The sequence below is a fragment of the Curtobacterium sp. VKM Ac-2852 genome, assembly GCF_013205045.1.
GTDB classification, from domain to species: Bacteria; Actinomycetota; Actinomycetes; order Actinomycetales; family Microbacteriaceae; genus Curtobacterium; species Curtobacterium flaccumfaciens.
The window spans coordinates 824,134-939,204 of the sequence record NZ_JABMLI010000002.1 but is presented as its reverse complement, the minus strand read 5'-3'; the positions used below and the strand labels follow the sequence as shown (position 1 = coordinate 939,204).

The following is a 115,071-nucleotide window of genomic DNA, read 5'->3' as shown; positions in this document are numbered from 1 at the left end:
AGCAGGCGGGAGCTGCCACGCGCGTGCAGTCCGCCATCGCGATGACCCAGGTCGCCGAGCCGTACATTCCGCGGCGCGCCGAGCGGCACCTCGAGAAGGGCCGGGTCGTCATCTTCGGCGCCGGTGCCGGACTGCCGTACTTCTCGACGGACACGGTCGCGGCGCAGCGTGCGCTCGAGATCAAGGCGGACGAGGTGCTCGTCGCCAAGAACGGCGTCGACGGCGTGTACACCGCCGACCCGAAGAAGGACGCCTCGGCCGAGAAGCTGCACCACGTGACCTACCAGGACGCGCTGCTGAAGGGCCTCAAGGTCGTCGACGCCACCGCGTTCTCGCTCTGCATGGACAACGGCATGCCGATGCACGTCTTCGGCATGGAGGGCGAGGGCAACGTCCAGGCCGCGATCCGTGGCGAGCGCATCGGCACCGTCGTCAGCAACTGACCCCCGCGCTGACTAGACTCGACGCCAGTACCGAAGGAGTAACACCGTGATCAGTGATGTCCTGACCGAAGCCACCGAGAAGATGGCGAAGGCTGTCGAGGTCGCCAAGGACGACTTCTCGACCGTCCGCACCGGCCGCATCAACGCGGCGCTCTTCCAGAAGATCCCGGTCGAGTACTACGGCACGCCGACGCCGCTCGCGCAGCTCGCGTCGCTGCAGACGCCCGAGGCCCGTACGCTCATCGTGACGCCGTACGACAAGACGGCGCTCAAGGAGATCGAGCGCGCGATCGCGACCTTCCCGAACCTCGGTGCCAGCCCGACGAACGACGGCGACATCGTCCGCGTGACGATCCCGGAGCTCACCAAGGACCGCCGCAAGGAGTTCGTCAAGCTCGTGCGGACGAAGGGCGAAGACCACAAGGTCGTCGTCCGGAACATCCGCCGCAAGGCCAAGGACGACCTCGACGCACTCAAGGGTGAGATCTCCGACGACGAGATCTCGCGCGGCGACAAGGACCTCGAGGCCCTGACGAAGAAGCACGTCGACCAGATCGACGAGTCGCTGAAGAAGAAGGAAGCCGAACTCCTCGAGGTCTGATGCGTCGCTCCGACCAGGGCGATGACCGCCCCACAGCAGAGCACGGGCCCGCGTCGAGCGGGCCCGTGAAGAAGGGGCTCCGTCAGGACTTCGATGCGCGTGCACGAGCGGCGCGCACCGACTTCGAGGCGCAGCTCCGTCAGCGCAAGGCCGACTTCGGCGCGCGCAACGAGGCGCTGACCGCGCGGACCGGGCGCAACCTGCCGGCGGCGATCGGCATCGCGCTCGCGTTCGCCGTCGTGATGCTCGGCACGCTGCTCCTCTGGCCGCCGTCGTTCATGGTGGTCGCGGCGTTCCTGCTGGGCGTCGGCGTCTACGAACTGACGAGCGCGATGCGGTTCGCCGGGCGCGACGTCCCGCGGATCCCGAGCGTCGCCGTCGCGATCGCTATCGTGCCGGCGGCGTTCCTGGTCGGGCAGGTGGCGGCGCTCTTCACGCTGCTCGGCGGCATCGTCTTGATCAGCCTCTGGCGCCTGGTCGAGGTCGCCGTCGCGCGGCAGAAGCCCCCGGCCGGCAGCGTCGCCCGTGACCTCACCAACGGGTTGTTCGTCCAGGCCTACATCTCCCTGCTCGGCGCCTGCGTCGTGCTGCTCTCCGCCCAGCCGGACGGCAACCTCTGGGTGATCGGGTTCATCCTCGTCGTCGTCGCGGTCGACACCGGCGCGTACGCCACCGGGCTGAACCTCGGCAAGCACCCGATGGCACCCCGGATCAGTCCCAAGAAGACGTGGGAGGGCTTCGCCGGGTCCGTGGCGGCGAGCATCGTCGTCGGCGTCCTGGTGGCCCTGTTCATGCTCGGGCTGCCCTGGTGGACGGGTGTCCTGCTCGGTGTGCTCATCTCCGGTTCGGCCACGCTCGGCGACCTGACCGAGTCGATGATCAAGCGCGACCTCGGCATCAAGGACATCTCCTCGTTCCTGCCCGGACACGGCGGCCTGCTCGACCGTATCGACAGCATCCTGCCGTCCGCCGCGGTCGCCTACGTGCTGTACCTCATCGTCAACCACTGACCGCGCTCGTGTCGGCTGAACGCCGCACTCAGCGCGTCCAGGTTGTGCCACGGGTCCGGACTGGCAGAATGACGCCGTGGCCACCACCTTCCCGACCGCAGCCCGTTCCGCCCTCGGTTACGACGTCGACGAAGTCGAGCGTTTCCTCGAGGACGCCCGGCGCGCGTACTCCGCAGACGACAGCGCCCCCGGCATCGAGGCCGCGAAGATCCGCGCCACGGCCTTCTCGATGCGCAAGGGCGGGTACTCCACGTCGCACGTCGACGCTGCGCTCGAACGGCTCGAGGACGCCTTCGCGGCCCGTGAGCGTGAGCGGGAGATGAGCGAGGTCGGCAAGAAGGCCTGGTACGCCGAAGCGCGGACGAAGGCATCCGACGTCGTGGCGCGGCTCGAGCGGCCCGACGGCCAGCGGTTCAGCCGGGTCAACGTGCTCGGCACCGGCTACCACCCGAAGGACGTCGACGCGTTCGCCGCCCGGCTCGCCGGGTACTTCCGCGAGGGAAAGCCGCTCAGCCTCACCGAGGTCCGTTCGATCGTCTTCCGCCCGAAGCACGGCGGGTACCGCGAGGCGCAGGTCGACGCGCTGCTCGACGCCGTCGTCGAAGTGATGCTCGCTGTCCGGTGACGACGCGCTGTCCCCAGGTGCTTCGCTTTCCGTGATCGTTCCGTTACCCTGGTCCTACTCATGGGCAGGCACACGGCAGACTCAAGCTCCGACCGCGATACCCGCGAGCACCTCAGCCTCCAGGCTTCCGGTGAGCGCCGCGCGGCAATGCAGCGAACCCGTACGACGGAGACGTCGGCGTTCGGGGTGACCCCGCAGGCAGCGCCCGCGACGACGGGTCCGGTCGCCACGCCGAAGTCGGTGGCGGCGAACCGCGTGTCCGACGAGCGCGTGGCGTCCTTCGCGCACGACGCCCTCGTTGACACTGACGAGCGTCCCGCGAAGCAGCGCACCGCGACGGTGCAGCGCCGTGCGACGCCGAAGCTCGTCAAGCCCGCCGCTTCGTCGGTGAACGCCGTGGCCCGCAAGCGCGCGACGGCCCCGATGATGTCCTTCGTCGGTGTGTTCCTGTTCGTCGGCGGCTCGCTGTTCAACCCGCTGCAGGCCGACGTGGCACAGGCCGCGGTCGACACCCCGGTGCTCGTGAAGACCCCGTCGGCGCCGCAGCAGTACACCGCCCACGGCACCTACGCCGTGGCCGCCGCCGACCGTGACGGCTACGACGTCACCGTCCCGGCCCCGAAGGTCGTCAAGCCCGTCGTCGAAGAGGACGAGGCCGACACCGAGACCACCGACGACACCGCGGCCACCGAGACCCAGCCGGTTTCGGCCGCCAACACGCTGGCCGCCACCGCCGCGACGCCCGACCCGGGCAGCGCGCAGGCGATCGCCCTGCAGCAGGTCACGGCTCGTGGCTGGGGGACCGACCAGTACAACTGCCTGGTCTCGCTGTGGAACAAGGAGTCCGGCTGGCGCGTGAACGCCTACAACCCCAGCGGTGCGTACGGCATCCCGCAGGCCCTCCCCGGCAGCAAGATGGCCACGGCGGGCGCCGACTGGCAGACCAACCCGGCGACGCAGATCACCTGGGGTCTCAACTACATCGCCGGCGTCTACGGCACCCCCTGTGGTGCCTGGGGGCACAGCCAGGCCAACAACTGGTACTGATCGGCTGCTCGGGTGCCGCGCAGCAACCGACCGCGGCGTCCCCGTGGTCGCGACGTCGAGCCTGACGAGGAGACCACCCTCGACCGGCTGATGAGCTCGTGGAAGCGCACCGAGGTCCGTCACGGTCGCGAGTACCAAGTGCAGCCGATCTCGGCCGCGTCGGCGCAGAAGGAGTACATCTGCCCGGGGTGCGGCGGAACCGTCCTGCCCGGCACCGCCCACGTGGTCGTCTGGCGCGCGGACGGCGTGCTCGGTGACGCCGCCGACCTGGCGTCACGCCGGCACTGGCACAACCACTGCTGGAGCATCGCATGACCGAGCACGACGTGACGCACGACACCGAGATCCGATCCGCCACCGAACTGCCGGCCCGTCGTACCGAGCTCGAGCTCGTCACCGACGACCACCTGACGCTCGTCGGTGAGCTCGCCGAGCCTGCCGACACCTCGGCCCGCGGAGCCATCGTCACGCTCCACCCGCTCCCCACCGCGCACGGGTTCATGGACTCACACGTGCTCAAGAAGGCTGCCGCGCGATTGCCCGCCCTCGCCGACATCGCGGTGCTGCGGTTCAACTTCCGGTCCGTCACGTCGCCGCGCGGGACCTCCGAGGGCGTCTTCGGCGAGGGTGTGTCCGAGGGCTTCGACCTGCGAGCCGCCGTCGCCGAGGTCGTCGAACGCGGCCTGCCGACGCCGTGGCTGGTGGGGTGGTCCTTCGGCACCGAGGTGATCCTCAAGCACGCGCTCGAACACGTCGAGGCCGGCACGGTCGCCGGGGTCGTCCTGCTGTCCCCGCCGCTGCACCGCACCTCGGACGAGGAACTCGCCCGCTGGGCTGCCGTCGGTATCCCGGTCGTGGCGCTCGTCCCGGAGCACGACGACTTCCTGCGGCCCGAGGCCGCGGCGGCACGGTTCGCGCTCGCCCCGAACGTCCGAGTCGTGCCGGTCGCGGGCGCGAAGCACCTGTGGGTGGGGGAGCGGTACGTGCGGATCGTCCTCGACGCGATCGCCGACCTCGTCGTGCCGGGCAGCGCGCCGCTGCCGACCCACTGGCCGGTCTGACGACGGACGCCCGGAAGACGCCCTGCGGCCCGCCACCTGCACCAGGTGGGACCGCCTGGAGGCGCGGGTCGCGCCTCCGGGCAGTGGACCGTCAGCGTTCGGTCGCGTCCACGTCCTCGTCAGCGTCCGCATCGGACGCTGCGGCGGGTGCCGTGCCGAGCAGGCCGGTGGCGTTGGTGAGGACCCCGCGGAGGTTCTCGAGGTACCCCGCGACGGCTTCGCGTTCGGTCCGGATGGCCGCCAGGCGGTCCTCGGCCTCGGCGATGACGCCGGCGGTGCGCTCCTCGGCGTCGGCAACCATGCGGTGCACCCGGTCCTGCGCGTCGGCGACGATGGTGCGCGCGTGCTCCTGGGCTTCGGCCGTGCTGGTGCGCTCGAGGTCGTCGGCCTCCTGCTGCAGGCGCTCGGCGCGTTCACGGGCCTCGGTCGCACGACGCGTGGCCTCGGCGAGCTGCAGGTTCGCCTCGTCCAGGTACTTCTGCGTCTCGGTCACCGTCTCGTGGTGCTTCCGCAGGTAGTCCTGCTCGGCGTCGTCACGTCGGGAAGCGAGCTCCGACTCGAGCGTCGTGCGGGCTTCGTCGCGCTCCCGGGCGATCTCGGCGCGGACCTCGTCGCGCTCCTTCACCAGGGCGGCGCGGGCGGTGTCGATCTCCTGCCGCAGGGCGGTGCGCTCGGCCTCGAGCACCCCGAGCTCGGCGGTGCGGCGGTCGGCGATCTCGGTGTCGACCTCGGCGTGCTCGCGCTCGCGTCGGGCGGCGATGGCGTTCTCGTGCTCACGCAGGGCACGTTCGGCTGCCGCTTCGGCCTCCGCGCGCTCCTGCGCGATCCGGGCGTCGTGCTCCTCGAGCTCACGGGCGATCCGGTCGGCGGTCTCCTGCACCAGGCGCGCGTTCTCGACGCGGGTCTGTTCCTCGTCGACGCGGAGCTGCGCGCGGGCCGCCTCGATCTCCTGCTCCAGTGCGGTGCGGGCGGCGGCGAGTTCGCGGTCCCACTGGGCGCGGGCGGCGGCGAGTTCCTCGTCGAGCTCGCGGCGGCGGTCCGCGACCTCGCTGTCGAGCTCGGCGCGGCGGCGGGTGACCTCGGACTCGAGTTCGGCGCGACCGGTCTCGAGGGCCAGTGCGTGTGCCTGCTGCTCCTCGTCACGCTCACGGTGCCAGGCGGCACGACCCTCGGTGACCTCGCGCTCGAGGGCCTCGCGCCGGGTCGTCTCCTCGCGGTCGAGGTCCTCGGTTCGGCGGGTGTGGTCGGCCTCGAAGACCGAACGGCGGTGCTCGGTCTCGCGGTCGAGCTCGGCGGCGGCGGTGCGGGCCTCGGCGGACTCCCGCTGGGCGATCTCGCGCAGCTCGGCGACCTCGTGCTCGACCTGGGCGCGCAGGGCGTTCGTCTCGCGGATGGCGATGGAGCGGACCTCGGCAGCCTCGGTCACGGCGGCACCGCGGATCGCGGCAGCTTCGTTGCGGGCGTCCTGCGTGAGCAGACCGGCCTCGGCGCGGGCGCGCTCGACGGTGTCGGCGGCCTCGGCGCGGGCTCGGGTGAGCTCGTTGGTGGCGCGGGTGCGGGCGTCCTCGAGGGTGTCGCGCGCTTCTTCCTGTGCTTCACGGACGGTGCGCTCGGCTTCGGCGCGGCTCGAGGCACGGAGCCGCTGGGCGTCGATGTCCGCCTGGCTGATGAGCCGGGTCGACTGCTCCTCGGCCACGCGCAGGGTGGACTCGAGGCGGGTGCCGAGTCCGCTGTACGTGGGGGTGCCGGCTTCGTCGAGCTCGCTCTGCAGCTCGGAGACCCGGGCCTGCAGGAGACGGATCTCCTTCGCGGCGTCGGCGCGGTCGTTGTTCGACTTGATGAGCTCGCGTCGCAGGTCGTTCAGCGAACGCTCCACCTCGTCGCGGCGGTACCCGCGCAGCTCGGTTCCGAACTCGGCCTCGTCGTTCGCCACGTGTCGCTCCTGGGGTCGGCAGCGGGCCAGGTTCGGCCCGCGGTCGATTGTAGTGGGGGCCGGAGCGGGGCGTCTGAGTCCGGCGACAGCGCGGATTGATGCACTGTCCAGCGTTGCTCGCTATCCTGAGTCGCTGATTCGCGCGCCGACATCCCCACCCCGGCGCGGTAGGGAGAGAGTTCGTGCGATTCGTCCTGGCGATCGTCAGTTTCGTCATCGGTCTGCTGCTCGTGGCGCTGGCGGTGGGACAGCGGACCGTGTTCGCGCCGCCCTCCTCGCTCGTGGCCGAGAGCTCGACGACCAGTTCCGCCCCGGTGACGGTGATCCCGGGGACGACCCTCAACGCCAACCCCGGCTACCAGCGCATCAACGTGTCCGGCTCCGGCAAGGTCTTCGCGGCCTACGGCAAGACCGCCGACGTCGACGCCTGGATCGGTGAGGCCGAGCACACCACGCTCCGCTTCGACGCCGAGAAGGGATCCCTGGTCGGGTCGACCACTGGCAGCGAGACGAGCGTCCCCTCGCCCAAGGGCAGTGACCTCTGGTACCAGGAGTACGACGGTGCCGGGCAGTTCACCGTGCGTCTGCCGCGGGACGTCTCGGTGCTCGTCGTCAGCGACGGCAAGGCCGCGGCCCCGAGCGACGTGTCCGTCACCTGGCCGCAGGACACCGCGACCCCGGCGGTCGGTCCGCTGCTGGTGGCCGGTGGCGTGTTCGTCGTCGGAGGCCTCGTGCTGCTCGTCCTCGCGTTCCTGCACCAGCGCCGCGGCCGCGGCCCCCGTCGTCGCAGTGGGGGCAGCCGGCCTCCGCGGGTGCGCGCCTCGCGCCGGGCTGCCGCAGCCGGCGCGCAGGTGCCGCGTCCTGGTCGCCGTGGCTCGCGCGCCTTCGTCGGTGTCCCGGTGCTGCTCGTCGGTGCCCTGACCCTGGCCGGCTGTTCCTCGGACTACTGGCCGCAGGGTGGCGACCCGTCGCTCGCCACCGCGACGCCGACGGCCACCGCCACCGGGGCGGCGGACACGACCGAGCCGACGGCTGCGACCAAGCAGCAGATCACCCGCGTCGTGCAGCGCACCGCCGCCGTGGCGAAGCAGGCCGACGAAACCCGTGACAGCAGGCTCGCCGGGACCCGTTTCACGGGTGCCGCGCTCGAACTGCGCGAGGCGAACTACGCGATCCGCGCGAAGGACGCGGACGTCAAGGCGCCCCCGGCGATCTCGGCCGCGCAGGTGTGCGTCGCGCTGCCGCAGCAGACCGACAGCTGGCCGCGCACGGTCTTCACGATCGTCGCCGAGGACTGCGACGCCAAGTCGGCGCCGCAGGCCCTGACCCTGGTGCAGGACAGCGCCCGTGATCCGTACAAGGTGGCGTACGACGTCTCGCTCGAGGCCGACGCGAAGATCCCGAGCCTCGCGCCGACGACGATCGGTGCCGCACTGCTGGCGCCGGAGTCGAAGCTCCTGACGATCCAGCCCGACCAGGTGGCGACCGCGTACGGCGACATCCTGTCGAAGGACACCGCCAGCGAGTACGCCGACCTGTTCGCGACCGATGGCGATGCGCTCCGCACCACCATCGGCAAGGCGTACAAGGACAAGAAGGCCAAGGCCCTGCCGGACACGGCGAAGATCGAGTACTCGTCCGAGGTCCCGGCCGACTCCGCCGTCGCCATCGCGACCGACGACGCCGGTGCCCTGGTCTCCGCCGACCTGGACGAGGTCGAGAAGGTCACCCCGACCGCCTCCGGCGCCGAGGTGAACACCGAGGGTGCCGTCAAGGCACTGTCCGGCGTGGACACGAGCAAGAAGGGCATCAGCGCGACCTACAGCGTCCAGCTGCTCTTCTACGTGCCGCCGGTCGCCTCGGATGGCAAAGTGGTCCTGCTCGGGTTCACACAGGGCCTGACCGCAGCGAGTGAGGTGCAATGAGCAACATCCCCCCGACCCCGTCCGGGCTCCGCGGAGCCGTGGACCTGTCGTCCCTCGTCGACCGCGCACAGCGTCCGGCCCAGCCGTCCGGTGCTCCGGCCCCGGCGGGTTCCCCTGGCGTTGCCGTGCCCGGCACCGAAGCCGGCACCGTGAACGGCGCTGACCTGACCGTCCCGTCGCTCGTGATCGACGTCACCGACGCGACGTTCCAGGACGTCCTGCAGCTGTCGACCGTCGTCCCGGTCATCGTGGACATCTGGGCGGAGTGGTGCGGGCCGTGCAAGCAGCTCTCGCCGATCCTCGAGCAGCTCACCGCGGAGTACGACGGCCGCGTGGTGCTCGCCAAGGTGGACGCCGACACGAACCCGCAGCTCGTGCAGGCGTTCCAGGCGCAGTCGATCCCGACAGTGGCCGCCGTGATCGGCGGGCGCCCGCTCGGGCTCTTCGTCGGGGCACTGCCCGAGGCGCAGGTCCGCGACGTCTACGAGCAGGTGCTCCAGGCGGCCGAGCAGAACGGCGTGACCGGTCGCGTCACCGTCGACGGCGCAGCGGCCCCCACCGACGCCGAGCAGGGCGAGCCGGAGCCGGAGCCGCTCCCGCCGCACCACCAGGCCGCGTACGACGCGATCGAGCGTGGCGACTACGCCACCGCGATCGAGGAGTACAAGACCGCGATCCTGCAGGACCCGCACGACCAGATGGCCGTCGCCGGACTCGCACAGGTGTCGCTGCTCGACCGGCTCAACGGTCGGACGGCCGACGAGATCCGTGCGGCAGCAGCCGCCGGCCCGCAGGACGTCCAGGCGCAGCTGGCGGTCGCCGACCTCGACATCTCCGGCGGGCACGTCGACGACGCCTTCGGGCGTCTGCTCGACCTCGTGCCGACGGTGTTCGGTGATGACCGCGAGGCCCTGCGTGTCCGGCTCGTCGAGTACTTCGAGCTCATCGGCAGCGAGGACCCGCGCGTCGTCGCGGCGCGTCGCCGCCTGGCGAGCGCCCTGTACTAGGCCCGCAGGGTCGGCGCGGCGAAGAAGACGCCGTCGTCACACCGAGACGCCGCCGGATCCGGCGGCGTCTCGGTGTTTCCGGGGTGTCTCAAGGACACGACGGCGTCTTGAGCAGACGACGGCGTCCCGCGGACACGACGGCGCCTCGCGCATCGGGGTGGACAGGGAAACGGACAGACGGGAGGCCCGGTGCCAGCTGGCACCGGGCCTCCCGTCTGTCGGTCGGTCGCGTCGCGGACGCTGGCCGGGCTACTGGGCCAGCTTCAGCCAGACGGCGCCGAGGGGCGGGACCACGAGGTGCGCCGAGGCCGGGCGGCCCGCCCACGGGGTGTCCTCCGCCGTGACGACGCCGAGGTTGCCGACCCCGGAGCCGCCGTACTCGGCCGCGTCGGTGTTGAGCACTTCATGCCACTCGCCCGCGGTCGGCAGCCCGAAGCGGCGCTCCACCGGCACACCGGAGAAGTTCACGAACACCGCGACCCGGTCGTCGCCGTCCTTCCGCAGGAACCCGAGGGTCGAGTGCGGTGCGTCGCCGCCCTCGAGCCACTCGAAGCCGTCGGCCGTGGAGTCGTGCGTCCAGAGCGCCGGGGAGTCCTTGTACACGCGGTTGAGCTCCGCGACGAGGTCCTGCACACCGCGGTGGCCGGGCTGGTCGAGGAGCCACCAGTCGAGGCCCTTCGCCTCGGACCACTCGGCGGGCTGCGCGAACTCCTGGCCCATGAAGAGCAGCTGCTTGCCGGGGTGCGCCCACATGAACGCCAGGTAGGCACGCACGTTGGCGAGCTTCTGCCACTCGTCACCGGGCATCTTGCCGTACAGGGAGCCCTTGCCGTGCACGACCTCGTCGTGGCTGATCGGCAGCGTGAACTGCTCGCTGAACGCGTAGACGAACGAGAACGTGATCTCGTCGTGGTGGTAGCTGCGGTACGCGGGGTCGCGCTGCACGTACTCGAGCGAGTCGTGCATCCAGCCCATGTTCCACTTCTGCCCGAAGCCGAGCCCGCCGGCGCTCGTCGGCTGGGTCACGCCCGGCCACGAGGTGCTCTCCTCCGCGATCATCACGATGCCGGGGTAGCGCTTGTACGCCGTCGCGTTCGTCTCCTGCAGGAACGAGATCGCGTCGAGGTTCTCGCGGCCGCCGTGGATGTTCGGCAGCCAGTCGGTGCGGGAGTAGTCGAGGTACAGCATCGAGGCCACCGCGTCGACCCGCAGGCCGTCGATGTGGAACTCCTCGAACCAGTACAGCGCGTTCGCGACCAGGAAGTTGCGCACCTGCGGCTGTCCGAAGTCGAACACGTAGGTGCCCCAGTCCAGCTGCTCGCCGCGGCGGGGGTCCGGGTGCTCGAACAGCGCGTAGCCGTCGAAGCGCCCGAGGGCCCACTCGTCCTTCGGGAAGTGCCCGGGGACCCAGTCCATGATCACGCCGATGCCCGCGGAGTGCAGGCGGTCGATCAGGTAGCGCAGGTCGTCGGGCGAACCGAAGCGCGCGGTCGGCGCGTAGTACCCGGTGACCTGGTAGCCCCACGAGCCGCCGAAGGGGTGTTCGGCGAGCGGCAGGAACTCCACGTGGGTGAAGCCGGTGTACTCCATGTGCCCGATGAGCTGGTCGGCGACCTCGCGGTACGACAGGCCGGGGCGCCACGAGCCGAGGTGCACCTCGTACACGCTCATCGGGGCGTCGTGCGTGGTGGTCTGCGCGCGGCGCTCCATCCACGCGGCGTCGCCCTCGGACCACGTGTACGTGGACTCGGTGACGACGGAGGCCGTCGCCGGGGCGATCTCGGCCTCGCGGGCGAACGGGTCGGCTCGCTCCACCCAGCCGGAGTCGGTGAGGATCTGGAACTTGTAGCGCTGGCCGACGACGGCGCCGGGCCAGAACAGTTCCCAGACGCCGAGGTCGCTCAGACGGCGCATCGCGGTGGTGCGGCCTTCCCAGCCCTCGAAGTCGCCGATCACGCGGACGGCGGTCGCCCGGGGTGCCCAGACGGCGAACGCAACGCCGTCGACCCCGTCGACGGTGCGGACGTGTGCGCCGAGGTGGTGCCAGAGCTGCTCGTCACGGCCCTCGCCGAACAGGTGCAGGTCGAGCTCGCCGAGCGTCGGGGCGAACCGGTACGCGTCGTCGGTGGTCCACGTGGCGTCGTCCTCGTCCGTCGACTCGTCGTAGTCGTACTCCGACTCGACGCGGTAGCGACCGAGGGTTTCGGCGGTGGCGCCGGCCCAGAGGCCGTCGCCCTCGTGCGTGAGTTCGATGTCGTCGCCGTCGGGGCGGACGATCCGAACCGCGCGGGCCAGGTGCCGGACGACGCGGACGCTGGTGCCGCCGTCGACCGGGTGCGGGCCGAGGACGTCGTGCGGCTGGGACCAGCGGCCCTCAGCCACCTGCAGACGCAGCCAGTCCTCGATCGGAGCCGGACGCGGATCCGTGGCCGTACCGGAGGCGGCCGGAGCCGAGGCAGCCGGCGCCGAGGGCGGGGCGGTGGGGGCGGCCGGAGCCTCGACGGAGGCCGGCCGGACCACGGGGGCGGCGCCTCCGGTCGGGGCCGTCGGGGCGTCGGACGCCGAGGCGGCTGCGACGGACGGCTGCCGCGGGTGCGTCGGGTCGGCGGGGTGCCCGGCGAGCGTGGCGGACTCCGCCACCCCGCGGTCGGGAGCCTCGCGCTGCACCGGCGGGGCGCCGGGCAGGTCCTCGTCGGGCGCGGAGACCTTCGGTTCGTACCGCGGCACGGCCGGCGGCGGAGGCGGCACCGGCGGGACGGCCGGTCCGCGCTTCGTGGGGTCGGTCGGTTCGGGGGTCATCGGTGGGGTCCTTCCACGACGAGCAGGTGCACGGGCTCCTGGAACGCATCCAGGCGGACGTAGTTCGACGCGCCCCAGGTCCAGCGCTGACCGGTCACGACGTCACGGACGTCGAACAGGCCCTCGGTCGGCAGACCGAGTGCGGCGAGGTCCAGGTGCACGGTGGTCTCACGGGCGGAGTGCGGGTCGACGTTGGCGACCACGATCACGGTGTCGGGGCGTCCTGACCGGATGTACTCGCCCGACAGGTGCTTCGAGTAGACGACGATCGCCGGGTCCTCGGCGGCGTGCACGTGCAGGTTCCGCAGCTGCCGGAGGGCAGGGTGCGCCGCACGGAAGCGGTTGAGCATCGTGACGTACGGCGCGAGCGACGCCCCCTCGGCCTCGGCCAGGGCGAAGTCACGCGGCTTGTACTCGTACTTCTCGTTGTCGATGTTCTCTTCGGAGCCCGGTCGGGCGACGTCCTCGAAGAGTTCGTAGCCGGCGTACATGCCCCACGTCGGTGCACCGGTGGCGGCGAGCGCCGCACGCACCTTGTAGCCCGCACGGCCGCCGAACTGCAGGTACTCGGTGAGGATGTCGGGGGTGTTCACGAACAGGTTCGGGCGCAGGTAGTCGCTCGTCTCGTGCGAGAGCTCCGTGAAGTAGTCCTCGATCTCGTCCTTGGTGTTCCGCCAGGTGAAGTACGAGTACGACTGCTGGAACCCGGCTTCGGCGAGCGCGCGCATCATCGCCGGGCGGGTGAACGCCTCGGCGAGGAACACGGTGTCGGGGTGCTCGTCGCGGATCTCACGGATGACGCGTTCCCAGAACCAGAGCGGCTTGGTGTGCGGGTTGTCGACGCGGAAGATGCGGATGCCGAAGGCGATCCAGTGGCGCAGGACACGCTCGACCTCGGTGACCAGGCCCTCGGGGTCGGTGTCGAACTGGATCGGGTAGATGTCCTGGTAGCGCTTCGGCGGGTTCTCGGCGGTCGCGATGGAGCCGTCGGCGCGCTGCGTGAACCACTCCGGGTGCTGGGTGACCCAGGGGTGGTCGGGGGAGCACTGCAGCGCGAAGTCGAGCGCGACTTCCATGCCGGTGTTCTTCGCCGTCTCGACGAAGTCGCGGAAGTCGTCCTCGGTGCCGAGGTCGGGGTGGATCGCGTCGTGCCCGCCCTCGGGGGAGCCGATCGCCCAGGGGCTGCCGGGGTCGTTCGGCCCCGGGGTGAGCGTGTTGTTCGGCCCCTTGCGGGCGGTGGTGCCGATGGGGTGGATCGGCGGCAGGTAGATGACGTCGAAGCCCATCCGGGCGACGGCGGGCAGGCGGCGGGCCGCGGTGCGGAAGTCGCCGCTCTTCCAGGAGCCGTCGGGGTTCTTCTTCGCGCCTTCCGAGCGGGGGAAGAACTCGTACCAGGCGCCGACGCCGGCGCGGGTGCGTTCGACGTCGAGCAGCTGGGTGGCGGAGTGCGTGCGGAGCGAGGTGAGCGGGGCTTCCTCGACCTCGGCGACGATGCGCGGGTCGTCGACGGCGGCCAGGCGTTCGGCCGGGTCGAGGTCGGTGTCACGGACGCGTGCGGCGGCACGGGTGGCGGCGGGGGAGTCGGTCTCCTCGGCCAGCCGGTCGAGCAGCACGGCACCGTCGAGCAGGGTCGCCTCGGTGTCGACGCCGGCCGCGATCTTCAGGCGTGCGCCGTGCAGCCAGCTCGCCCAGTCGTCGGAGTACGACTCGACGTGCCAGGTCCAGACGCCGACGTGGTCGACCTGCACGGTGGCTTCGTAGCGGTCGGTGCCGGGGGCACCGAGGGTCATTGGGACGGTGCGGGTTCCACCGTCTGGGCGTTCGAGGACGAGGTCGGCGCCGATGATGCCGTGTCCTTCTCGGAAGACGGTTGCACCGAACGTGATCACCTCGCCGTCGAATGCCTTGCCGGGGAAGCCGTTCGGCGTCCTCGGGGCGAGCTCGGTGATCGGGATGCGCCCGATCTTCGGGCGGCGGGGTCGGTCTGCGGTGGCCACGGAAGCGACGCTACCCGGCGGGCGGCTCCGCGTTCCCCGGAATCGGCCCGCTGTGGAGGGCCGGGCGCGCCGTGGAGCCTGTTGAGGACCGGACGCAAGGCCCGTGGCGGGGCCGCCACGGGCCTCCCGTCCGTCGGTCGGTCGTGACGCCGGGCCGCACCCGACTGCTCGGCGCTACGCCACCTCGAACAGGTGGATGCCGGGGCCGTAGGCGGTGAAGACCTGCCCGGCAGGTCGGAGGCGCTCGTGGTCGCGGTGCTTCTCGCTCGACCAGGCCAGGCGGTACCCGAGGACGTCCTCGCGCACCGGCAGGGTCAGGTCGCGGGTGCGGCCGCTGCCGTGCACGACCACCAGGACGCGGTCGAAGGGCTCGTGTTCGGGCGTCGACTCGACGAAGTACTGCAGGGCGCGGTGCACCGGCTGGTCCCAGCCCTCGATCGTCATCGGGTGCCCGTCCGGCCCGTACCAGGACATCCGCGAGGCCCCGGGGGTCTCCTGCCCCTCGACGCCGAAGCGGGTGGGGCGGAGCGACGGGTGCGCCTGCCGGAACCGGGCCAGCGCGGCGACGGCCTCGGTCATCGTCTCGGCGTCCTCGTCGTCGGACCAGTCCACCGGGGTCAGGTCGTCGGACACCACGTAGGCGTTGTTGTTGCCGTGCTGCGTGCGGCTCCGCTCGTCGCCGGCGGTGAGCATCGGCACCCCGGCGGACAGCATCAGGGTCGCCACCAGGTTGCGCATCGACCGACCCCGCGCGGCGCGGACCCCGCGGTCGGCGGTGTCACCCTCGATGCCGTGGTTGAACGAGCGGTTGTCGTTCGAGCCGTCGCGGTTGTCCTCGCCGTTGGCCTCGTTGTGCTTGCCGTCGTACGACACCAGGTCGAGCAGGGTGAAGCCGTCGTGCGCGGTGACGAAGTTGACGCTCGCCAGCGGGCCGCGGTCGGCGCCGAAGACACTCCTCGATCCCGACAACGCCTCAGCCAGCCGGCCGATCCCGGTCTGCGGCAGGCCGGTGCGGCGCTCCTCGGCGATGTCGGTGAGCCAGAACTGGCGGACGGTGTTGCGGAACCCGTCGTTCCACTCGCTCGTGCGCTGGCCGGCCGCGCCGAACTCCCCGGTCTTCCAGCCGTCCGGGCCGACGTCCCACGGCTCGGCGATCACCAGGGTGTCCTGCAGGTCCGGGTGGTTCCGGATGCGCTCGAGCAGCGGGTGCGACGGGTCGAACCGGTGCTCGCCGTCGCGGGCCAGGGCGGCCATCAGGTCGAAGCGGAACCCGTCGACCTGCACCTCGCGCGCCCAGTACACCAGGCTGTCGACGATGAGGTCCGCCGTCGCCTCGACCGAGGTGTCGAGCGTGTTCCCGCACCCGGTGGTGTCGTAGTAGGTGTCCCGGCGGGGCGGGTCGCTCTGCGCCCAGCGGTAGCGGTTCGCACCGTCGATGCCACGCAGGCTCGTCGTCGGACCACCCAAGCCCTCTTCCGCGCTGTGGTTGTAGACGACGTCCAGGACGACCTGGATGCCGGCCTCGTGCAGCAGCCGGACCATGCCCTTGAACTCCCGCAGGACGGCGTCGGCGCCCTCCTGCTGCGCCGGCGACGAGGCGTGCGCGGCGTGCGGGGCGAAGAACCCGAGCGTGTTGTAGCCCCAGGCGTTCTGCCGGCCGGCGTCGCGGAGCCACCGCTCGGTGTCGAACGCCTGCACGGGCAGCAGCTCGAGCGTGGTGACGCCGATGCGGTGCAGGTGCGCGATGGTGCTCTCGTGGGCGACCCCGGCGTACGTGCCGCGCAGGTGCTCCGGCAGGTGCGGGTTCGCGGCCGTCAGGGTGCGGACGTTCGCCTCGTAGACGACGGCGCGGTCGAGCGGGACCTGCGGCTTCACGACGCCGCCCCAGTCGAAGGCGTCATCGACGACCACGCTGGTCCAGCGAGGGCCGACCGCTTCGTCGTCGCCGGTCGGCAGGATGCCCCGCGCGTACGGGTCGAGCAACGGACGCGTCGGGTCGAACTCGTGCCGCGGCCCGACCGGCCCGTCGACGAGCAGGTGGTAGCGGTCGCCGGGCACGATCCCGGGGACCTCGCCGGTCCACACGTCCGTGTCCGGCACGCGCTCGAGCGGGTGCCGGGTCGGTCGGCCGCCGGAGCGGTCTTCCCCGTCGGCCCCGTCGTCGCTTCCCGCGCTCGCCACGACCAGGACGACGTCCGTCGCCGTCGCGGACCGCAGGGTGAACCGGGGGACGGTCCCGCCCAGGGAGAACCCCGGCGTGAGGTCGATCGCTGTCTCGTGCACGCGACAAGGGTACGAGGACCGGCGCGTATCCTGGACACTGCTCGATCCAGGGGGTGCATTTGTCGGTCTACCTTGACCACGCCGCGACGACGCCGATCCTGCCGGAGGCGCTCGCCGCCTTCACGGATGCCCTGGGCACCGTCGGCAACCCGTCGTCCATCCACAGCGCCGGTCAGCGCGCCAAGATGCTGCTCGAGGACGGCCGCGCCGCCGTCGCCCGCTCGCTCGACGCCGACCCGGTGGAGGTCGTGTTCACCTCCGGCGGCACCGAGAGCATCAACCTCGCCGTGAAGGGCCTGTTCTGGGCTCGCCAGCGCGACCGCCAGCGGCCCCGCATCGTCGTCCCGGGTGGCGAGCACCACGCCACCGTCGACACCCTGACCTGGCTGGAGACCCACGAGGGCGCCGTCATCGACGTGGTCCCGTTGGACGCGCAGGGTCGCGTCGACCTCGCCGGACTGGAGGCGCGGCTCGCCGACGCCTCGGACGTCGCCCTGGTCACGTTCCTGTGGGCGAACAACGAGGTGGGCACCATCCAGCCCGTGTCGCGGATCGTCGAGCTCGCGCACGCCGCCGGCGTGCCCGTGCACAGCGACGCGGTCGCCGCCTACGGGCAGGTGCCGGTGTCGTTCGCCGGGTCCGGCCTCGACGCCCTCAGCGTCTCCGCGCACAAGGTCGGCGGGCCCGTCGGCATCGGTGCGCTCGTGCTCGGACGGAAGGCAACCGTCGAGCCCCTCATCCACGGTGGTGGGCAGCAGCGGCAGGTGCGCAGCGGCACGCAGGACGCCCCGGCGGCTGCGGCCTTCGGCGTGGCGGCCGGCGCGGTCGTCGCCGAGCCGATGCCGCACCCGTCGCTCGTCGCACTGCGGGACCGGCTGATCGCCGGGGTGCGTGCGGCCGTGCCGTCGGCGGTGCTGATGGGGGACCCCGTCGACCGGCTGCCGGGCAACGCGCACTTCACGTTCCCCGGGTGCGAGGGCGACTCGCTCCTGTACCTGCTCGACGCCGCCGGGGTCGCGGTCTCGACCGGGTCGGCGTGCCAGGCCGGCGTGCCCGAGGCGTCGCACGTGCTGCTCGCGATGGGGCTGTCGGAGCAGGACGCCCGCGGTGCGCTCCGGATCACGCTCGGCCACACGACGACCGATGCCGACGTCGACGCGTTCCTGACGGCGCTGCCCGATGCCGTCGCTCGGGCCGGTGCCGCGGGGATGGCGTCGAGGGAGCCGCTGCTCGGGCGGTAGTGGGTGACTCCGGCGCAGTCGATTCGGCTTGCGGCTGGGTGGGACACCGGCGATCTCGGTTGCGACGCTGACGCTGGTCCCCTTCCAGGGCATACTGCTGCTCGTGGTACTGGGGCCGGACGATGTACACGACGCAGGGGACGTCCGCCGTCCAACGCGCGTCCGACCGCCGCGGGACGACAACTGGTACCGCTCGACCGAGTGGAACGACGAGATCGCTGCGGCGTTCGAAGCGAAGCTCGCACGTGCGAGATCGTCCAGGCTCGAGTACATCCGCATCCAGGGGGTGACCCTCGCCCTGCAGGGCGACGCAGACGAGGGCGTCCGCGAGGTCGGTCGGGGGCTGCTCGTCCGGTTCATGGCGGAGATCGAGGCCGTCGGCGGGTCGCAGGCGCGCGTGAACGACGGCGGGGAGGTGCTCGCGATGTCACTGGCGTTGTCGGGACGTCTGCGTGACGCCGCCGACGAGTACTGGAGGGTCCTCCGGCGCATCGCCGAGTGCGGCTCCGACTCGTTCACCACCGGCATGTCGGAGGTGCTCCTGGCCGAGGTGCTCCTGCAGCTCGGCGATCCCTCGTCGCTCGCCGAGGCGGACGCACTGCTCGCCGGTGCCGAGGACTCGATCCGGAGGACGGCGTTCTTCCGGGACCGCGTCGTCCGGTACCTGACGGCGCGGGCCCGCGTCGCGAGCCGGCTCGGAGACCCGGAGTCGGCATCCGGGCACGCCCGCGCCGCACTGACCGTCCTCGGGATCGAGGGCAACCCGTTCCCTCGGCACCCGGGTGTCGGGGTGCCGACCGTTGATGCGGACCTGCGAGCGGAGCTGACGCGCTTGGCGCAGGGGCTCCGGCCCGTGGCGGCTCGGCGACGGCCCTTCCGGTTTCCGTTCCGCAAGGGACGACCGTGACGGCGTGCATCCACGGCACCCGGCGGGACAGCCGCTGGGCCGTCCCGATCCGTCGGGTCTTCCCCTGGTGGTACCTCGGCGGCGCGGTGGCGACGATGGCGATCCTGATCCTGGTCGATCCCGACGGCAGCCAGGCCACGGTGGCGTTCTGGGGGCCGACGATCGGGATCGCGATCCAGGACCGCGAGCGAGCTGCGCGCGCTCGACAGGACCGCGGCCTCCCGGTCGACCGACTGTCGCTCCGGTCACCTCCGTGGCTCGAGCCGACGTGCGCGGTACTGCTCACGGGCGTGGCCGTCGGACTCGGCATGCTCATCAACGCGCTGTTCGGACACGGCACATCCGTCACGACGTGGGTCGGAGCGGGGGTCTTCCTCGGGAGCACCGCGTCGTTCGCCGCTCTCGTGCTGGTCCTGAGGAGTCGACGCCGCCGACGGTCGAGCGGTGCGGGCAGCCAGCCGGACGACGTCAGCTGACCGGGCGCTCCGAGAGGAACCGCCCGGCTCGTCGGTACTGCACGGCCAGTTGCACGAGCCCGAGCACCACCGCGAACGACGCGACGAGCTCGACCAGCTTGATGGGCAGACTGTCGGTGCTCACCGCTGTCGAGGCGGCGAACAGCATCACGGCGCCGAAGATCGGCAGGATCCCGAGCGTGGCTCGACGGTTCTGCACGGCCACCGCGGCAACGATGTCCGCGTGTTCGTCGTCGATCGGCTCCTTGCCGGCGATCTGACGCCGCACCGACCGCTGCTCCGCCGGGGAGAGCGGGCTGCTCACCGATCGCCAGCGAGTGACGTAGTGACCGGAGCGCAAGGCCCACACGAAACCGACGATGCCGACGACCAGCCCGAGCAGCAACAGCAGGAGCTGGACGAGCAGCTGCACGCCATCGCCGCCACTCGCGTGGCTGCTCCCGGCGGCGGCTGCCCACCGCTCGGCTCCGGCCGGGTCGGTTGCGGGGCTGGTCATCGTTCTGGTCCTGACGTCGAGAGTCTCTCGACTCTACGGGTCGCGGTCTATGCGGGTCGCGCGTGCGACTCCGGAAGCGACTGCCGTCGGATCCGCACGAGGGGATCGCCACCGACCCGCTGCCTTGTGATACTTGGACATGCTCGAGTTGGTGAGACCGCAGACGGCGTTGTACGAGGCGTGGGCTGAAGCACATGCCGAGTGGGGGCCGGGCGCGCACGAGGACGGGTTCGGGATCACCGCCCACGACGACGTCGGTGACGAGGACGGGTTCCGCACCTGGGTCGGCCGCCTGCACGCCAGACCCGGGGCGCTCTGGTGGATCGTCGAGGACGGACGCGTCCTGGGCGGGATCGCACTCCGGGCGCCGGGAGACGCCGCCGGCGTGCAGCGGTTCGGCCACGTCGGGTACGGGATCCGTCCGTCGGCGAGGGGCCGAGGCGTGGCGACCTGGGCGCTGGGCCAGGTGCTCGCGCACGCCTCGCGCGTCGGCATCGACCCGGTGATCGCCGTCTGCCGCGATGACAACGACGGCTCCGTCGGGGTGTTGGAGCACTACGACGCCGTCCTGTTGTCGACCGAGCGCCGCGGGGGCGTGCGGCTGCGGCGGTACGCGATCGCCAGGTCGCACCGGAGGCCCGGGTAGCGAGCGGAGGACGGTGATCCCCGAGGAACACGTTTCGCCGTGTCACGCGAGCCCACGCTCAGCGGATGCCCGGCCGATCCGGTCCGGGTGCCGCTGTCGACGTCCCCGTGACCAGCGGGACGGACCTGCGCCGGGCCTCCCGGTCGGCCTTCCGGATGCGCGCCGGACACGCGGGCGCGCTGGGAGACCGCACCGTCGGCGACGTCGCCGTCAGCGGTCGTCGTCCGTCGGTCTCGGACCGCTCGTCGTGCGCCGCACCACGAGTGACACCGGCACTCGGTGCACGCGCGGCTCCGGGTCTCGCCCCTGCACGCGTTCACCGAGCCACCGTGCCGCCTGGGCCCCGATCGCGAACGTCCCGTTGTCGACCGTGGTGAGCGAGATGTGCCGGATGCTGCCGAGGTAGGTGTCGTCGTACCCGACGAGTGACACGTCGTCCGGGACGACGAGGCCGAGGTCGTCGGCCGCGGACAACGCGCCGATGGCGACGAGGTCGTTGTAGGCCACGAGCGCGGTCGGACGGTCGGCCGCGCCCAGGACTCGTCGGGCCGCCGCGTACCCGCTCTCCTCGCTCATGCCGGCCGGCACCACGACGGCGTCGGCACCGTGGCGGGTCATGGTCGCGCGGAAACCCTGCTCGCGGAGCTCCCCGACGCGCCCGGGGCCGACGAGGTGACCGATCCGGGTGTGTCCGAGCGCGAGGAGGTGCTCGGTCGCGATCGACGCGCCGGCATGGTCGTCGTTCACGACCACGTCGGCGTGCAGGTCGTCAGGCTCGTACGTCCCGGCGAGGACCACTGGGACCTCCTGGACCGCCCGACGGAGGGCGGCGTCGTCCTCTGTGGTGCCGACCACGACGATGCCGTCCACCTGTTGTCGCAGGAGCATGTCCACGGGCGAACCGCCCACGCGCCGTGTGGTCGCCGAGTCGACCAGGATGGGTGCCAGTCCGACGGTGTCGAGTGTCGCGGTGAGGCCGGCGAGCAGGTCGACGAACCAGGGGTTCCGCAGGTCGTTCAGGAGCACTCCGGCCGTACCCGTCCGCTGCTCGCCGAGGCTCCTGGCTGCGCGGTTCGGTCGGTAGCCGAGTTCGTCGACTGCTCGTTGGACGGCCGCCCGACGGGCGTCGCTGACTCCTGGGTCGCCGCGGAGCGCGAGCGAGACCAGCGACTTCGAGACCCCGGCGCGCTCGGCGACGTCCCGGATGGTCGGAGCGTGGTGCGGTCTCGACATGAGAGCAGGCTAGTCCTATTCTGGACCGGTCCACACTGTTCCAGTGCTGTCCAACGAAGCGAGCGCAGATGCCCCCGAAGATCTCCATGAACGTCACGACGACGTTCCACGGCAACGTCGTCCAGGACGTCCGCCTCGCGAAGGAGGCCGGCTACGGCGGCATCGAGCTGCAGAGCCCGAAGCTCTACCGGTACCTCGACGCCGGGTACGACGTCCAGACACTGCCGCCGCTGCTCGAGGGTCTCGAAGTGACAGGGCTCGGTGCCGTGCTCGACATCGAGCGTCAAGGTGCCGGTCGCGACGACTTCGTCGCGGAGGTCGAGCGCATGTGCGGTGTGGCCACCGCCGTCGGTGCGCCCATCGTGCAGCTGTGCACCGGGCCGGTCGATTCCGCGGTCGTCCGTGACCACCGCGCTGGCCGACTGGCCGATGACGACACCCGGTACCGGGCGACGCTCGGACTCGACGAGGACGCAGCGGTCCGCATCACCGGTGCGAACGTCCGTCTGGCGGCGGACATCGCCGCGGACCACGGGCTCGAGGTCTACCTGGAGCCCCTCGCCTGGGCGCACCTCAACCGATGCCGGCACGCGCTGGACATCATCGAGGAGGCCGGGCGCGACAACGTGGGGATCGCACTCGACACCTGGCACTTCTGGACGACCGGGGACACGCTGGCCGAGGTCCGAGCGCTGCCCGCATCGGTCATCAAGGCCGTCCACCTGTCGGACGGGTTCGACCTGGACCGCGAGCGGACGGTTCCCGACCAGGCCGTCCACCGGAATGTCGTCATCGGGGGCGGTGCGATCCCGCTGCAGCAGTGGGTCGACGCGATCAAGGCGACCGGGTACGACGGATGGTGGGTCACCGAGATGTTCTCCGACCGGGCGAACGAACAGGATCCCGCCGTCGTCGCACGCACCATGCACGACCTGACCGCGATCCTGGTGGGCTGATCATGACGCAACGCTTCGCACTCGTCGGTGCCGGGTTCATCGGTGCCGTGCATGCCGCGTCCCTCGCAGCGCACCCCGACGTCGACTTCGTGGGGATCCACGACGTCGACCGTGACCGCGCTGCATCGCTGGCGGCACGGCACGGCACGCGGGCGCTCACCCAGGACGAGGCGTTCGACGCGGCGCAGGTCGACGCGGTCTTCGTCGCTTCCTCCACCGACACCCACGCGCAGCACCTGCGCGCCGCAGCCGACGCCGGGATCGCCGTGCTCTGCGAGAAACCCATCGCTGCCGGGTACGCCGACGCGATCGCGGTGGTGGAGCACGTGCGTGCCAGCGGCGTGCCGGCGATGCTCGACTTCAACCGGCGGTGGGACCGTGACCACGCCGAGCTGCAACGCATCGTCGCCGCGGGGGAGATCGGTGCTGTCGAACTCCTCCAGCTCAGTTCCCGTGGCCCGTCCCTGCCGCCGCTCGACTACCTGCGGGTCTCAGGCGGCCAGCTCCGCGACCAGACCGTGCACTTCTTCGACCTCGTGCGGTGGATCACCGGCGAGGACCCGGTGACGGTCGCGGTGGCGGGTTCGGCGCTCGTCGATCCGGCCATCCGCGAGTTCGGCGACGTGGACACATCGGTCACGACCCTCACGATGCCCTCCGGCGCGCTCGTGCAGATCGACAGCGTGCGGCGCACCGGCTACGGCTACGACGAGCGCATCGAGGTCATGGGGTCGTCCGGACTCGTGGAGTCGCGGCGGAACCACCGCGGGAACGTGGCTCGCTACACCGACGGGCAGATCGTCGCGGACGGACTCCACGACGGCTGGTTCGAGCGCGTGCAGCCCACCTACGCCGCGACGCTCGCCGCCTTCGTCGCGTCGCTCGAGTCCGGATCCGAGCCGCCGGTCTCCCTGGAGGACGGGCTCAGGGCCCAGGCGACCGCCGAGGCGGCCACTCGTGCCCTGTCGTCGGCACGGACGGAGCACATCGACTACTGACCCCGGTCGGCCCGGCCTACTCGACCGGGCCGACCTCCGGTCCATGCCGGTTGGTCAGTCGATCGCGAGTCGGTACGACGGCTGTTCCCGGAACAGTTCGGAGATGGGGATGTACGCACCGAGGTTCTCGGCGGGGCCGGGATCGCCTCCGGCGACGAAGACGCCGTACACCAGCCCTGAACGACTCACGACCGGGGCACCCGAATCACCGGGGGCACGGTGCTGGTTCGGGTTCTCGGCGACCACCTCGTGCGGCCGGAGGTCGCTGCCCGGCGGCGTGGGAACACTCCGGTAGTTGCAGTCGCTCCCCGTTCGCGCTCCGGTGATGCAGAAGAGTTCGCGGGCAGCCGGGGTACCGGTTCCCTGCACCGGCAGGAACGACTCTCGTCCGACGCGGTTGTACCCGAGGATCACCTGTCCACCTGCTCGGGGCAGCCAGTTCACGACGATCTGGCACCGGAGGAAGCCTCCTGACGTGTGGTGGCACTGCGTGTACCGGGTCGACGTCGGCTCGATGCGGACGATCGCCAGGTCGGACTGCGTCGAGATCCACTGCACCGTCCCCACGTTGACGTCGTTGACCCGCACGACCTGCCCCACCGCGGACGCGCAGTGTCCCGCAGTTGCCACGTACCGCACCGCCCGCTGGTACTGCGTCAGCGAGGAGAGGATCCCGGAGGCCCGCAGGACCGGCCCGGCCGTGCACTCCTGGTCGGGAGAGAACGCCGACCCGACCTGGGCGCCGTTGAAGATGAGTGCCGTCCCGCCGCGGACCGGCAAGCTGTTCCGGACGACGACATCGGCAGCCGCGTTCGCTGGTGCAGTCGCGGCGACCGCCGCGCCGGTGCCGAAGGCGACGACGAGCGCGATCCCGACGATCGTTCTCATGCGGCGGCCGCCGCTGGGTCGGGGAATTGATTGCATCGTGGTCCTTCTGTCCTGTGCATGGGGAGTTTGATTCCGCTCGCAGATCGTGAACGGTCGACGGATTTGTCGCGAGGTCGATGCGCGGAGGCATTCTTCAGGAGCGCTGGGGTGCTCCGTCGACACGATTGTCCGAAAAGGAACCGGCAGTGCGGTCCCACGATGAGCGAATGCCGTGCTCGTGCCAAGGTGACGAGGAAATACCTGGGTGATCCGCCCCGCTTGATCAGTGGGTGGGGGTGCGCTCCGGGTAGACGGTCCAGACAACGGAACGTCCGGTGTCGATGACGCCGCTGCTGCCGACGAGGTAGGAGTTCGGCGCGCAGCGTGCGTCGGCGAAGCTGTACACCTCGCCCCGGTGGCGTGCGTCGAGGCCCTGCACGGTGAGGTCGACGGCGATTCCGGCCCCCCGGATCCCGGAGCCGAAGGAGAACGACCCGAAGTCCTCGCATGCGCGGCGCGTGCCGTTCAACTCGTCGACTTCGACCGACTTGACCTGGGTGGTCGCACAGAGGCGCTCGTGGTGAACCGGACCTCCACCCTGCCGGTGGGGAGGTGGCATCGGCGGGGAGGGCCCCCGCCACGGCTCCGGCGAGCACGCTCGCTGCGATCACGGGCGCAATGCAGACACGGCGAGCAGAGAGCGTCGACATGGCAGTGTTCCCTTCTTCGTGCATCCGACCCAGACGATCGTCTGGTGAAGAGGACGCTACGGCATCGGGTCGCATTCGGTGGTCGTCTGAGCGCCATCTCACGGACTATTCACCCGGTGATCGCGGAAGAATGTTCACCAGGGCATTCCTGTCGGGGTCCTCACGTCTTTTCCGGTGGGCGCGGATGTCATTGTGAACCCCGGTGTCCGGTACGTCGGGCGACGACGGACGCCCCGTCGCCACCCGACGCAGGGCACAGGTCCGGCCTCACTCGCAGTACGACGTGTGGTTGCTCAGGTACAGCTTGAAGACCGGCTTGTCGGACGGGCAGATCCGGTGTGCCTTGAGCAGCTCGAACACGCCTGCGAAGACCACGGCCGACAAGGCGCAGAGGGCCCAGCCGATCTCGGGGATGCGACAGACCGAGATGGTGGCGTAGGCGCCTCCGGCGGCGAGGATGACCTTCTGTGCGGTGTAGGAGAGGTTGATCCACGGGCCGTGGGAGTTGAACCCGACCTGCCGGAGGCTCCCCGACAGGTCGGGGAAGGCCTGCTGGGTGCCGGGGTCGCGGACGGCCGCGATCCACTGCGCTCGCGCATCGGTGACGAGCGTCGTCGTGGACGTCGCGCGGTCCTCCTCGCCGGTGGGACGAGCTGTCACGCCGATGTCGGAGGTCGAGGAGTGCACGATCGTCGTGCCGTGTGGCGCGGCGAACGCGGGTGTTGCGGCGGTGATGCCGAACGCGACGGCGGTCGCGACGGCGAGGACGGCGCCGACGGTACGCAGGAGGCGCGGGTGGGTCCCGGCGGTGCGTGTCGCGTGCGGGTGGTGGGGCTTCAGGGCGTCGAGCGTGTTCATGGTGCAACCTCGTCTCTCGGTCGTGGCGAGCGGTCGATCCCGCTCCGTAATGACGAGCCTGCGGCGTAGGGGCATCCGGGTCGTGAACGGCCGACGACCAGGCTGCGGAAGGAACACGTCTGTCAGACGACCGTCTGATGAGTGGCGATACAGGGAGCGTGACCGGCGGGGCGGACCGGTGCCGGGCCTCCCGGTCGACCCGTCGCGTCGCCGACGCGACGCCGAGCAGTCGGCCGCGCCGGTAGGATCGATGACCATGGTCGAACTGGACTTCACCGAGCAGCTCTCCGCCCTTCGCGAGACCTTCGGCAACATCCGCTCGGTGGTCGACGTCGACCGCCTGCAGCGTGAGATCGCCGACCTCAGCGAGCAGGCCGGGGCCCAGGACCTCTGGGATGACGTCGACCACGCGCAGCAGGTGACGAGCGCGCTCTCGCACCGCCAGTCGGAGCTGAAGAAGATCACCGACACCGAGCAGCGCATCGACGACCTCGAGGTGCTGGTCGAGATGGCGAACGAGGGCGACGACCAGGAGTCCGCCGACGAAGCCCTCGCCGAGCTCAAGGCGATCCAGAAGATGATCGGCGACTTCGAGGTGCAGACGCTCCTCGACGGCGAGTACGACGACCGTCCCGCGGTCATCACGATCCGCGCCGGTGCGGGCGGTGTCGACGCGGCGGACTTCGCCGAGATGCTCCTCCGCATGTACCTCCGGTACGCCGAGCAGCACAACTTCAAGACCACCGTGATGGACACCTCGTACGCCGAGGAAGCGGGCATCAAGTCCGCGACGTTCGAGATCGACGCCCCGCACGCGTTCGGCACGCTGTCGGTCGAGGCCGGGACCCACCGCCTGGTACGGATGTCGCCGTTCGGTGCCGCCGGCAAGCGCCAGACGTCCTTCGCCGCGGTCGAGGTCATCCCGCTCATGCCGGAGACCGCCGTCATCGACATCCCCGAGAACGACATCCGCGTCGACGTCTTCCGCTCGTCGGGCCCCGGCGGGCAGTCCGTCAACACGACCGACTCCGCGGTGCGCCTGACGCACATCCCGACCGGCACCGTCGTCTCGATGCAGAACGAGAAGTCGCAGATCCAGAACCGTGCTGCCGCCATGCGCGTGCTGCAGTCGCGCCTGCTCCTCCTGAAGAAGGAAGAGGAGAACGCGAAGAAGAAGGAACTCGCCGGCAACATCACGGCGAGCTGGGGCGACCAGATCCGCTCCTACGTCCTGGCGCCGTACCAGATGGTCAAGGACCTCCGGACGGAGCACGAGGTGAACAACCCCTCAGCTGTGTTCGACGGCGATCTGGACGGCTTCATCAACGCGGGCATCCGCTGGCGCAAGCAATCCGCCGCCGAGTAGGGGTTCGTGAGCCGCGCGCCTCGCTTGCTTTCCAAGCGCGGCGACCTACCCTGATCCGGTCATGATCAAATTCGACCAGGTCACCAAGGTCTACTCGGGCAACCCGAGTCCGGCGCTCGACAACCTCACCCTCGAGATCCTCAAGGGCGAGTTCGTGTTCCTCGTGGGCGCGTCCGGTTCCGGCAAGTCCAGCTTCCTGCGCCTCGTGCTCAAGGAGGAGAAGCCCACCAGCGGGCAGATCCACGTGCTCGGGCAGCGCCTCGGGTCCCTGGCATCGCGGAAGGTCCCGTACTTCCGCCGCAACCTCGGCGTGGTCTTCCAAGACTTCCGTCTGCTGCCGAACAAGAACGTGTTCGACAACGTGGCGTTCTCGCTGCAGGTCATCGGCAAGAGCAAGGGCTTCATCAGTGAGGCCGTGACCGACGTGCTGAAGCTCGTCGGACTCGCCGGCAAGGCCACCCGCATGCCGCACGAACTCTCCGGTGGTGAGCAGCAGCGCGTGGCCATCGCCCGCGCCGTCGTGAACAAGCCGGCGATCCTGCTGGCCGACGAGCCCACCGGAAACCTGGACCCCACCACGTCCGCCGGCATCATGGCGCTCCTCGAGCGCATCAACCAGGGAGGCACCACCGTGCTGATGGCGACGCACGACGCCAGCATCGTGAACCAGATGCAGCGGCGGGTCATCGAGCTCTCGAACGGCACCGTCCTGCGCGACGAGCAGTCCGGCGGCTACCAGACCCAGGCCGTCCCGATCCAGCGAGGCACCGTGTCCAACACCACCGGCATCCAGACGATCCCGGGGCTCATCCGATGAGGCTCGGGCTCGTCATGTCCGAGGTCGGCTCGGGCCTGCGGCGCAATGCGTCGATGGTCGTCTCCGTCGTCCTCGTGACCTTCATCTCCCTGACCTTCGTCGGTACGGCGATCCTGCTCCAGATGCAGATCAACCAGATGAAGGGGTACTGGTACGACCGGGCGCAGGTCGCCGTCTACCTGTGCACCGACACCGACACCACGGGCAACTGCACCGGCGCGAAGGCCACCGCGGACCAGCGCGAGCAGGTCCAGGCCCAGCTCGACTCGTCGACGCTCAAGCCGTACATCGAGAAGACCTACTACGAGAACCAGGACCAGGCCTTCACCCGGTTCAAGGAGCAGTTCAAGGACTCGGCCGCGACGGAGTTCGTCAAGCCGGAGTACCTGAACGAGACCTTCTGGGTGAACCTGAAGAACCCCTCGCAGGCCGACGTCCTGGTCGAGAGCCTGTCGAAGGTCGCCGGCGTGCAGAGCGTCGTCGACCAACGCGGGTACCTGCAGCCGATCTTCAACCTGCTCAACGCCTCGTCCTACACGGCGATCGGCATCGCGGCGCTCATGCTCGTGGCGGCGGTGCTGCTCATCGCGACGACGATCCGCCTGTCGGCGTTCAGTCGACGGCGAGAGCTCGGCATCATGCGGCTCGTGGGTGCGTCGAACCGGTTCATCCAGACACCGTTCGTGCTCGAGGGGGTGATCGCCGCCGCCATCGGAGCCGTCCTGGCCGGAGGCGCGATCACCGCCGTGGTCTGGTTCTTCGTCCGGAACTTCCTTGCGGAGCGCTTCACCGGCACGGCGTTCATCGGCATGGGGGACGCGGCCATCGTGGTCCCCGCGGTGATCGTGATCGGCGTGCTCCTCGCCGCGGCGTCGGCGTCGATCGCCATCCGCCGGTACTTGAAGGTCTGACGCAGCACCGCATCCGCGAGCGGGCGGCGCGCCGGGAAGGTGCGCCGCCCGCTTCGTGTTGAGTAGTCTGTAGGGCTGCGCGGAACCACCCACGCAGCGCACTGCACCGGTCACCATCGAGAGGAGTCGTCATGGCGAAGGAACGCGGGGAGAAGATCGTCGCGACGAACCGTCGCGCCCGGCACGACTACCTCATCGAGGACACGTACGAAGCGGGCATGGTCCTGTCCGGCACCGAGGTGAAGTCCCTGCGGATGGGGCGGGCGTCCCTGGTCGACGGGTACGCCTACATCGACGGTGGCGAAGCGTGGATCGACGCCGTGCACATCCCGGAGTACACCGAGGGCACGTGGAACAACCACTCGCCGCGGCGGAAGCGCAAGCTGCTCCTGCACAAGCAGCAGATCGTGAAGATCTCGCACAAGACGGCGCAGGGCGGCTACACCCTCGTGCCGCTGCAGATCTACTTCCACGACGGTCGGGCCAAGATCGAGATCGCCGTCGCGAAGGGCAAGCGCGAGTTCGACAAGCGCCAGGCCCTGCGCGAGAAGACCGACAAGCGTGAGGCCGAGCGGGCCATGCGCACCCGGAACCGCGTCGGCGAGTAGCGCCGACGCATCTCCTCGGCTAGACTGAGGGACTGCTCCGACAGGGGCATTGGCAACTCAACAGCGTGACAGCGGTTCGCACGTCCGGCCTGCATGGGGATGATCGGTTTCGACATTGCCTGTGTGCCGACGGGAAGCGGGCCGAGGACCCACGGTTATCTCGTAAACGATCCGTGGAAAACAACAAGTGCCAATTCCAAGCGCACTGACTTCGCTCTCGCTGCGTAAGCAGCCCAGCACATGAAGTCCGTCGGCCAGGTGACCGTCTTCTAACCTGATCCCGACGTCATCCAGAGGACTTGCTGCACGGTTGCGCCTCAGGGCCGTGCGGGACTTGCACTGAGACTGGGCCCGTCGTCCTAGAAGCCGGTAGCAAAGGACGGGGCCGAGCAGAACGAACTATCCGGATACGCCCGTAGAAGACGTCGAATTGCAGCGATGGACGGGGGTTCGATTCCCCCCATCTCCACCATTCGCCGAACGACGAACCGCTGTCACGCTGCGCCACCTGAACGCCCCGGCACCGTCCCCTGGACAGTGCCGGGGCGTTCGCTGTTCCGCCACGTCCGAGGACTACGCTCCGGAGCAGGCGCGCAGAACACGCTCGCGTCGAACCCGAACGAGAGGTCAGCACGTGGTGCAGGAGATCGCGATCCGTGTCCGTCTGCGGGAGCAGGAACGAGTGGTGCTCAGCGAGTACGAGCGGATCGTGGGCTCCGTCGCCACGGTCGCCGCCCTCGCCGCATGGCTGCCGAACCCCGACACCCGCCTGGTCGTTCGCGGTCGCGGCGCGGAGCCGGTCCGCCTCGAGACCGTCACCTACGGCTCGGTGGTCGAGATGCTCGTCGTGCTCGACCAGCGCTCCGCCGGGGTCGAACGTGCCGCCGCAGCCATCGCCGCGCTCATCGAGTCGGTCCGCCACGAGCACGTCGCCGACGACGTCTCCGGGGTCGCCGGGGAACTCGATCGACTCGACCGCGCCGCCCCGCGCGGACGCTCCGCCGTGGAACGCGCCCTGCGCACGTTCCTCGAGGGTGCACGGTCGGACGTCCTCGCGCGCAAGGCGACCACCCGGGTGCGGACCGCGCAGGCCCTGCTCCGGCTCGCCGAGGCGGACGCGGTGCTGACGGTCGAACGGGTCGCCGACGCCCTGGCGCCGGTTCTCGAGGAGCACGCGGTCGACGTCGAGCTGGACACCGGGTCGGCCGTGGTCGTCGAGCCGATCGACGGGGTGGAGTCGCCGGAGACCGAAGCTGCGTCCGCCGACGCCGACGCCGACGCCTCGCAGGCGGAGCCGGAGACCGTGTCGGCCGTCCTGCCACTGCCGACGGGCGCGAGCAAGGCGAAGTCGAAGAAGGACGACGGCAAGAAAAAGTCCAAGAAGGACGACGACGGCAAGAAGAAGTCCAAGAAGGACGACGACAAGAAGAAGAAGTCCAAGAAGGACGACGACGGCAAGAAGAAGTCGAAGGAGAACGACGACGCGAAGAAGAAGTCCAAGAAGAAGAAGTAGCTCGCGGCCGCTCCCGCTAGAAGTCGAACAGGTTCGCTCGGATCCCTCCGGCGCCGTACTCCCGTCGCAGGAGCCCACGGCGCCGGAGCACGGGCACCAGGTCGCCGAACGTCCGGTGGATCTGCGCCGGGTGCAGGTCGCCCGAGAAGATGATCCCGTCGTTGTCGGCGTCGCTGCCGAGCTCTTCGATGAAGTCCGCGAACTCGTCGGCGGTCCCCACGAACCCCGAGCGTGATGCGATCCGTCCCTGCCGCGCCTTGCGTGCGAGCAGCTCCCGCAGCGGTGCGTCCGGGGTGTCCCCGAGCAGCCCGCGGATCGTGCCGGCCGAGACGTGCTCACCGAAGGTCCCGTCGGGCACCGGGGCGTCCAGGTCGAGCGCGAGCAGGTCGGTCTCCGAGTCACTCGACCACGCGATCGCCGCCGCTCGCAGGGCGTCGTCGGTGGGGTGCTCGGACGCCGCGACGATGCGGTCGGCCTCCTCCGGTGAGGACACGATCACGGGCTTGAGCACGAACAGGATCCGCAGGTCCGCGGCGGACCGCCCTGCGGCCTCGGCTGCCGCGATCACCCGGGCGCGGTAGTCCGTCACCGCGGCGGCGGACAGCGGCGCGAGCGCGAGCTGCACGTCCGAGTGGGTGCCGGCGAACGCGAGCCCTCGGCCCGAGCCACCGGGGGACACGACCACGGGGTCCGACGCCAGCGGCAGGGCGTTGAGCGGACCGTCGGCGGTGAAGTGGGCACCCTCGTGGTGGAACGCGTCGAGCGCGTCGCCGTCCGCGAAGTGCCACGAGTCCGGTGCGCCGACGTACGCGTCGCCCCACGAGTGCCAGAGCCGGCGGAGCAGGGTGATCCACTCCTCGGCGCGGTCGTACGCCTGGTCGTGCGGCAGCGGCGGCAGGCCGGCGTGGCGTGCGCTGCCGACGTCGGTGACGACGTTGATGCCGAGCCGGTCCGAGGACAGGTGCGCCAGGGTCGCGAACTGCCGTGCCGCCAGGTACGGCGGAGTGATGCCGGCGTTGACGGTCGGCGCGATGCCGATGTGCGAGGTGGCGGCGAACAGGTACGGGGCGAGCAGCAGCGGGTCGTGCTTCGGGCCGCCGTACGCCTGCCGGATGCGCAGGTCGAGGGTCGCGGGGGAGCCGAGCGAGACGGCGTCCTCGGCGATGACCAGGTCCATGCCGGCCTGCTCGAGCGTCCGGACGGACTGCTGGTACAGGTCCGGCTTCGTCCAGTCGTGGCCCCAGTCCCAGTCGGACCGTCCCCAGGCCTGCGGGCCGAAGCCGCGGGAGAAGAAGTACCCGAAGTGCTGCAGCTCGGCCATTCAGCGCTCCTGCCGGTCGAGTGCCGGCCCACCGGCGGCCGTGCGCCGCGCGTCCGACGCTCCACGTGCCTCCAGGCCGCCGGCGGCGTCTGCGGACCGCACCGCGGCGAACCCGCGTTCCAGGTCGCGGAGCAGGTCCGCGACGTCCTCGATGCCGACCGACAGGCGGATCAGGCCGTCGCTGATGCCCTGCTCGGCGCGCTCTTCCGGCGTGCGGCCGGCGTGCGTGGTGGTGGCCGGGTGCAGGATCAGCGAGCGGACGTCGCCCAGGTGGGTCATCCGGCTGAACAGCTGCACGGCATCGATGAACGCCCGCGCGGCGGCTTCGCCACCGGCGAGCGTGAAGGCGAAGACGGACCCGGCCCCGCGGGGCAGGTAGCGCTGGGCGAGGTCGTGGAACCCACTGGAGGCCAGGCCCGCGTGGTCGACGCTCGTCACCTCCGGCTGCTGGTCCAGCCAGGACGCGACGGCCAGCGCGTTCGCGCAGTGGCGTTCCACCCGCAGCGACAGCGTCTCGATGCCCTGGCGGAGCAGGAACGCGTTGAACGGCGACGGCGCCGGGCCGATGCGTGCGGCGACGACGTCACGGGCGAACACGGCGAAGGCCCGGTTGCCGTACCGCTCGACGTAGCTCTCGCCGCCGAGGGACCGTTCGGGGCTGGTCAGGTGGGTCCAGCGCTCGGGGGCGGCGGACCAGTCGAACCGGCCGCCGTCGACGACCACGCCGCCGAGTCCGGCTCCGTGGCCGGACAGGAACTTCGACGCCGAGTGCACGACGATGTCCGCGCCGTGCTCGACCGGGCGCACCAGGTACGGCGTGGCGAGGGTGTTGTCGACGATCAGCGGGACGCCGGCGCGGTGCGCAGTCTCGGCGACGCCGGTGATGTCCAGGACGTCGTTCTTCGGGTTCGGGATCGTCTCGGCGAAGAACGCCTTCGTGTTCGGTCGGACCGCCGCGGCCCAGGCGTCGAGGTCGCGGGCGTCGGTGACGAAGTCGACCTCGATGCCGAGCCGGCCGAGGTTCTGCAGCAGCAGTCCGCGCGTGCCCTCGTAGATGCTCCGGGCGCTGACGACGTGGTCGCCGGCCTGCAGCAGGCCGAGGAACGCCACGGTCGCCGCAGCCTGACCGCTGCCGACCAGGATCGCCTGGACACCGCGTTCGAGCAACGCCACGCGACGCTCGACGTCGGCGTTCGTCGGGTTGCCGAGACGCGTGTAGGTGTAGCCGTCGTCGGTGTCGGCGAAGCGGTCACGGGCCTGGTCGAAGTCGTCGAACAGGAACCCGGAGGACATGTGGATCGCGGGGACCCGGGCGCCGTGCCCGGCGTCGGGCACGAAGCCGCCGTGTACCTGCTCGGTCGCGAAGCCGTGGTCGTCGGTCGCCATGGGACACCTCCGGGGGTCGTCTGGCGGTAGCCTCGCAGCCACTCGGCGCGGACAGGCGATTGCGGCCCCCGGTTACGCGAGCGCAGCCTCAGACGAGCGCGCGGACCCCGGTGACGACGGTGTCCCAGACCTGGAGCAGCGGCTCGCGCGCCAGCCACACGGCGACGGCGTTCACGGCGACGAACAGCACGAACCACAGGGACGCCGGCACCCGCATCTCGGCCGCGGCGATGTGGAAGTCGGTCTGTACCCGGGCGCCGGTGACCAGCCAGCGGCCGACCTGCACCACCGAGCGCAGGCCGTCGACGACGAAGAAGGCCCCGACGGCGGCGACCACCAGGACGGTCGTCTCGGACGGGCGGACGGCCACCCACAGGGCGAGCGCGTCGAAGCCGAGCACGACGAGCAGGCCGAACCAGTTCCGGACGAACGCCAGCGCGACGAGTCCGATGACCGCGAGCACCACCACGGGCAGCCAGCGGGAGCCGTGCAGCACCCCGGTCACCAGGAGCACCCCCGCCCACAGGGGTGCGCTGTACCCGGCGTACAGGTTCAGGATCCGGACGAGCCACCGGATGCCGCCGGGCACCCGGCCGAGCTGGACCCAGGCCTCGCCGGACCCGTCCGGGTGCAGCTCGATCCGCTGGATCCGCCCGCCGAACGGCACGACGACGATCGCGTGCCCGACCTCGTGCGCGATGGTCGCGGCGATGCGGGCCACGCGGCCGACGAACGGCACGAACGGCAGGACGGCGCCGACGAGGAGCGCGACGAAGACGAGGGGCGGGGCTGCGGTGGTCAAGTGACCAGCATCGCAGCCCCGCCCAGGAAGACCCTGCGGGACCGGCGTCAGGGGAGCCCGGGCGTCGTCAGCACCACCGTGACCAGGACCACGGTGCTGACGATCGCCAGGGCGGTGAGGACGGCGAGGAACACCGTCAGGCGGTTCACGCGTCGGCGCCCGGCTATTCGACCGTCACCGACTTCGCCAGGTTCCGGGGCTTGTCGACATCGCACCCGAGCTGCAGGGCCAGTTCCCGCGCGAGCATCTGCAGCGGCACGACGGCCTCGAGCGGACCCCACGGCGCGGTCATCGCACCCCAGGCCAGGTCGCCGGTGCCACGGCGGCCGAGCGCGGGGATGTCCGCGGACTCGCCGCCGATCGTGATGACGAAGCCGCCGCGGGCCCGGACCTCGGCGATCGCCGACTGGATCTTCGGCTCACCGTGGTCGATGACGACCACCGGGGTGCCGTCGTCCACCAGGGCGAGCGGCCCGTGCTTGAGTTCGCCGGCGGGGTACGCCTCGGCCCAGCGGTAGCTGAGCTCCTTGAGCTTCAGGGCCCCCTCGGCGGCGTACGGCAGCCCGGCACCGCGGCCGAGGAACAGGAAGCCCGTGGCCTCCTTGACGCTCGACACCAGCAGCGGCATCCGCTCGGCGGACACCCGCGCGGCGTGCTCGATCCGTGCCGGCAGGTCGAGCAGCTCGTCGACGAGCACCTGGGCGCGCGACGGTTCGATGCGGCCGGACGCCACCATCGCCGAGATCATCGCCGCGACGCCCACCACGACCTGCGCCGTGAACGTCTTCGTGGCCGCGACCCCGATCTCCGGGCCGGCGTGGCAGTCCAGCACGGCGTCGGCCCGTCGGGCGAGCGAGGAGTGCATGTTGTTGGTCAGCGCGAGCACCGGGTGGCGGTCCTCGAACCGGTCCAGGGCGCGGAGCACGTCGGCCGTCTCACCGGACTGGCTGATCGCGACGACCAGGGTGCCCGGACCGAGCACGGCCTGGTCGGCCTCGCTCGCGACGACGATGTCGGTCGGCACACCACCGATCCCGCGCAGGGCGGTCGCGATCACCTGGCCCGCGTTCAGCGACGTGCCGCAGGCGACGATCGCCAGCCGGTGGAAGCCGGCCAGGCCGAGGCCCACCCACATGCTGCCGTCGGCGGTGCGGCGGGCCACCCGGTCCAGGATCGTCGCGACGACGTCGGCCTGCTCGCCGATCTCCTTCGCCATGTGGTCGGTGTGGTCGCCGAGGTCGAGCGCGGCGGCGGCGAACGGGGACGGCGTCGGGAACGGCACGGGAACCGTGATGCCGTCGGACGACCAGGTCCAGGCCTCACCGAGCTCGACGACGTCGCCGTCGCGCAGCGCCACGAACGTCTCGCACCACTCGGCAATCGCGCCGATGTCGCTCGCCACGAAGTCGCCGCGGCCGGAGCGGGCGACGACGAGCGGCGAACGGTCCGCCGCCACGACCATGCGGCCGTCCCGGGCGTCCAGGACCACGATCGCCCACGAGCCTTCGAGCTGCGCCGTCGCGATCTGCACCGCGAGCATCAGGTCCGGGTCGACCGCCAACGCCCGCTCGACCAGGTGCGCGATGACCTCGGAGTCGACGTCGGACCGGAAGCGGTGGCCCTGCGCCTCGAGCGTCTGGCGCAGCTGGTCCGCGTTCTCGACGATGCCGTTGTGCACGATCGAGATCCGGCCGGTGCAGTCGGCGTGCGGGTGTGCGTTCGCCTCGCGCACGGCGCCGTGCGTGGCCCAGCGGGTGTGGCCGATGCCGACGCCGGTGAGCGCGTCACCGGAGCGCGCAGCGACGAGGGTGCGCAGGTCGCCGACGCGGGAGACCGAGCGGATCGTCTCGGTGCGGCCGACGGCCGTCCGGACGGCGATGCCGGCGGAGTCGTACCCGCGGTACTCGAGTCGTTCGAGTCCGTCGAGCAGGTAGGGGGTCGCGTCGTCAGACACGCGGGCCGCGATGATGCCGCACATCGGCTGTCCCTTCGGGGGAACGAGGGTGGGTGGAACGGGGAGGTGGGACTGGTGCGGCACCGACCGCCGTCGGGTCTGCCGCGCGTCCGGGGCCTCCCGGCCCGGAACCGACGCCCGTCCTCGGATCAGGCGAGGACGGACGTCGGTGTCGTTGGGCCGAGGGGTTCGGGTACCGGACGAGGTACCGCGGGCTGGCCCCCGGGGGAGGGGCACGGCGGTCGGTGCAGGAGAAGCCTCACCCGCCGCCGACCACACGGCAACACCCGTCGGACGCTCTTGCGGTTCCCCGCGTGCGGGGGCACACCGCGCTGCGGTCGCGTGCGGACTCCCGCAACCGCCGGCGCACCACGCGAGCGACGACGGACGGGAGGCCCGGTACCAGCTGGTACCGGGCCTCCCGCGCGGTCTTCGCTCTGAGCGACGCGCCAGCGGCGCGCGGACCCAGCGCCGGGCGAGCCTGCGAGCCCGGTTGGATGTGCGGTCCCCTACGTGAGGAGCGCGACCAGGTGCGATCGCGACCGCGCGCCGACCTTGCGGTAGATCTGCGTGAGCCGCAGCTCCACCGTGCGCTGCGACATGAACAGCGACGAGGCGATCTCGCGGTTGCGGTACCCCTCGGTGACCTTCTGCACCACCGCACGCTCCTCGGCGGTCAGCGACGTGAGCACCGCCGACGCGTCAGGGGCACTGCGCGGCGTCCCCGGGAACGCCGGCGAGAGCACCGGTGCGGACCGGATCGATGACGAGCCCGTGCCGAACTGCGGCATCGCCGCGGCCGGCGCCGGCGTCACCAGCGGTCGACGCAGGCCGGCCGCCTCGTACGCCGCTGCGGCCGCCGCACCGAGGCGCGGACGCTCGGCCGGGTTGCCGACCGCGGCCAGCGCCGCGAACGTGCGAGCCCGCTCGTACTGCGAGTCGTGCGGCTGGAACAGCTCCAGCGCACGGCGACGAGCCGTCTCGCGGGTGGTGTCGTCGGCGACGAGCGCGAGGCTCCGCGCCAGCACGAGGGCACCCCAGCGCCCGGGACGGGCATGGTGGTCCGCCGCCAGGCGGGCCGTGATCGTCCGCGCGTCGTCGGTCCGTCCGAGACGCACGTACGCCTCGACCAGGTCGCCGAGGTGCCGGAGCACCGCGGGGTTCCGGAGCGACCGACCGATGGCGTCGGCGGCCTCGAGCGCGGTGGCTGCCTCGTCGAGGCGGCCGTCGAGCAGCAGGACCTTGCCGCGGAGCGCGTGCAGCTTCGCCGTCGCACCCCAGAGCCGACTCGTCGATCGGTGCTCGAGGCACCGGTCCACGACGTCGAGCGCCTCGGCGGAACGGCCCTCGGCGAAGTGCCGCCACGCGACGGCGATCGCCCGGGAGGGCTCACGCAACCGCTCGGCGACGGACGAACCGGACTCCCACACGTCGATCGCGCGGAGCGCCTGCCGGAAGTTGCCGGAGCGCACCTCGTTCTCGGACGTCAGGTAGCGGGCCGCCTCGGTCCACACCGCCGCGGTCTCCTGCCCCCGGGCGAGCACGAGTGCGAACACCCGTCGCGCGCTCCGGTAGCGCTCGCCGATGCTCAGCGCGTGGGCGAGCAGCAGCAGGGCCGGGTCGGACATCGCCACGAGCTCCGACGTCGCGAGCCCGTCGTGCAGCTCGGTGTCGGGCGGCAGCACGCCGTCCACGGCGGCGATGAGCTCCCGCGCGGTCGTCGTGATCTCGAGGGTGTGCGCGGACGCCGACCCCTCGAGCGGTTCGATCCGGTGCAGCAGGTCCTTCGCCTGGTCGAGCTCCCATGCCTCGGCACGGAAGCACGCCACCATGGCCATCAGCCCGGCGACGGCGTCCACCTCGGCCGGGTCCGTCGCGTCGACGGGGACGAGCAGCTCGTCCGCGTGCACGGCGTCACCGCTGAGGTACTCGGCCGAGTACTGCAGCCGGAGCCGGCGGACCTCGTTCGGCGTCGTCCGGAACGGACGGAGCGCCGCGAGGTACCGCGCAGCGAAGCCGAGCAGGCGCTTGCCGAGCATGGCCTCCGCGACCCCGAGGAGCGCGACGTGCTCGTCCTCGGTCCCACCGCCGATGTGCAGGGCACGCTCGGTCAGCGCGATCGCGGCGTGCACGTTGCCGTCCACGACGTACGACCGTGCAGCCTGGAGCAGCGCGACCACGTCGGGGACGTCGTCGACGAAGCTCCGGTGCCACGCGGCCGACCGCGGGTCGGTCTCCGCGCTCGCCGTGGCCAGCTCGGCGTGTGCCGCACGACGGTCACGGGCGGGCATCCGCCAGTAGAGCGCGGAACGGACCAGCGGGTGCCGGACGGTGACGCTCTGCCCGCGGACGGTCGCGAGACCGGCCCCGACCAGGTCGTCCAGCTCGTCGCGGTCCCACGCCGTGGTCTTCGCGACGGGCACCAGGGCGAGCTTCGCGAGGACGTCCAGATCGCGTCCCGCGGCGGGCCCGAGTGCGAGCGCCGCGATGGCCTCGGTCGTCGGAGTTGGTCGGAGCGGGAGCACGATCGGCTCCGCGCCGGTGAGCTGCTCCCGGGTGAGCACCGCGAGCTGTTCGCGGAGCGCGCCGGGGTTGCCACCGGTCTCCTCGGCGAGGACGGCGAGGACACCGTCGTTCGCCTCGGCCGGTGCCATGGCCCGGGCCAGGACCAGGGCCTCATCCGACGGCAGCGGTTCGATGCGCAGGATCGGCAGGGCCGCGAGCGGACCGTCCGACGGCACCGAACGGACCGTCGCCACGACGCGCAGGGCGGTGCCCGCGAGTCGTCCGGCCAGGAACGCGATGAGCTCCTGGCTCTCCGTGTCCATCCGGTCGAGGTCGTCGATGAGGACGAGCGTCGGCGGGAGGGTCAGGGCGTGCACGGCATCGAGGAAGTCGTGCGCCGCCGCCAGCCCGGCCGTCACGGCGGCCGCGGTCCCGCCGGCCTGCAGCAGGTGGGCGATGTGTGCGGTCGCTCGGGGGTCGTCGAGCGCGGTGAACAGGGAGGTCACCCCGGCCAGCGGCCAGCGGGATTCACTCCCGTTGACACCGACCCGGACGACGGGGAGGGAAACGCGGTTCGAGACCGCGTCGAGGACGCTGCTGCGTCCGGAACCAGGGTCGCCGACCACGACCATCGCGGACTCCCGTGGGAGCACTGCGAGGGTCGCGATCCGGTCGACCTCGAGACGTCGACCGGTGAGTGCCATGACTCACCGGCCTCCGGGTCCGGAGGCGGATGCTGCGAGGAGGGCGTCGGCGAACACGGGGGTCGCTGCGACGGGGCGCACGGAGGCGGACCGGACTGCTGCACGGCGGGTGACCGTGACGGAGTGCGGACGAGCGGCGGCGACTGAGCGCGCGCCGGAACTGTCGTGGATTGGATGCGGTCGACGAGTGTGGGTGCACTCGGTTCCGCTCGGGAACGATGATGTCATCGTCTGTATCACCCCTCGGGTTAGGGTCTTCGGACGAACACGACCGGTCTGTTCCGCTGTCCGGATCTAGGGAATCCGAGAGCATCACGTGACCTGCCGTCTGGAGCACGATAACTCAGGTACCGGCCCGCCGAGCGGACTCCGGTGAGCAGATGTCCAGAACGGTGCCCCCAGTACGGGGGGCCATGAGGGGGGGTGTGGCACCCACCCTCTGCACCCCGATCCGGGTCCGCCGGACGGAACCGGGGTACAGGTCTGTCCGGACCCCGTTCGTCGTCGCAGGTGTAGCACGGACGGGATGTCCAACGCCGAACCGACCGACGCCCGCCTCGATGACCGCACCCGGTGGCGGGCCTTCGCCGTGTGCGTGGCGGTCGCGGCCCTGACGATCCTCGACCTGTCCAAGGTGAACGTCGGGCTGCCCTCGATCGAGCAGTCGCTCGGAGCCACCAGCTCGTCGCTCCAGCTCATCGTGGCGGGGTACGCGCTGGCGTTCGGCCTCGCCCTCGTGCCCGCGGGTCGACTCGGCGACCTGAAGAGCCGGCGTGTCATGTTCATCGTGGGCCTCAGCGCGTTCACCGGATCGAGCCTGCTGTGCGCCGTCGCCCCGAACATCCAGGTCCTCATCGTCACCCGGATCCTGCAGGGCTTCGCCGCCGGGATCCAGATGCCCCAGGTCATCGGACTGGTGCAGCAGCTGTTCCGCGGACCGGAGCGGGGCCGCGCGTTCGGGCTGTTCGGGGCGATGATCGGCATCTCCACCGCGCTCGGGCCGACCATCGGCGGTGGCCTCATCGCGATCGGCGGCGAGGAGTCCGGCTGGCGGCTGCTGTTCTGGATGAACGTGCCCCTCGGGATCGCCGCACTGCTCTTCGCCGTCCGCCTGCTGCCGAAGGGTGCCCAGGGGAAGGCGCAAGACCGCGAACTGGACGTCGTCGGCATCCTGCTGCTCGGTGCCGCCATCATCACCCTGATGCTGCCGTTCGTGCTGACCAGTGGCGGCGGCGGTTCTGCGGCCCGCTGGTTCTGGCTCGTCGGCTTCGCGGTGTTCCTCGTGCTGTTCGTGCTCTGGGAGCAGCGGTTCAAGCGGTAGGGCAAGTCGCCCGTGGTGCACTTCGAGCTGTTCCGGTTGTCGTCGTACCGCAACGGGTTGTCGATCGTGGCCGTCTACTTCGCGGCGCTGCCGGCGTCGTTCCTCATGGTCACGCTGTACCTGCAGGAGGGCCTCGGGCTGTCGCCGTTGTTCGCCGGCATGGTGAGCATCCCCTTCGCTGCGACGAGTGCCGTGGGCTCCTACATCGGCGGACGGATCGTGGACCGGGTCGGGCGGGCCCTGGTGGTCGCCGGGCTCGGGATGGTCGTCATCGGGTTCCTGCTGCTCATGGTCGCCGCCGTCGCCACCCCGCCGGAGGTCACGCCGTGGGCGATGGCCGGCGCGTTCCTGGTGGGCGGACTCGGTGGCGGGTTCGTGGTGTCGCCGAACCAGACCCTGACCCTGGCCGAGATCCCCGTCGAGCAGTCCGGGGTGGCGGGGTCGATGCAGCAGCTCGGCCAGCGCGTCGGCACGGCGATCGGCACCGCGGTCGCGACCAGCATCTTCTACGGGATCGTGCGGAGCGAGGCGGCGGGGTCGGGATCCGGCGCGTCGGGCGGGCGTCTCGACGCGTACCACGACGCGTTCCGCAGCGGCACGACGTTCACGGTGTCGCTGATGGCGCTGGCGCTCGTGCTGGCCGGTGGGGACCTGGTGGCGCGTCGGCGGGCGGCGCGGAGGTCCGATGAGGAGTCCGGGCACCCTGGCTCGGTAGCGGGGTCTGCCGAGCGGGGCTGACCTGCCGGCCGACCGGTCCTAGGAGTCGCGGCGGATGACCTCGACGACGGCATCGTGCACCAGGCCGTTCGAGGCGAGGGCGCTGCCGTGCCAGGGCCCGGGGTCGCCGTCGAGTGAGGTGAAGCGGCCACCGGCCTCTTCGACGATGGGGACGAGGGCCGCGATGTCCCACGGCTTCAGGTCCGGTTCGCCGGCGACGTCGAGGACGCCCTCTGCCACCATCATGTACGACCACATGTCGCCATAGGCCCGGGTGCGCCAGACCCGGCGCGACAGGTCGACGAGCGGCTCGAGGCGGTCGTCGTCGTCCCACTGCTGGATGCTGTTGTAGCTCAGGCTCGCGTCGGCGAGTTCGGACACCCCGGAGACCCGGAGTGGTCCGTCCAGCGAGAACGCGCCGGAGCCCTCGGCCGCCCACCAGCGCTTGCCGAGGGCGGGCGCACTGACGACGCCGAGCACCGGGCGGCCGTCGACCGCGAGCGCGATGAGGGTCGCCCACACCGGCACGCCGCGCAGGTAGTTGGCCGTGCCGTCGATCGGGTCGACCACCCACTGGCGGTGCCCTTCGCTGACGGCCTCGGCCCCGGTGTCCGCAGTCGTCTCCTCGCCGAGGAACGCGTCGTCCGGTCGCTCGGCGGCGAGCCGCTCGCGCAGGGCCCGTTCGACGGCCTGGTCGGCGTCGGTGACGTGCGTGCTGTCGGCCTTCTTCGTCACGTGCAGGTCGGCGGCACGGAAGCGCTCGAGGCTGATCGCGTCGGCGGTGTCGGCGAGGGAGCGGGCGAAGTCCAGGTCGGCGCTGAGGTCCACGTCGCCCAACCTACCGTCGCTACGCGGCGACGACCTCTTCTTCCTCGAGCCGGGTGACCTCGCGCTCGCGGGCGATGCGGGTCCGGCGGGCGACGAGCCCGTGCACGACGACGCAGAGCAGGAGCGCGGCGGCCAGCCAGAGGGCGAGCACGAGCGACGAACGCCCGAGCGAGGCGTCCGGGAAGTACTGCAGGTCCTGTGCGGCCTGCAGCCACGCGGCACCGCTCCAGAAGGTGTGCAGGGCGGCGAAGAACCCGGGCTGGAACGCCGGCTGGAAGATCCCGCCGGACGACGTGAAGTTCAGCATCACGAACAGCATCGTGAGGATCGGGGTGGTCCACCGGCCGAGCACGGGGTGCAGCCCGACGCCGAGCGCGACGATGATCGCGTCGTAGAGCCAGGCGAACAGGAACACCTGCCAGTGGTGGGTGGTGATGACGCCGTAGATCGGTCCGGCGACGATCACGCCGATGCCGGCGACGACCGCCGCGGTGGCGAGCCCGATGACCGCGGTCCACACGGCACGGAGCTTCGTCGCGACCGAGGCCACGGCGATCGCGGACGCGTACCCGCCGACGCTCAGGGCCACGAGCAGGAAGAACAGCCCCTGGCCTGTGGTGTCCTGGTCGCCGGTGGGCACGACGTCGACGACCCGGAACGGCACGTGCTGGTCGTAGGCGATCGGCAGGAACACCTTCTGCGCGGCGCTCGCGGTCGTCTCCGACGCGGCGGTCGAGACGTAGAGCGTGGCACCCGTCGCCGTCGGTGCGTACACGGCGGCGAGGTCGCGGTCGCGCACCTGCTGCTCGGCCGCCTTCGTCGAGGCGACCACGTGGGCCACGAGGGCGCCGTCGGACTGGTCGGTCACGGTCTGGGCGAACACCTGGGTGGCCGCGCCCTGGCCGACGATGCCGACGGGCAGTTCCTGCGGGGCCGGGGCGTGGAAGGCGCCGAGGTACGCCAGGCCCATGCCGGCGGCCAGGAACAGCGGCACGAGGATGTGCGAGGCGAACGTCAGCAGTACGCGACCGAGGCCGGCGGGGCGCAGGACGCTGTCGGACCGCTGCGGCTTCGGGGCTCGTGGGGACTTGTGGGTGGGGGAGTGGTGCGCGTGCGACGTCGTCGTCGTGCTCGGGGACGGGGCGTCGACAGCGGGGGTCGGCGCAAAGTTGTACTTTGCAACTTCAGACACGACCGCAACTGTACAACCCCGGTGCGCGCTTGTCGACGCCGGCCCGGTGTCGAGGCGTCGTCCGGTGCGAGGTTGCCCACTCCGTGCGAGGCCCGCGAGCCCGCACGGAGTGCGCAACCTCGCACCGTTCGTGTGCTCCTCGCACGGTGCGAGGTCTGCACGGTGCGAGGGGGCGCGGTGCGAGGTATGCACGGTGCGAGGGGGGGGGGGGGGGGCACGGTGCGAGGTCTGCGCGGTGCGAGGGGCGCCCGCCGGAGTGGTCACGACTCACCGCGCGCCGGCGCTCGTGTGGTCACGAACTGTCGGGTGCCGCGTCGCCAGTCGACAGTTCGTGACCACTCGACGCACACACGGCGGGGTGTCGTGACCAGCCGCCGACCAGCCCCCGACCAGCCGCCGACCAGCCGCCGACCAGCGCCGACCAGCGCCGACCAGCGCCGACCAGCGCCGGCCAGCGCCAGCCGGCACCGCCGCGCGCTACTCGGAACCGGGGTCGGACGCACCCATCCCGGTCAGCAGCGCCCGGAACGAGTCGAGCCGCTCGACGCCGGTCGGCCCCAGCTCCCCGTCCTGCACCCGGTCGACGATCTCCCAGTCGTGCGCCTGCGCCAGCGGGATGCCGTCCCGCGCGGGCAGCACCGGCACGGCGTGCGACGCGAACGCCCGGAACACGTTCGCGGGGTCGACGTGCCCCAGGCCGAACGACCGCACACCCGGCGTGTCGATGATCCACCCGCCGTCGCGGACCCGCAGTGCGATCGACGACGACGAGGTGTGCCGCCCGCGACCGGTCACGGAGTTCACGACGCCGATCGCACGCGTCGACCCGGTCAGGGCGTTCACCAGGGTCGACTTGCCCACACCGGAGTGCCCGACGGTCACGGTCACCTTGTCGTCGAGCAGTTCGTGCAGGGCCTCGAAGGGGACGTCGTCCGATCGGCTCGTCACGATCCGCAGATCGAGGCACGCGAAGTGCGCCAGGAACGCAGCCGGGTCGGCGAGGTCGGTCTTCGTGATGCAGAGGATCGGGTCGAGGCCGGCGTCGAACGCGGCCACCAGGTACCGGTCGATCAGGCGGGTGCGCGGCTCGGGGTCGGCGGCGGCCACCACGATGAGCATCTGGTCGGCGTTCGCCACGATGACGCGCTCGACCTCGTCGGAGTCGTCGGCACTCCGTCGCAGCAGTGTGGTGCGCTCGGCGACCTTCACGATGCGTGCCAGCGAGCCCGGGTCGCCGGAGACGTCCCCGACGAGCGACACGTGGTCGCCCGTGACGACGGACTTCTTACCGAGCTCGCGGGCCTTCGTCGCGGTGATGACGTGGTCGTCGATCAGCACGCCGAACCGCCCGCGGTCCACGTTGGTCACCCAGCCGACCGGGGCGTCGTCGTACGTCGGACGGGTCTTCGTGCGCGGTCGGTTGCCCTTCGGGTTGGGGCGCACCCGCACGCTCGACTCGTCGTACTGCCCGTACGGCTCGTCAGCGTCGGAGTCCTCACCGTCGGTGTCGTCCCACCAGCTCATGCGTCAGTCCCCACTCACCGGTGCAGCGGCCACCGAGGACGCCACGAGCGCAGCCCACAGCTCCGGGAACTGCGGCAGCGTCTTCGCGGTCGACCCGATGTCGTCGACGGCGACGCCGTCGACGACGAGGCCCACGATCGCCCCCGCGGTCGCCATCCGGTGGTCGTCGTACGCGCCCCAGGCGCTGCCGTGGAGCGGTGCCGGCTCGATCCGCAGGCCGTCGTCGAGTTCGTGCACCGCGCCTCCAGACCGGTTGAGGTCCGCCGCCAGCGCGGCCAGGCGGTCCGTCTCGTGCCCCCGCAGGTGGCCGATGCCGGTGATCTCGCTCGGGCCGTCCGCCAGCGCGGCCAGCGCGGCCAGCGCCGGGGCGAGTTCGCCGCCGCGGCTCAGGTCGAGTTCGAGACCCGGCAAGGAGGCCCCACCCCGGATCCCGACGCCGCCGTCGACGACCAGGTCGTCACCGTCACGGGCCACGCTCGCCCCCCACAGGGGCAGGAGCGTCTCGAGGTCGGCACCGACCTGCGTCGTCTCGGTGGGCCAGGTGCGGATGCGCACCGTGCCGCCGGCGACGAGCGCGGCGACGGCGAACGGCGCCGCGTTCGACAGGTCGGGCTCGATCGTGACGTCACGCGCGCCGATCGGGCCGGGGTGCACGACCCACTCGCCGAGCGACGGCTCGTCGACGCGGACGCCGCGGGCGCGGAGCGCCGCGACGGTCATCTCGATGTGCGGCATGCTCGGCAGGCGTTCGCCCACGTGGGTGAGGTGCAGGCCCTCGTCGAAGCGGGGTGCTGACAGCAGCAGCCCGGAGACGAACTGCGAGGACGCCGAGGCGTCGATCGTCAGTGCGCCACCGCGGACCGAGCCGGTGCCGGTGAACGAGAACGGCATCGAACCGCCGCCGTCGTCCGTGACGTCCACACCGAGGTCCACGAGTCCCTGCACGATGGCGTGCATGGGCCGCTTGCGGGCGTAGGGGTCGCCGTCGACCGTGACGGGCCCGACGGCCAGGGCGGCGAGCGGCGGCAGGAAGCGCATCACGGTGCCGGCCAGCCCGCAGTCCAGGCGGACGTCGCCGTGCATCGGGGCGGGCATGATCCGGAGGTCCGGGCCGTAGGGGTTCGGAGCGGTGCCGGCCGCCGGCTCGAGCTCCTCGATGCCGACGCCGAGCGCACGGAGGCCCGCGATCATCAGCGCCGAGTCACGGGAGTGCAGCGGGAGCCGGACCGTCGAGGGGCCGTCCGCGAGGGCCGCGAGCACGAGCTCCCGGTTCGTCAGCGACTTCGACCCGGGCAGCGCGACGTCGCCGCGCAGCGGACCCCCTGCGACCGGGGCGATCCAGGGGTCGGCGGGCTGGGCCCCGCTGTGGGAATGCGTCGTGTCTGCCATCGGTTCACCAGGGTACTGAACGCACCGGGAGGATCAGTGGCGACAGCAACACTCGCACGAGAGCGAACCGGCACGGCAACCGTGCTGACCGCGGTGCCGACGACGCTCGGCACGCTCGGCCTAGACTTGGCGGCGATGACGACCGACGAACCGCAGGCAGCTCCGCACCACCTGGTCGACGAGACCGAGGTGCAGCTCGACGCCGTCGAAGAGGAGCACGAAGCCCTCGACGACGCCGCAGACGAGCCGGTGGACGCGAAGACCGTCTCCGAAGGGGAGCTGCGGTCCCTCTTCGAGGACCAGGCGCTGCCCTTCATGGACCAGCTCTACGGTGCGGCCATGCGGATGACCCGCAACCCGGCCGACGCGTCGGACCTGGTGCAGGAGACGTTCGTCAAGGCCTTCGCCGCGTTCCGCCAGTTCAAGCAGGGCACGAATCTGAAGGCCTGGCTGTACCGGATCCTCACGAACACGTTCATCAACACGTACCGCAAGAACCAGCGGAACCCGTACCAGGGCACCATCGACGAGCTCGAGGACTGGCAGCTCGGCGGCGCGGAGAGCGTCACCCAGTCGATCTCCGCCCGGTCCGCCGAGGCCGACGCGATCGACCACCTGCCGTCCTCCGCCGTGAAGGACGCACTGCAGGCCATCCCGGAGGACTTCCGGATGGCCGTGTACTTCGCCGATGTCGAAGGCTTCTCGTACCAGGAGATCGCCGACATCATGAAGACCCCAGTGGGGACGGTCATGAGCCGCCTCCACCGTGGCCGCCGGCTCCTCCGTGGGCTCCTGGCGGACCACGCCCGTGAGACCGGCATCGTCCCGGACGCAGCGTCGACGGCGACGATGCGTGGACGGGGACGAGGCGCGGCACAGACGACGAAGGCAACCGCGGCCACGGGTCGCACCGGACGGAAGGACGCACGATGAGCGGCTGCGACTGCTCGAAGGCGAAGGCCGAGCTCGAGGAGTTCCTGCACGACGAGCTCCGTCACGAGGACGCCGCGGACATCCGCGAGCACATGGACGGATGCGAGGACTGCCAGACCGAGCACCGCGTCGGCGTCGTGCTCATGGAGACCGTCCGTCGTGCCTGCAAGGAGACCGCTCCCGACCAGCTGCGCAGCGAGATCCTCGCGCGCATCCGGGTGGAGCAGGCGACGCACTGAGAGCTCGCCCGGTCGGCGGTCAGCGGCCGGCTCGGTGGTGTGCTGCGATGGATTCCCCGTCGAGAACCCGGTCGTACACCCGCACGCTGTCGACGTCGCCGCGGAACGTGTAGTCGGCTGGCTGGCCGGGCCAGGGGGAGAGCGACTCACGCCCGACGCGCCAGTGACCGTCGTACTGGTGCGCGCCCCTGACATCGGTCCGCGTGCCGACGAGTGCGCCGTCGAGCCACAGCTCGGCGCGACCGACCCGCAGGGTACCGACCGCGTGGTGCCACCGTCCGTCGTCCACCCGTGCTGTCGATCCGGTCGCGAACCGGAAGCCGTTCGCAGGTCCCTGCACCCCGTACATGAGCTGGCCGGTGGCTCCGACGTACAGGTGTCGGTCCTTGTAGGACGAGGCCGAGTCCTGGCTCGAGCTGAATCCGAGGATCCGGCCACCGGCGCGGTCGGTGCGGAACCACACCTCGATCGAGAAGACCTGGGGTGCTGCCGTCGGGGTGTTCGTCGCCACCCGGCTGTCGTCGGTCTCGAAGTGCATCGAGGGGTTCCCGGAGCACGGGTCATCGTTCCGGACGGGCCCGAGTCGCCCGGTGCCGTCCGCGCCGTGGCCACTGGTGTCCCGGACGGCGTTCCCGCCCTTCTCGTCGAAGTCCCACGCCAGGACGGGCGCGTCGAGCGGTCGTGCGAAGCACGGGAACGACTGTGTCCTGAGTGACGACGTTGTGGCGGTCGTGCCGCTGAACCCGGCTCCGGCGACCACGGTCAGGGCGACCGCCGTGACTGCGACTGCGGCCGTGGTCGCCAGCGCCCACGAGGAGCTCTGCGCGGACGTGACCCCGGGGGTGCCGGGGGCGACCGCTGGACTTGTGGTGTCCCATCGGGGTGCACCGCACCGCGGGCACGGCAGCCCGGCGATGACCCCACGGTCCGCCCGAGCGGCGACGACGAGCACCGCGGCGGCAGCGGCGGCGAGCAGGAGCGTGGTCCAGGACTGCTCGCGGACCCAGACTCCGGGGAGCCCGACGCCCGGGAACCGCAGCACACCCACCCCGAGGACGGCTTCCGGCGAGACGGCGGTCCGGTCCGCGGTGGGATTCGCGTCTCCGCGCAGGCGGAGTGCCCCGTCCGGTTCGATGCGCTCGAGGCGGTGCAGACGGAGTCGATCCCGGTGGTCGGGGTCCTCGACGAGCAGCACCCGTCCGGCCTCGAGGTCGTCCGGGTCGACGGGCATCGCGGCGACGACGTCCCCGGTCCGGATGCCGGGGGCCATCGAGTCGGAGACGACCGTCGTGACGTGCCACCCGAACGCCGCGGGGAGCGACGCCCACAGTGCGAGCAGCAGCACCGACCAGAGGACCGTCCGCGCCGAGACCGCGAGGAGCAGCCGGGGCAGGTCGCCGACGCAGCGGACGTGACGGCGGGTGGCGACGTTCGGCATCGGCTGCTCCTCGGGTCGGGCGGGTCGGGCGGGACGGACGGGTCGGGCGGGACGGATCGGGACGGGGATCAGTCGGTCTGCGCTTCCCACACGAACGTGGTGCCGGCCTCGGACGACTGCACGGTGTTCGGGGCGCCCGCGCTCAGGTCGTAGCTGATGCGGTAGGTCGTGCTCGCCGTACCCGTCGCCGGCTTCCACGCGTCGACGCCGGTGCCGAAGGACTCGGACGCCATGAGGCCGGCGAGCGTCCCGTCGTGCACGGTCGTCGTCGCGGTGAACGTGCTGCAGTCGCCCGCTGTGCCGAGGCTGCCGCGCTCGACGGTCAGCCCGACGTGCTCGGCGAGTGCGTCGTCGTCGGCCGCGTCGGCGGTGAAGAGCTTCACGGTCGAGGCGTTGGTGGTGTTCGCCGTCACGGTGATGCAGTTCGATCCGGCGGACCCGGGCACCAGGTCGTCGACGTCGAACATCGCGACGCCCTGGTCGTCGTCGGTGAGGGAGACGGCACCGGTGCGCCAGCTGTTCGCGGCGTTGTCGGTGCTGCTCGAGAAGGCGGCGTACGAGGCCGTGGCGATGAGTGCGCCGCTGGCGACGACGGCGAGCGGGAAGGCGATCCAGGCGGCGGTTCGGCCGTGGCGGGAGGTGATGTGCATGGCTGTCCTGTCGGTCGGTTCACCCGGCGGGTGATATGACAGCAGCGTATATGAATATCAGTTGTTATGGAAGCCCGTCGCAACACGACCGACGGCCCGGGTAGGTTGGCCGACATGACCCTCTCCGTCGAGTCGACCACCACCTGGTCCGACACGGACGTCGCCGACGTCGCCGCCCTCGTCCGCCTGCTCGGCCACGACGTCGACGACGCGTCGATGCGCGCCCGCCTCGACCGGCTCATCCCCGAAGCCGGGCACCGCACCTGGGTGGTCCGGGGGGACGACGGACGGGTCGTCGCCGTCGCCGGCGCGCAGGTCACGTGGGCGTACGCCAGTGACGAGCCGACGGCGCAGCTGCTGCTGCTGGTCGTCGACGACACGGCCAGGAGGCTCGGCACCGGTTCGGCGCTCATCGGCACGTTCGAAGCATGGGCGGTCGAGCAGGGCGCGCGTCGCCTCAGCGCCGTCAGTGCGGCCGCCACCGACAGCGCGCACCGCTTCTACCAGAAGCGCGGGTACCACGACGCCGGGGTGCGGTACACGAAGATCGCGTAGCGCCGCCGCCTTCCCCGCGAACGTCGAAGCGCCCCGTGCCGGAGTCGCTCGGACTCCCGCACGGGGCGCTTCCTCGTGGCTAGGCTGACGCGCTCAACGCGGTGCTGATGACGTCGGCGGCCTCTTGTGCGGAGCGCTTCGAGGAACCCGTGGCCGGTGCGGCACTCGCCGAGCGGGCCGCCACGGACAACGGGCGGCCGCCCAGGTGCGGCGACAGGTTCATGCAGACGAACGGCCAGGCGCCCTGGTTCTCCGGCTCCTCCTGCGCCCACACGACGTCGGCGTCCGGGTAGCCCGCCAGCACCTCGAGGAGGCGGTCGAGGGGGAGCGGGGCGAGCTGCTCGAGCCGGACGAGTGCGACGTCGGTGATGCCGCGCTTGTCGACCTCGGCACGCAGGTCGTGGTGCACCTTGCCGGAGTGCAGCACGACGCGGCGCACGGCGCCCTTGTCGGTGATCCGCGTGTCGTCCAGCACGGGCTCGAACGTTCCGGTCGTGAAGTCCTCGACCGCGCTCGTCGCCTGACGGAGCCGGAGCATCGCCTTCGGGGAGAACACGACGAGCGGCTTCTGCGGCCGGGCCCACGCCTGACGGCGGAGCAGGTGGAAGTACGACGCCGGGGTCGACGGGCGCGCGACGATCATGTTGTCCTCGGCGCACAGCTGCAGGTAGCGCTCGATGCGTGCCGACGAGTGGTCCGGCCCCTGGCCCTCGTACCCGTGCGGCAGCAGCAGGACGAGGCCGGAGCGCTGCCCCCACTTCTGCTCGGCGGACGAGATGAACTCGTCGATGACGATCTGGGCGCCGTTCGCGAAGTCGCCGAACTGTGCCTCCCAGAGCACGAGGGACTCGGGGCGCTCCACCGAGTAGCCGTACTCGAACGCCATCGCCGCGTACTCGCTCAGCAGGGAGTCGTACACGTAGAACCGGGCCTGGTCCTCGGTGAGGTTCGACAGCGGCAGCCATTCCTGGCCGTTCACCCGGTCGTGGAACACCGACTGGCGCTGGACGAACGTGCCGCGTCGGGCGTCCTGCCCGGCGAGGCGGACGGGCTTGCCCTCGACCAGGATCGACCCGATCGCCATGAGCTCGGCCATCGCCCAGTCGATGCCACCGTTGCGCGTCATCTCGGTGCGTTTGGTCAGCAGCTGCTGCAGCTTCGGGTGGATGGAGAACCCGGCGGGCGGGTTGCTGTGCGCGTCACCGATCGCCCGGACGAGCTCTTCGGACACGGCGGTCTCGTGCACCTCGACCTCGGAGTCGTCGCGCTGCGCGGCCGGGCGTTCGAGCCCCTGCACCGCACCGTCGTCGTCGACCTCGATGACCGGGATGGTGCCGGTCTGTGCCTCGTGCGTCTCGGCGAAGGCGCGTTCCAGGCGGTCCTGGAAGTCGCGGTGCGCCTCGTCGTACTCCTCTTGCGTGATGTCACCGCGGCCGACGAGGGCCTCGGTGTACAGCGTGCGGACGGAGCGCTTCGCCTCGATGAGGTTGTACATCAGGGGCTGCGTCATCGAGGGGTCGTCGCCCTCGTTGTGCCCACGACGGCGGTAGCAGATCAGGTCGATCACGACGTCGCGGTGGAACTCCTCGCGGTACGCGAAGGCGAGTTCGGCGACGCGGGCGACGGCCTCGGGGTCGTCACCGTTCACGTGGAAGATCGGTGCCTGGATCGTCTTCGCGACGTCGGTGGAGTACACCGAGCTCCGCGCCGACTCGGGCGGGGTGGTGAACCCGACCTGGTTGTTGATGACGAGGTGGACCGTGCCGCCGGTGCGGTAGCCGCGGAGCTGCGACATCTGCAGCGTCTCGACGACCACGCCCTGGCCGGCCATCGCCGCGTCGCCGTGCACGAGCACGGGGAGCACACCGAAGCTGCCGGGGGCCTCGCGGTCCTGCTTGGCGCGGACGATCCCCTCGAGCACGCCGTCGACGGCTTCGAGGTGGGACGGGTTCGCGGCGATCGTCACCGGGATGCTCGAGCCGTCGGACGTGCGGAACACGCCCTCGGTGCCGACGTGGTACTTCACGTCGCCGGAGCCCTGACCGGACACCGTGCCCGGCAGCGAGGACCCCTCGAACTCACGGAAGATCTGCCCGTAGGTCTTGCCGGCGATGTTCGTCAGCACGTTCAGGCGGCCGCGGTGGGCCATACCGATCGCGACCTCGGCCAACCCAGCACCGGCGGCGTGCTGGATCAGGGTGTCGAGGAAGGCGATGGTGGACTCGCCGCCCTCGAGCGAGAAGCGCTTCTGGCCGACGTACTTGGTCTGCAGGAAGGTCTCGAACGCCTCGGCCTCGTTGAGCTTGCCGAGGACGCGGAGCTGCTCTTCCTTCGAGGGCTTCGAGTACGGCACCTCGATGCGCTCCTGCACCCAACGACGCTGTTCCGGGTCCTGGATGTGCATGTACTCGATGCCGACCGTGCGGCAGTAGGCGTCGCGCAGGATCCCGAGGACGTCGCGCAGTGGTGCCGAGGTGGTGCCGGCGAGCCCACCGGTGACGAACTCGCGGTCGAGGTCCCAGAAGGTCAGCCCGTGGCTCTCGATCTCGAGGTCGGGGTGCGTGCGCTGGCGGTACTCGAGCGGGTCGATGTCGGCCATCAGGTGTCCACGGACGCGGTAGCTGTTGATGAGCTCCTGCACGCGCGCGGTCTTGTTCACCCGGTGTGCCAGGTCGACGTTGATGTCGTTCGCCCACTGGATCGGCTTGTAGGGGATCCGGAGCGCCGCGAAGATGCCGTCGTAGAAGCCGTGCTCGCCGATGAGGCGCTCGTGCACGTGCTTGAGGTACTCGCCCGAACCGGCGCCCTGGATGACGCGGTGGTCGTAGGTGCTCGTCAGGGTGATGGTCTTGCCGATGCCGAGCTCGATCAGGGTCTTCGACGCCGAGCCCTGGAACTGCGCCGGGTACTCCAGGGCGCCGGCGCCGATGATCGAGCCCTGCCCCTTCGTCAGACGCGGGACCGAGTGCACGGTGCCGATGCCGCCCGGGTTGGTGAGCGAGATCGTCGTGCCCTGGAAGTCCGCCGGGGTGAGCTTGTTGTCACGGGCACGCTTGACGAGGTCTTCGTAGGCGGAGAGGAACTGCCCGAACGTCAGGGTCTCCGCACGCTTGATGCTCGGCACCAGGAGCGAGCGGGTGCCGTCCTTCTTCGGGACGTCGATCGCGATGCCGAGGTTCACGTGCGCCGGGGCGACGACGAACGGCTTGCCGTCGCGCTCCTCGTAGAAGACGTTCTGGCTCGGGAAGTCCTTGATCGCCTGCACCATCGCCCACCCGATCAGGTGCGTGAAGGAGATCTTGCCGCCGCGGGCGCGTCGCAGGTGGTTGTTGATGACGATCCGGTTGTCGATCATCAGCTTCGCCGGGATGGTCCGGACGCTCGTGGCGGTCGGGACCGTCAGCGAGGCGTCCATGTTCGACGCCAGCGTCTTGGCCATGCCCCGGAGCGGGGTCGCCACATCCTCGTGGGTCTCCTCGTGGTCGTCGGCGGCGTCGTTCGCCTCGGCCGGGATCGGCTGCGGTGCCGGCTGGCGCGAGGTGGTCTTCGCCTGGATCGGGCCCGACTTCGCCTCGCCCGGGGTGTCCCCGGTGGCCGGCTGCTGCGTCGAGGACTGCTGCTGGGTCGGCGCCTGCTGTGCGGGGGACCCCGCCGGAGCCGGAGCGTCACCGACCTGCGTGCGGTGGTAGCTCTCGAGGACCGGCCACCAGGACTTGTCGACCGACTCCTTGTCCGCGACGAACTGCTCGTAGAGCTCGTCGACGAGCCACTCGTTCGCCCCGAATTCGCCCGCGGTCTCGTCCGTTCCGGTCAGATGGCTCGACACAGCCGATCGCCCACTCTCCGTCGATAGATGCTCGTGTGTGTCGTGCGGAGCAACCCTGCGCCGCACAGGTGCCAAGCCTAGCCGCTCCGACATGTCCGTTCCGTGTCAGCCTCGGCGCGAGTCGGCAGCCCCCGAGCACCCGGTCGGGGCCCTGACGGGAGCCGTACAGTGGAGCGCATGAGGTTCTACGAGACGCGGCCGACGCACGACCTGACCTACTCCGACGTCTTCCTCGTCCCGAGCCGCTCCGGCGTGACGAGCCGCTTCGACGTCGACCTCGCGGCGAACGACGGCAGCGGTGCCACGATCCCGATCGTCAGCGCCAACATGAACTCCGTCACCGGCCCCCGGCTCGCCGCCACCCTGGCCCGCCGCGGTGGTCTGGGCGTGCTGCCGCAGGACATGCACCTGCAGGACCTCGACGCCGCGATCCGCTGGGTGAAGGACCAGCCGGTCGACTTCGACACCGCCTACGACATGGGGGCGCAGACCACCGTCGCCGAGGCCCTCGAGCAGCTCCTGCCGGTGGCCGGCCGTGGTGTGGTCGTCCGCGACGCCGACGGGGAGTACCTGGGCTGCGTGCCCGCGACCCGCCTCGGCACCGCCGGCCCCGACGCCGTCCTCGGTGACCTGCTGCACGGCGCCTCGACCGCGATCGACGCCGAGGACGCCGGCACGCCCCGGCACGTGTACGACGTGCTCTCGGCCGCCGAGGTCGACTTCGCGCCGGTGATGCGGCACGGCCGGGTCGTCGGCACCACCAGCCAGACGAGCGCGATCCGCTCCGACATCTACACGCCCGCCGTCGACGGTTCCGGCCGGCTCCGGGTCGCCGCCGCTCTCGGCATCAACGGCGACGTCGCCGCCAAGGCGAAGGCGCTGGCAGCCGCGGGCGTGGACGTCCTGGTCCTCGACACCGCGCACGGACACCAGGACGGCATGCTCCGCGCACTCCGCACGGTCGCGTCCCTGCAGCTCGGCATCCCGCTCGTCGCCGGCAACGTCGTCACCGCCGACGCCGTCGCGCACCTGGTCGGGGCCGGAGCGGACATCATCAAGGTCGGCGTCGGCCCTGGTGCCATGTGCACCACCCGCATGATGACGGCCGTCGGTCGTCCGCAGTTCTCGGCCGTGCTCGAGACCGCGGCGGCGGCCCGATCGCTCGGCGCGCACGTCTGGGCGGACGGCGGGGTGCGCTACCCGCGCGACGTCGCCCTCGCGCTGGCAGCCGGGGCGTCCGCCGTGATGATCGGCTCGTGGTTCGCCGGCACGCTCGAGGCCCCCGGCGTCCTGCGTCGTGACGCCGCGGGCAAGGCGTACAAGGAGAGCTGGGGCATGGCCTCGGCCAAGGCCGTGCGTGAGCGGTTCGAGCGGCTCGACCCGTACGAGCGTGCCCGCAAGGCGCTCTTCGCCGAGGGGATCTCGTCGTCGACGATCTACCTCGACCCGGAGCGCCCGAGCGTCGAGGACCTGCTCGACATGATCACCACCGGCGTCCGCAGCTCCGCCACCTACGCGGGCGCGTCGTCCCTCGCCGAGTTCTCCGAGCGAGCCCTGGTCGGCATCCAGTCCGCCGCCGGGTACGAGGAGGGCAAGCCCCTGCCCGTCAGCTGGTAGCGCGGACGGGGCGCGCGTCGCCCTGGTCGCGACCACGAACGGACGGGAGGCCCGTGGCGCGGCCGCCACGGGCCTCCCGTCCGTCCGCCGGTGCGTCTACCGGCGTCGGGTCGCGTCCTCGACCTCGCCCACCAGTTCTTCGAGGATGTCCTCGAGGAACAGCACGCCGATCGTGCGGCCGTCCGCGTCGAAGGCGCGGGCCACGTGGCGCCCGGCGGCCCGCATGGTCGCGAGCGCGTCCTCGAGGTCCATCTCGGTGTAGAGCGAGATGAGCTGGCGGATGCGCTTCGGCGGCACCGGGTCGTCGAACTCGTCCGGCCGCAGGTCGATGACGTCCTTCACGTGCACGTAGCCCGTGGGGGAGCCGTCCTCGCCGACGAGCACGTAGCGGGAGAACCCACGCTGCGCCACGGCGTGCTCGACGTCGGCCGGGGTGGCGTCGTCGGGCAGGGTGACGAGCTCGGCCATCGGCACGGCGACGTCACGGACCTTCTTCTCGGTGAACTCGAACGCCAGGGCGAGCTTGCCGTCGTCGGTCAGGGTGCCCTCGCGGCGGGACTGCTCCACGATGGTCTGCACCTCTTCCACCGTGAAGGCGCTCACCGCTTCGTCCTTGGGCTCGACGCGGAACAGCCGCAGCACGGCGTTCGCGACCTCGTTCAGGCCGACGATGACCCAGTGCAGGCCGTGACCGATGTACCAGAGCGTCGGCACGAGCAGCAGTGCGGCGCGGTCCGGCATCGAGAACGAGATGTTCTTCGGCACCATCTCACCGAACACCACGTGCAGGAACGACACGAGCAGCAGCGTGAACACGAAGGCCACGGTGCCGATCACCTCGGCACTCCAGCCGGTCAGGTGCAGCGGGACCTCGAGCAGGTGGTGGATCGCCGGCTCGGACACGTTCAGGATGAGCAGCGAGCAGACCGTGATGCCGAGCTGGGTCGTGGCGAGCATGCGGGTGGCGTGCTCCATCGCCCACAGCGTCATCTGCGCGGCCTTCGAGCCCTCTTCGGCGCGGGGCTCGATCTGCGAGCGGCGTGCGGAGATGACCGCGAACTCCGCCGCGACGAAGTACGCGTTGCCCAGCAACAGGACGACGAGCCAGAAGATCCCCCACCAGTCGGAGCTCATCGGGTGCTGCCCTTCGTCGTGGTGGCCGCGGCCTTCGTGGTGGTCGGGGTGTTCTTGGTGGACGGGATGATGATCGCGGTCGCCGCCGTGTCGGTCGACGGGCGCGTCGGGGTCCAGCGGATGCGGTCGATCCGACGGCCGTCCAGCCGCTCGACCCGGAACACCCCGCCGTCCAGGGGCACCTCGTCGCCGACGACGGGCAGTCGGCCCAGCGTCGACATGACGAACCCGCCGACGGTCTCGTACGGGCCCTCCTCGGGCACCTTCACGCCGGCGCGGTCCTCGAGCTCGTCGGGACGCAGCAGACCGGGGAAGGTCAGCCAGTCACGGGAGCGGACCACGTCGATTCGGGCGCGGTCGTGCTCGTCGGAGACCTCGCCGACGATCTCCTCGATCAGGTCCTCGAGCGTGACGACCCCGGCGGTGCCGCCGTACTCGTCGACGACGATGACCATCTGGTAGCCGCGACCGCGGACCTCGGCGAGCAGGGTGTCGCCGGGCATGGTCTCCGGCACGCGTTCGGCGTCCGTCATGAGGGCCCCGACGGGGACCTCCGGACGCTTCTCGCGCGGCACGGCGACGGCCTGCTTGACGTGCACGATGCCGACGACGTCGTCCGCGTCCTCCTCGATGACGGGGAAGCGGCTGAAGCCGGTCTTGCGCGCGAGGGCGATGACGTCCTCGGCTGACTCGGACACGCGGATGGTGGAGAGCCTCGGGCGCGGGGTCATCACGTCGCTGGCGCTCAGCTCGGAGAACGAGATGGTGCGCTCGAGGAGCGTCGCGGTGTCCTGTTCGAGCGAGCCCTCGGAGGCCGAGCGGCGCAGCAGCGAGGTGAGTTCCTCGGCGCTGCGGGCACCCGAGAGTTCCTCCTGCGGCTCGATGCCCAGCGACCGGAGCACGGCGTTCGCGGTGCCGTTCAGCAGCGCGACGGCGGGCTTGAAGACCGTCGTGAACGCGATCTGCAGCGGGACCACGAGCCTGGCGGTCTGCAGGGGCAGCGCGAGCGCGAAGTTCTTCGGCACCAGTTCGCCGAGGATCATCGACAGCAGGGTCGCGATGACGAGCGCCACGATCGAGCCGACGGTCTCGACGATGCCCTCTGGCAGGTTCATCGCCAGGAACGGCGCCTCGAGCAGCTTCGCGATCGAGGGTTCGAGCAGGTAGCCGGTCAGCAGCGTGGTCAGCGTGATGCCCAGCTGTGCGCTGGACAGGTGCGTCGAGGTGACCTTCAGCGCGCCGATGACCGGTGCGAGGCCGGCTTCACCGCGGTCGCGCCGCGCTTCGACGTCCGCGCGGTCGAGGTTGACCAGCGCGAACTCGGACGCGACGAAGACACCCGTGCCGAGGGTCAGCAGGATGCCGCCGATCAGCATGACGATGTCGATCGGACTCATGATTCACCCCCGTTCGCGCACAGGGATGACGTGCAGCTCACCGAGTGAGCGGCGGATGAGTGAGGCGAAGAACTATTCGGGGGATCGTCCACAGTGCTGCCAATCGTACTGCCTGCGCGGTCGCTGAACCGTGAATCCGTACAGAACCGACCGCGCCTAGGCCGTGATCCGCGCGCGGTGGTACTGCTGCGGCTCGTAGTCGACCGGCACGCGGAGTTCGACGGCGGCACGGAGCGCGAACGACGGGTCGCGGAGCATCTCGCGACCGATCATCACGACGTCGGCCAGGCCGGTCGCGACGATCTGCTCGGCCTGGAACGCCTCGGAGATCATGCCAACGGCGATCGTCGGGATGCCGGCGTCGCGCTTGATCGCCGCGGCGTGCGGCACCTGGTAGCCGGGGCCGACCGGGATCGGCGCGCTCGCGACGTTGCCGCCGGTCGACACGTCGGCCAGGTCGGCACCGTGCTCAGCGGCCCAGCGGGCGACGACGGTGGTCTCGTCGAGCGTGAGCCCGCCGTCGACCCAGTCGGTGGCCGAGAAGCGGACGACGATCGGGAAGCCCTCGCCGACCTCGGCGCGCACGGCGTCGACGACCTCGAGCAGCGCGCGGGCACGGTTCTCGAGCGAGCCGCCGTACTGGTCCGTGCGCTTGTTGCTCAGCGGCGAGAGAAACTGGTGCAGCAGGTAGCCGTGGGCCGCGTGGATCTCGACCAGGTCGAACCCGGCCTCGACCGCGCGGCGGGCGGACTGCGCGAAGGCGAGGGCGACGACGCGGATGTCCTCGACCGCGAGTTCGCGCGGGACGTCGTAGCCGTCGAAGGCCACGGCCGACGGAGCGACCGTGGTCCAGCCGCCCTGGTCGGCGGGGACGGTGCCGTGTGTGGTGTCCCAGGGGCGGTAGGTCGACGCCTTGCGACCGGCGTGCGCCAGCTGGATGCCCGCCGCGGCGCCCTGCTCGTGCAGGAAGTCGACGATCGGCTTGAACGCGTCGCGCTGCTGGTCGTTCCACAGCCCGAGGTCCTGCGGGGTGATCCGTCCCTCGGGCACGACACCCGTCGCCTCGACCACGACCGCGCCGGCGCCGCCCTTGGCGAACCCGCCCAGGTGCACGAGGTGCCACGGCGTCGGGACGCCGTCCTGCTGGTCCACCGAGTACTGGCACATCGGGGAGACCCAGATGCGGTTGCGGACGGTCAGGTCACGGACGGTGATCGGGTCGAACAGGGCGTGCGTCACGCGGGCTCCTCAGAGGACGGGTGCCGGCGCCTCGGCCAGTTCCGTCAGGAACGACCGCAGCGACGCCGGCGACGTGTAGTGGTGGCCGACCGCCCCGATCGCTTCCGCACCGGTGGCGTTATCGGCCCTGTTGTCCACGAACACCATCTGACCCGGGTCGATTCCCAAGCGCGCACAGGTGTCGCGGTAGATGGATGCCGCGGGCTTCAGGACGTGCTCCTCGGCGCTCACCACGACGGTCTCGAACAGCGAGCCCATCGGGGAGCGGCGGTACGGGTCACCGAAGTCGAAGCCCGCGTTCGAGAGCAGGGCCAAACGGGTGCCGGCGTCGTGCAGCTCCTCGACGATCTCGAGGGTCTCCGGCTCGACCTCGAACCACCCGGTGAAGTCGATCGCCCAGAACCGGTGGATCTCCGAGATGCTCCAGGTCCGTCCGGTCCGTTCCGCGATCGCACGCCAGTACGCCACGACGGACAGGTCGCCGCGGTCCAGGTCGTGCCGGAGCTCCTGGTACACCGGGAACAGCTCGTCCGCCGGGACCCCGGTGGCGGCCACGAGGTCATCCCGCGAGGCGTGTGGCGTCCGGCTGATCACCTCGCCGTAGTCGAAGACCACCACGCGACCAGGCAGGAACAGGCTCATGCGCTCCACCGTAACCTGGGGCCGGTGAACGACTTCGTGCCCGTCCGACCGTCCGATGCCGCCGCGTGGGTCACCGCGCCGACGGGGGAGTCCACCAAGTACCGCCGCGGGGTGCTCGGCGTCGCGACCGGCTCCGACCAGTACCCCGGCGCCGCGGTGCTCGGGGTCGACGCCGCCGTGCACACCGGCGTCGGCATGGTCCGGTACGTCGGACCGTCACGCGCCACCGACCACGTGCTGACCCGCCGCCCCGAGGTCGTGTCCGGCGTCGGTCGGGTGCAGGCCTGGCTGGTCGGCTCCGGTGTCTCGGCGCCGTCGCTCGGTGACCTGGACGAGACGACGGCGTCGGGCTTCTCGCACGCGTCCGACGACGGCGTCCCGGTCGTCGTCGACGCCGGAGCGATCCCGCTCGTCGACCTCGGGCCGCTCGCCGTGCTCACCCCGCACGCCGGTGAGCTCGCTTCGTTCCTGGGGGCCGATCGCGCCGAGATCGAGCAGGACCCGGCCGCCGCGGCACTCCGTGCGGCGGAGCAGACCGGCAGCGTCGTGCTGCTCAAGGGGGAGCGGACCCACGTGGTCACCCCGGACGGGTCGGTGCGGCTCGTGGCTGCGTCCGCGACGCCGTGGCTCGCGGCGGCCGGTGCCGGGGACGTGCTGGGTGGCGTGCTCGGAGCGCTCGTCGCCGCGCGGCAGGGCTCCGTCGAGGCGGCCGGGTCGTCGCTCACCCCGTCGGACCTCGCCCACCTGGCCGCGTCGGCCGCGGTGGTGCACGGGCTCGCGGCGCGGCGGGCGTCCGGCGGCGGACCGTTCCCGATGACGACGCTCATCGCCGAGCTGCCGGGGGTCGTGCGGGACCTGGTCGTCGACGGGGACGCGCGCGGCTAGTCGTCGATGTGGAACGACGGTGTCGACGTCGTACGACATCGACTTCGTCGTTCGTTGCAGGCGCGGACTGTTGCGGGTGCGCGGGAGCGACAGCGTCGAGGTCGTACGACATCGGCTTCGTCGTTCGTTGCAGGCGCGGGGTGACGACAGTGTCGGTGTCGTACGACATCGGTGGTGTCGCTTGTTGTCGACGCGAGCGTGGGACGGACGGGAGGCCCGTGGCGGCGTCGCCACGGGCCTCCCGTCCGATTGCGGTCACGTCACGGGCGCGACGCGCGTCGCGGACGTCAGCTCGCGGGGGTCGCGTGCACCAGGAACTCGACGGAACCGGCGTCGTCGACCTTGACGAACCCCAGGCTCGGGGCCTGCACGCCGTAGTCCGAGAAGGTGATCGGGACCGAACCGGAGATGTCGACGCCGTCGCCGTTCAGGCCGACCTGCAGCTTCGCGGTGACGTCCTTCGTGACGCCGTGCAGGGTGAGCTTCCCCGGAGCCGACACGGTCGTCGTGTCGGAACCGCTCGGGACCGCGTCGGCGATCGGCGCGGTGAGTTCGAAGGTGGCCTCGGGGAAGGCCGCGACGTCCATCGCGGAGTCGCGGAAGTAGGCGTCGCGCTGGTCGGAGTCGGTGGCGATGTCGGCGACCTGCACCGTGATCTTCGCGGCGGTGATGCTCGTGCCGTCGACGGTCGCGGTGCCGGCGACGCTGTCGGTGCGGCCGGTGACGGTGACGTCGGAGCCGTTCAAGACCTCGTGGACGCGGTACCCGGCCTCGGAATCGCCGCCGACCGTCCACTCGCCGGACAGGTCCGTGCCGTCGAGGGTGGAGGCCTCGCGGGTGGCGGCGACGGACGGCGCGGCCGAGGCCTTCGCGTTCTCGGTGCTCGTGTAGACGTTCGTGAAGACCACCGCACCCACGACGCCGAGGACGACGACGGCGGCGATGACGGAGATCCAGATGACGGCCTTGCGGCGCTTGCGCGGGGTGTCGGAGGTCACGAGCAGAACGGTGACACGTCATGCTCGGGAGACCCTGAGTCCGTGGCAGCGATCGCGCCCGGTCCGGCCGCTACGCTCGTCCGGTGCAGAGGACCTCGACCCGGTGGCTCGAACTCGCCGGCTTCGTCCTGGCGTTCGTCGCCGTGCACGGGTTCCTGTGGTGGCTGACCCTCGTGTCGGCGAACCTGCCGCTCGGTGACGTGACCATCACCTACAGCCGCTGGATCGAGACCGGGCGGACCGCGGACTTCTGGGTCGGCGTCGACGGCGCCTGGGTGTACCCGATCCTGGCGATCGTGCCGATGGCGGCCGCGGCGCTGGGGGGAGTCGAGTCCATCGGCACCGGCTGGCTGCTGCTGATGGTGCTGCTCGACGCCGTGGCGTGCGCGTTCCTGTGGCGGTTCCGGGCCCGCGTCGGGTCGTCCGACCGCTTCGGCGTGCACGGCGTGCGGGTCGTCTGGTGGTGGCTGCTGTTCCTGCTCGCGCTCGGGCCGATCGCGCTCGGTCGGATCGACACCGTCGCGACGGTGTTCGCGCTGGTGGGCGTGGCGTTCGTGGCCTCGAGGCCGGCCGTCGCGTCCGCGCTCTTCACCGCCGGCGCGTGGACGAAGGTGTGGCCCGCGGCGCTCGTCGCGGTGCTGCTGCTCCTGCGTCGCGGACACCGCCGGGGTGTGCTCGCCGGGGCCCTGGTGCTGAGTGCGCTGATCGTGCTCGTCGACGTGCTGTGGGGCGGTGCGCCGTACCTGCTGTCCTTCGTCGGTGAGCAGACCGGCCGTGGGCTGCAGATCGAGTCACCGCTCGCGACGCCCTTCATGTGGGCCGCTGCGTTCGGCGTCCCGGGCGCGGCGGTGTTCTACGACCAGGAGATCCTGACCTTCGAGGTGTCCGGTGCCGGCACGTCCGCCGCCGCCGCGGTGTCGACGCCGCTGATGGCCGTCGTCGTGGTGGCCGGGGTCGTGCTCGCGCTCTGGGCCGCCCGCCGCGGTGCCCGTCGCGCCGAGCTCGCACCGGTCCTCGCGCTCCTGTTCGTGGCCGCGCTCATCGCGACGAACAAGGTGGGGTCGCCGCAGTACATCGGCTGGTTCGCGGTGCCGATCGTGTGGGGACTCGCGGCAGGGACCCCGAGTGCGCGTCGGTTCGTGCCCATCGCGGTGCTCGCGCTGCCGATGGCCCTGCTCACGCAGGTGGTCTACCCGGGCTACTACGACCAGTTGCTCGGCGTGCAGCCGTGGATCCTCGTGGTGCTCACGGTGCGGAACGTGCTCGAGGTGGCGATCCTGGTGTGGAGCGTCGTCGTGCTGGTGCGGATGGGGCGGGCTGCGGGGTCCGGACGGGTGTCGGCGCGCTCGTCGCCGTCCGTGCACGACCAGCCCGAGCCGGGCAGGATGGACGCATGATCGTCGCCTTCTCCGTCGCTCCGTCCGGTGGTCCCGCTGCAACGTCCGACGGGTCCGTGCACGACGCCGTTGCGGCCGCCGTGCGTGTGGTGCGCGAGAGCGGGCTGCCGAACCGCACCTCGTCGATGTTCACCGAGATCGAGGGGGAGTGGGACGAGGTCATGGGCGTCGTCAAGCGCGCCACCGAGGCCGTCGGGGAGTACGGCACGCGGGTGTCGCTCGTGCTCAAGGCCGACATCCGCCCCGGGCACACCGGCGAGATCGACGGCAAGCTCGAACGGCTCGAGGCTGCGCTCGGCGAGTAGCCCGGTTCGTCTACTAGGCTCCGAATATGCGCCGCCCCGACGAACGCTGGTCCATAAACCGCGTTGCCGTTTCCGGTTTCCGCTCGTTCGAGACGTTGGAGCTGAGCTTCAACGAACGCGTGACGCTTCTGGTCGGGGAAAACGGGAGCGGGAAGACCGCGGTCCTGGACGTACTGCGGGTGATGCTCTCAACTCCTGTCGTCGAGCTGGGTGGGGACTACGTTCCCTTCTCTCACGACGATGTGCGGCGTGTCGCGCAGGACCTCTCATCAATCGAGCGGACCGCGACGTCTGAAGCAATTTATCCGATCGTGGGAGAGGTGGAGGCTTTCGTCGGAGGCGACCAGTTCCTCTGGGAACGGCGCCTACTCGGTCCCGGTCGCAGCACGACGACGACCAACCCGGCGGTGCGGAGATGGACTGCCGCGTTGGGCAAGCGGGCCTACGAAGGACCGACCGCAGCAGACAGGGCGCAGGTGCTTCCGGTGATCGCCTCCTACGGGGTCGAGCGGCTGGTCGGACAGCGACAGGCACGGGGTGAACTCTCGAAGGCGCGGAGCAGTGCGTACGCGTCTGCGCTTGACCCAAGGTCCGACTTGACGCGCCTCGCGAGCTTTCTTGAGTCGTTGGACGGGCAGATCCTGGCTGCGGGTGCGTACGGCGACCCGGAGCCGCGAGCGGCGATGGAGCAGTTTCGTGCCATTGAGGCTGCGTGCACGTCGGTACTCGAGCCGGTGGGGTGGCGGGGTCTCCGTTGGAATCGGGCGATCGACGCGCTCACGCTGACTCACCCGCAACACGGAACCTTTCCGCTAACGTCGCTCGCCTCGGGGCCGAAAATCGTTGCAGGACTCGCCCTCGACCTCGCCAGTCGTATGGCTCGGGCAAATCCCCACCTCGGTGCGGGCGATCTACTGGAACGTACTCCCGGAATCGTCCTGATTGACGAAGTCGACCTTCATCTTCACCCCACGTGGCAGAAGCAAATTGTCCCAGCTCTGCTCAAAACCTTCCCACGCGTTCAGTTCGTCTTAACGACTCACAGTCCGCAGGTGATCGCGACCGTGGAAAGCGAGAACATCCGGATATTGTCGTCCAGCGGTGTGCGGACGCCCTCGTTCTCTCTCGGTCTTAGACCCGAGGTCGTGCTTGCCGAGGTCCAAGGAACAGACCCTGAGCCAAAAGTTCCGCTCCGCGAACAACTGAACCGCTACCTTGACGCCGTTCACGGCGGTGAAGGGCATACGTCAGAGATGCGAGAGTTGCGCACTCACCTTAACGAACGGCTCGGGGGTGCATCGCGGAATCGCGAACTGATGGCAGCCGACGCTCTCCTGCTCATGAGCCTGCCCGGAGAAGCCGAGTCGTGAAACGGATCGTTCCGCTCACTCCGCCACCCACGGACCTCACCCTCGCGTACCGCCTCATGAACGAGGAGCCGGAGCTCGAGAACGAGTCGCGGCCGAGGCGCTACGTGGACCTTCCACCTCGTGTCAAGCAGGCGGTCTGGGAACACCTGTGGGCAGAGCAGTCCGGGTTGTGCGCATACTGCGAACGCCAGTTACCGAAGGATCCCGCGCGGACAAAGATTGAGCATTTCCACCCAAGAAGGAAGAAAGCTCCCCTGCCGTGGGCACCGACGTGTGAGCAACGCACAAACGTCAGCCTCAAGCGCTGGCGGCTGATTGAGATCTCTCTGGGAAATCTGCTGCTCTGTTGCGACGGTGAATCAAACGGCACCAGTGTGCGGACCTGTGATACCTCGAAGGACGATGCGCATGTCTGTGAGGAGTTCTATAACGTGAAGGGCATCGTCGCGCCGACCCTCGTCGTCATCGGTTCGGCGGGGGCAGCGAAGGTGTCGCACGCGCCATCGCCTAACGACCCGGCGAGTCAGGCGGTCGTGGACGAGCATTTGGCGCTGAACGGCGCGTACCTCCGGTCGGTCCGGGCTGAACAATTCGGCGTTTGGCTGGACGCCTTCAACGAGCAGGGAAAGAAAGACCATCGCCCGGCTTCCGTACGTCGGCGAGAGTTCGCTGACCGGCTCCGCCGAATGGCGCTGACGGCAGATCTCGGCTCGACTCTCCTGAGCGCGGCGGACCACATCGAGCGCGGCGGTTGAAGTGCAGGACACGCCGGGCGCCTCCCGCGGATGTCGGTGGTGGGGTGTGTCCTGTCGGTGTTAGACGGACGGACGGACAGACGACGATGAGGAGCGCGTGATGATGCACGACGGCTGGTGCCCCGACTGCGACCTGCGAACGGTCGTCATCGACACGGACGAACACGGCGACAACGCCTGGGCGACCTGCGCGGAGTGCGGCACCGGATGGGTGCACCGCGACGAGCTGCCCGAGCAGACCCCGGCACGGACCCGCACGCCGGAGCGCCAGGCGGCCTGACCTCCAGCGGGCTTTCGCTGGTCCGTTGGAGCGGTCTACACTCGATGGACCAGGACATCACGGCCGCCCCGTCCGGTGGGGTGCTGCACCGTCGTCCCGCTCCGCCCGCACGAGAACAGGCCCCATGTCACAGCTCACGCCTGCGCGTCGCACCCTCGCGCTCATCTCGCTCGCCCTCGGCGGGTTCGCCATCGGCTCGACCGAGTTCGTCGCGATGGGGCTGCTGCCGAACATCGCGCAGGCCCTGCTCCCCGAGCAGTACGGCATCGACCCCGACGCCGGGATCGCCCACGCCGGCTGGCTCGTCAGCGCGTACGCCCTCGGGGTCGTCGTCGGTGCGCCGACCATCGCGGCGATGTCCGCACGGTTCCCGCGCAAGGGCCTGATCCTCGTGCTGCTCGTCGGGTTCGTCGTCGCGACGATCGCGAGCGCGCTGCTGCCCTCGTTCGGTCTGGTGCTCGTCGCCCGCTTCGTCGCGGGTCTGCCGCACGGTGCATACTTCGGCATCGCGTCGATCGTCGCCGGCGACATGATGGGCCCGGGCAAGCGCGGCAAGGGCATCGCGATGGTGCTGCTCGGCCTGTCGGTCGCGAACGTCGTCGGGGTCCCGGCGATCACGTGGGTCGGACAGGTGGCCGGGTGGCGGGTCGCCTACGGCGTCGTCGCCGCGCTGTTCGCCCTGACGTTCCTGGCCGTCGCGGCCTTCGTGCCGAAGAGCGCCCGCGACGAGCACGCCACGATCGGCCGTGAGCTCCGGGCGTTCCGTGTGCCGCAGGTCTGGATCGTGATGGGCCTCGGCGCCGTCGGGTTCGGCGGGTTCTTCGCGGTCTACTCGTACATCTCGCCGCTCGTGCAGAACGTCACCGGGATGCCCGAGTCGTTCGTCCCGATCGTGCTCGTCGTCGTGGGCATCGGCATGGTCGTCGGCGGGGTGCTCGGCGGACACCTGGCCGACCACAGCGTGAAGCGCACGATCTACGTCGGCATGTTCGCGCTCATCGGCGCCCTGCTCATCACCGTCCTGACGGCGCAGTGGCTCTGGGGCATGCTGCTCGGCGCGTTCCTGCTCGGGGCGACCTCGTCGGCGATCCCGCCGGCGGTGCAGTCGCGCCTGATGGACGTCGCCGGCGACGCGCGCACGATCGCGGCGGCGCTGAACCACTCGGCGTTCAACATCGGCAACTCGATCGGTGCGGCCCTGGGCGGCGCGGTCATCGCCGCCGGCTTCGGGTTCCTCGCACCGGGCTGGCTCGGCATCGGCCTGGCGCTGCTCGGCGTCCTGGTGACGATGGTCAGCTACGCGGTCGAGCGGCGGAGCACCCGCCGTGCCGCGGTCCGCTCCTCGTCACCGTCCACCGGCCCGATCACCGCACCGGTCCCGACGGCCTGACACGCGGGGTGCGCGCACGCACCCACCGGACGGGAGGCCCGTGGCGACGCCGCCACGGGCCTCCCGTCCGTCACGTGGTGCGGCCACCGCACATGGTGAGCAGCAATGGTCGGGTCCCGTGACGGGACCCGACCATTACTGCTCACGCAGCGGAACGCGCCACGCGCGCTAGAGCCCCAGGGGGCTGCCGTCCTGCACGATGATGCCGTCGGTGATCGCACGCTTCCGGAGCGCAACCTTCGTGCCCACGTCGAAGCCGGCGACGCGGTACTTCTCGCGGATGCGCTTGAGGTAGCTCTTCGCGGTCTCCTCGGAGATGCCGAGCTGGTAAGCGACGCTCTTGACGGGCTCGCCACCGCCGTACAGGGCCATCACACGACGCTCCTGGGCGCTGAGCTTCGGCACACCGCCGACGTCGCCGCTGTTGATGGCGAGGTCGAGCTCGGCCGAGACGTACTGCTCGCCGCGCTGGGCGGAGCGGATCGCCTCGACGATCATGTCGGCGTCCTCGCTCTTGACGAGGTACCCGAGGGCGCCGGCGCCGAGGGCCTCGCGCACGACGTTCGGCTCCGAGTACGTGCTCATCACGACGGTCTTGACGCCCGCGGTCTTGAGCGTCGAGATCTTCAGCGACACCGGGATGGAGTCCTTGAGGTCCAGGTCCAGCAGCACCACGTCGACCGGGAACGCCGGGCTCGTCAGGAGCTCGGGCCAGGTCGTGACGGCGGCCACCAGGGTGATGTCGTCGGCCGCGTTCCGGATCCACTCCGTGAGCGCTCCGAGGAGCATCCTGTGGTCGTCGACCAGTGCGAGTCGGATCGGTTCCTCTGGAGTCGCCATGCTGGCGTCCTTTCTCGGTGCGGATTGCTCGGCCGATCCTAGGAGGATCCGGGCCGGAAGTCGGTCAGGCGTGCGGGTGTCCGGCAGCTACATCGACGGATGTCGGTTCACGACGCAGTGCGCGACGATGTGCAGCGCGCCGTCGCGGACGGTCTCGGTGTACGGGCCGATGCGCTGCAGGGCACTCCAGGCCGTCGGGCCGAGGCTGCGCCGGGGCACCCCGCGGGACTCGATGACGACGGGCACGTCCATCGTGTCGTCGCTGACCGGATGGCCGTCGGAACCGATCGGGCCGAGGGTGACGGAGACGACGGGCATGCCGGGCTGCGCGGTGCGGCCGTCGCCGACCATCTGCCAGATCGCCTGCAGCAGCCCGTCGCGCTGGGTGGGGGAGAGGTGCCCCGCCAGGGCCGTCGGGTCGGCGACGCTCACCGAGCGACCGAGGTGGTCGGACTCGGTGATGGCGTGGTACAGCCAGGTCTCGCGACGGCCCTCGATCAGGTGCAGGCGGAGCTCGGTGGCGAGCGACGCGGCGACCGAGCTCGAGGCGTCGGACAGCGGCAGCGGGTCGGTGCCGTTCGCGACGGCGTCGAGCAGCTTCTCGGCGGCCAGGTCGAGGCGGGCGAGCTCGTCCGAGGCGAGCATGCCGACGGCGAACTGCGGCGCCTGCACGTTGCTCTGCACGAGCACCCGGTCGAGCTCGCGCTGCACGAGCTGCCGGAACCGCTGCACGACGTACAGCGCGAGCGCCGGCGGCACGACGACGAGCGACAGCAGGGACACGATGCCGGGCATGGTGTCGTTGGTGATCGGCGTCGACGCGACCGCCATGACGATGAACGCGATGCCGAGCACGCCGATGGCGACGGCGACCTCGCGGGCGGGTCGGAGCGTGGCGATCGGCAGCAGCGCGAAGCCCGCGGCCATCGAGGCGGTCGCGGTGTGCGCGATGTCGTGCTCGGGCCAGATGCCGATGAAGTCGAGCGTGACCACGCACGCCAGCACGACGCAGATCAACGCGAACGCCGGACCCGTCAGCCGTTCGCCGTAGGTCAGGACACTGAGTCCGACCCCGACGGCGGCGACGACGTAGAGCCCCCAGGCGACGGCGGGCAACCACGGGTCGGAGTACTCGTTCCAGCGCACCAGGAAGAACGCGATGCCGGCGACGGCCTCGATCGCGGTGAGGACCGCGGCGCCGAGGCCGAGGTAGCCGGCACCGAGCGAGGCGCCGGGCTTCGCGGCCTGCCGCAGGGACCGGGCACCGGTGGACGTCGACGGGAGCCCTCGGGCCTGGCGACGTTCGCTCGTCCGGTACCGCTCGCGCGCCTCGCGGCGGGTGCGGGGTGCTGGCGGCGCAGTCTCGCCGGGCAGACGGCGGCCGATGGTGTCCTCGGGGACCCGGGTCATCGCGGTGCCTCCAGGACGACGGTGGTGCCGGAGCCCGGCGCGGAGAAGAGCTTCGCGTCGCCGCCGACCTCGCGCAGGCGGTTCACGACGCTCTCCTTGAAGCCGAGTCGCTCGGCACTGACGGTGGTGAGGTCGAAGCCGACGCCGGAGTCGGTGACCATCGCGCGGACGACCTCGTTGTCGTGGACGATCGTGACGTGGGCCTCGCCGACGCCGGCGTGCCGACGGACGTTCTCGAGGCACTCGCCGAGCGCGAGCAGGAACGCGTCGAGCACGTTCGACGGCAGCAGGACCTGCCCGGTGCCGTGCCAGCTGACCTCGAGCCCCATCCGGCCGAAGCGCTGCTTGACCGACTCGAGGGTCTGTCCGAGCGGTGACTCCTCTTCGCGGGTGAGCGAGTAGTCACCGGACTGCGAGGGCTGCGGGGTCGCACCGAGGCGCAGGTGCCGCAGCAGTCGGGCGTCCTCGGCGGCCTGCTCGCGCATCGCCTGCTCGGAGACGCCGACGCCGGAGTGCGCCAGCAGCGTCAGGGTCGCGAGCACGGTGTCGTGCAGCAGGCGGGCACCCTGGCGGCGCTGCGCCTCGGTCTCGCTGGCCTGCCGTTCGGCGCGGTGGGCGGTGCCGATGCTGTAGATGCGGCGGGCGACGCGGGGGATGCTGCGCGAGATCCAGATCGCCACGACGGCCATCAGGATCCACCCGAGCAGTGCGCCGCTGACCGGGGTCGACAGGAGCGAGCCCGACCCCCACACCATGAGCACCACCACGGCGCCGCCACCGGCGATGGTGATCCCGAGCCCGACCGGGTGCCCGCGCTGTGCCATCAGCGGTGCCGAGAGCCCGCCGGCGGCCAGGGGCATGACGGCGCTGGCGACCAGGGGTCTGGCCGAGTCCTCGACGCCGGTGAAGAGCAGCACCATCGTGGCGAGCCCGGCGACGACGATGGCGGCGGTCCACCACACCTCGCCGCCGCGACCGAAGCACACGAGGGCGGTGATCATCGCGGCGATGCAGAGGAGTGCGCCGATGAGGGGCGGCGTGGGCACGGCGGCGGCGGAGAGGATGCCCACGACGCTGACGAGCGCGCAGACGATGCCCACGACACGGGTCGCCGACCGCAGCAAGCGGTCGCGTTCCTGTGCGATGAAGTCCATCGATGTCCTGGTTGGTGACGATCTGGGTGGTGCGGGAAACCGAGCGTCGGTCAGTGCCGGGCTCCACGCCATCATTCCACGCGCGCCACCCGTTGGGGGGTCTTCGGCGCGCCGCGGTGGCGGCAGGCCCCGCTCAGGACTCCAGCAACCGCCGCAGGTGCGCCCCGACCTGCTCGTGCTCGATGAGGAACCCGTCGTGTCCGAACTCGCTCTCGATCACCGCTGCGGTGTCCCCGTCGAGCGCGTCCGGCACGCCCGCGGCGATCCGGTGCTGGTCCTCGACGGGGAACAGCCGGTCGCTCGAGATCCCCACCACCAGGGTCCGGGCGGTCACCAGCCCGAGGGCGGCCGACACCCCGCCGCGACCGGCACCGACGTCGTGCGAGTCCATCGCGTACGTCAGTGTGACGTAGCTCGAGGCGTCGAACCGCCGCGTGAACTTGTTGCCGTGGAAGTCGAGGTAGCTCTCCACCGAGAACCGGCCGTCGTCGCCGAGCGGGGAGACGTCGCTCTGCCAGGACCGCGCAAAGCGGCTGTTCAGCTCGTCCGAGGCGCGGTACGTCATGAGCGCCATCCGTCGGGCCAGCGACAGTCCCCGGTGCGGTCCCTCGCCGGCCTCGGCCTCGAAGTAGTCGCCGCCGGCGAACGCCGGGTCCATCTGGATCGCCGCCCGCTGCAGCGAGTTCGCCGCGATCTGGTCGGCGGTGGTCTGCGCAGTCGACGCGAGGACCGCCAGCCGCTGCACGCGCGCCGGGTGCGAGACCGCGAACTCGAGGGCGTGCATACCGCCCATCGACCCGCCGACGACGGCCGCGAAGGTCTCGATGCCGAGCCGGTCGGCGAGCTGCGCCTGCACCTCGACCTGGTCGCGCACCGTCACGAACGGGAACCGTGCGCCCCACTCCGCGCCCGACGGCGACACCGACGACGGCCCGGTGGTGCCCTGGCAGCCGCCGAGCATGTTCGGCGCGATCACGAACCACCGGTCGGTGTCGATCGCCCGCCCGGGCCCGACGACGTCGCCCCACCATCCGGCGGTGCGGTGGCCCGGGCCGGCGGCACCCGCGACGTGCGAGTCCCCGGTCAGCGCGTGCAGGACGAGCACCGCGTTGTCGCGGGCGGCGTTGAGCGTGCCCCACGTCTCGTACGCCACGCGCACGGACGGCAGACGGCCGCCGCGCACCCACTGCTCGCCGAGGGACTCGAAGTGGCGTGCACCCGGGTGGTCACCGGGACGCCAGGCACCGGTCACGGGCGGCTTGCCGAGGGTGCCGAGCTCGGTGCCGGGCACCAGGGTGGACGGCACGGAGTCCTCGGGGGTCGTCTGCCAGTCCATCGTGCGTCCAGTCTGCCGGGAGGCGCGGGTCGCCGCCGCCGTGTTACGTCACGCCCGGCGCGTGGCCGGGTGTCCGGGCCGCGGGCGCGCCGGGCGGGTCGGGCGCGTCGGGCGCGTTGAAACGACGCAGAACGACAGGGTCGATGTCGTACGACGTCGACCCTGTCGTTCTGCGTCGGCAGGCAGGGAGCCAGGCAGGCGGGCAGACCGCGCGGGTCCTACGCGCGCTGGCTCTCCTGCGCGATCGCCCGGGCCGCGGCGAGCCCGGCCTCGAGGTCGGCCTTCAGGTCGGCGATGTTCTCGATGCCGACCGACAGGCGCACCAGGCCGGGCGTGACCCCGGTGGTGAGCTGCTGCTCGGGGGTGAGCTGCGAGTGCGTGGTCGACGCCGGGTGGATCACGAGCGAGCGGACGTCGCCGATGTTCGCCAGGTGCGAGAAGAGCTGCAGGTTGTCGACGAACGCCTTGCCCGCGGTGACCCCGCCCTTGAGCTCGAACGACAGCACGGCGCCGACGCCCTTCGGCGCGTACCGGTTCGCGGCGGCGTACCAGGGCGACGTCGGCAGACCGGCGTAGGCGACGGTGGCGACGTCGGGGTGCTGGTCGAGCCACTCCGCGATCTCCTGCGCGTTGGACACGTGCCGCTCGATGCGGAGCGACAGGGTCTCGATGCCCTGCAGCAGCGCGAACGCCGTGTCCGCCGAGTTCGACGCACCGAGGTCGCGTAGCAGCTGCACCCGGGCCTTCACGATGTACGCGAGCTCGTTGCCGACGGCCTCGGCGAAGACCGCGCCGTGGTACGACGGGTCGGGCGTGTTGAACTCCGGGAACCGGTCGGCGTGCTGCGACCAGGCGAACTTCCCGCCGTCGACGATGATCCCGCCGATGACCGTGCCGTGGCCACCGAGGAACTTCGTGGCCGAGTGCACCACGATGTCGGCGCCGTGCTCGAACGGACGGATCAGGTACGGCGTCGCGATCGTGTTGTCGACGATCAGCGGGACGCCGGACTCGTGGGCGACGTCGCTGACGCCCGTGATGTCGAGGACGTTGATCTTCGGGTTGCCGATGGTCTCCGCGAAGAACAGCTTCGTGTTCGGGCGGACCGCGCGGCGCCACTCCTCGAGGTCGTCCTGGTCCTCGACGAACGTCGTCTCGATGCCGAGCTTCGCCAGCGTGTACTTGAACAGGTTGTACGTGCCGCCGTAGATCGACGACGACGACACGATGTGGTCACCCGCCCCCGCGATGTTGAGCACCGCGTAGGTCTCGGCAGCCTGGCCGGACGCGACGAGCAGGGCCCCGGACCCGCCCTCGAGCGCGGCGATCCGCTGCTCGACGACGTCGTTCGTCGGGTTCATGATCCGGGAGTAGATGTTGCCCGGCTTGGCGAGCGCGAACAGGTCGCGTGCTTCGTCCGAGTTCGCGAAGACGTACGAGGTCGTCTTGTAGATCGGCGTCGCTCGGGCGCCCGTGGTCGGGTCCGGCTGTGCGCCGGCGTGGACCTGGGTGGTCTCGAACTGCCACTGCGCGGCGTCGTGCTCGGTCATCTTGGTGCTCCTGTCCGGTGCGGCTGGTCGTCGGGTCGCCCTGCGCTCGGCCCGGAGGCTCGGCGCTGCTGTGCGTCGGGTGTCACGGTACGCAGGTGGCCGGGCCCGCACCAGCGCACCCGCCTCGGGACGTAACGCGCCCGCCCGACGCGCCACGGGCCTCCCGTCCGGAGGCGCGACGCTGGGTCGCACCGTGCGAGGCCACCTGTGGTGCGAGGTTGCGGACTCGGTGCGAGCCTGCGCCCCCTGCACCACGGACGGAACCTCGCACCGTTCGCGGACGGCCCTCGCACGGTGCGAGGTGGCGCCGCTACGCCGCGTCGCGGCGGAACAGCCAGTCGACCTTCGGTTCGAGCAGCCACCGCATCCCGCGCCGCACGAAGGGCTGCGCCAGGAACAGGCTCACGACGCAGGCGATGACGACCATGAGGAGCACGAACGGCCAGGCCGAGTGCTCGCCGGCCAGGACGCCGGACTCCCGGATCGGGTAGAGGACGAACGTGTGGAGCAGGTAGACGTACATCGTCGCGGCGCCGAACTGCGTGATCCAGACGTTCCGACGGGGGATGAGCACCAGGAACGACGCCGTCAGCAGGGTCGCGAGCAGCATCAGGCCGAAGCGCACCGCACCCGCCCACCAGGCGTCCTCGCCGAGCCCCGAGTAGGAGTCGTCGTAGAAGAACCAGTGGTGCAGGTCGAACTCCTTGAACTGCGGGATCCAGACCGCGCACGACACCGCCCACGCGGCGAACACCACGACGGCGGCGATCCGCACCCGGACGACCGTGCGACGGGACGCCTCGTACCAGCGGTCGAAGACGCCCCACTGCTTGACCTGCCACCCGAGCAGGAAGAACGGCAGCAGGCTGATCGCGCGGGACAGCGAGAGCGTCGAGTCGACGTTGTCGAAGTAGCCGACGCCGATGCTGAACACGACCGCCCAGAACAGCGGCCACCGCAACTGCGCCAGGTACGGCAGGATCAGCTTGAAGATGCCCAGGGCCAGCAGGAACCACAGGGTCCACGTCGGCTTCGTCGGGTTGAAATCCTTGCCGCCCTCGACGATGCCCTGCACCACTGTCCAGATCGTCTGCATGATGATGTACGGCACCACGATGTCCGTGATCGTCCGGCGCATCCGCTTCGCCGTCGGGGTGTCCGCCGACGAGAAGTACCCGCTGATCACGCCGAACGCCGGCATGTGGAACGCGTAGATGAACGTGTAGAGGGCCAGCGCGTGCTCGCTCGCCGGCGTCTGCCGCTGGATCGCGTGCCCGATGACCACGAGCGTGACCGCGACGAACCGCGCGGTGTCCCACATCGGGATCCGGCGCGGAGCTCGACCGGGCTCGAGCTGCGTCGCCGGGGCCGAGGGAGCGGGAGGGGCGGCATCCGTCGTCATCGCCGGTCACGTTACCGGATCGTGATCTGGACGGCCCGGTGCGGTGCCTGAAGCGTCCCGCTCGGTACGGTGGTCGGACCGGGCCACCACGCGCCCCGGTCACCGACGCAGGAGGCAGATCACATGGCAGCACGGCGCGCAGTCGTCACCGGAGCGAGCTCGGGCATCGGGGCAGCCACCGTCCGGCTGTTCCGGTCGCGGGGCTGGGACGTGCTCGCCGTGGCCCGCCGCGCCGCGAAGCTCGAGGCGCTCGCCGCGGAGACCGGGGCCGACACCCTGGTCGCCGACATCACGGACGCCGACGACGTGGCGGCGCTCGCCGCGCGGGTCGCGGACCTCGGCGGTGCCGACGTGCTCGTGAACAACGCCGGTGGGGCGTTCGGGTCGGCGAGTGTCGAGGAGTCCGACGTCGACGACTGGCGCGCCATGTTCGAGGTCAACGTGATCGGCACGAAGCGCGTCGTCTCCGCGTTGCTGCCGCACCTGCGCGACCGTGCTCGCGTGTCCGGGGGAGCGGACATCGTCACGGTGACCAGCACCGCCGGGTTCGTCGCGTACGAGAACGGTGGCGGCTACAACGCCGCGAAGTTCGCCGAGCACGCCCTGGTCGGCGCACTCCGGCTCGAGCTGAACGGCGAGCCGATCCGCGTCGTCGAGATCGCGCCGGGCATGGTGAAGACCGACGAGTTCGCGCTCACCCGGTTCCGCGGGGACGAGCAGAAGGCCGCCGCGGTGTACGACGACGTGCCGGAGCCGCTCGTGGCCGACGACGTCGCCGAGGCGATCGTGCACGCGGTGGAGCTGCCGGCGCACGTGAACCTCGACCTCGTGACGATCCGGCCGGTGGCGCAGTCGGCGCAGCACAAGCTCGCACGCGGCCCGCTGACGCCCCGCTGAGCGGACCCCACGCCGGACCTGCGCCGGACCCGCGCAGCGCCCGCGCCGGACCCGCGCAGTGCCCACACCGGACCCGCGCAGCGCCCGGGCGGCGGCCGCGGGTCGCGGGCGTGGGCTCCCTGCCGGTACCGTGGTCGGATGCCGATCAGCAGCGAACCCGAGCCCGCGGCTCCGTCCACCGTGACCGTGACGAGCGGGCCCGAGGTACTCGGCTGGCTCGAGTTCGGTGACGCCGCACGCCTGCTCGCCAAGGACGTCCTGTCCAGCGGCTTCGAGCCCGAGGTCGTCGTCGCCGTCGCCCGCGGCGGACTGATCATCGCCGGCGCCGTGGCGTACGCGCTCGGCACCAAGGAGTGCGGCTCGATCAACGTCGAGTTCTACACCGACGTCGAGCAGCGGCTGGAGGAGCCGGTCGTGCTCGCCCCCGCCCTCGACGCCCCGAGCCTGGCGGGCAAGCGGGTCCTCGTCGTCGACGACGTGTCGGACTCCGGCCGCACCCTGCGCCTGGTGGTCGACATCATCCGGAACGCCGGTGCCGACGTCCGGAGCGCCTGCCTGTACTCGAAGCCCGGTACCGTCCTCGAGCCCGACCACGTCTGGCGTCGGGTCGACGGCTGGATCACGTTCCCGTGGAGCGCCCTCGCCCCCGTGACGGCCGAGTCGTGAGCATCCACCTGGTCGGCGGCGGTCTCTTCGCCGCCTCGGACGCCGCAGCGCCGTTCCTCGCCGAGGCCACCGCCCGTTCGGCAGCGGTCGGCCGGAGCGTCCCGCGCATCGCCCTGCTCTCCGTGGCGGGCCCGGACGGCGGCAGCCCGTCGTCGACCGCCGACATCGCGGAGGTCCTCGGCGGCCCGCGCACGGCCGAGGTGCTCGTCACCGAGGTCGCGGCCGGTCAGGTCTTCGACACCACCGTCCTGAGCGACGTCGACGCGCTGGTGGTCGGTGGCGGCGTCACCCCCGACTACCTGGCGGCGATCGCCCCGCTCGTCGACCAGCTCCGGCTGCTCGTCTCCGACGGTCTGCCCTACCTCGGCTACTCGGCCGGTGCGATGATCGCCGCCGACCGTGCCCTGGTGGGCGGCTGGCGCATCGGCGGCGTCGAGATCTGCCCCGAGGCCGCGTCCGAGGGGCTGGACGAGGTCGAGCTCCGCGAGGGCCTCGGCCTGGTCGACCTGACCATCGACGTGCACGCGGTGCAGGCCGGCACCCTCGCGCGGCTCATCGCCAGCGCCGAGGCCGAGTTCGTCACCGCCGGGCTCGCGATCGACGAGGACACCACGCTCGTCGTCGGCGAGGGCGCGCTCGAGGTCCGCGGCACCGGCAGCGTCTGGCGCGTGATGGCCGGCGAGGAGTCGGTGGCCGTCGCCACCATGGGCGCGTAGCCGACGTGGAACCTCGCCCGCTCGCCGACCTGGTAGACCCCGGTTGGGCTGAGGCCCTCGCACCGGTCGAAGCCGACGTGCACCGCATCGGCGCATGGCTCCGGGACGAGACCACTGCGGGCCGTCACTACCTGCCAGCCGGCAGCGACGTGCTGCGCGCGTTCACGAGCCCGTTCGACGCGGTCAAGGTGCTGGTCGTCGGGCAGGACCCGTACCCGACGCCGGGCCACCCGATCGGCCTGTCCTTCGCGGTCGACCCCGCCGTCCGTCCGGTGCCGCGCAGCCTGGCGAACATCTACCGCGAGCTCGCCGACGACCTCGGGGTGACCCCGCCGCAGCACGGTGACCTGCGGGCCTGGTCCGACCAGGGCGTCCTGCTGCTCAACCGGGTGCTCACCGTGCAGGCGGGCGAGGCCGGCAGCCACCGCGGCAAGGGCTGGGAGGCGGTGACCGACCAGGCCGTCCGCGCGCTGGTCGCCCGTGGCACCCCGCTCGTCGCCGTGCTCTGGGGCGCCCAGGCAGGGTCGGTGCGACCGCTCCTCGGTGACACCCCGGTCGTCGCCTCGGCCCACCCGAGCCCGCTCAGTGCGTCGCGCGGGTTCTTCGGCAGCCGCCCGTTCTCGCAGGTGAACGCGCTGCTCGAGTCGCAGGGCGCACCGCCCGTCGACTGGACGCTGCCCGCTCAGTAGGCTCGGCACGTGCTCGAGGAGGAATACCAGCGACGGCGGGTCCTGCCGCGACACCTGCGTGCCCCGGCGGCGACCGAGACCGCCTTCGAGTACCGCATCCGAGCGGCCGAGGTGGGGGACCTGCCCCACGTGCGCGAGATCCACACGCACTACGTCCGCAACTCGTCGGTGACCTTCGACCCGGCGGCGTTCACGTACGCCGCGTGGAAGAAGCGCTACGACGACATCCGGAAGCGCCGTCTGCCGTTCCTGGTGGCGGAGAATCCCGCCGGGCAGATCCTCGGGTACGCCCTGGTCGACGCGTGGAACCCGCGCGACCGCTCGAACCACGTGGTCGAGGACTCGATCTACCTCGGTGCCGCGTCCGGTGGCAAGGGGCTCGGCCGCGCGCTGATGGAGGCGCTGCTCGACGAGTGCCGTTCGGCCGGCGTGCGCGAGGTCGTCGCCGTCATCGCGGACCGCCAGGCCGAGGCGTCGATCCGGCTGCACGAACGGCTCGGCTTCGAGGAGGTCGGCCGGATGGGCAAGGTCGGCTACAAGTACGACCGCTGGCTCGGCACCGTCACGATGCGGCTCCGCCTGCGCGGCCCGCGGCTGTTCGCGCGACGACGCTGACTGACCGACGGAGCTGACGGAGCCGACGCGGTCGACGCGCGTCACGCAGGCGAACGTGGGCAGGGCGGACGGGAGGCCCGTGGCGGGCCCGGCACGCGCCTCCAGGCCGTCCCCTGGTCGCGCCGGACCGCCGTCGCCGGGTCAGCCCGCCGGCGCCTCGGTGATGAACTCGTCGCGCGTCACGTGGAGCAGCGCGGTGGCCGCCGCCGCCGCCGCGTCCGCGTCACCGTCGACCGCTGCGCGTCCGACGGCCTGGTGCCGGAGCGCCGCCTCGCGCGTCCAGCGCGTGATGGGGTCGCGCGACTCCGACGTGCGGGTGCGGAGCAGGGCCTCGACCGTGCCGGCGAAGTGCGCGAACACGGCGTTCCCCGACCCGGTGAGCAGTGCACGGTGGAAGCGGACGTCGGCCTCCAGGTAGGCGCGGCTGTCCTCGCGCCCGCAGGCGTCGAGCATGTCCTCGGCGGCGGCGAGCACGGCGTCCGCGCCCTCGGAGCCGGCGGTCAGGGACGCCGCGACCGGTTCGACGCCGAGCCGGAGCTCGACGAGCTCCCGCTGCTGCACGAAGTACGCCGGTGAGGTACCGCGCCACCGGATCACGGTGGGGGCGAGCAGCTCCCACGCGGTGATGTCGCGGACGAGCGTGCCGACGCGCTGCCGGGGCTCGACCAGGCCGAGGGACTGCAGGACGCGCAGGGCCTCGCGGACGACCGAGCGGGACACCCCGAACTCGTCGGCCACCAGTTCGGGTCGCACGACGGCACCTGTGGCCAGGTCGCCGTCGACGATCCGCTGGCCCAGGGTGTCGAGCACGTGGGCGTGCAGTCCGCGTGCGGTGGGCATCGTTTCCTCCGTGCAGTACGGGTCACGCGGTCGCCGTGACGCCGGTCCTATCGAAGCGGCAGACTCCGGAGACGGGCGGTTGGCGCGCGGGACGACGTCGTATAGTCTGATTAATCAGATTATTGAGGGTCGGCGTTCGTCGCGCCAGTCCACCCTCGACACGAAGGCGACGGAGCCGCGCAGCAGCGACTCCAGGAAGGGGCGCTGATGCCTCACGCTCTCCCGGACCACCTGCTCGCCGCGGGTGGCACCACCGAGACGGTCGACCCGTCCGGTTCGATCCCGCAGCTGATCATCGCGGCGCTCGTCGGCATCGTGGTGATCATCGCGCTCATCACCTGGCTCAAGGTGCACCCGTTCATCGCGCTCACGATCGGCGCGCTCGGCGTCGGGATCGGCGCGGGCCTGGCGCCGGACAAAGCGGTCACGAGCTTCGGTGACGGCTTCGGCGCGACCATGACGAGTGTCGGCATCCTGGTCGGGCTCGGGGCGATGTTCGGCAAGATGCTCGTCGACTCCGGTGCAGCGGACCGCGTCGTGGACACCCTGGTGCGGAAGTCGTCGAAGGCGGCGCTGCCGTGGACGATGGCCCTGATCGGGGCGCTCATCGGGCTGCCGATGTTCTTCGAGGTCGGGCTCGTCCTGCTCATCCCGATCATCGTGCTGGTCGCCAAGCGGAGCGAGGTGCCGATCATGAAGATCGCCGTCCCCGCACTGGTCGGCCTGTCGACGATGCACGCGTTCGTCCCGCCGCACCCCGGGCCGCTCGTCGCGATCTCCACCGTCGGTGCGAACCTCGGCACCACGCTCGCCTTCGGCATCGTGCTGGCGATCCCGGTGATCATCCTGGCCGGCCCGCTCTTCGCCCGGTTCGCGGCCCGCTGGGTCGACATCCCCGTCCCCGACATGTTCGGATCGCGTGGGGCGGTCGCCACCGCCGGCCCGGGTTCGGGTTCGGGGTCGGGTTCCGGGTCCGCCTCCTTCGCCGACGACCCGGCACACCCCGGACGGGAGGCCCGGCGCGGCCCCGCCACGCAGGACACCGCGTCCCTGCCCAACGGCAAGAGCGACTTCACGCGCGTCATCAGCGAGCCGCGCAGCCCGTCGTTCACCGTCGCCCTGATCGGCATCCTGCTGCCGGTCGTGCTCATGCTCGCCCAGGCGATCCGTGAGGCCACCGCCCCCGACGCCGCCGGCTCGTGGGTGAGCCTGCTCGACTTCCTCGGTTCACCGATGATCGCCATCGGCATCGCGGCCGTCTACGCGATGGTCTTCTTCGCGATCGGCGGTGGCATGGACCGCTCGGCGGTGTCGAAGTCGCTCGAGAGCGCGCTGCCCCCGATCGCCGGGGTGCTGCTCATCGTCGGTGCCGGTGGTGGCTTCAAGCAGGTGCTCATCGACACCGGGATCGGCGGCGTGATCGCCGACGCGGTCAAGGACTCCGGCGTCTCGGTGCTGCTCGTCGCCTGGGTCGTCTCGGCACTGGTCCGCGTGGCGACCGGGTCGGCCACGGTCGCCACCGTGACCGCCGCCGGCATCATGGCGCCGATCGCTGCCGACCTGTCGACGCCGATGACCTCGCTGCTCGTGCTCGCGATCGGTGCCGGCTCGGTGTTCCTGTCGCACGTCAACGACGCCGGGTTCTGGCTGGTGAAGGGGTACCTCGGCACCACGGTGGGGCAGACGTTCAAGACGTGGACGGTGCTCGAGTGCCTCATCTCGGTGTTCGGTCTGCTCGGGGTCCTGCTGGCCGGGGTGTTCATCCGATGAGCGGCGCAGGAGGAGTTGCTGCTGCCGGTGCGTCCGACGCCGGGCCGGACGCCCGCGTCCTGGTGGTGATGGGGGTCTCCGGGTCTGGCAAGTCGACCGTCGCCGCCATGGTGGCGGAGCAGGTCGGGTGGGAGTTCGCCGAGGGTGACGCGATGCACCCGCCGGCGAACGTCGACAAGATGCACGCCGGCACCCCGCTCACCGACGAGGACCGCTGGCCGTGGCTCGACGTCGTCGCCGGCTGGATCCGCGGACACCTGGACGCCGGGACGAACGGCGTCGTGACCTGCTCGGCCCTGAAGCGCTCGTACCGCGACGTGCTGCGGGCCCCCGGCGTGGTGTTCGTGCACGTGGCCGGTGACGGCGCGCTCATCGAGGAGCGGATGTCGCAGCGTTCCGGGCACTTCATGCCGACGTCGCTGCTGCAGTCGCAGCTCGCCACGCTCGAGCCGCCGCAGCCCGACGAGGCCCACCTGACGATCGCCGCCGACCGCACCCCCGAAGAGGAGAGCGCCGAGGTCGTGGCGCGGCTCGGACTGGTCCGGATCCCGAGAGCCTGATCGGGCGGCGCTCGGCAGCATGGCCGCATGGCGATCGACGACTCCCTCTCGCTCCTGACCCGCGGCTACGGGTTCGGTGCCCACCTGTGGCGCCGGACCCGTCCGGGGGCGCGGGCCGTGGGCTTCCGACTGCTCGGACGTCCGGCGCTGCTCGTGCGTGGTGCCGAGGGCGTCGCGCTGTTCTACGACGGCGACCGCACGGCACGCCACGGCGCGATGCCGGCCATCGTGCAGCGGACGCTGTTCGGCGTCGGGTCGGTGCACAGCCTCGACGGGGCGGAGCACCACCACCGCAAGGCCACCTTCGTCGACGTCGCGTACGAGGACGAGCAGGTCCGGCGGCTCGCACCCCTGCTGACCCGGGAGTGGGCGACCGAACGCGACGCCTGGCTCGCCGGTGGCACGCGAACGGCGTACGACGCTGCCGTCGGTGCGATCGGCCGCGCGGTCATGCGGTGGGCCGGACTGCCGGGGACGCCGGCGGCGAAGACCCGGTGGGCGGCACGGCTCGCCCAGGTCGTCGACGGCTTCGGGGTGCCGTACTCACCGGAGTACCTGCAGGCCGTCCTGAACCGGCACTGGTCGGACCGGCACGCCCGGCGGCTGGTCGAGGCCGTGCGCGGTGGCCGGCTGACCCCCGAGCCGCACACCGCCCTGCACGAGTGGGCGTGGCACCGGGACCCCTCCGGGGCGCTGCTGCCGGCGCGGCTGGCAGGCATCGAACTGCAGAACAGCATCCGGCCGGCCATCGCGGTGGCCCGGTTCGTGGCGTTCGCGGCGAAGGAACTGCACGACCGGCCGGAGTGGCGGGCACGGATCGCCGCCGAGAGCGCGGCGGCCGACGCCGCTGGCACGCCGCCCGTTGACGGTCCGCTCGTCGACGGTCCGCTCGTCGACGGCCCGCTCGCCGTCGCCTTCGCGCAGGAGATCCGCCGGACGGCGCCGTTCGTGCCGATGCTGCCCGCCTGGGCTACCACGGACGTCGAGCTCGACGGCCAGCACCTGCACGCTGGCGGGCGCGTGGTGCTCGACATCACCGGGACCGACACCGACGAGCGCTCGTGGGTCCGTGCGGGCGACTTCGACCCGTCGCGGTTCCTCGGCGTGGACGACTACGAATCGATCACGACGTTCGTCCCGCACGGCGGTGCCGACGTCGCCACGGGGCACCGGTGCCCCGGCGAGAAGGTCGCCGTCGCCGCGCTCGCGGCCGCGGTCTCGGTGCTGAGCGACCCGCGGCTGACGATCCTCGACGACGGGCTGCAGGTGGACCGCCGCCGGCTGCCGACGAAGCCGGCCTCGGGTGGCGAGGTCCGGGGCCGCTGCCCCTTCCACTGACCCGTTCTCGGTCGACCCCGTCTCAGTCGAACCGGATCGGGGTGCCGACGGGCAGCGCCGCCAGGGTGCGGGTCATCTCCGCCGAGATCCGGACGCAGCCGTGCGAGCTGCCGGTCGGGTCCGGGTAGTAGTGCAACGCGGTCAGCGCAGCGTTGCCGCCGTACGACGGGATCCGGGACGAGTGCGCCCCGGTCAGGATGATCGGGTTGCCCTGCGTGTACGCGACGCGGGTGTCGACGTACGCCGCTTCGACGTAGGTGGCGGTGTCGGCCGGTGTGGGGTCCTCCGGTGTCCCGAGCCGGGCGGCCTCGGTCGCGGTGACCTTCCCCGACCGGGTGACGACGGACACCGTGCTGGCGGCGACGTCGACCCGGATCATCCGGTCGGTCCGCGTCACGGTGAAGTCGGCCGCCCGCGCCCAGGCGAACGTCGCACTCGGCGCATCCGGGTCGCCGCCGTCTCCGGGGGTGCGGTTGCGGGACGGCGTCGACACCAGGAGCATCCCGCCGTCCCGGCCGGGGGAGCGACCCCACACCGCGGTGGCCGCGGGTCGGTTGATCGTCGACACCAGGTGGGACAGGGTCGCCACCGGTCGGGCGCCGCTGGACGGGCTCGCGTACAGGGCGACGAGCGGCGTGCGCGGGGTCGCGATCTGCCAGGTGTCCACGGGCTCCACGTCCCCGCCGTCGAGCAACTGCGGCACGACGGCGTCGTGGAACGCCAACGGCAGCGCGGCCAGGGTCGCGTCGGACGGTGCGGCGGGGACGGCCGCGGGTGTCGGCGTCGGCGTGGCGCTCGGGGTCGGAGTCGTCGCCCGCGCCGCCCGGGTCGGCTCCGGTGCCGGCGACCCGACGGTCACCCCCACCACGACGGCCGCGACGGCGAGCACCACCACCCCGGCGGTCGTCGCGATCCAGGTGCTGCGTCGCATGGTGCGTCCCCCTCGGTCGATCCGTCAGCGTTCGGTGACGGCGCCGCCCTCGACCCGCCACTGCCGGTCGAGTCGGACGGTCTCCAGCATGCGCCGGTCGTGTGTGACGAGCAGCAGGGTCCCGTCGTAGGACTCCAGCGCCTGCTCGAGCTGCTCGATCGCGGTCAGGTCGAGGTGGTTGGTCGGCTCGTCGAGCACGAGCACGTTCACCCCGCGGGCCTGCAGCAGTGCGAGCCCGGCCCGGGTGCGCTCGCCCGGGGAGAGCGCCGAGGCCGGTCGGCCGACGTGGTCCGCCTTCAGCCCGAACTTCGCGAGCAGCGTCCGGACGTCGGCGGTGGTGTACTCGGGCACGATCGCCTCGAACGCCGCTGCCAGGGGCTGGTCGCCGGTGAACGCCGCACGCGCCTGGTCGACCTCGCCGACCGCCACGCTGGAGCCGAGCGACGCCGTGCCCGTCGTCGGCGCCTGCTTGCCGAGCAGCGCGCGCAGCAGGGTCGACTTGCCGGCGCCGTTCGGACCGGTGATGCCGATCCGGTCACCGCCGTCGACCTGCAGCGAGACCGGGCCGAGGGTGAAGTCGCCCTGGGTGAACGTGGCGTCCGACAGCGTCGCGACGACGGCCGACGACCGGGGTGCACTGCCGATCGTGAACTCGAGCTGCCACTCCTTGCGCGGCTCCTCGACCTCGTCGAGTCGGGCGATGCGGGACTCCATCTGCCGGACCTTCTGCGCCTGCTTCTCGCTCGACTCCGACGCGGCACGGCGGCGGATCTTGTCGTTGTCCGGGCTCTTCTTCATGGCGTTCCGGACACCCTGGCTCGACCACTCACGCTGCGTCCGTGCCCGCGAGACCAGGTCGGCCTTCGTCGACGCGAACTCGTCGTACGCGTCACGCTTGTGCTGCCGGGCGATCTCGCGCTCCTCGAGGAACGAGTCGTACCCGCCGCCGAACAGCCGGTTCGACGACTGCGCCAGGTCGAGCTCGAGCACCGAGGTCACCGAGCGCGCCAGGAACTCACGGTCGTGGCTGACGAGCACCACCCCGCCGCGCAGCCCGCGCACGAACGCCTCGAGCCGGTCGAGGCCGTCCAGGTCGAGGTCGTTGGTCGGCTCGTCGAGCAGGACGATGTCGAACCGCGAGAGCAGCAGCGCGGCCAGCCCGACGCGGGCGACCTGCCCACCGGACAGCGCGGTCATCAGGGAGTCCGGGCCGACGCCGTCCGCACCGGAGTCCCCGGTGCCGGGTTCGAGGCCGAGGTCGGCGAGCACCGCCGGGATCCGGTCCTCCAGATCCGCGGCACCCGCGGCGAGCCAGCGGTCGAGCGCCGCCGAGTACCGGTCGGCCGCGGTGTCGCCGGCGTCGGGGTCGCCGAGCGCCGCCGCTGCTGCGTCCATCGTCGCCGTCGCCTCGGTGCAGCCGGTCCGCCGCCCGAGGTACGCCGCGACGGTCTCGCCGACGATGCGCTCGTGCTCCTGGGGGAGCCACCCCACGAACGCGTCCGTCGGCGCCAGGGACACCGTGCCGGCCAGCGGCTCGTCGACCCCGGCCAGCAGCCGGAGCAGCGTGGACTTGCCGGCACCGTTCACGCCGACGACCCCGATCACGTCGCCCGGCGCCACCGTCAGGTCGAGGGAGTCGAACAGCGTGCGAGCGGCGTACCCGCCGGACAGGCCCTTGGCGACGAGCGTGGCGGTCATGCGCCCATCGTCCCACGCGGAGCGGGCACCCCACGTGCAGCAGACTGGGCCGATGGACTCCTGCGTCTTCTGTGCCGTGATCGCCGGTGACGAACCCGCCGTGTGGGTCGAACGCGAGGAGAACGCCGTCGCCTTCGCACCCCTGCCCGACTCGGCGCTGGCTCCCGGCCACACCCTGGTCGTGTCGGTCGAGCACACCGCCGACCTGCTCACCGCCGGGCCCACGGCACTCGCCGCCACCACGGCCCTGGCGCAGCGCGTCGCCCGCGCGATGAAGGGGGCCCTCGGCGCGACCGGGACCGTCGTGCTGCAGGCATCGGGTGCCGACGCCGGCCAGAGCGTGCCGCACCTGCACCTCCACGTCGTGCCGTGCTGGCCGGACGACGCCACGACGCACTGGCCGGAGCGACGATCGGCGCACGTGGTCGACGGCGACCCGCACGCGCTCCTCGCCGAAATGTTCGAGTAGCCGCCCGAGCAGACCCTGCTCGGCCCGGCGCGACCCTCAGCCCCGCGGCGTCAGCCGACCCGCACCGACCGGCAGCAGCCCGCCCCGGTAGTCCAGCGCCGTCGCGCCGCCGACCGGCACCGAGGCCGCCCCGAACCGCCACGCTCGGTTGAACAGGTACACGCCGATCACCGTGTCGCCGTCGTCCGGCACCGCCCACGTGCCGGTGCCCCACTGGGCCGGGTGCCCCACCCCGTCGACGGTGACGGTCGGCCGGGCGAACCAGGCGAACAGGGGCCGGACGAGCCGGAGTTCGATCCGGCGCTTCGTCGTGCCGGAGGGGAGAGTGGTGTCCACCGTCGAAGGATACGGGCCACTGCCGCCTAGGCTCGGAGCCGTGTTCGAACTCCACCACCTCTCCGCGCAGGAACTCTGGGACTGGATCCGCCGGGGCGAGGCGACCGCCCTCGAGGTCACCGAGCACTACCTGTCCCGCGTGGAACGCCTGGACGCCGGACTCGGCGCCTTCGTGACGGTCACCGCGGACGCTGCCCGGGCCCGAGCCGATCGCCTCGGCCACCTGGTGCCGACGTCGAGACCGTTGTGGGGCCTCCCGTCCGCCGACAAGGACCTGTACGACCGCGCCGGCATCCCCACGCGGAACGGCACCGCGAGTCTGCCGGAGCGGCCCGCGTCGGCCGACCACCCGCTCGTCACCGCGCTCGACGCGGCCGGCACCGTCAGCCTCGGCAAGACGGCGTCACCGGAGTTCGGCATGTCCTCGTCGTCCGAGACCCGGCTCGGCGTGACGCGGAACCCCTACGACACCACGCGCGCGCCGGGCGGGTCGTCGAGCGGTGCGGCCGTCGCCGTCGCCGCCGGACTCCTGCCCGCCGCGGTCGGGTCGGACGGCGGCGGATCGGTGCGGATCCCCGCCGCGGCGACCGGACTCGTCGGGCTGAAGCCGAGCCGCGGCCGCGTGCCGTCGATGCCCGGCCGCTCCGGCGTCGGCGGCCTGTCCGTCGCCGGGCCGCTCACCCGGTCCGTCGCCGACGCGGGCATGCTGCTCGACGCACTGGTCGCGCCGACCGGGCTGCCGGAGCCGTCGCCCTACGCGCTCGTCACCCCCGACGTCGGCGAGGGGCCGTTCACCGCGGCCGCCGTCCGCGGCGAGGGCCGGTTCGTCGTCGGGGTGCTCGACGGCTCGCCGTGGGACGACACCGTCGACGTGGTCGTCGACCCCGCGGCCCGGGCCGCCGTGGAGACCGCCGTGCGGGTGCTCGGCGAGGTCGGGCACGGCGTCGAGGACGTCCGGATGCCCCGCGTGCCGTACGCCGACGCGTTCCGGGTGGCGTGGGAGAGCTCGGCCGCCCGACTGCCGCAGGTGCCCGGCATCGACCTGTCGTCGCTGACCCCGCTCGTGGCGTGGCTCGTGGCACGCGGACGGGCACTGTCCGGCACGCAGGTCCTCGACGCGATGACGACGCTCGACACCTTCTCGACGACGCTCATCGGCGCGTTCGACCGGTTCGACGCGGTGCTCACGCCGACCCTCGCGATGACGCCGCGGCCCCTCGGCTGGTACGGCGACGACCCGGACGAGGACTTCCGCCGGCAGTGCGCGTACTCGCCGTGGACGTCGATGGCGAACGTGTCCGGGCTCCCCGCGATCACCCTGCCGGTCGGCGTGACCGACGACGACCACCCCGACGGTGGCGGGCTGCCGATGGGCGTGCAGCTGATCGGACGCCCCGGCGGCGAGCGCGTCCTGCTCGCGATCGGCGCGCAGCTCGAGCGCCGGTTGCGCTGGCAGCGGCGGCACCCGGCTGCCTGGACCGCCTGACGGGAGGCCCGGGGCTGGGTCGGCGCGCGGCTCCCGCCCGACGCGCGCGGCGTGCTCGAGCGTCTCGTGCGTCGGGTGCGTCGAGCCGGTGCGACGAAGTCGTCGTCGTACGACATCGACCCTGTCGCACCAGCGCGTCCGCAACGGTTGCACGCGCGCACGGGCGACGATGTCGGTGTCGTACGACGTCGACGGTGTCGTTCCACGTCTGCACCCGGCGCCGCACCCGCCCCGCGCGACCCCCGCGCAGCCCCGCCTACGGCAGCGTCGGCGCCGCCGCCACCAACGCCCGCGTCACCGGGTGCTGCGGCGCGTCGAGGAGGGACACCGGCCCGTGCTCGACGATGCGGCCGTCGGACATCACCGCGACCGTGTCGCACAGCCGCTGCACGACCCCGATGTCGTGCGACACCAGCACGAGCGTCAGCCCGAGGTCGTCGGCGAGCGACCGGAACAGCTCGATCACCCGGGCACGGACGACCACGTCGAGGGCGCTCATCGGCTCGTCGCCGAACAGGATCCGCGGCGAGTGCACCACGGCCCGGGCGATCGCGATCCGCTGTCGCTGCCCGCCGGAGAACTCGTGCGGGTACCGGTCGACCGTGTCGGCGGGCAGGTCGACGCGCTCCAGCACGGCACGGACCAGGTCGTCGTGCGAGCCCGGGACCTGCAGGGCCCGCAGCGGCTCGGCGACGATCGCGCCGACGCGCATCCGCGGGTCGAGGGACGCGTACGGGTCCTGGAACACCACCCCGGTCTCGCGACGGAACCAGCGCAACGCACGCGCGGACCGGGACGCGACCACCGGACGGCCGGAGGCGGCGACGGTGCCTGCGGAAGGGGCCTCCAGGCCGGCGAGCAGCCGGACCAGCGTGGACTTGCCGGATCCCGATTCGCCGACGATGCCGAGCCGTGCGCCGGGGGCGACCGTCAGGTCGACACCGTCGACGGCGGTGCGGACCGGACCGGGCTCGAACGGGCCGCGGCGGGGGAGTCGGTAGGTGCGGTGGAGACCGGTGGCCTCGAGGACGGGGAGGGTCACGGGCCGGTCCTCCTGGCGGTGGCACGTGCGGCGTCGACGAGCGCGGCGGTGGCGGGGTGCTGCGGTGCGGCGAGCAGGTCCGCGACGCGGCCCTGCTCGACCACCCGGCCGGCGTCGAGCACCACGGCGGTGTCGGCGATGCGCGCGAGCACGGCGAGGTCGTGGGTGACGAACACCATGCCCGCCGGCAGGTGCTCGAACAGGTCGAGGATGCGGGCCTCGGTGGTGACGTCGAGCGCCGTGGTCGGTTCGTCGGCCACCAGGTACGACGGCTCGCCCGCCATCGCCATCGCGATGCAGATCCGCTGCCGCTGCCCGCCGGACAGCTGGTGCGGGTACTGCCGCAGCAGCGACTCCGGGTCGGGCAGGCCCACGGACGCCGCCAGGTCGACGGCCGCCGCGCGGGCCGCACGCCGGTCGAGCCCGCGGTGCAGCCGGAGCGGCTCCGCGATCTGCGCGCCGACCCGGCGCAGCGGGTCGAGCGCCGTCCCCGGCTCCTGGAACACCATCGCGATGCCCGCCCCACGGTGTCGCGCGCGCTCGCGGTCGGGCAGGCCGACGAGTTCGGTGCCGTCCAGGCGGACGCTGCCCGTCACGACGGCGCCGGTGGGCGCAAGGCCCATCAGGGCGAGCGAGGTCATCGACTTGCCGGATCCGCTCGCGCCGATCACGCCGACGCGCTGGCCGGGAGGCACGGTGAAGCTGACGTCGTCGAGGATCGTCCGCCCCGTGATGCGGACCGACAACCCGTGCACCTCGAGCCCGGAGGCTGCGGTGGCGTGGGCGGTGCCGGTGCCGGCTGCGTGGTCGGTCATGCGGTCACCCCCGGCGTGGTCGTGGCCGGGTCGGCGCTCCGGTCGCTCGCGGTGCCGTCGGTCGTCGTGCCGTCGGTCGTCGTGCGGTCGCTCGTCGTCAGTCGCGGATCCGAGGCGTCCCGCACCGCGTCGCCGAGCAACGACAGTGCCGCGACGACGATCGCGATGGCGGCTCCCGGCCAGGTCGCACTCCAGGGGTGGACCCCGATGTAGGTCTGCAGGTCGGACAGCAGGCTGCCCCACGACGCGGTGTCCGACCCGGCACCGTAGCCCAGGTAGGACAGCCCGGCCTCGGCGAGCACGGCCGTGGCCATCGCGAGCGACAGCTGCACGGTGAACAGCGGCGCCGCGTTCGGCACCAGGTGGCGGAAGAGCACCCCGGCACCGCCGACGCCGGACGCCCGCGCCGCGGTCACGTAGTCGCTGCGGGCGATCCGCCGGATCTCACCGCGGGCCACGCGGGCGATCGTCACGCCGAAGGACAGCCCGACGCTGACGATCACGACGCCGAGCGACCCGCCGAACACCGCGGTCAGGAGCATCGCGGTGAGCAGGGTCGGGAACGCCACCAGGATGTCGAGCAGGACCGCGGTGCCCTCGCGCACCCAGCGGGCGGTGAGCGAACCGATCGCGGTGAGGACGATGCCGACGACGCTCGCGATCACCCCGGAGCCGACGGCGACGAGCACGGTGGTGCGGGTGCCGGCGAGCAGGTAGCTCGCGATGTCGCGGCCGGCGGCGTCGGTGCCGAACCAGTGCGCGGCGCTCGGCCCCTCCCACTGGTGGAACGGGTCGGCGCGGAACGGGTTCTGCGGTGTCCAGACGAGCGACACGGCGGCGAGCACGAGCAGCAGGCCGAGCACGACGACGGCGAAGACCCCGGTCGGTCGGGACACCAGGCGGCGGATCATCCCTGCACCTCGCGCTGTCGGGGGTCGAGGGTGCGGTGCACGACGTCGACGGCGAACCCGACGAGCAGCACGAGTCCGGTGAGCACGAGCAGTTCCGACTGCACCTTCGTGATGTCGCGGCGGCCGACGTCGGTCACGAGCATCCGGCCCACCCCGGGCAGTGAGAACAGCTGCTCGACGACGACGGCACCGACGAGCAGCCCGGCGATCTGGACGCCGAGCACGGCGAGCACCGTGAGGGCGACGCTCGGCAGACCGTGGCGGAGCAGCGCCTGCGTGCGGGTGAGCCCGACGGCGGCGGCCGTGCGCAGGTGGTCGGCGTCGAGGACGGAGAGCGTGGCGGACCGGGTGAACCGGAGGATCACGGCACCCTCGACGGCACCGATCGTCAGCGCGGGCAGCACGAGCGACGCGAACGCCCGCCCGGGTTCCGACCAGCCGTCGAGCGGGAAGCCCTGCGTCGGCAGCCAGTGCAGCGTCACCGCGAACAGGGCGACGAGGAGCATGCCGGCCCACACGACGGGCACGGCGGCGACCGCCTGCGCCGCGAACCCGATCACCGCACCGCCCGGGCGGCGACGGAGCACCGCGGCGATCACCCCGAGCGGGACGCCGATCACCAGTGCGGTCGCCAGTGACATCGCGGCGAGCGGCAGGGTGATCGCGAGCTTCTGCGCGATCTCCGGAGCGACGGCACCGTTGGTCACCAGCGAGCGGCCGAGGTCGCCGCGGAACACCCCACCGATCCAGTCGAGGTACTGCACCACGACGGGCCGGTCGAGTCCGAGCTGCTGCCGGAGCTGTTCCACCTGCGCGGGGGTCGACTGCGTACCGGCGACGACCTGGGCGACGTCACCGGGCAGCACGCGGAGCGTGGCGAAGATGATGACGCTCGCCACGAGCAGGCCGACGACGAGCAGGAGCACCCGCCCGATGAGGAACCGGGTCACGACACCGATGCTACGGGGGCGGACTCCCCGCCGCGGCCGCTCCGGTTCACTTGACCGCGAGCTTCGCCAGGTCGAGGCGCGAGTTCCCGCCGTCGACCGGGAAGCCCGTCACGCCGGAGCGCACCGCGGTGATCTCGGTCGCCGTGTAGAGCCACTCACCGGCCGCGTCCTCGCTGACGATGCGTGCAGCCTTGCGGAGTGCCTCGGTCTTCGTGGCCTCGTCGGTCGCCGCGATCGACTGGGCGTAGAGCGCCTGCACCTTCGCGTTGTCGTAGCCGAAGTAGTAGTCCGGGTTCGCCCAGTTGCCGAAGTCACGGGCCTCGACGTGGTCGACCATCGACAGGTCGAAGTCCCGCTCGCCGGACTTCGGTGCCTGGAACACCGAGGACAGCCAGGTGGCGAAGTCGACACGCTTGACCGTCAGGGTGATCCCGACGTCGGCGAGCTGCGACTTCAGCACGTCGCCGATCGTGGTCGGGTAGATGTTCGCGTAGGTGAGCGTCAGCTTCAGGTCCTGCTGGCCGGCGGCGGCCAGGAGCTTCTTGGCGTTCGCGGGGTCGTACGCGTCGATGTCGGTGAGGTCCTCGTAGCCGGGGTCGAGCTCCGGGATCGGGCCGCCCTGCTCCACGCCGGTGCCGCCGATCGCCTTGATGAGCGCCTTCGCGTCGATCGCCTGCCGGATGGCCCGCCGCACGCGCTCGTCCGTGAACGGTTCCTTGCGGTTGTTGAACGCCAGCGTGTACTTGTCGGTCGTCTTGCCGCTGTGCAGTGCGATGTCGGCGTTGCCCTGCAGCTGGCTCTTGAGCGTGCCGTCGACCGGGTTCAGGACGTCGAGGTCACCGTTCGCCATCGCGTTGACGGCGGTCGACGGGTCCGTGATGTACCGGAAGACGATCTTCGCGACCTTCGCCTTCGTGCCCCAGTAGTCCTCGTTGCGGTCGAAGGTGAGCGAGTCGCCCTGCTTCCAGTCGGCCACCTCGAACGGACCGGTGCCGTTCGCGCTGTCGGACAGGTCGTTGTCCGCGGCCTTCTCGAGCACCAGGCCGGAGCGGCCGGTCAGGTTCCAGAGCAGGTCGGAGTCCGGCTTCGCCAGTTGCAGCACGACGGAGTCGTCCGACGGTGAGGTGATCGACGTGACGCCCGCGAGCTTGGCGGAGTCGACGTACGAGTCGTTCGACTTGACCTGCTCGAGCGACCACACGACGTCGGCCGCGGTGACCGGCTTGCCGTCCTGGAACGTCGTGCCGTCCCGCAGCGTGAACGTGTAGGTCAGGCCGTCGTCCGAGACCTCGTGCGACGAGGCCAGCACGTCGCGGATGTCGCCCTCGGCGGTCCGGCCGACGAGCCCCTGGTACACGTTGTCGATGAGTACCTGGTCGAGCGCCGCCCCGGACTGGGTGCGGATGTCGAGACTCGTCGGCTCGAGCACCAGCCCGACGCGCACCGTGGCGTCCTTGCCCCCGGTGGAGTCGGACGAGCCGGAGCAGCCGGCCAGCGCCAGGGCGGAGACGACGGCGACCGCGGTGGCGGCGAGGGCAGCGCGCCCGATGCGCGAGGTGTGCGCGGTGCGACGGGGCAGGAGCGGACTCATGGGGTGGTGGGTTCCTTCCGGGCACGAGGGCTGGGATCGGGCCTCGCGCTCGCACGAGGGTACCGGCGGCTGGCGCCGTCCGGCGACGGTTCTTCGATCGGGTGCAACAATCCGTGCCGCTCGGCCCATGCCCGGATCGCCGAAGCCAGTTCGAGGGGTGCCTGGTTCTGCACCGCGTGCCGCGTGGTGACCGTCACGATCTCGGCGTCCGGCAGGCGTTCGGCGAACCCGGCGTGCAGCTTCGGGGAGACGTACCCGCGGTCACCCCGGACGAGCAGGATCGGCACCCGCAGTGCCTCGAGGTCCGGCCACGCATCGGCGAAGCGCCCCACCGACGACGTCCGCCCGGCGGGCAGGTGCGGGAAGTGGTGGCGGCGCACGAGTCGCCCGTCCGCACCGAGAGCCGTGGTGTGCCGGGCCTCGCGCAGCAGCACCTGCCGGTCGTCGCCGACCCGCGCCTCGATCGCCCGGTCGACGACCTGCTCGAGCGACTCGAACGGCTCCTCGGCCTCGAGCGCGCGGGCGATCCGGTCCACCGCACGCTGTGCGAAGTCCGGCGACATGTCGACGAGCACGAGCCCGGTCACCCGCTCCGGCGCGGTGGCCGCGATTCGGGCGGACAGGATGGCACCGAGCGAGTGGCCGACGACGATGCCCGGCGGCACCGCGAGCGCGTCGAGCGCGGCGAGCACGCTCGGCGCCGTCGCGGTCGCCGCGTAGTCCGCGTCCTCCCGCCACGACGACCGGCCGTGGCCGGGCAGGTCGAGGGCGACCGCCGGCTCGCCCACGACGAGTGCCGTGGTGTCGAAGCTGTGGGCGTCGATGCCGAGCCCGTGCAGGTAGGTGATCCGGGCCTCCTGGCCGTCGTCGCCCCACCGGATCGCGGAGATCTCCTGTCCGTCCGCGGTGCGGACCACCTGCCTGGAGGCGCGGAGCGGCTCCGGGACGCCGCTCGCGCTGGCGAGGGCGGGCAGGTCGGCGAATTCGTCGTCGGGGGCTTCGGACACGGGGACGATCCTCGCACCGTTCCGGGGGCCTGGAGACGTTAGGTAAGGCATGCCATACTCGATTCCGTGGCAACCCGGTATCGCGTCTTCTCCGTCCGCGTGGCTGCCGTCACGTCGCTCACCCCGAACTTCGTCCGGGTGACACTGACGGGCGACGCGCTCGCCGACTTCTCCTCGGTCGGTCTCGACCAGCGGATCAAGATCGTGCTGCCCCTGCCCGGCATCGGTTTCTCCGAACTGCCGGAGGACGAGGACTGGTACGCAGCCTGGCGCGCGCTGCCGGACGAGACCCGCAACCCGCTCCGCACGTACACGGTCCGCTCGTTCCGCCCGGACGCCCGCGAACTCGACATCGACTTCGTCGCGCACGGCGACACCGGTCCGGCGTCGCGCTGGGTGTCGGCCTGCCGCGTCGGTGACGAGCTGCGCATCGTCGGGCCGCGGGTCCCCGAGTCGCCGGAGGACCTGCCGACCGGGGCCGCCGAGTTCGCTCCCGGACACGCGAACCGGATCCTGCTCGCCGGGGACGAGACCGCCGCACCGGCCATCTGCGCCATCCTCGAAGCGCTCGACGTCTCGACCGTCGGCCACGTCTTCATCGAGGTGCCCACCGACGCCGACCGGTTGCCGGTCACCGCGCCCGCCGGGGTCGAGGTCCGCTGGATCGCCCGCAACGGCGCCACCCACGGGGTCCGGATGACCGACCAAGTGCACGCCTGGGCCTCCACCGTCGCGCCGTCGTCCGCCGCCGCGTGCGAGCCGGCCGCCGAGCTCACCGACGTCGACGTCGACGAGCAGGTGCTGTGGGACGTCCCCGCCCCGGTCGACGAGCGCCCCGTGTACGCCTGGATCGCCGGTGAAGCCGGCTGCGTCAAGGAACTCCGCCGCCACCTGGTGCGCGGCGTCGGCATCGACCGCAAGCAGGTCGCGTTCATGGGGTACTGGCGGCACGGCAAGGCCGAGCACTGATGTCGGACGCGGGCACCGTGCTCGGTCCGGTCCCGACCACCGCGCTCGGGGCCCGCGGGCTGACCCTGGCCTACGACGACCGGGTCGTCGTGGACACCCTCGACGTCGACATCCCCGACGGCGAGCTGACGGTCATCGTCGGGCCGAACGCCTGCGGCAAGTCGACGCTGCTGAAGTCCTTCGCCCGCACCCTGAAGCCGCGAGCCGGCACGGTGTTCCTCGACGGGGCACCGATCGACTCGTACCGCCCGAAGGCCGTCGCCAGGCGGGTCGGCATGCTCCCGCAGACCCCGATCGCCCCCGACGGCATCACCGTGCGTGACCTCGTGTCCCGGGGCCGGTTCCCGCACCAGGACCTGCTGCACCCGTCCTCCGGGTCCGACCGGCAGGCCGTGCAGGCCGCACTCGAGCAGACCGCGACGGTGGAACTGGCGGACCGGAGCGTCGACGAGCTCTCCGGCGGGCAGCGGCAGCGGGTGTGGATCGCGATGGTGCTCGCGCAGCAGACCGACATCGTGCTGCTCGACGAGCCGACGACGTTCCTCGACATCGCGCACCAGTACGACGTGCTCGAACTGGCCTCCACCCTGCACGCCGCCGGTCGCACGGTCGTCGCGGTGCTGCACGACCTGAACCAGGCTGCGCGCTACGCCACCCACGTCATCGCGATGCGCGACGGGGCGATCGTCTCGGCGGGGAAGCCGGCGTCGGTGCTCACCGCGGACCTCGTCGAGGACGTCTTCGGCCTGCCGTGCGTCGTCGTCCCCGACCCCGAGACCGGCACGCCCCTCGTGGTGCCGCGGCGGCGCGCGGCCTGACGCGCGGGCGGCGCTGCCGCCTGGCTGCCGCGCTGGGCCCCGCCGCCGAGTGGTCACGACACGTCGTCGGCCGGGCGCCGTGTGGTCACGAACTGTCGGTTGGCGGCGCCGCAGGCGACGGTCTGCGACCGCTCGCTGCGCTCCCGGCGGGGTGTTGTGACCGGCGGGCGGGTGCAGTGGGGCGTGGCGCGGCGGCCGGGAGGCCCGTGGCGGCGCCACCACGCGCCTCCAGGCCGTCGGCTGGTCGCGTTTCGTCGCCTGGCCGGCCTGCCGCCGAGTGGTCACGACACGTCGTGGGCCGGGCGCGGAGTGGTCACGAACTGTCGGTTGGCGGCGCCGCAGGCGACGGTCTGCGACCGCTCGCCGCGTTCCCGGCGGGGTGTTGTGACCGGCGGGCGGGTGCAGTGGGGCGTGGCGCGGCGGCCGGGAGGCGCGTGGCGGGCCCGCCACGCGCCTCCAGTCCGTCGACTGGTCGCGTTTCGTCGCCTGGCCGGCCTGCCGCCGAGTGGTCACGACACGTCGTGGGCCGGGCGTCGTGTGGTCACGAACTGTCGGTTGGCGGCGCCGCAGGCAACGGTCTGCGACCGCTCGCCGCGCTCCCGGCGGGGTGTTGTGACCGGCGGGCGGGTGCAGTGGGGGCGGGGCGCGGCGGCCGGGAGGCGCGGGGCGGCGCCGCCACGCGCCTCCAGGCCGTCGACTGGTCGCGTTTCGTCGCCTGGAGGGCCTGCCGCCGAGTGGTCACGACACGTCGTCGGCAGGGCGTCGTGTGGTCACGAACTGTCGGCTGGCGGCGCCGCAGGCGACGGTCTGCGACCGCTCGCCGCGCTCCCGGCGGGGTGTTGTGACCGACCGAGCCGCCGGCCGACACGTCCGCCGAGGTCGCACCCGCACCCGTCAGCGGTAGCCGCACCCGCCCCCGTCAGCGGTAGCCGCCGTCCTCCAGGCCGGCCTCGACCTCGAACCGGTTCCGCAGGGGATCCCGCCCGGCGACGGCGTAGAGCAGCGGCATGAGCATGCCGTACCGGCGCCACTGCTCGACGTGCACCCGCTCGTGCCGGAGCACCCGCGGGCCGTCGTTGTCGCGGGTCAGGTACACCGAACCGACGCAGGTGCCCCCGCGCCGGAAGACCCAGCGCGGCAGCCCCGTGCAGACCACGAGCCCGTCCTCCACCCGGATCCGCCCCGTCGACAGGGGGACGCCTACGGCGAGTCCGACGGCGGTCGCGAACACCCACCCCGCACGTGAGACGGCGGAGTCGAGCAGCGGGTTGCGCACGCTCAGGCCGGGCGGCCGTACGTCTCGAGCAGGCGGAGCCAGATCTCGTTCATCGTCGGGTACGCCGGCACCGCGTGCCACAGGCGGTCGATCGGGACCTCGCCCACGACGGCGACGGTCGCGCCGTGCAGCATCTCGGCGACGTCCTGGCCGACGAACGTGACGCCCACGACGACCCCGCGGTCCTCGTCGACGACCATCTTCGCGCGGCCCGTGTACCCGTCGGCCTGCAGGGAGGACCCGGCGATCGCACCGAGGTCGTACTCCACCGCGCGGACGTTCAGCCCCTGCTCGCGGGCCTTCGCCTCGGTCAGGCCGACGCTCGCGACCTCGGGGTCGGTGAAGGTGACCTGCGGCGAGGCGGCGTGGTCGGCGGTGGCGACGTGTGCACCCCACGGCTCGGTGTGCAGCGGCGTGCCCTGGTACCGGGCGGCGATCGCCTCGCCGGCGGCGCGCGCCTGGTACTTGCCCTGGTGGGTGAGCAGGACGCGGTGGTTGACGTCACCCACGGCGTACAGCCAGTCGGTGCCGTGCACGAGCATGGTGTCGTCGACGTCGAGCCAGTCGCCCGCGGTCAGGCCGACGGTCTCGAGCCCGAGGTCACGCGTGTGGGCGGCGCGGCCGGTGGCGGCGAGCACCTCGCTCGTGATGACCGTGGTGCCGTCGTCGAGCTCCGTGGTGACGAGACCGTGCTCGTCGCGGTCGACCCGGACCGGGTTGACGCCGGTGCGGACGTCGACGCCGAGTTCGCGTAGGGAGTCGGCGACGAGTTCCCCGGCGAAGGGCTCCATGCCGCCGAGCAGACCGTGCCGGGCGACGAGGGTGACCTTCGCGCCGAGGGACGCCCACGCGGTTGCGAGCTCGGAGCCGGAGACGCCGCCGCCGATGACGAGCAGGCTCTCGGGGACCTGCTGGGCGCTGGTGCCCTCGCGGGTGCCCCACGGCTTCGCCTCGGCGAGACCGGGCACCGGGGGCAGCGTGTGCAGGGAACCGGTGACGACCGCGACAGCTGCGCGCGCGGTGTGCGTCTCGCCGTCGACGTCGATGGTCTTCGGGCCGGTGATGCGGGCGTGCCCGCGGATCAGGTCGATGCCGGCGGACTCGAGCCACGAGACCTGGCTGTCGTCCTTCCAGTCGGAGGTGAACGAGTTGCGGCGGGCGAGCACGTGGGCGGCGTCGAGCGTGCCGGTCACGGCCTGCTTCGCACCGTCGAGCCGCTTGGCGGCGGCGAGGGCGTGTCCGCTGCGCAGGAGCGCCTTCGAGGGCATGCACGCCCAGTAGGAGCACTCGCCGCCGACGAGCTCGGCCTCCACGATCGCGACCGAAAGGTCGCGCTTCCTGGCGTAGTCCGCCACGTTCTCGCCGACAGCGCCGGCTCCGATCACGATGAGGTCGTAGTCCGTCATGCTGCCGAGCGTACGCGGACCGGCAGGGGGTCCGCCGGTCGCGTCGTGCCCGTGGTCAGCCCACCCGGGAGGCGCTGGTCACCGCTCCGACGACGCGCAGGATCACGCCGAGGTCGTCCACCGCCCGGTCCGGGTCGACGGGGGCGAATCCGGTGAGCGCGGCGCCGACGAGGCGGCGGCCGCGCGTCGCGGCCTGGATGCGCTCGACGAGCGCTGCGCCGTCGAGGCCGAACGGGACGGGTTCGAGGAGTCCGTCGACCTCGGACGGGTCGAGGACGTCGAGGTCGACGTGCACGAAGACCGATGCGGCACCGGTCCGCTCGACCGCTGCGGCGAGGGCGTCGGGGGTGGCGGCGTCGACGTCGAGGTGCACGATCCCGGCCTTGTCGAGGGCGGCCCGTTCGGCGTCCTCGACCCCGCGGACCCCGGCGACGACGACCGAGGACGCCGGCACCACGGGCAGGCCGGGGAACAGGTCGTCGGGGCGGTCGACCAGCAGGCGCAGGGAGGCGGTCTCGGCGGCGACGGGCTGGGCTCGGTTGAGCGCGCGGTACCCGCTGGACCCGGAGATGCGGACGAACGCGGTGTCCGGTGCGAGGGCGGCGGTCGCGCCGAGGACACTGGCGCCGTCGCCGCCGACGACGAGCACCGGTTCGGTGGCGACGGCGGTTTCCTCGGCGACGCGTTCGGCGACGGCGAGCACCGAGGTGTAGCGGGCGACGGCGGTCTCGAGGCGGTCACCCGCCCCGGCCGGGACGTCGACCACGGTGGTGGACGCCCGGGGGAGGTCGGCCGCGATCGCCGACGCGCCGTCCCCGAGCCGCATCGCGCGCGACGACGCCGAACCCTGCCACTGACCGACCACGAGGAAGTGCATCGTCTCAGTCTGTCAGCTGGGGTCCGGCGTCGTCAGGGCGTTCGTCAGATGCTCGAGGATCCGCCGGACTTCAGCGCGGCGAGCCGTGCCTCGACCTCGGCGTCCTTGCCGACGTCCTCGAGGCTCTCGAACTGGGCGTCGAGGCTGGACGACTGCAGCTCCTGCTGGCCGAGCACCTTCGCCTCTTCGCGGCGGACCTTCTCCTCGAAGCGGCCGAGGTCGCTCGTCGGGTCGAGCACGTCGATGTTGCCGAGGGCGTCGTTGACGCGGGACTGCGCCTCGGCGGTCTTCGAGCGGGCGACGAGGTTGTCCCGCTTCGCGCGGAGCTGCTCGAGCTTCTGCTCCATGCCGGCGAGACCGGTCTTGAGCTTCTCGACGGCCTCGTTCTGCGACGCCAGGTTCGGCTCCGCGTCCTTGACCTCCTGCTCGGCGGCGATCTGCTTGCCGATCGCGATCTTGGCGAGGTTGTCGAACTTGTCCGCCTCGGCCGACTTGCCCTCGGAGCGGTACTTGTCGGCGGCGGCGGAGGCGTTGGCGGCCTTCTGGCCCCACTCGAGGGCGGCCTTCTTGTCCTCTTCGTGGTCCTGCTCGAGCAGGCGCACGTTGCCGATCGTCTGCGCGATCGCGGTCTTCGCGTCCGCGATGTTGTTCGTGTAGTCGCGGACGAGCTGGTCCAGCATCTTCTGCGGGTCCTCGGCGTCGTCGATGATCTGGTTGATGTTCGCGCGCACGAGGGTGGAGATGCGTCCGAAGATGGTCTGCTTGGCCATTGCTGTTCCCTTTCGTGGAAGTCCTGTGGACGGTGTTGTCGGGTCGGGTCGTGTCGGGTCGTGTCGGGTTCTGGGTACCGGGGGAGTCCGTCGGGTCAGAAGCGGCCGCCGCCGGAGAAGCCGCCGCCCCCGCCGCCGCCGCCGCCGAAGCCGCCACCGCCGCCGAAGCCCCCGCCGCCTCCGCCGAAGCCGCCGCCCCCGAACGAGCCGCCGCCGTAGCTGCCGCCGCGACCGCCGAGCAGGCCGCCGAGGACGAGTCCGGTGACCAGGCCACCGAGCTGGGCGCCACCACCGCCACCGCCCTGGCCGCCACCCCAGCCACCGAGGTCGTCGTTGGCGGCGTCCATCGCTGCGGCGGCGTACTGCTCGGCCGCGCGGGCGGCGTTGAGTGCCTGGCCGGGGTTGCTCGGGGCGAGCTCGACGGCGTCGTCGTAGGCACGCTGGGCCTCGGACAGCCGGGTCCGGGCGGTCGGGCCGATGCCGCCGCGGTGCAGGGAGACGTAGTCGCGAGCCTGGCTGATCCGGTTCCGGGCGTCGCGCAGGGCCGCGTCGAGCGCCTGGGTGGCGCGCTGACGCTGTTCTTCGGCACCCCGTGCCGCGGCGATGGCCTGGTCGATCTCGGTGTTCGCCCGGGTCAGCGCGTCGACGGCCGCCACCGGGTCCTTCGGGTCGAGCCCCTGGCGGAGCACGGCCTCGGCGCGGGTGACCGCGGCGGCGAGGTCCGGCCCGCCCGAGCGCAGGCTGCGGGCGGCGGCGACGTCGCCCTGGATGTCGATGCGCATCGCCTCGGCGCGGGCGGTGGCCTCGTCGAAGGACTGCTCGGCGGCGAGTGCGCCGTCGGTGAGCTGCTGCACCTGGGCGAGCGCGTGCTGGGCGTCGCGCACGGCGACGACCGCCTCGCCCTTGTCGCCGGCGGCGATGGCGGCGGTGGCGGCGTTCGAGCGTTCGGTGGCGAAGGCGAGCACCTGGTGGGCCTGGTCGACGTTGTTCGCCACGGTGGCGAGGGTGCGGCCGGCGTAGCGGGCGCGGACGCGGTCGAGTGCGGCGGCGGCGGCTCCGACCGATGCCGGTGCGGCAGCCACGGCCTGGGCGAGCGACGCGGCTGCGTCCTCGACGCCGTCCTCGAGCGACCGGAGCTGGTCGAACGCCTCGGTCTGCTCCTCGATCGCGGCGTGCGCCCGTTCGCAGATCACGATGATCTGGTTCGCCCACTCGGCGCGCTGCTGGGGGGTGTCGGGGATCTCGTCGTCGAGCTGCTGCCGGATCGTGAAGGCCTTGCGGACCTCGCGCTGGGCGGCCTGCACGGCGTCGGCGAAGGGCTTGGCGGCGTCCGGCCCGAACTGCGCGCTCGCGAACCCGACCTCCTGCTCGGCGGTGCGGAGTTCGTCGTCGATGGTGACCAGGGCGCCGCCGGCGGTGCGTTCGAGGTCGGCGAGCGAGGCTTCCTGCGCCTCGGTCGCTGCGGCGGTGCGGCGCTTGTTCCGGGTCCGGATGACCAGGACCGCGACGATGAGCCCGACGACCACGACGAGCAGCAGGATCCACAGCCAGGTGAGGTCCACCGGGGCCTGCGACTGGGTCAGCCCGTCGGCGAAGGCCACGGCGGCGCCGGACCAGTCGCCCTGCTTGAGCTCGGGGAGCAGCGCGTCGTTGACGGCGTTCTCCACGTCGGACGAGGAGATCGCGGTCTCGTTCGTCTGCTGGACGTCGTAGTTGCGCTCGTCGACCGCGACCGAGAGCAGGATGCCGTCGGTGTCAATCTGGTTCTGCTCCATCACGGCCCGGCCCCACTCGGTGTGGTCGGTGGGGTCGGTGAAGGACGGCACGAACACGACGAACAGCTGCGTCTGGGTCTCGGAGTACAGGTCCTGCACGGCCTGCTCGACCTTCGACTGCTGGGAGGCGGTCAGCGCGTCGGCCTCGTCGAGGACGTACGCGCCGCCCAGGTCGACGGGCGCCGTGGCGTGGGCGGTCGCTGCCGGAGCCAGGACGATGAGCATCGCGACCAGGGCCGCCGTCACACGGCTCCACAGCCGCGTTGTCCCCCTTCGCCCGCTCGATCCGTCCGTGCCCGATCCGTGCTGGACCGCTCGCATCCGTCCTCCGTCCGTCGCCGGTCGGTACCCCGTGGCACCGCACCGGACCGCGCCACGAGGGCGCTGTCGCCCGGAGTCTATCCAGGCCACGCAGGGGCACCGCCAGACTCTGGGGGAACGCTCCGGACCGTGCTTCCTGTGGACGTCTTGTCCCCCGTACCGGGTATGCTGGCGCCACTGTTCGAGGATGAACGGAAGGGGAAGAACGATGGAACGCACCACGAGCACCGAGGTCGTCCCGCTCGAGGACGGCTACCACCGGGTGTCGACTCCGGCGACGGGTGTGATCGGTTTCGTGCGCGAGCACGACGGCCGCTACGAGGTCCTGCGCGGACGAGTTCGCCAGGCGACCCGATCCGAGGGTCAGTACAGCACCATGAACGTCGCGCTCATCGCGCTGACGCACGCCTGATCCGCTCTGGGCGCGACCACACGACCGACGGGCGCTGCCCGGGTAGGTGGGTCGTGCCTCCAGACCGTCACGGTGACGCTCCAGACGCCGGCTGCTGACCGCGCGGACGACCGGGAGGCCCTGGTCGCCGCCGTCGCGTCGGCGACCGGCGTCGAGCCGGTCGCGGTGCGCGCGGGGCGCGTCTGCCCGCACTGCGCGGGGACCGACCACGGTCGTCCGTGGGCGAGCGTCGCGGGCACAGTGGTCGGCGTGAGCCTGGCGCGCGCACCGGGGGTCGTCGCCCTCGCGGTGGGGCCGTCGGCGCTCGGCGTCGACGTCGAACGGGTGTCGCGGGTCGCCGCCGCACCGCTCGACGCCTTCACCCCGGACGAACTCCGTCGCGCCGACGGGGACCCGGCGATCCTCGCCACCGCGTGGGCGGCCAAGGAGGCCGTGCTGAAACGCGACGGTCGCGGGCTGCGCGTCGACCCGCTCGCGGTGGAGGTCGACGTCGCCGCCGGCACCGCCCGGTTCGAGGGTGTCGGACAACCGCTCACCGTGCTGTCCCCCGCGCCGGACGTGGTGCTCGTCGTCGCGGCGGGCGGCCTGTCCGTCGAGGTCGTCGGGACGGTCAGCGGGGGAGCGTGAGCACCTCGGCGCCGTCCTCGGTGATCGCGATGGTGTGCTCGGTGTGGGCGGTCCGCGCTCCGGTGGCACTCCGCAGGGTCCACCCGTCGGCATCGGTGACCAGGACGTCGGTGTCCGCCATCACCCACGGTTCGAGCGCGAGCAGGAGTCCGGGCCGCAGCGTGTAACCGCGGCCGGGGCGCCCGGTGTTCGACACGTGCGGGTCCTGGTGCATGGTGGAGCCGATGCCGTGTCCGCCGAACTCCACGTTCACCGGGTAGCCCGCGGCTTCGAGGACCGTGCCGATCGCGTGGGACAGGTCACCGATGCGGGCGCCCGGTCCGGCGGCGGCGATGCCCGCGGCCAGCGCGCGTTCGGTGGCGTCGATGAGGGCGAGGTCCTCGGAGCGCGGGGTGCCGACGACGAAGCTGATCGCGGCGTCGGCGGCGATGCCGTCCAGGGACACCGCGAGGTCGAGGGTGAGCAGGTCCCCGTCGTGCAGCACCTGATCGTGCGGCAGCCCGTGCAGCACGGCGTCGTTCACGGCCGTGCAGATGTGGTGGCCGAACGGACCACGGCCGAACGAGGGCGCGTAGTCGACGTAGCAGGAGTCGGCACCGGCGGCCTCGATCATCTGCTTCGCCCACCGGTCGATCTCGAGCAGGTTCGTGCCGACGCGGGTGCGTTCGCGCAGGGTCTGCAGGATCGTGCCGACGAGGGCTCCGGTGGCGCGGCCCTTGTCGACCTCGGCGGGGGTCAGGATCTCGATCACGCGGATGATCATACCGGTATTACTATGTGGTCATGGTCCGTCTCCCACTCCGCCCCGACGAGGTCGCGCGCGGTCGTCGCCTCGGTGCGCTGCTCCGTCGTGCCCGTGGTCCGCGATCGATCGTGGACACCGCCCTGGCCGCGGGGATCTCGCCGGAGACGCTCCGGAAGATCGAGACCGGCCGCATCGCGACGCCGGCGTTCTCGACGATCGCGTCGGTCGCGGGCGTGGTCGGGCTTTCGCTCGACGCGGTGTGGTCCGAGGTCAGTTGCGACCCGGCGGACTCCGCGGACATCGCCTGACGGGCTAGCCGAGCGAGGCGGCGAGGTCGCGGAAGAACGGGAACTCGGCCCACGCAGTGCGATCACCGATGACGTACAGCCGCCGCTTTGCCCTGCTGACGGCGACGTTCACGAGGTTCACCGATTCCGATGCCCACGCCTTCGCGCCGGGTGCATCAGGATCGCCTCCGAGCACGAGGAACACGACCTCAGCCTCGCGGCCCTGGGCGGTGTGCACGGTCCCACCATGCATACCGGGGTAGTCCCTCGAAAAGCTCTCGAGACGATTCGCGACGGCGCGGAAGGGTGAGACCGCGATGACTTCGTGTGCGTCGACGCCGTGCGTCTGCAGGTACTCCATGGCAAGCCCGAGGCGCTCGAACTCTCGCTCCTGCAGATGCGAACCAGGAGTCTCTGCGGGGGTGTCCGCCCAGTAGCTGCTCGCGATGATCGGGCCGGCCGTGCCGTCGAAGCGATCGGGACCGCTAGGACCCTTGAGTGAACGGTGGACAGCGCTCACCATGAGGCCGCCGTACGCGATCCGATTGCACAACGAGAACATCGGGTCGTCACACCGCCGGTGCACGCGGAGGGGCGCCGCGACCCATTTGTCGTCGTCTCCGACGGCCAAGGTGGTGCCGAACGGTGAGACCCGATCTGCGAGCGTCTGCACCGAGGCTGCGGGTGGGATCCACAGGGAGGTCAGGCCGAACGCGGTGGCGATGTCACGCTGTGCCTTGGCCGGCATCGTGACCACGGGCGTGAGCTGCAACGGATCACCTACTGCGAGTACTCGCCGTGCACGCCAGATGGCCCCGACCGCGTACTGAGGACAGGCCTGTCCCGCTTCGTCGATGAGCAGCCAGCCGAGGGCTTCCGATCCGAGTGCACCGAACATCCGACTGATCGACGCGAACGTGGTCGACACCATCGGGACCACCATGAAGAAGAGCTGCCAGGCAGCCTTCGCGGCTTCTGGTGAAAGCCCCGCTGGTGCGCTTCCGGCGACGACCGACACGGCGGCGCGCAACCCTGGCAGCGTCTTGTCGACAGTGTTCTCCAACCAGGCCCGATGCAGCCGCAGAGCCTGGAGGAAGAGCATCGAGCGTGCACGGTCGAGCTCGGGGTCGAGCCACGGTGCTCGCGTGTGGAAGCGGTCCACGGAGGTGTCGTCGAGCGGGTACGCGTCTCCGTACCGGGTGCGATCCTCGGAACAGAGGGAGGCGAGGGAGTCGGCGGTCGTCTGCGTATCCGCCATGGCGGTGCGGACTGCCCCGAGTTGCTCGTCAGAGACCGTGGCGGTGTGCTGTGCACTTGCGTACTCAACGTCGGCGAACCCCACTTCCCGTCGACGTTGCGTCTGCTCCGCCATCACGGGAGTGACCTGACTTCGCCACTCGCGTGGTGCCCTTCCGAGAGTCAGGAGTGCCTCCACCCAACCGGGACGCAACGCGATGATTGAATACAGACGCTGCTGCACTTCGGACTGACGTCGTTGCGCAGCTTCGAGAACGGCTTGCCGTTCCGCAACTGCTGTCCGCGCGCGCCGGAGCTGGTGCAGCGATCGCTCTTCCTGGTCGCGGAGGCTGCGGAGGGAAGCAGTCGTGGACTCGAGATCGGCGATCCGTCGGGCTGCCGCGGCTCGTTCCTCGAGGAGCCGTTGGACGAGGCCTTCAGCGGCTTTGAACTCCTCGCGAGCCCGAGCCCAGTCGGCCGGTTCACGCTCACCGTTCTTGACCGCTTTCAGGATGTCCTGGAGCCCGGGACGTGAGCCGTCACGGGCGCCGAACCAGAATGCAGAGTGGAATCGCCCCCGGTTCTTCTTGTTCCCGAGTTTCGCGGCGACGAGGCCCCACGCCTGCGGGTCCTTGTCGGGCGCCTTCCGCTTGTCCAGCAGGGAAGTGGCGATGTCCGCGAAGTACTCAGCGTCTCCGAACTCTTCGCCGAGGGCATCGCTCGACGGGAGTTCTTCGGAGACGTTCTCGACGGCGGCGTTGTTCGCGGACGTCACGACCATCTCGTACCCGGTGAGACTCGGGATCAGGGCGGGAACGCTCATGGTGTACTGGTCTGCCGTCCACCTGTGCGTGGTCGGTGAGAAAGCAGCACTCGGGTCTGGCAAGCGGGAGAGCGTGCGGGCCCGCTCGACGACGTTGCCCGCCAGGACGTCCCTGAGCATCGTGGTCTTCCCGGTGCCCGGCGGGCCGTTCACACCGCGGGTTCCGCCTGTGTCCCCGAGAGCGTCGAACAGATGGTTGACGGCGAACTGCTGACTGCGCGCAAGGTGGTGTGTCGCCGACGCCGGCCACCGGCCGAGTGGGATCTTCGAGGGACCCAGCAGGTCGTTCTCGGCCTGGACATCGGCCGCTACGTCGTGTCGCGACTCCTCGTCCACTGCGCCGTCTGGTGTGAGGTACGACCTGAGCGCTGCCCCGACGTCACCAGCGTCCACCGCATTCCGGACGACGGTGAGGTCTCCGAGGAAGAAACTGTTGAGGAAGTCGGAGTCGACCGTTTGGTCCGGCGCTGCCCGCTTCACCGGCACACTTCGGATACGGACGTCCTGCCCTGCGAGTCGTGAGAGTCCGGTGACGCCGGCACTCGCATGTGCGGCCTCGAGGAGTTCGCGCATCGCCGTGGCGCCGATGATCGGCGTGGTTCCGTCGTCCTCATCCTCGCCGACGAGATCCGTCACGCGTTCCGTGAACTGCTCCGCGGCCGGCGAGAACGCCTCGACCCACTCCGATGGCCGATCGTCGCCGGCCCTGATACGTCCGACGGCCCAGAGCGCTGACGACAGTGTCGGCGAGCCTGGTACCAGTGATCCGTGTTCGTCGACCACGAGTGCCGCGCAAGCGCTCTCCCCAGGTGGCCGTGAATCGAAGGCATCCTGAGCGTCGGAGAACGCCTGATGCAGCCAGTCGTAGATGCCTGCGAGTGGGTAGGGACCGAGGTAGACGACGTGGTGCTGGACCAGGTCCCGATCATCGTCAGGGCGGGACTCCCACGGGAGACGCTTGCCTGGAGTCCACTCCGAGACACCCGGGCCACGGCGTTTCGGTATCGGTTGCGGGCTAAACAGCTCCAACATCCGCCAGAACTCGACGACGCTGTCAGCCCGTCCCGCCTTGGTCTGCCTCACGAGCGTGTCCCCCTTCACCGGCCGCTCACCAACGGCCGCCCCGTTCGACGATATTGCACGGCGAGCTGGTCGTCGTGCGCGGCGGGAGCCCGCTAGTCGACGCGCGCCGGCAGCGCCGGCACCGACGCCTCGTCGATCCAGGGTCCGGTCACCGCCCGGACGTCCGCGACGGAGCGGCCGGTGGCGTCCGCGAACGCACGGAGCACGTCGGGCACGGTGACGGATCCGTGCCGGTGCCGCTCGGTGATGCTCCGCAGCCCGGTGAAGAACGCGTCGTCGCCGATCGTGCGGCGGACGGCGTGCAGGGCGAGGGCGCCGCGCTTGTAGACGCGGTCGTCGAACATGTCCTTCGCGCCCGGGTCACCGACCACCAGGTCCTCCGGCTGCTCGAGCAGTCCCTGCCGGTACCGCTCGGCCAGCTGGTCGGCGGTGTCGTCGCCGCGGTCCTCGGACCACAGCCACTCGGCGTAGCAGGCGAACCCCTCGTGCAGCCAGATGTCCTGCCACCGGGTGACCGTGACGGAGTTGCCGAACCACTGGTGGGCGAGCTCGTGGGCGATGAGGCGGTCGGTGCCGTGTTCGCCGTCGACGTGGTTCCGGCCGAACACCGCCAGGCCGTGGGCCTCGAGCGGGATCTCCAGGTCGTCGTCGGTCACCACGACGCCGTACGCCGCGAACGGGTACGGGCCGAACCGGTCACCGAACAGCGCGAGCATCTCCGGCACCTGGCCGAAGTCGGTCTTCGCGGCGGCGGCGAGGTCGGCGGGGTGGTGCAGCGTGACGGGGACCCCGCTCGTGCGCAGCTTCGTGGTGCGGTACCGGCCGATCTGCACGGTCGCCAGGTAGGTCGCCATCGGCTCGGTGGTGGCGTAGGTCCAGCGGGTCCCGACACGGTCGCGCTCCTTGGCGAGCAGCTCCCCGTTCGCCAGGACGTCGTACGCCGCCTCGGCCGCGATCTCGATCCGGTACGTGGCCTTGTCGTCGGGGCGGTCGTTGCACGGGAACCACGACGGCGCTCCCGTGGGCTGCGCGGCGACGATGACGCCGTCGGACAGTTCTTCCCAGCCGAGCTGCCCCCATGCGCTCCGGACGGGGTGCGGGGTGCCGCGGTACCGCAGGTGCACGCTGAACACGGTGTCGGCGGCGATGGGGTCGGCCGGGGTGACGGTCACCTTGTGCGTCGCGGTCGAGACCTTCTTCGCCCGGCGTCCGTCGACGTCGACCCGGTCGACCGTGAGCCCGTGCAGGTCGATCACGACCTTGTCGAGCGGCTCGAGGGCGCGCGCGGTGATCGTGGCGGTGCCGTCCAGGCGGTTCGTGGCGACGCGGTAGTCGAGACGGAGCTCGTAGTGCTCGGCGCTCCACCGTCGGTCGCCGCTGTGCGGGGTGTACGGGTCTGCGGCGGGATCGGAGGGCACGGGGACAGTCAACCTCATGGCGTCGGTGGGGCGGTCACCGACGGTGCTGCGGATGTCCACGGAGCGATCGGGTTGCCGGACCAGCGGGAGCCCGTCGGTACCTGCTCGCCCCGCATCACGAGCGAGGACGGCCCGACGGTCGCCCCGGCACCGATGCCGGCCGCCGGCAGGACCACGCTGTGCGGCCCGAGGGTCGCACCCGCGTCGATCCGGACGGTGTCGAGCTGCATCACGCGGTCGTGGAACAGGTGCGTCTGCACGACCGTGCCCCGCGCCACCGACGCCCCGGAGCCGATGGTGACCAGGTCGGCCTCGGGCAGCCAGTACGTCTCGAGCCAGGTGCCGCGGCCGATCGTCGCACCGAGGCTCCGCAGCCAGACGGCCAGCGCGGGGGTGCCGGTGGCCTGCTCGGCGAACCACGGCCGGGCGACGGTCTCGACGAAGGTGTCCTGCACCTCGTTGCGCCACACGAACGACGACCACAGCGGGTGCTCCCGGGCGGTGATCCGGCCGACGAACGCCCACTTCGCGATCGTCGACACCACGGCGGCGACGGCACCGGCGGCGATGAGCACCGGCCCGGCGAGCAGCACCGTCCACCCGATCCCGACGACCGACCACAGCGCCAGCAGGGCTCCGGCCACGCCGAGCGCGATGGCGGCGGAGACCATCGGGGCCACCAGGCGCAGCAGCTCCCAGCAGCCGCGGGCGACCTTGAGCCGCCTGGACGGGCGGAACGTGCGCGCCTCGTCGAACTCCGTCGCCGCACGCCGCAGCCGCACCGGGGGCGACCCGAGCCACGACGACCCGCGCTTGGCCTTCTTCGGCACCGCGGACAGCACCGCCACCAGGGCCTCACGTGGCACCGAGCGTCCGGCACCCGTCATCCCGCTGTTGCCGAGGAACGCCCGACGGCCGACCTTCGAGCGACCGATCCGCACCCGACCGCCGCCGAGCTCGTACGTCGCCACCATCGTGTCGTCGGCCAGGAACGCCCCCGACGCGATCTGCGTCAACGCCGGGATGAGCAGCACCGTCGAGATCTCGGTGTCCCGACCGACCCGGGCACCGAGCAGCCGCAGCCACACCGGCGTCACGAGCGAGGCGTACAGCGGGAACAGCAGGGTGCGCGCCGCGTCGAGCACCCGCTCGGTCGACCACACCTGCCAGCCGATCCGGGAGCGCACCGGGTGCCGCCCCTCGTGCAGCCCGATGCCGAGCAGCCGCACCGAGACCACCACCAGCAGCGCGTACACCGCACCGGCGACGACCGTCGCCAGGGGGACCGTCACCAGCGCACGGAGCAGCGCGTCGCCCAGGGTCGACGCCCGCCCGACCAGGGCGAGGGCGACCAGCAGGCCGACCGCGACACCGACCACCGGCAACCCGGCCACGGCCAGGGACCCGGCCCCGTACGCGAGCAGCCAGCGTCGACGGGTCGCGGGACGGGCCTCCCGGTCGTCACGAGCCGACCCGGTGCGCTCCGCCGGCGCCCCCGCCCAGCGTTCGCCAGCGGGCACCGGGCCGCCGACGGCGGAACCCGCCGTGATCTCGGCACCCGCACCGACGTGCGCCCCCGGCAGCAGCGTCGTCCGGCTGCGCACCACGGCGTCCTCGTCGACACGGACGTGCCCCAGGTGGAACACGTCGCCGTCGAGCCAGTGCCCGGCCAGGTCGACCTCGGGCTCGATCGACGCACGCTTGCCGATCGTGAGCATCCCCGTCACCGGCGGCAACGTGTGCAGGTCGACGTCCCGGCCGATCCGCGCACCGAGTGCCCGGGCGTAGTAGCTGATCCACGGGGCACCCGCCGTCGACGGGCCGTCGACCGCCTCGGCGATCCGCTCGGCCAACCACACTCGCAGGTGCACGGAACCACCGCGGGGGTACGACCCCGGCCGCACCCCGGCGAGCAGCAGCCGCGCCAGCACCACCGTCAGCGCCATCTTGCCGATCGGCGTCACGAACACCAGGAGCGCCAGCACCAGCACCGGCCAGGGCAGCACCGGCAGGAACGGCAGCGTCGTCGCGTGCAGCACCGCAGCCACCAGCGCCGTCCACGTCAGCACCCGCAACCCCCGGAGGACCTGCACCGGCAGCCCGAGCAGCGTCATCAGCAACCCCGTCGCCGGAGGCACCGGCGTGACGTCACGCGACGACGCCTCGACCGGGCCGGACTCGTCCAGCGCCGCCGCCAACGCCCCGATCCGCGGGTGGTCGTACACGTCCGCCACCGTCGTCGTCGGGAACCGCTCGCGGATGGCCGACACCAGCTGCGCCGCCGTCAATGACCCACCGCCGTGCGCGAAGAAGTCGTCGTCCACGCTCGCCACCGGCACCCCCAGGATCGCCGCCCACCGCTCGGCGATCCACGCCACCGTGTCCGGCAGCATCGCCGCGTCCGAGGCCCCCGGCAACGGCCACGGCAGCGCCGCGCGGTCGACCTTGCCCGACGTCCGCGTCGGCAGCGACTCCACCACGGCCACCAACGGCACCAGCGCCGCCGGCAGCTCCTGCCGTAACCGGGCGTTCGCCGCAGCCACGTCCACCGTCGCCCCGGCCACCGGGGCCACGTACCCGACCAGCACCTGGTTGCCCGCCGTGGTCCGCTGCACCACCGCGGCACCACCCGCCACGTCGTCCAGGGCCTGCAACGCCGCATCGATCTCCCCGAGCTCGATCCGCCGGCCACCGAGCTTCACCTGGTCGTCCGCACGCCCCTGGAACACCAGCCCCTCGGGCTCGTACCGCACCAGGTCCCCGCTCCGGTACGCCCGCTCCCACCCGAGCTCCGGGAACGGCGCGTACTTCTCCGCGTCCTTCGCCGGGTCGAGGTACCGCCCCAGCCCGACCCCGCCGATCACGAGCTCACCGACGCCGCCCGGCTCCACCCGCTGTCCGGCACCGTCCACCACGGCGAGGTCCCACCCGTCCAGCGGCAACCCGATCCGGATCGGCTGGCTCCCGTCGAGCAGGGACCCGCACGCCACCACCGTCGCCTCGGTCGGCCCGTACGTGTTCCACACCTCACGGTCACGACTCGCGATGCGCGCCGCCAGCTCCGGCGGGCACGCCTCACCACCGAAGATCACCAGCCGCACCTGCTCCAGCGCATCGTCCGGCCACAACGCCGCCAGCGTCGGCACCGTCGACACCACCGTGATCGTGTGCGCGATGAGCCACGGCCCCAGGTCCACGCCCGTCCGCACCAAAGAACGGGGCGCCGGCACCAACGCGGCACCGTGCCCCCACGCCAACCACATCTCCTCGCACGACGCGTCGAACGCCACGCTCAGCCCCGCCAGCACCCGGTCACCCGGACCGATCGGCGCCGCCTGCAGGAACATCCGCGCCTCGGCGTCCACGAACGCCGCAGCACTGCGGTGCGTGACCGCCACACCCTTCGGCACCCCGGTCGACCCGGACGTGAAGATGATCCACGCGTCGTCGGTCTCGCGCGGGAGCTCGGCGCTCGCCGCGGGGTCCGTCACCGGCAGCTCCGTGCCGTCGCGGTCGCGCAGGACACCGCCCGCGCCGATCACCCCGACGACACCGGCCTCGCCGAACACCAGGGTGGCGCGCTCCTCGGGGTCGTCGGCGTCGACCGGCACGTACGCCGCTCCGGCGGCGAGGACGGCGAGGATCGACAGGTACAGGTCGCGCCCGCCGGAGGGGATCCGCACCCCGACCCGGTCACCCCGTCGGACACCGCGGCGGGCCAGGTCGTCGGCCTGCGCGCGCACGAGGTCGAGCAGGGCGGCGTAGTCGACACTGCCGGCGGGGTCCTCGAGGGCGGTCGCGTCCGAGTGGGTCGCCGCGGTCGCCGCCAGGACGTCGAACAGGGTCCGTGGGGCGGGTGCGTCGCCGCCGCGGGCGAGTTCGAGCTGCGCGTTCCCGGTTCCGATGGTCATCGAGGCCTCTTCCCGGTCGCGTGCGGGACGACCGGCCCGTGATCCTAGAGGGTCGAGGTGTCCTGCTCGGGAACGGACGGTGCCGCACCGGTCGCCTCGAGCGACGCACGTGCCGATTCGAGCGCCGCCGCGATCCCGATCGAGTCGTCCAGCGAGTGCACCGGCGACTCCGTGCGACCGTCCGCCACGTACTGCGCGAGCGCCGCCGCCTGCCACACCAGGCCCTGACGCCCCCGCAGCCCCGTCGGCTCCTCCCAGCGGTCCTCCCCACCCGGGTGGTGCACCGCGAACGACGCGGGGAACACGAAGTGGTCGGTGTACCGGACCGTGGCCCGGCTCCCGGCGATCACCGCCAGCCCCGGCGTCCACGCCGTCATCGACGTGGCCACCACCGCCTGCGCGCCACCCTCCGCCGTCGACACCGTGACGGACTGGAGGTCCACCCCGCGATCCGAGACCGCCCCCGTCGTGCTGCTGGTCACCGGGGCGCCGGTGGCGAAGCGTGCGAACCAGTGCCCGTACACACCGGCGTCGAGGAGGGCACCCCCGCCGGCGGCGGGGTCGAACATCCGGTCCGCCGGGTCCGGGTCGTGCGGCCAACCGACGTCGACCGTCGCGAGGCGGACGTCGCCGAGGACCCCGTCCGCGAGCAGACGGGCGACGACGGTGGTGCCCGGCAGGTACCGGGTCCACATCGCCTCCATCGCGAGGACACCCGCGGCCCGTGCGGCGTCGGCGAGGGTGCGGGTGTCCGCCGCCGAGGTCGTCATCGGCTTCTCGACGAGCACGTGCTTGCCGGCGGCGATCGCGAGCAGTGCGTGCCCGAGGTGCTGCGGGTGCGGCGAGGCGACGTAGACCACGTCGACGGCGGGGTCCGCCACGAGGGCCTCGTAGGAGCCGTGCACCCCGGGCACGCCGTGGCGGGCGGCGAAGGCCGCGGCACGCTCGGGGGAGCGGGAGCCCACGGCGACGACGCGCTGGTCGGAGTTCGCGTGCAGCGTCGTCGTGAAGTCGTTCGCGATCTCCCCGGGGCCGATCACACCCCACCGGAGCACGGGTCCGCCCCGCAGTGCGTGGACTCCGGGCACCGGGAACGTCATCGTCATGCCCGAACGCTACCGGGCAGGCGCGTTGCACGCCGTCGAGGCACCTAGCCACGAGACCGGCGAAGAACCCGGAGGAGTCTCAACGGGGAGAGGTCGCCGCAGGCGACATCGCGCGCAGCTGACTGAGCGAAGCGAAGACAACTGCTTGCGCGGAAATGTGACTGT

Annotated in this window: 98 protein-coding genes, 1 tRNA gene, 1 other RNA gene and 1 pseudogene (2 of these 101 cut by a window edge); 48 read left to right on the top strand and 53 right to left on the bottom strand. The window is 71.7% G+C overall.

Features of this window, described 5'->3' with window-relative positions; translation table 11 throughout:
• The 7 genes from pyrH to HQQ79_RS10765 all read left to right on the top strand — a co-directional run.
• Window positions 1-443: the 3' portion of a UMP kinase gene (pyrH, locus tag HQQ79_RS10795; RefSeq protein WP_027465872.1), read on the top strand. The gene continues 277 nt to the left of window position 1, outside the view; only the last 443 of its 720 coding nucleotides appear in the window; the start codon falls outside the window, past its left edge; its stop codon occupies window positions 441-443.
• A gap of 46 nt (window positions 444-489) precedes the next feature.
• The gene (frr, locus tag HQQ79_RS10790) at window positions 490-1,044 is read left to right on the top strand and encodes a ribosome recycling factor (RefSeq protein ID WP_027465871.1); all 555 of its coding nucleotides are present in this window, start codon (window positions 490-492) and stop codon (window positions 1,042-1,044) included.
• Window positions 1,045-1,109: 65 nt separating this feature from the next.
• Window positions 1,110-2,054, top strand: a complete 945-nt coding sequence (locus HQQ79_RS10785) for a phosphatidate cytidylyltransferase (protein ID WP_173034199.1) — start codon at window positions 1,110-1,112, stop codon at window positions 2,052-2,054.
• A gap of 76 nt (window positions 2,055-2,130) precedes the next feature.
• Window positions 2,131-2,679, top strand: coding sequence for a DivIVA domain-containing protein (locus tag HQQ79_RS10780; protein WP_027465869.1), 549 nt, complete (start codon window positions 2,131-2,133; stop codon window positions 2,677-2,679).
• A gap of 147 nt (window positions 2,680-2,826) precedes the next feature.
• Window positions 2,827-3,726, top strand: coding sequence for a lytic transglycosylase domain-containing protein (locus tag HQQ79_RS18685; protein WP_254066187.1), 900 nt, complete (start codon window positions 2,827-2,829; stop codon window positions 3,724-3,726).
• A 12-nt stretch (window positions 3,727-3,738) separates the two neighbouring features.
• Window positions 3,739-4,041, top strand: coding sequence for a hypothetical protein (locus HQQ79_RS10770; protein ID WP_111103455.1), 303 nt, complete (start codon window positions 3,739-3,741; stop codon window positions 4,039-4,041).
• Window positions 4,038-4,787, top strand: a complete 750-nt coding sequence (locus HQQ79_RS10765) for an alpha/beta hydrolase (protein WP_173034197.1) — start codon at window positions 4,038-4,040, stop codon at window positions 4,785-4,787. Before HQQ79_RS10770 ends, HQQ79_RS10765 begins: the two co-directional genes overlap by 4 nt.
• Window positions 4,788-4,878: 91 nt before the next feature.
• On the opposite strand, the gene HQQ79_RS10760 is transcribed toward HQQ79_RS10765, so the two are convergent.
• The gene (locus HQQ79_RS10760) at window positions 4,879-6,720 is read right to left on the bottom strand and encodes a hypothetical protein (RefSeq protein WP_173034195.1); all 1,842 of its coding nucleotides are present in this window, start codon (window positions 6,718-6,720) and stop codon (window positions 4,879-4,881) included.
• Window positions 6,721-6,902: 182 nt separating this feature from the next.
• On the opposite strand from HQQ79_RS10760, the gene HQQ79_RS10755 reads away from it, so the two are divergent.
• Window positions 6,903-8,645: a hypothetical protein gene (locus tag HQQ79_RS10755; protein WP_173034193.1), complete on the top strand. Its 1,743-nt coding sequence runs from the start codon at window positions 6,903-6,905 to the stop codon at window positions 8,643-8,645.
• On the top strand, window positions 8,642-9,652 hold the full coding sequence (locus tag HQQ79_RS10750) for a tetratricopeptide repeat protein (RefSeq protein ID WP_173034191.1): 1,011 nt from the start codon (window positions 8,642-8,644) through the stop codon (window positions 9,650-9,652). Before HQQ79_RS10755 ends, HQQ79_RS10750 begins: the two co-directional genes overlap by 4 nt.
• Window positions 9,653-9,901: 249 nt before the next feature.
• Here HQQ79_RS10750 and glgB read toward each other — a convergent pair whose 3' ends face one another.
• The 3 genes from glgB to HQQ79_RS10735 form a co-directional block, all read right to left on the bottom strand.
• The gene (gene glgB / locus HQQ79_RS10745) at window positions 9,902-12,451 is read right to left on the bottom strand and encodes a 1,4-alpha-glucan branching protein GlgB (RefSeq protein WP_173034188.1); all 2,550 of its coding nucleotides are present in this window, start codon (window positions 12,449-12,451) and stop codon (window positions 9,902-9,904) included.
• On the bottom strand, window positions 12,448-14,448 hold the full coding sequence (locus tag HQQ79_RS10740; RefSeq protein ID WP_027465863.1) for an alpha-1,4-glucan--maltose-1-phosphate maltosyltransferase: 2,001 nt from the start codon (window positions 14,446-14,448) through the stop codon (window positions 12,448-12,450). The genes glgB and HQQ79_RS10740 overlap by 4 nt, the downstream gene beginning before the upstream one ends.
• 174 nt (window positions 14,449-14,622) lie before the next feature.
• Window positions 14,623-16,731 carry an alpha-amylase family glycosyl hydrolase gene (locus HQQ79_RS10735; RefSeq protein WP_173034186.1) on the bottom strand — a complete coding sequence of 703 codons (2,109 nt, stop codon included), beginning with the start codon at window positions 16,729-16,731 and terminating at the stop codon, window positions 14,623-14,625.
• Between the two features lie 59 nt (window positions 16,732-16,790).
• Between HQQ79_RS10735 and HQQ79_RS10730 the strand changes: the two genes are divergently transcribed.
• The 3 genes from HQQ79_RS10730 to HQQ79_RS10720 all read left to right on the top strand — a co-directional run bounded on the left by HQQ79_RS10730 (window position 16,791) and on the right by HQQ79_RS10720 (window position 19,355).
• Complete coding sequence (locus HQQ79_RS10730) at window positions 16,791-17,972, top strand: cysteine desulfurase family protein (RefSeq protein ID WP_173034184.1); 1,182 nt, start codon at window positions 16,791-16,793, stop codon at window positions 17,970-17,972.
• Window positions 17,973-18,075: 103 nt separating this feature from the next.
• Window positions 18,076-18,879, top strand: coding sequence for a hypothetical protein (locus HQQ79_RS10725; protein WP_173034182.1), 804 nt, complete (start codon window positions 18,076-18,078; stop codon window positions 18,877-18,879).
• The gene (locus tag HQQ79_RS10720) at window positions 18,876-19,355 is read left to right on the top strand and encodes a hypothetical protein (protein WP_173034180.1); all 480 of its coding nucleotides are present in this window, start codon (window positions 18,876-18,878) and stop codon (window positions 19,353-19,355) included. Before HQQ79_RS10725 ends, HQQ79_RS10720 begins: the two co-directional genes overlap by 4 nt.
• On the opposite strand, the gene HQQ79_RS10715 is transcribed toward HQQ79_RS10720, so the two are convergent.
• Window positions 19,348-19,851 carry a hypothetical protein gene (locus tag HQQ79_RS10715; RefSeq protein WP_173034178.1) on the bottom strand — a complete coding sequence of 168 codons (504 nt, stop codon included), beginning with the start codon at window positions 19,849-19,851 and terminating at the stop codon, window positions 19,348-19,350. The two genes, HQQ79_RS10720 and HQQ79_RS10715, sit on opposite strands and share 8 nt — an antisense overlap.
• 151 nt (window positions 19,852-20,002) lie before the next feature.
• On the opposite strand from HQQ79_RS10715, the gene HQQ79_RS10710 reads away from it, so the two are divergent.
• Window positions 20,003-20,497, top strand: coding sequence for a GNAT family N-acetyltransferase (locus tag HQQ79_RS10710; RefSeq protein ID WP_216852365.1), 495 nt, complete (start codon window positions 20,003-20,005; stop codon window positions 20,495-20,497).
• Window positions 20,498-20,707: 210 nt separating this feature from the next.
• Here the strand turns inward: HQQ79_RS10710 and HQQ79_RS10705 are convergent, their stop codons facing one another.
• Window positions 20,708-21,730 (bottom strand): LacI family DNA-binding transcriptional regulator, encoded by a 1,023-nt coding sequence (locus HQQ79_RS10705; protein WP_173034174.1) that lies wholly within the window; start codon window positions 21,728-21,730, stop codon window positions 20,708-20,710.
• Window positions 21,731-21,798: 68 nt separating this feature from the next.
• Between HQQ79_RS10705 and HQQ79_RS10700 the strand changes: the two genes are divergently transcribed.
• Both HQQ79_RS10700 and HQQ79_RS10695 read left to right on the top strand, forming a co-directional pair.
• On the top strand, window positions 21,799-22,686 hold the full coding sequence (locus HQQ79_RS10700) for a sugar phosphate isomerase/epimerase (protein ID WP_027465855.1): 888 nt from the start codon (window positions 21,799-21,801) through the stop codon (window positions 22,684-22,686).
• Window positions 22,687-22,688: 2 nt separating this feature from the next.
• Window positions 22,689-23,684, top strand: a complete 996-nt coding sequence (locus HQQ79_RS10695; protein WP_173034171.1) for a Gfo/Idh/MocA family oxidoreductase — start codon at window positions 22,689-22,691, stop codon at window positions 23,682-23,684.
• 54 nt (window positions 23,685-23,738) lie between these two features.
• On the opposite strand, the gene HQQ79_RS10690 is transcribed toward HQQ79_RS10695, so the two are convergent.
• The 3 genes from HQQ79_RS10690 to HQQ79_RS10680 form a co-directional block, all read right to left on the bottom strand.
• Window positions 23,739-24,572, bottom strand: coding sequence for a hypothetical protein (locus HQQ79_RS10690; RefSeq protein WP_173034169.1), 834 nt, complete (start codon window positions 24,570-24,572; stop codon window positions 23,739-23,741).
• A 262-nt stretch (window positions 24,573-24,834) separates the two neighbouring features.
• A complete protein-coding gene (locus HQQ79_RS10685; protein WP_173034167.1) occupies window positions 24,835-25,080 on the bottom strand; it encodes a hypothetical protein in 246 nt (81 codons plus the stop codon).
• A gap of 448 nt (window positions 25,081-25,528) precedes the next feature.
• Window positions 25,529-26,119 (bottom strand): hypothetical protein, encoded by a 591-nt coding sequence (locus tag HQQ79_RS10680; RefSeq protein WP_173034165.1) that lies wholly within the window; start codon window positions 26,117-26,119, stop codon window positions 25,529-25,531.
• A gap of 256 nt (window positions 26,120-26,375) precedes the next feature.
• Here HQQ79_RS10680 and prfB point away from each other — a divergent pair, with 256 nt between their 5' ends.
• From prfB to HQQ79_RS10650, 6 genes are all read left to right on the top strand, one after another.
• Window positions 26,376-27,485 (top strand): peptide chain release factor 2, encoded by a 1,110-nt coding sequence (gene prfB, locus HQQ79_RS10675; RefSeq protein ID WP_071244840.1) that lies wholly within the window; start codon window positions 26,376-26,378, stop codon window positions 27,483-27,485.
• A gap of 61 nt (window positions 27,486-27,546) precedes the next feature.
• Window positions 27,547-28,302 (top strand): cell division ATP-binding protein FtsE, encoded by a 756-nt coding sequence (gene ftsE, locus HQQ79_RS10670; RefSeq protein ID WP_017888215.1) that lies wholly within the window; start codon window positions 27,547-27,549, stop codon window positions 28,300-28,302.
• Window positions 28,299-29,213, top strand: a complete 915-nt coding sequence (gene ftsX, locus HQQ79_RS10665) for a permease-like cell division protein FtsX (RefSeq protein WP_027465852.1) — start codon at window positions 28,299-28,301, stop codon at window positions 29,211-29,213. Before ftsE ends, ftsX begins: the two co-directional genes overlap by 4 nt.
• 131 nt (window positions 29,214-29,344) lie before the next feature.
• A complete protein-coding gene (smpB, locus tag HQQ79_RS10660) occupies window positions 29,345-29,821 on the top strand; it encodes an SsrA-binding protein SmpB (RefSeq protein ID WP_027465851.1) in 477 nt (158 codons plus the stop codon).
• Between the two features lie 95 nt (window positions 29,822-29,916).
• Window positions 29,917-30,293, top strand: a transfer-messenger RNA (tmRNA) gene (gene ssrA, locus HQQ79_RS10655).
• 162 nt (window positions 30,294-30,455) lie between these two features.
• Window positions 30,456-31,334: a hypothetical protein gene (locus HQQ79_RS10650; protein WP_173034163.1), complete on the top strand. Its 879-nt coding sequence runs from the start codon at window positions 30,456-30,458 to the stop codon at window positions 31,332-31,334.
• Window positions 31,335-31,350: 16 nt separating this feature from the next.
• Here the strand turns inward: HQQ79_RS10650 and HQQ79_RS10645 are convergent, their stop codons facing one another.
• From HQQ79_RS10645 to HQQ79_RS10625, 5 genes are all read right to left on the bottom strand, one after another.
• The gene (locus HQQ79_RS10645; RefSeq protein WP_173034161.1) at window positions 31,351-32,655 is read right to left on the bottom strand and encodes an LLM class flavin-dependent oxidoreductase; all 1,305 of its coding nucleotides are present in this window, start codon (window positions 32,653-32,655) and stop codon (window positions 31,351-31,353) included.
• Window positions 32,656-34,041 (bottom strand): O-acetylhomoserine aminocarboxypropyltransferase/cysteine synthase family protein, encoded by a 1,386-nt coding sequence (locus tag HQQ79_RS10640; protein WP_173034159.1) that lies wholly within the window; start codon window positions 34,039-34,041, stop codon window positions 32,656-32,658.
• A gap of 88 nt (window positions 34,042-34,129) precedes the next feature.
• Window positions 34,130-34,843: a M50 family metallopeptidase gene (locus HQQ79_RS10635; protein WP_173034157.1), complete on the bottom strand. Its 714-nt coding sequence runs from the start codon at window positions 34,841-34,843 to the stop codon at window positions 34,130-34,132.
• 163 nt (window positions 34,844-35,006) lie between these two features.
• Complete coding sequence (gene glmS / locus HQQ79_RS10630) at window positions 35,007-36,821, bottom strand: glutamine--fructose-6-phosphate transaminase (isomerizing) (protein ID WP_173034155.1); 1,815 nt, start codon at window positions 36,819-36,821, stop codon at window positions 35,007-35,009.
• 485 nt (window positions 36,822-37,306) lie between these two features.
• Window positions 37,307-40,006: a LuxR family transcriptional regulator gene (locus HQQ79_RS10625; RefSeq protein ID WP_173034153.1), complete on the bottom strand. Its 2,700-nt coding sequence runs from the start codon at window positions 40,004-40,006 to the stop codon at window positions 37,307-37,309.
• A gap of 526 nt (window positions 40,007-40,532) precedes the next feature.
• Here HQQ79_RS10625 and HQQ79_RS10620 point away from each other — a divergent pair.
• Window positions 40,533-42,065: pseudogene (locus HQQ79_RS10620) on the top strand (MFS transporter).
• 18 nt (window positions 42,066-42,083) lie between these two features.
• Here the strand turns inward: HQQ79_RS10620 and hisN are convergent.
• The 4 genes from hisN to aroA all read right to left on the bottom strand — a co-directional run bounded on the left by hisN (window position 42,084) and on the right by aroA (window position 46,977).
• Window positions 42,084-42,872 (bottom strand): histidinol-phosphatase, encoded by a 789-nt coding sequence (gene hisN, locus HQQ79_RS10615; RefSeq protein ID WP_111056333.1) that lies wholly within the window; start codon window positions 42,870-42,872, stop codon window positions 42,084-42,086.
• A gap of 19 nt (window positions 42,873-42,891) precedes the next feature.
• Window positions 42,892-44,064 carry a hypothetical protein gene (locus tag HQQ79_RS10610; RefSeq protein WP_173034151.1) on the bottom strand — a complete coding sequence of 391 codons (1,173 nt, stop codon included), beginning with the start codon at window positions 44,062-44,064 and terminating at the stop codon, window positions 42,892-42,894.
• 477 nt (window positions 44,065-44,541) lie between these two features.
• Window positions 44,542-45,588 (bottom strand): ribosome small subunit-dependent GTPase A, encoded by a 1,047-nt coding sequence (gene rsgA, locus HQQ79_RS10605; RefSeq protein WP_173034149.1) that lies wholly within the window; start codon window positions 45,586-45,588, stop codon window positions 44,542-44,544.
• Between the two features lie 3 nt (window positions 45,589-45,591).
• On the bottom strand, window positions 45,592-46,977 hold the full coding sequence (aroA, locus tag HQQ79_RS10600; RefSeq protein ID WP_173034147.1) for a 3-phosphoshikimate 1-carboxyvinyltransferase: 1,386 nt from the start codon (window positions 46,975-46,977) through the stop codon (window positions 45,592-45,594).
• 81 nt (window positions 46,978-47,058) lie between these two features.
• Between aroA and HQQ79_RS10595 the strand changes: the two genes are divergently transcribed.
• The gene (locus tag HQQ79_RS10595) at window positions 47,059-47,910 is read left to right on the top strand and encodes a sigma-70 family RNA polymerase sigma factor (RefSeq protein ID WP_110864006.1); all 852 of its coding nucleotides are present in this window, start codon (window positions 47,059-47,061) and stop codon (window positions 47,908-47,910) included.
• Window positions 47,907-48,149 carry a zf-HC2 domain-containing protein gene (locus tag HQQ79_RS10590; RefSeq protein ID WP_027465838.1) on the top strand — a complete coding sequence of 81 codons (243 nt, stop codon included), beginning with the start codon at window positions 47,907-47,909 and terminating at the stop codon, window positions 48,147-48,149. Before HQQ79_RS10595 ends, HQQ79_RS10590 begins: the two co-directional genes overlap by 4 nt.
• A gap of 19 nt (window positions 48,150-48,168) precedes the next feature.
• Here the strand turns inward: HQQ79_RS10590 and HQQ79_RS10585 are convergent, their stop codons facing one another.
• Window positions 48,169-49,587, bottom strand: coding sequence for a LamG-like jellyroll fold domain-containing protein (locus tag HQQ79_RS10585; protein WP_173034145.1), 1,419 nt, complete (start codon window positions 49,585-49,587; stop codon window positions 48,169-48,171).
• A gap of 68 nt (window positions 49,588-49,655) precedes the next feature.
• Window positions 49,656-50,237 carry a hypothetical protein gene (locus tag HQQ79_RS10580; RefSeq protein WP_173034143.1) on the bottom strand — a complete coding sequence of 194 codons (582 nt, stop codon included), beginning with the start codon at window positions 50,235-50,237 and terminating at the stop codon, window positions 49,656-49,658.
• Between the two features lie 114 nt (window positions 50,238-50,351).
• Between HQQ79_RS10580 and HQQ79_RS10575 the strand changes: the two genes are divergently transcribed.
• Complete coding sequence (locus tag HQQ79_RS10575; RefSeq protein ID WP_173034141.1) at window positions 50,352-50,792, top strand: GNAT family N-acetyltransferase; 441 nt, start codon at window positions 50,352-50,354, stop codon at window positions 50,790-50,792.
• A gap of 79 nt (window positions 50,793-50,871) precedes the next feature.
• On the opposite strand, the gene HQQ79_RS10570 is transcribed toward HQQ79_RS10575, so the two are convergent.
• A complete protein-coding gene (locus HQQ79_RS10570; protein WP_173034139.1) occupies window positions 50,872-54,618 on the bottom strand; it encodes a multifunctional oxoglutarate decarboxylase/oxoglutarate dehydrogenase thiamine pyrophosphate-binding subunit/dihydrolipoyllysine-residue succinyltransferase subunit in 3,747 nt (1,248 codons plus the stop codon).
• 177 nt (window positions 54,619-54,795) lie between these two features.
• Here HQQ79_RS10570 and HQQ79_RS10565 point away from each other — a divergent pair, with 177 nt between their 5' ends.
• Complete coding sequence (locus tag HQQ79_RS10565; protein WP_110864009.1) at window positions 54,796-56,235, top strand: GuaB1 family IMP dehydrogenase-related protein; 1,440 nt, start codon at window positions 54,796-54,798, stop codon at window positions 56,233-56,235.
• A 96-nt stretch (window positions 56,236-56,331) separates the two neighbouring features.
• On the opposite strand, the gene HQQ79_RS10560 is transcribed toward HQQ79_RS10565, so the two are convergent.
• The 4 genes from HQQ79_RS10560 to HQQ79_RS10545 all read right to left on the bottom strand — a co-directional run bounded on the left by HQQ79_RS10560 (window position 56,332) and on the right by HQQ79_RS10545 (window position 60,647).
• Window positions 56,332-57,369, bottom strand: coding sequence for a hemolysin family protein (locus tag HQQ79_RS10560; protein ID WP_111047821.1), 1,038 nt, complete (start codon window positions 57,367-57,369; stop codon window positions 56,332-56,334).
• Window positions 57,366-58,766 (bottom strand): hemolysin family protein, encoded by a 1,401-nt coding sequence (locus HQQ79_RS10555; RefSeq protein ID WP_173034137.1) that lies wholly within the window; start codon window positions 58,764-58,766, stop codon window positions 57,366-57,368. The genes HQQ79_RS10560 and HQQ79_RS10555 overlap by 4 nt, the downstream gene beginning before the upstream one ends.
• Before the next feature lie 156 nt (window positions 58,767-58,922).
• Complete coding sequence (locus HQQ79_RS10550) at window positions 58,923-60,005, bottom strand: NADH:flavin oxidoreductase/NADH oxidase (protein WP_173034135.1); 1,083 nt, start codon at window positions 60,003-60,005, stop codon at window positions 58,923-58,925.
• A gap of 9 nt (window positions 60,006-60,014) precedes the next feature.
• Window positions 60,015-60,647 carry an HAD family phosphatase gene (locus HQQ79_RS10545; RefSeq protein ID WP_173034133.1) on the bottom strand — a complete coding sequence of 211 codons (633 nt, stop codon included), beginning with the start codon at window positions 60,645-60,647 and terminating at the stop codon, window positions 60,015-60,017.
• A gap of 24 nt (window positions 60,648-60,671) precedes the next feature.
• Between HQQ79_RS10545 and HQQ79_RS10540 the strand changes: the two genes are divergently transcribed.
• Window positions 60,672-61,532: an ADP/ATP-dependent (S)-NAD(P)H-hydrate dehydratase gene (locus tag HQQ79_RS10540; protein ID WP_111056339.1), complete on the top strand. Its 861-nt coding sequence runs from the start codon at window positions 60,672-60,674 to the stop codon at window positions 61,530-61,532.
• Window positions 61,533-61,819: 287 nt separating this feature from the next.
• On the opposite strand, the gene HQQ79_RS10535 is transcribed toward HQQ79_RS10540, so the two are convergent.
• Window positions 61,820-62,530, bottom strand: coding sequence for a YceI family protein (locus HQQ79_RS10535; RefSeq protein ID WP_173034131.1), 711 nt, complete (start codon window positions 62,528-62,530; stop codon window positions 61,820-61,822).
• A gap of 83 nt (window positions 62,531-62,613) precedes the next feature.
• On the opposite strand from HQQ79_RS10535, the gene HQQ79_RS10530 reads away from it, so the two are divergent.
• From HQQ79_RS10530 to HQQ79_RS10505, 6 genes are all read left to right on the top strand, one after another.
• Complete coding sequence (locus HQQ79_RS10530; RefSeq protein ID WP_173034129.1) at window positions 62,614-63,927, top strand: glycosyltransferase 87 family protein; 1,314 nt, start codon at window positions 62,614-62,616, stop codon at window positions 63,925-63,927.
• Window positions 63,924-64,232 (top strand): thiamine-binding protein, encoded by a 309-nt coding sequence (locus HQQ79_RS10525; RefSeq protein WP_173034127.1) that lies wholly within the window; start codon window positions 63,924-63,926, stop codon window positions 64,230-64,232. Before HQQ79_RS10530 ends, HQQ79_RS10525 begins: the two co-directional genes overlap by 4 nt.
• Window positions 64,233-64,258: 26 nt before the next feature.
• Window positions 64,259-65,602, top strand: a complete 1,344-nt coding sequence (locus tag HQQ79_RS10520) for an AAA family ATPase (RefSeq protein WP_173034125.1) — start codon at window positions 64,259-64,261, stop codon at window positions 65,600-65,602.
• Window positions 65,599-66,357, top strand: coding sequence for a hypothetical protein (locus tag HQQ79_RS10515; protein WP_173034123.1), 759 nt, complete (start codon window positions 65,599-65,601; stop codon window positions 66,355-66,357). Before HQQ79_RS10520 ends, HQQ79_RS10515 begins: the two co-directional genes overlap by 4 nt.
• A gap of 100 nt (window positions 66,358-66,457) precedes the next feature.
• Window positions 66,458-66,637, top strand: a complete 180-nt coding sequence (locus tag HQQ79_RS10510; RefSeq protein ID WP_027465825.1) for a hypothetical protein — start codon at window positions 66,458-66,460, stop codon at window positions 66,635-66,637.
• 124 nt (window positions 66,638-66,761) lie between these two features.
• Entirely contained in the window at window positions 66,762-68,027 is a 1,266-nt protein-coding gene (locus HQQ79_RS10505; RefSeq protein ID WP_071404571.1) for an MFS transporter, read from the top strand.
• 168 nt (window positions 68,028-68,195) lie between these two features.
• On the opposite strand, the gene HQQ79_RS10500 is transcribed toward HQQ79_RS10505, so the two are convergent.
• The 6 genes from HQQ79_RS10500 to HQQ79_RS10475 all read right to left on the bottom strand — a co-directional run bounded on the left by HQQ79_RS10500 (window position 68,196) and on the right by HQQ79_RS10475 (window position 75,719).
• On the bottom strand, window positions 68,196-68,867 hold the full coding sequence (locus tag HQQ79_RS10500) for a response regulator transcription factor (protein WP_017888182.1): 672 nt from the start codon (window positions 68,865-68,867) through the stop codon (window positions 68,196-68,198).
• Between the two features lie 87 nt (window positions 68,868-68,954).
• A complete protein-coding gene (locus tag HQQ79_RS10495; protein WP_051596754.1) occupies window positions 68,955-70,277 on the bottom strand; it encodes a hypothetical protein in 1,323 nt (440 codons plus the stop codon).
• On the bottom strand, window positions 70,274-71,431 hold the full coding sequence (locus HQQ79_RS10490; RefSeq protein ID WP_027465823.1) for an ATP-binding protein: 1,158 nt from the start codon (window positions 71,429-71,431) through the stop codon (window positions 70,274-70,276). Before HQQ79_RS10490 ends, HQQ79_RS10495 begins: the two co-directional genes overlap by 4 nt.
• A gap of 133 nt (window positions 71,432-71,564) precedes the next feature.
• The gene (locus HQQ79_RS10485; protein WP_138803632.1) at window positions 71,565-72,767 is read right to left on the bottom strand and encodes a homoserine O-acetyltransferase; all 1,203 of its coding nucleotides are present in this window, start codon (window positions 72,765-72,767) and stop codon (window positions 71,565-71,567) included.
• Between the two features lie 218 nt (window positions 72,768-72,985).
• Window positions 72,986-74,317: a bifunctional o-acetylhomoserine/o-acetylserine sulfhydrylase gene (locus tag HQQ79_RS10480; RefSeq protein WP_071404574.1), complete on the bottom strand. Its 1,332-nt coding sequence runs from the start codon at window positions 74,315-74,317 to the stop codon at window positions 72,986-72,988.
• A 310-nt stretch (window positions 74,318-74,627) separates the two neighbouring features.
• Window positions 74,628-75,719: an acyltransferase family protein gene (locus HQQ79_RS10475; RefSeq protein ID WP_173034121.1), complete on the bottom strand. Its 1,092-nt coding sequence runs from the start codon at window positions 75,717-75,719 to the stop codon at window positions 74,628-74,630.
• Window positions 75,720-75,842: 123 nt separating this feature from the next.
• Between HQQ79_RS10475 and HQQ79_RS10470 the strand changes: the two genes are divergently transcribed.
• The 5 genes from HQQ79_RS10470 to HQQ79_RS10450 all read left to right on the top strand — a co-directional run bounded on the left by HQQ79_RS10470 (window position 75,843) and on the right by HQQ79_RS10450 (window position 79,302).
• Window positions 75,843-76,616 carry an SDR family oxidoreductase gene (locus tag HQQ79_RS10470; protein ID WP_027465819.1) on the top strand — a complete coding sequence of 258 codons (774 nt, stop codon included), beginning with the start codon at window positions 75,843-75,845 and terminating at the stop codon, window positions 76,614-76,616.
• A gap of 138 nt (window positions 76,617-76,754) precedes the next feature.
• Window positions 76,755-77,282 carry a phosphoribosyltransferase gene (locus HQQ79_RS10465; RefSeq protein ID WP_051596753.1) on the top strand — a complete coding sequence of 176 codons (528 nt, stop codon included), beginning with the start codon at window positions 76,755-76,757 and terminating at the stop codon, window positions 77,280-77,282.
• Window positions 77,279-77,998: a Type 1 glutamine amidotransferase-like domain-containing protein gene (locus HQQ79_RS10460; RefSeq protein WP_111056349.1), complete on the top strand. Its 720-nt coding sequence runs from the start codon at window positions 77,279-77,281 to the stop codon at window positions 77,996-77,998. The genes HQQ79_RS10465 and HQQ79_RS10460 overlap by 4 nt, the downstream gene beginning before the upstream one ends.
• 5 nt (window positions 77,999-78,003) lie before the next feature.
• Window positions 78,004-78,687: a uracil-DNA glycosylase gene (locus HQQ79_RS10455; RefSeq protein WP_173034119.1), complete on the top strand. Its 684-nt coding sequence runs from the start codon at window positions 78,004-78,006 to the stop codon at window positions 78,685-78,687.
• 9 nt (window positions 78,688-78,696) lie between these two features.
• Window positions 78,697-79,302: a GNAT family N-acetyltransferase gene (locus HQQ79_RS10450; protein WP_027465815.1), complete on the top strand. Its 606-nt coding sequence runs from the start codon at window positions 78,697-78,699 to the stop codon at window positions 79,300-79,302.
• 141 nt (window positions 79,303-79,443) lie between these two features.
• On the opposite strand, the gene HQQ79_RS10445 is transcribed toward HQQ79_RS10450, so the two are convergent.
• A complete protein-coding gene (locus HQQ79_RS10445) occupies window positions 79,444-80,142 on the bottom strand; it encodes a FadR/GntR family transcriptional regulator (protein ID WP_173034117.1) in 699 nt (232 codons plus the stop codon).
• Window positions 80,143-80,349: 207 nt separating this feature from the next.
• Between HQQ79_RS10445 and HQQ79_RS10440 the strand changes: the two genes are divergently transcribed.
• The 3 genes from HQQ79_RS10440 to HQQ79_RS10430 are packed head-to-tail and all read left to right on the top strand — an operon-like array spanning window position 80,350 to window position 83,810.
• Entirely contained in the window at window positions 80,350-81,912 is a 1,563-nt protein-coding gene (locus HQQ79_RS10440) for a GntP family permease (RefSeq protein WP_216852362.1), read from the top strand.
• A complete protein-coding gene (locus tag HQQ79_RS10435; protein ID WP_173034115.1) occupies window positions 81,909-82,472 on the top strand; it encodes a gluconokinase in 564 nt (187 codons plus the stop codon). The genes HQQ79_RS10440 and HQQ79_RS10435 overlap by 4 nt, the downstream gene beginning before the upstream one ends.
• Before the next feature lie 27 nt (window positions 82,473-82,499).
• Window positions 82,500-83,810, top strand: coding sequence for a cytochrome P450 (locus HQQ79_RS10430; protein WP_173034112.1), 1,311 nt, complete (start codon window positions 82,500-82,502; stop codon window positions 83,808-83,810).
• Between the two features lie 22 nt (window positions 83,811-83,832).
• Here the strand turns inward: HQQ79_RS10430 and HQQ79_RS10425 are convergent, their stop codons facing one another.
• Both HQQ79_RS10425 and HQQ79_RS10420 read right to left on the bottom strand, forming a co-directional pair.
• The gene (locus tag HQQ79_RS10425; protein ID WP_173034104.1) at window positions 83,833-84,741 is read right to left on the bottom strand and encodes a L,D-transpeptidase; all 909 of its coding nucleotides are present in this window, start codon (window positions 84,739-84,741) and stop codon (window positions 83,833-83,835) included.
• 24 nt (window positions 84,742-84,765) lie between these two features.
• On the bottom strand, window positions 84,766-86,439 hold the full coding sequence (locus tag HQQ79_RS10420) for an ABC-F family ATP-binding cassette domain-containing protein (RefSeq protein WP_173034102.1): 1,674 nt from the start codon (window positions 86,437-86,439) through the stop codon (window positions 84,766-84,768).
• A gap of 52 nt (window positions 86,440-86,491) precedes the next feature.
• On the opposite strand from HQQ79_RS10420, the gene HQQ79_RS10415 reads away from it, so the two are divergent.
• The gene (locus HQQ79_RS10415; RefSeq protein ID WP_173034100.1) at window positions 86,492-86,908 is read left to right on the top strand and encodes an HIT family protein; all 417 of its coding nucleotides are present in this window, start codon (window positions 86,492-86,494) and stop codon (window positions 86,906-86,908) included.
• 36 nt (window positions 86,909-86,944) lie between these two features.
• On the opposite strand, the gene HQQ79_RS10410 is transcribed toward HQQ79_RS10415, so the two are convergent.
• A complete protein-coding gene (locus HQQ79_RS10410; RefSeq protein WP_173034098.1) occupies window positions 86,945-87,244 on the bottom strand; it encodes a hypothetical protein in 300 nt (99 codons plus the stop codon).
• 40 nt (window positions 87,245-87,284) lie between these two features.
• Between HQQ79_RS10410 and HQQ79_RS10405 the strand changes: the two genes are divergently transcribed.
• Window positions 87,285-88,730 (top strand): amidase, encoded by a 1,446-nt coding sequence (locus tag HQQ79_RS10405; protein WP_173034096.1) that lies wholly within the window; start codon window positions 87,285-87,287, stop codon window positions 88,728-88,730.
• Window positions 88,731-88,986: 256 nt separating this feature from the next.
• On the opposite strand, the gene HQQ79_RS10400 is transcribed toward HQQ79_RS10405, so the two are convergent.
• The 6 genes from HQQ79_RS10400 to HQQ79_RS10375 are packed head-to-tail and all read right to left on the bottom strand — an operon-like array spanning window position 88,987 to window position 95,046.
• Window positions 88,987-89,772 (bottom strand): ABC transporter ATP-binding protein, encoded by a 786-nt coding sequence (locus HQQ79_RS10400; RefSeq protein ID WP_111024546.1) that lies wholly within the window; start codon window positions 89,770-89,772, stop codon window positions 88,987-88,989.
• Window positions 89,769-90,587, bottom strand: coding sequence for an ABC transporter ATP-binding protein (locus tag HQQ79_RS10395; protein ID WP_173034094.1), 819 nt, complete (start codon window positions 90,585-90,587; stop codon window positions 89,769-89,771). The genes HQQ79_RS10400 and HQQ79_RS10395 overlap by 4 nt, the downstream gene beginning before the upstream one ends.
• Window positions 90,584-91,498 carry an ABC transporter permease gene (locus HQQ79_RS10390; RefSeq protein WP_173034092.1) on the bottom strand — a complete coding sequence of 305 codons (915 nt, stop codon included), beginning with the start codon at window positions 91,496-91,498 and terminating at the stop codon, window positions 90,584-90,586. The genes HQQ79_RS10395 and HQQ79_RS10390 overlap by 4 nt, the downstream gene beginning before the upstream one ends.
• Window positions 91,495-92,448: an ABC transporter permease gene (locus HQQ79_RS10385; RefSeq protein WP_110859030.1), complete on the bottom strand. Its 954-nt coding sequence runs from the start codon at window positions 92,446-92,448 to the stop codon at window positions 91,495-91,497. Before HQQ79_RS10385 ends, HQQ79_RS10390 begins: the two co-directional genes overlap by 4 nt.
• Before the next feature lie 46 nt (window positions 92,449-92,494).
• Window positions 92,495-94,039: an ABC transporter substrate-binding protein gene (locus HQQ79_RS10380; RefSeq protein WP_173034090.1), complete on the bottom strand. Its 1,545-nt coding sequence runs from the start codon at window positions 94,037-94,039 to the stop codon at window positions 92,495-92,497.
• Window positions 94,036-95,046, bottom strand: a complete 1,011-nt coding sequence (locus HQQ79_RS10375) for an alpha/beta fold hydrolase (RefSeq protein WP_173034088.1) — start codon at window positions 95,044-95,046, stop codon at window positions 94,036-94,038. The genes HQQ79_RS10380 and HQQ79_RS10375 overlap by 4 nt, the downstream gene beginning before the upstream one ends.
• 66 nt (window positions 95,047-95,112) lie before the next feature.
• Between HQQ79_RS10375 and HQQ79_RS10370 the strand changes: the two genes are divergently transcribed.
• Both HQQ79_RS10370 and HQQ79_RS10365 read left to right on the top strand, forming a co-directional pair.
• Window positions 95,113-96,015: a siderophore-interacting protein gene (locus HQQ79_RS10370; RefSeq protein ID WP_231495675.1), complete on the top strand. Its 903-nt coding sequence runs from the start codon at window positions 95,113-95,115 to the stop codon at window positions 96,013-96,015.
• Entirely contained in the window at window positions 96,015-96,833 is an 819-nt protein-coding gene (locus tag HQQ79_RS10365) for an ABC transporter ATP-binding protein (RefSeq protein ID WP_173034086.1), read from the top strand. The genes HQQ79_RS10370 and HQQ79_RS10365 overlap by 1 nt, the downstream gene beginning before the upstream one ends.
• 919 nt (window positions 96,834-97,752) lie before the next feature.
• Here the strand turns inward: HQQ79_RS10365 and HQQ79_RS10360 are convergent.
• The 5 genes from HQQ79_RS10360 to HQQ79_RS18405 form a co-directional block, all read right to left on the bottom strand.
• A complete protein-coding gene (locus HQQ79_RS10360; RefSeq protein WP_173034084.1) occupies window positions 97,753-98,109 on the bottom strand; it encodes a Fe-S oxidoreductase in 357 nt (118 codons plus the stop codon).
• Window positions 98,110-98,111: 2 nt separating this feature from the next.
• On the bottom strand, window positions 98,112-99,515 hold the full coding sequence (locus tag HQQ79_RS10355) for an NAD(P)/FAD-dependent oxidoreductase (protein WP_027465800.1): 1,404 nt from the start codon (window positions 99,513-99,515) through the stop codon (window positions 98,112-98,114).
• Window positions 99,516-99,570: 55 nt separating this feature from the next.
• Window positions 99,571-100,392, bottom strand: a complete 822-nt coding sequence (locus tag HQQ79_RS10350) for an arginase family protein (protein WP_173034082.1) — start codon at window positions 100,390-100,392, stop codon at window positions 99,571-99,573.
• Window positions 100,393-100,436: 44 nt separating this feature from the next.
• Window positions 100,437-101,162, bottom strand: a complete 726-nt coding sequence (locus HQQ79_RS10345; RefSeq protein ID WP_027465798.1) for a PspA/IM30 family protein — start codon at window positions 101,160-101,162, stop codon at window positions 100,437-100,439.
• Window positions 101,163-101,257: 95 nt separating this feature from the next.
• Window positions 101,258-103,183: a TPM domain-containing protein gene (locus HQQ79_RS18405; protein WP_216852361.1), complete on the bottom strand. Its 1,926-nt coding sequence runs from the start codon at window positions 103,181-103,183 to the stop codon at window positions 101,258-101,260.
• Window positions 103,184-103,466: 283 nt separating this feature from the next.
• Here HQQ79_RS18405 and HQQ79_RS10335 point away from each other — a divergent pair, with 283 nt between their 5' ends.
• Both HQQ79_RS10335 and HQQ79_RS10330 read left to right on the top strand, forming a co-directional pair.
• A complete protein-coding gene (locus HQQ79_RS10335; protein WP_017885770.1) occupies window positions 103,467-103,670 on the top strand; it encodes a hypothetical protein in 204 nt (67 codons plus the stop codon).
• A gap of 72 nt (window positions 103,671-103,742) precedes the next feature.
• Window positions 103,743-104,297, top strand: coding sequence for a 4'-phosphopantetheinyl transferase superfamily protein (locus HQQ79_RS10330; RefSeq protein ID WP_173034080.1), 555 nt, complete (start codon window positions 103,743-103,745; stop codon window positions 104,295-104,297).
• Here HQQ79_RS10330 and map read toward each other — a convergent pair.
• Window positions 104,281-105,048 (bottom strand): type I methionyl aminopeptidase, encoded by a 768-nt coding sequence (gene map / locus HQQ79_RS10325; protein ID WP_173034078.1) that lies wholly within the window; start codon window positions 105,046-105,048, stop codon window positions 104,281-104,283. The two genes, HQQ79_RS10330 and map, sit on opposite strands and share 17 nt — an antisense overlap.
• Window positions 105,049-105,080: 32 nt before the next feature.
• Between map and HQQ79_RS10320 the strand changes: the two genes are divergently transcribed.
• On the top strand, window positions 105,081-105,350 hold the full coding sequence (locus HQQ79_RS10320; protein ID WP_173034076.1) for a helix-turn-helix domain-containing protein: 270 nt from the start codon (window positions 105,081-105,083) through the stop codon (window positions 105,348-105,350).
• 4 nt (window positions 105,351-105,354) lie between these two features.
• On the opposite strand, the gene HQQ79_RS10315 is transcribed toward HQQ79_RS10320, so the two are convergent.
• The 5 genes from HQQ79_RS10315 to HQQ79_RS10295 form a co-directional block, all read right to left on the bottom strand.
• The gene (locus HQQ79_RS10315; RefSeq protein WP_367948086.1) at window positions 105,355-108,471 is read right to left on the bottom strand and encodes a DEAD/DEAH box helicase; all 3,117 of its coding nucleotides are present in this window, start codon (window positions 108,469-108,471) and stop codon (window positions 105,355-105,357) included.
• 92 nt (window positions 108,472-108,563) lie between these two features.
• The gene (locus HQQ79_RS10310) at window positions 108,564-109,889 is read right to left on the bottom strand and encodes a M1 family metallopeptidase (RefSeq protein ID WP_367948085.1); all 1,326 of its coding nucleotides are present in this window, start codon (window positions 109,887-109,889) and stop codon (window positions 108,564-108,566) included.
• A 14-nt stretch (window positions 109,890-109,903) separates the two neighbouring features.
• A complete protein-coding gene (locus tag HQQ79_RS10305) occupies window positions 109,904-113,800 on the bottom strand; it encodes a Pls/PosA family non-ribosomal peptide synthetase (RefSeq protein WP_173034072.1) in 3,897 nt (1,298 codons plus the stop codon).
• A 44-nt stretch (window positions 113,801-113,844) separates the two neighbouring features.
• Entirely contained in the window at window positions 113,845-114,906 is a 1,062-nt protein-coding gene (locus HQQ79_RS10300) for a Gfo/Idh/MocA family protein (RefSeq protein WP_254066185.1), read from the bottom strand.
• 164 nt (window positions 114,907-115,070) lie between these two features.
• Window position 115,071: transfer RNA gene (locus HQQ79_RS10295), tRNA-Arg, on the bottom strand (it continues 71 nt past the right edge of the window).

Coding starts and splice junctions, on each gene's coding strand:
- glmS (WP_173034155.1), bottom strand. CDS start 36,821: ATGTGCGGCATCATCGCGGCCCGCGTGTCTGACGACGCGACCCCCTAC.
- HQQ79_RS10415 (WP_173034100.1), top strand. CDS start 86,492: ATGGACTCCTGCGTCTTCTGTGCCGTGATCGCCGGTGACGAACCCGCC.
- HQQ79_RS10305 (WP_173034072.1), bottom strand. CDS start 113,800: ATGACCATCGGAACCGGGAACGCGCAGCTCGAACTCGCCCGCGGCGGC.
- HQQ79_RS10565 (WP_110864009.1), top strand. CDS start 54,796: ATGAGGTTCTACGAGACGCGGCCGACGCACGACCTGACCTACTCCGAC.
- HQQ79_RS10695 (WP_173034171.1), top strand. CDS start 22,689: ATGACGCAACGCTTCGCACTCGTCGGTGCCGGGTTCATCGGTGCCGTG.
- HQQ79_RS10380 (WP_173034090.1), bottom strand. CDS start 94,039: ATGAGTCCGCTCCTGCCCCGTCGCACCGCGCACACCTCGCGCATCGGG.
- HQQ79_RS10365 (WP_173034086.1), top strand. CDS start 96,015: ATGTCGGACGCGGGCACCGTGCTCGGTCCGGTCCCGACCACCGCGCTC.
- HQQ79_RS10560 (WP_111047821.1), bottom strand. CDS start 57,369: ATGAGCTCCGACTGGTGGGGGATCTTCTGGCTCGTCGTCCTGTTGCTG.
- HQQ79_RS10355 (WP_027465800.1), bottom strand. CDS start 99,515: ATGACGGACTACGACCTCATCGTGATCGGAGCCGGCGCTGTCGGCGAG.
- HQQ79_RS10335 (WP_017885770.1), top strand. CDS start 103,467: ATGGAACGCACCACGAGCACCGAGGTCGTCCCGCTCGAGGACGGCTAC.
- HQQ79_RS10645 (WP_173034161.1), bottom strand. CDS start 32,655: ATGGCCGAGCTGCAGCACTTCGGGTACTTCTTCTCCCGCGGCTTCGGC.
- HQQ79_RS10390 (WP_173034092.1), bottom strand. CDS start 91,498: ATGATCCGCCGCCTGGTGTCCCGACCGACCGGGGTCTTCGCCGTCGTC.
- HQQ79_RS10580 (WP_173034143.1), bottom strand. CDS start 50,237: ATGCACATCACCTCCCGCCACGGCCGAACCGCCGCCTGGATCGCCTTC.
- HQQ79_RS10425 (WP_173034104.1), bottom strand. CDS start 84,741: ATGCGACGCAGCACCTGGATCGCGACGACCGCCGGGGTGGTGGTGCTC.
- HQQ79_RS10470 (WP_027465819.1), top strand. CDS start 75,843: ATGGCAGCACGGCGCGCAGTCGTCACCGGAGCGAGCTCGGGCATCGGG.
- HQQ79_RS10420 (WP_173034102.1), bottom strand. CDS start 86,439: ATGACCGCCACGCTCGTCGCCAAGGGCCTGTCCGGCGGGTACGCCGCT.
- glgB (WP_173034188.1), bottom strand. CDS start 12,451: ATGACCCCCGAACCGACCGACCCCACGAAGCGCGGACCGGCCGTCCCG.
- HQQ79_RS10495 (WP_051596754.1), bottom strand. CDS start 70,277: ATGACCCGGGTCCCCGAGGACACCATCGGCCGCCGTCTGCCCGGCGAG.
- HQQ79_RS10625 (WP_173034153.1), bottom strand. CDS start 40,006: ATGGCACTCACCGGTCGACGTCTCGAGGTCGACCGGATCGCGACCCTC.
- HQQ79_RS10715 (WP_173034178.1), bottom strand. CDS start 19,851: ATGACCAGCCCCGCAACCGACCCGGCCGGAGCCGAGCGGTGGGCAGCC.
- HQQ79_RS10465 (WP_051596753.1), top strand. CDS start 76,755: ATGCCGATCAGCAGCGAACCCGAGCCCGCGGCTCCGTCCACCGTGACC.
- HQQ79_RS10440 (WP_216852362.1), top strand. CDS start 80,350: ATGCCTCACGCTCTCCCGGACCACCTGCTCGCCGCGGGTGGCACCACC.
- HQQ79_RS10585 (WP_173034145.1), bottom strand. CDS start 49,587: ATGCCGAACGTCGCCACCCGCCGTCACGTCCGCTGCGTCGGCGACCTG.
- aroA (WP_173034147.1), bottom strand. CDS start 46,977: ATGGCAGACACGACGCATTCCCACAGCGGGGCCCAGCCCGCCGACCCC.
- HQQ79_RS10690 (WP_173034169.1), bottom strand. CDS start 24,572: ATGAGAACGATCGTCGGGATCGCGCTCGTCGTCGCCTTCGGCACCGGC.
- smpB (WP_027465851.1), top strand. CDS start 29,345: ATGGCGAAGGAACGCGGGGAGAAGATCGTCGCGACGAACCGTCGCGCC.
- HQQ79_RS10700 (WP_027465855.1), top strand. CDS start 21,799: ATGCCCCCGAAGATCTCCATGAACGTCACGACGACGTTCCACGGCAAC.
- HQQ79_RS10590 (WP_027465838.1), top strand. CDS start 47,907: ATGAGCGGCTGCGACTGCTCGAAGGCGAAGGCCGAGCTCGAGGAGTTC.
- HQQ79_RS10765 (WP_173034197.1), top strand. CDS start 4,038: ATGACCGAGCACGACGTGACGCACGACACCGAGATCCGATCCGCCACC.
- HQQ79_RS10350 (WP_173034082.1), bottom strand. CDS start 100,392: ATGCACTTCCTCGTGGTCGGTCAGTGGCAGGGTTCGGCGTCGTCGCGC.
- HQQ79_RS10485 (WP_138803632.1), bottom strand. CDS start 72,767: ATGGACTGGCAGACGACCCCCGAGGACTCCGTGCCGTCCACCCTGGTG.
- HQQ79_RS10500 (WP_017888182.1), bottom strand. CDS start 68,867: ATGGCGACTCCAGAGGAACCGATCCGACTCGCACTGGTCGACGACCAC.
- HQQ79_RS10395 (WP_173034094.1), bottom strand. CDS start 90,587: ATGACCGACCACGCAGCCGGCACCGGCACCGCCCACGCCACCGCAGCC.
- HQQ79_RS10575 (WP_173034141.1), top strand. CDS start 50,352: ATGACCCTCTCCGTCGAGTCGACCACCACCTGGTCCGACACGGACGTC.
- HQQ79_RS10435 (WP_173034115.1), top strand. CDS start 81,909: ATGAGCGGCGCAGGAGGAGTTGCTGCTGCCGGTGCGTCCGACGCCGGG.
- HQQ79_RS10300 (WP_254066185.1), bottom strand. CDS start 114,906: ATGACGATGACGTTCCCGGTGCCCGGAGTCCACGCACTGCGGGGCGGA.
- HQQ79_RS10320 (WP_173034076.1), top strand. CDS start 105,081: ATGGTCCGTCTCCCACTCCGCCCCGACGAGGTCGCGCGCGGTCGTCGC.
- HQQ79_RS10525 (WP_173034127.1), top strand. CDS start 63,924: ATGATCGTCGCCTTCTCCGTCGCTCCGTCCGGTGGTCCCGCTGCAACG.
- HQQ79_RS10430 (WP_173034112.1), top strand. CDS start 82,500: ATGGCGATCGACGACTCCCTCTCGCTCCTGACCCGCGGCTACGGGTTC.
- HQQ79_RS10490 (WP_027465823.1), bottom strand. CDS start 71,431: ATGGACTTCATCGCACAGGAACGCGACCGCTTGCTGCGGTCGGCGACC.
- HQQ79_RS18685 (WP_254066187.1), top strand. CDS start 2,827: ATGCAGCGAACCCGTACGACGGAGACGTCGGCGTTCGGGGTGACCCCG.
- HQQ79_RS10445 (WP_173034117.1), bottom strand. CDS start 80,142: ATGCCCACCGCACGCGGACTGCACGCCCACGTGCTCGACACCCTGGGC.
- HQQ79_RS10705 (WP_173034174.1), bottom strand. CDS start 21,730: ATGTCGAGACCGCACCACGCTCCGACCATCCGGGACGTCGCCGAGCGC.
- prfB (WP_071244840.1), top strand. CDS start 26,376: ATGGTCGAACTGGACTTCACCGAGCAGCTCTCCGCCCTTCGCGAGACC.
- HQQ79_RS10345 (WP_027465798.1), bottom strand. CDS start 101,162: ATGGCCAAGCAGACCATCTTCGGACGCATCTCCACCCTCGTGCGCGCG.
- HQQ79_RS10520 (WP_173034125.1), top strand. CDS start 64,259: ATGCGCCGCCCCGACGAACGCTGGTCCATAAACCGCGTTGCCGTTTCC.
- HQQ79_RS10680 (WP_173034165.1), bottom strand. CDS start 26,119: ATGAACACGCTCGACGCCCTGAAGCCCCACCACCCGCACGCGACACGC.
- HQQ79_RS10555 (WP_173034137.1), bottom strand. CDS start 58,766: ATGAGTCCGATCGACATCGTCATGCTGATCGGCGGCATCCTGCTGACC.
- HQQ79_RS10505 (WP_071404571.1), top strand. CDS start 66,762: ATGTCACAGCTCACGCCTGCGCGTCGCACCCTCGCGCTCATCTCGCTC.
- HQQ79_RS10750 (WP_173034191.1), top strand. CDS start 8,642: ATGAGCAACATCCCCCCGACCCCGTCCGGGCTCCGCGGAGCCGTGGAC.
- HQQ79_RS10640 (WP_173034159.1), bottom strand. CDS start 34,041: ATGGCGACCGACGACCACGGCTTCGCGACCGAGCAGGTACACGGCGGC.
- HQQ79_RS10475 (WP_173034121.1), bottom strand. CDS start 75,719: ATGACGACGGATGCCGCCCCTCCCGCTCCCTCGGCCCCGGCGACGCAG.
- HQQ79_RS10510 (WP_027465825.1), top strand. CDS start 66,458: ATGATGCACGACGGCTGGTGCCCCGACTGCGACCTGCGAACGGTCGTC.
- ftsE (WP_017888215.1), top strand. CDS start 27,547: ATGATCAAATTCGACCAGGTCACCAAGGTCTACTCGGGCAACCCGAGT.
- HQQ79_RS10545 (WP_173034133.1), bottom strand. CDS start 60,647: ATGAGCCTGTTCCTGCCTGGTCGCGTGGTGGTCTTCGACTACGGCGAG.
- HQQ79_RS10480 (WP_071404574.1), bottom strand. CDS start 74,317: ATGACCGAGCACGACGCCGCGCAGTGGCAGTTCGAGACCACCCAGGTC.
- ftsX (WP_027465852.1), top strand. CDS start 28,299: ATGAGGCTCGGGCTCGTCATGTCCGAGGTCGGCTCGGGCCTGCGGCGC.
- rsgA (WP_173034149.1), bottom strand. CDS start 45,588: ATGAGCTGGTGGGACGACACCGACGGTGAGGACTCCGACGCTGACGAG.